81 protein-coding genes, 1 tRNA gene and 2 pseudogenes (1 of these 84 running past the window's edge) are annotated in these 115343 nt (G+C 74.1%); 30 read left to right on the forward strand and 54 right to left on the reverse strand.

Translation table 11 applies throughout. The features are described from left to right. Nucleotides 1-389: 389 nt before the first annotated feature. Together ACFVXG_RS25265 and ACFVXG_RS25270 are read right to left on the reverse strand one after the other, a co-directional pair. Nucleotides 390-2849, reverse strand: a complete 2460-nt coding sequence (locus ACFVXG_RS25265) for a SulP family inorganic anion transporter (protein WP_387930690.1) — start codon at nucleotides 2847-2849, stop codon at nucleotides 390-392. Nucleotides 2850-3331: 482 nt separating this feature from the next. After that, nucleotides 3332-4363: an ATP-binding protein gene (locus tag ACFVXG_RS25270; RefSeq protein WP_387930691.1), complete on the reverse strand. Its 1032-nt coding sequence runs from the start codon at nucleotides 4361-4363 to the stop codon at nucleotides 3332-3334. Between the two features lie 219 nt (nucleotides 4364-4582). Here ACFVXG_RS25270 and ACFVXG_RS25275 point away from each other — a divergent pair, with 219 nt between their 5' ends. Beyond that, a complete protein-coding gene (locus ACFVXG_RS25275) occupies nucleotides 4583-5473 on the forward strand; it encodes an oxidoreductase (protein WP_387930692.1) in 891 nt (296 codons plus the stop codon). Nucleotides 5474-5901: 428 nt separating this feature from the next. Here the strand turns inward: ACFVXG_RS25275 and ACFVXG_RS25280 are convergent, their stop codons facing one another. Then, a complete protein-coding gene (locus tag ACFVXG_RS25280) occupies nucleotides 5902-6699 on the reverse strand; it encodes an HAD family hydrolase (RefSeq protein ID WP_387930835.1) in 798 nt (265 codons plus the stop codon). Between the two features lie 829 nt (nucleotides 6700-7528). Here ACFVXG_RS25280 and ssd point away from each other — a divergent pair. The 8 genes from ssd (at nucleotide 7529) to ACFVXG_RS25320 (ending at nucleotide 13502) form a co-directional block, all read left to right on the forward strand. Then, complete coding sequence (gene ssd / locus ACFVXG_RS25285; protein ID WP_387930693.1) at nucleotides 7529-8653, forward strand: septum site-determining protein Ssd; 1125 nt, start codon at nucleotides 7529-7531, stop codon at nucleotides 8651-8653. Further along, entirely contained in the window at nucleotides 8653-9996 is a 1344-nt protein-coding gene (locus tag ACFVXG_RS25290) for a TadA family conjugal transfer-associated ATPase (RefSeq protein ID WP_387930694.1), read from the forward strand. The genes ssd and ACFVXG_RS25290 overlap by 1 nt, the downstream gene beginning before the upstream one ends. A gap of 8 nt (nucleotides 9997-10004) precedes the next feature. Further along, nucleotides 10005-10232: a hypothetical protein gene (locus tag ACFVXG_RS25295; protein ID WP_387930695.1), complete on the forward strand. Its 228-nt coding sequence runs from the start codon at nucleotides 10005-10007 to the stop codon at nucleotides 10230-10232. A gap of 1 nt (nucleotide 10233) precedes the next feature. Next, complete coding sequence (locus tag ACFVXG_RS25300; protein ID WP_387930696.1) at nucleotides 10234-11247, forward strand: type II secretion system F family protein; 1014 nt, start codon at nucleotides 10234-10236, stop codon at nucleotides 11245-11247. 206 nt (nucleotides 11248-11453) lie between these two features. Further along, complete coding sequence (locus ACFVXG_RS25305) at nucleotides 11454-12047, forward strand: type II secretion system F family protein (RefSeq protein WP_387930697.1); 594 nt, start codon at nucleotides 11454-11456, stop codon at nucleotides 12045-12047. Between the two features lie 81 nt (nucleotides 12048-12128). Continuing rightward, complete coding sequence (locus ACFVXG_RS25310; protein WP_387930698.1) at nucleotides 12129-12401, forward strand: DUF4244 domain-containing protein; 273 nt, start codon at nucleotides 12129-12131, stop codon at nucleotides 12399-12401. A gap of 118 nt (nucleotides 12402-12519) precedes the next feature. Next, nucleotides 12520-12954, forward strand: a complete 435-nt coding sequence (locus ACFVXG_RS25315) for a TadE family type IV pilus minor pilin (RefSeq protein ID WP_387930699.1) — start codon at nucleotides 12520-12522, stop codon at nucleotides 12952-12954. Continuing rightward, nucleotides 12942-13502: an Rv3654c family TadE-like protein gene (locus ACFVXG_RS25320; RefSeq protein ID WP_387930700.1), complete on the forward strand. Its 561-nt coding sequence runs from the start codon at nucleotides 12942-12944 to the stop codon at nucleotides 13500-13502. Before ACFVXG_RS25315 ends, ACFVXG_RS25320 begins: the two co-directional genes overlap by 13 nt. Here the strand turns inward: ACFVXG_RS25320 and ACFVXG_RS25325 are convergent. Next, nucleotides 13497-15860: a DEAD/DEAH box helicase gene (locus ACFVXG_RS25325; protein WP_387930701.1), complete on the reverse strand. Its 2364-nt coding sequence runs from the start codon at nucleotides 15858-15860 to the stop codon at nucleotides 13497-13499. The genes ACFVXG_RS25320 and ACFVXG_RS25325 overlap by 6 nt on opposite strands. A gap of 222 nt (nucleotides 15861-16082) precedes the next feature. On the opposite strand from ACFVXG_RS25325, the gene bldG reads away from it, so the two are divergent. From bldG to ACFVXG_RS25380, 11 genes are all read left to right on the forward strand, one after another. Further along, complete coding sequence (gene bldG, locus ACFVXG_RS25330; RefSeq protein ID WP_188305076.1) at nucleotides 16083-16424, forward strand: anti-sigma factor antagonist BldG; 342 nt, start codon at nucleotides 16083-16085, stop codon at nucleotides 16422-16424. Between the two features lie 158 nt (nucleotides 16425-16582). Next, on the forward strand, nucleotides 16583-17002 hold the full coding sequence (locus tag ACFVXG_RS25335) for an ATP-binding protein (RefSeq protein WP_387930702.1): 420 nt from the start codon (nucleotides 16583-16585) through the stop codon (nucleotides 17000-17002). A gap of 160 nt (nucleotides 17003-17162) precedes the next feature. Then, on the forward strand, nucleotides 17163-17531 hold the full coding sequence (locus tag ACFVXG_RS25340) for a cyclophilin-like fold protein (RefSeq protein WP_387930703.1): 369 nt from the start codon (nucleotides 17163-17165) through the stop codon (nucleotides 17529-17531). A gap of 123 nt (nucleotides 17532-17654) precedes the next feature. Then, nucleotides 17655-18443 (forward strand): hypothetical protein, encoded by a 789-nt coding sequence (locus tag ACFVXG_RS25345; RefSeq protein WP_387930704.1) that lies wholly within the window; start codon nucleotides 17655-17657, stop codon nucleotides 18441-18443. 230 nt (nucleotides 18444-18673) lie between these two features. Then, entirely contained in the window at nucleotides 18674-20206 is a 1533-nt protein-coding gene (locus ACFVXG_RS25350; protein ID WP_387930705.1) for a methyltransferase, read from the forward strand. A 222-nt stretch (nucleotides 20207-20428) separates the two neighbouring features. Then, a complete protein-coding gene (locus ACFVXG_RS25355) occupies nucleotides 20429-20911 on the forward strand; it encodes a DUF3592 domain-containing protein (RefSeq protein WP_387930706.1) in 483 nt (160 codons plus the stop codon). A 396-nt stretch (nucleotides 20912-21307) separates the two neighbouring features. Continuing rightward, entirely contained in the window at nucleotides 21308-24172 is a 2865-nt protein-coding gene (gene topA, locus ACFVXG_RS25360; protein WP_387930707.1) for a type I DNA topoisomerase, read from the forward strand. Between the two features lie 193 nt (nucleotides 24173-24365). Continuing rightward, the gene (gene tmk, locus ACFVXG_RS25365) at nucleotides 24366-27713 is read left to right on the forward strand and encodes a dTMP kinase (protein ID WP_387930708.1); all 3348 of its coding nucleotides are present in this window, start codon (nucleotides 24366-24368) and stop codon (nucleotides 27711-27713) included. A 270-nt stretch (nucleotides 27714-27983) separates the two neighbouring features. Further along, nucleotides 27984-29195 (forward strand): DNA polymerase III subunit delta', encoded by a 1212-nt coding sequence (locus ACFVXG_RS25370; RefSeq protein ID WP_387930836.1) that lies wholly within the window; start codon nucleotides 27984-27986, stop codon nucleotides 29193-29195. Between the two features lie 284 nt (nucleotides 29196-29479). After that, the gene (locus tag ACFVXG_RS25375) at nucleotides 29480-30664 is read left to right on the forward strand and encodes a hypothetical protein (protein ID WP_387930709.1); all 1185 of its coding nucleotides are present in this window, start codon (nucleotides 29480-29482) and stop codon (nucleotides 30662-30664) included. 182 nt (nucleotides 30665-30846) lie between these two features. Then, complete coding sequence (locus tag ACFVXG_RS25380; protein ID WP_387930710.1) at nucleotides 30847-32517, forward strand: alpha/beta hydrolase; 1671 nt, start codon at nucleotides 30847-30849, stop codon at nucleotides 32515-32517. Between the two features lie 22 nt (nucleotides 32518-32539). Here the strand turns inward: ACFVXG_RS25380 and leuE are convergent, their stop codons facing one another. Further along, nucleotides 32540-33205, reverse strand: coding sequence for a leucine efflux protein LeuE (gene leuE, locus ACFVXG_RS25385; protein WP_387930711.1), 666 nt, complete (start codon nucleotides 33203-33205; stop codon nucleotides 32540-32542). Between the two features lie 184 nt (nucleotides 33206-33389). On the opposite strand from leuE, the gene ACFVXG_RS25390 reads away from it, so the two are divergent. Continuing rightward, nucleotides 33390-33466: transfer RNA gene (locus ACFVXG_RS25390), tRNA-Thr, on the forward strand. A 310-nt stretch (nucleotides 33467-33776) separates the two neighbouring features. Here the strand turns inward: ACFVXG_RS25390 and ACFVXG_RS25395 are convergent. From ACFVXG_RS25395 to ACFVXG_RS25435, 9 genes and pseudogenes are all read right to left on the reverse strand, one after another. After that, nucleotides 33777-33956, reverse strand: a pseudogene (locus tag ACFVXG_RS25395) (Zn-dependent alcohol dehydrogenase); the annotation flags it as partial. 110 nt (nucleotides 33957-34066) lie between these two features. Further along, nucleotides 34067-34981 carry an amidohydrolase family protein gene (locus ACFVXG_RS25400; protein WP_387930712.1) on the reverse strand — a complete coding sequence of 305 codons (915 nt, stop codon included), beginning with the start codon at nucleotides 34979-34981 and terminating at the stop codon, nucleotides 34067-34069. A gap of 37 nt (nucleotides 34982-35018) precedes the next feature. Continuing rightward, a complete protein-coding gene (locus tag ACFVXG_RS25405; RefSeq protein WP_387930713.1) occupies nucleotides 35019-35363 on the reverse strand; it encodes an L-rhamnose mutarotase in 345 nt (114 codons plus the stop codon). Then, nucleotides 35360-37021 (reverse strand): hypothetical protein, encoded by a 1662-nt coding sequence (locus ACFVXG_RS25410; RefSeq protein ID WP_387930837.1) that lies wholly within the window; start codon nucleotides 37019-37021, stop codon nucleotides 35360-35362. The genes ACFVXG_RS25405 and ACFVXG_RS25410 overlap by 4 nt, the downstream gene beginning before the upstream one ends. Nucleotides 37022-37549: 528 nt before the next feature. Further along, the gene (locus ACFVXG_RS25415; RefSeq protein WP_387930714.1) at nucleotides 37550-37903 is read right to left on the reverse strand and encodes a DoxX family protein; all 354 of its coding nucleotides are present in this window, start codon (nucleotides 37901-37903) and stop codon (nucleotides 37550-37552) included. Beyond that, nucleotides 37900-39867, reverse strand: coding sequence for an acetoacetate--CoA ligase (locus ACFVXG_RS25420; RefSeq protein WP_387930715.1), 1968 nt, complete (start codon nucleotides 39865-39867; stop codon nucleotides 37900-37902). The genes ACFVXG_RS25415 and ACFVXG_RS25420 overlap by 4 nt, the downstream gene beginning before the upstream one ends. Beyond that, on the reverse strand, nucleotides 39864-41450 hold the full coding sequence (locus ACFVXG_RS25425) for a bifunctional 3-(3-hydroxy-phenyl)propionate/3-hydroxycinnamic acid hydroxylase (RefSeq protein ID WP_387930716.1): 1587 nt from the start codon (nucleotides 41448-41450) through the stop codon (nucleotides 39864-39866). Before ACFVXG_RS25425 ends, ACFVXG_RS25420 begins: the two co-directional genes overlap by 4 nt. Before the next feature lie 20 nt (nucleotides 41451-41470). Continuing rightward, entirely contained in the window at nucleotides 41471-42409 is a 939-nt protein-coding gene (locus ACFVXG_RS25430; protein ID WP_387930717.1) for a fumarylacetoacetate hydrolase family protein, read from the reverse strand. A 28-nt stretch (nucleotides 42410-42437) separates the two neighbouring features. Then, nucleotides 42438-43583 (reverse strand): VOC family protein, encoded by a 1146-nt coding sequence (locus ACFVXG_RS25435; RefSeq protein ID WP_387930718.1) that lies wholly within the window; start codon nucleotides 43581-43583, stop codon nucleotides 42438-42440. Nucleotides 43584-43718: 135 nt separating this feature from the next. On the opposite strand from ACFVXG_RS25435, the gene ACFVXG_RS25440 reads away from it, so the two are divergent. Continuing rightward, nucleotides 43719-44354, forward strand: a complete 636-nt coding sequence (locus tag ACFVXG_RS25440) for a TetR/AcrR family transcriptional regulator (protein WP_387930719.1) — start codon at nucleotides 43719-43721, stop codon at nucleotides 44352-44354. Nucleotides 44355-44443: 89 nt separating this feature from the next. On the opposite strand, the pseudogene ACFVXG_RS25445 reads toward ACFVXG_RS25440, so the two are convergent. Further along, nucleotides 44444-45199, reverse strand: a pseudogene (locus ACFVXG_RS25445) (DUF2993 domain-containing protein); the annotation flags it as partial. 186 nt (nucleotides 45200-45385) lie between these two features. On the opposite strand from ACFVXG_RS25445, the gene ACFVXG_RS25450 reads away from it, so the two are divergent. Then, nucleotides 45386-47005 carry an MFS transporter gene (locus ACFVXG_RS25450; protein WP_387930720.1) on the forward strand — a complete coding sequence of 540 codons (1620 nt, stop codon included), beginning with the start codon at nucleotides 45386-45388 and terminating at the stop codon, nucleotides 47003-47005. Between the two features lie 293 nt (nucleotides 47006-47298). Here ACFVXG_RS25450 and ACFVXG_RS25455 read toward each other — a convergent pair whose 3' ends face one another. The 18 genes from ACFVXG_RS25455 to sbnA form a co-directional block, all read right to left on the reverse strand. Further along, nucleotides 47299-49938 (reverse strand): RICIN domain-containing protein, encoded by a 2640-nt coding sequence (locus ACFVXG_RS25455; protein ID WP_387930721.1) that lies wholly within the window; start codon nucleotides 49936-49938, stop codon nucleotides 47299-47301. 521 nt (nucleotides 49939-50459) lie between these two features. After that, complete coding sequence (locus ACFVXG_RS25460) at nucleotides 50460-51107, reverse strand: TetR/AcrR family transcriptional regulator (protein ID WP_387930722.1); 648 nt, start codon at nucleotides 51105-51107, stop codon at nucleotides 50460-50462. A 104-nt stretch (nucleotides 51108-51211) separates the two neighbouring features. After that, nucleotides 51212-52309: a catalase family protein gene (locus tag ACFVXG_RS25465; RefSeq protein ID WP_387930723.1), complete on the reverse strand. Its 1098-nt coding sequence runs from the start codon at nucleotides 52307-52309 to the stop codon at nucleotides 51212-51214. 26 nt (nucleotides 52310-52335) lie between these two features. After that, on the reverse strand, nucleotides 52336-53676 hold the full coding sequence (locus ACFVXG_RS25470) for a Dyp-type peroxidase (RefSeq protein ID WP_387930724.1): 1341 nt from the start codon (nucleotides 53674-53676) through the stop codon (nucleotides 52336-52338). A gap of 13 nt (nucleotides 53677-53689) precedes the next feature. Beyond that, nucleotides 53690-54298, reverse strand: a complete 609-nt coding sequence (locus ACFVXG_RS25475) for a hypothetical protein (protein WP_387930725.1) — start codon at nucleotides 54296-54298, stop codon at nucleotides 53690-53692. Between the two features lie 1069 nt (nucleotides 54299-55367). Then, on the reverse strand, nucleotides 55368-56012 hold the full coding sequence (locus ACFVXG_RS25480) for a LuxR C-terminal-related transcriptional regulator (RefSeq protein WP_387930726.1): 645 nt from the start codon (nucleotides 56010-56012) through the stop codon (nucleotides 55368-55370). Beyond that, entirely contained in the window at nucleotides 55976-57295 is a 1320-nt protein-coding gene (locus ACFVXG_RS25485; protein WP_387930727.1) for a sensor domain-containing protein, read from the reverse strand. The genes ACFVXG_RS25480 and ACFVXG_RS25485 overlap by 37 nt, the downstream gene beginning before the upstream one ends. Nucleotides 57296-57387: 92 nt before the next feature. Continuing rightward, a complete protein-coding gene (locus ACFVXG_RS25490; RefSeq protein ID WP_387930728.1) occupies nucleotides 57388-57870 on the reverse strand; it encodes a MaoC family dehydratase in 483 nt (160 codons plus the stop codon). 154 nt (nucleotides 57871-58024) lie between these two features. Beyond that, nucleotides 58025-59128 carry a 2,3-diaminopropionate biosynthesis protein SbnB gene (gene sbnB, locus ACFVXG_RS25495; protein WP_387930729.1) on the reverse strand — a complete coding sequence of 368 codons (1104 nt, stop codon included), beginning with the start codon at nucleotides 59126-59128 and terminating at the stop codon, nucleotides 58025-58027. A 40-nt stretch (nucleotides 59129-59168) separates the two neighbouring features. Then, complete coding sequence (locus ACFVXG_RS25500) at nucleotides 59169-60902, reverse strand: phytoene desaturase family protein (RefSeq protein ID WP_387930730.1); 1734 nt, start codon at nucleotides 60900-60902, stop codon at nucleotides 59169-59171. Between the two features lie 23 nt (nucleotides 60903-60925). Then, on the reverse strand, nucleotides 60926-61654 hold the full coding sequence (fabG, locus tag ACFVXG_RS25505; RefSeq protein WP_387930731.1) for a 3-oxoacyl-ACP reductase FabG: 729 nt from the start codon (nucleotides 61652-61654) through the stop codon (nucleotides 60926-60928). After that, complete coding sequence (locus ACFVXG_RS25510; RefSeq protein WP_387930732.1) at nucleotides 61651-62808, reverse strand: beta-ketoacyl synthase N-terminal-like domain-containing protein; 1158 nt, start codon at nucleotides 62806-62808, stop codon at nucleotides 61651-61653. The genes fabG and ACFVXG_RS25510 overlap by 4 nt, the downstream gene beginning before the upstream one ends. Continuing rightward, nucleotides 62808-64082, reverse strand: a complete 1275-nt coding sequence (locus ACFVXG_RS25515) for a beta-ketoacyl-[acyl-carrier-protein] synthase family protein (RefSeq protein WP_387930733.1) — start codon at nucleotides 64080-64082, stop codon at nucleotides 62808-62810. Before ACFVXG_RS25515 ends, ACFVXG_RS25510 begins: the two co-directional genes overlap by 1 nt. A 55-nt stretch (nucleotides 64083-64137) precedes the next feature. Continuing rightward, on the reverse strand, nucleotides 64138-64386 hold the full coding sequence (locus ACFVXG_RS25520) for an acyl carrier protein (RefSeq protein WP_387930734.1): 249 nt from the start codon (nucleotides 64384-64386) through the stop codon (nucleotides 64138-64140). Between the two features lie 288 nt (nucleotides 64387-64674). After that, nucleotides 64675-64878, reverse strand: a complete 204-nt coding sequence (locus ACFVXG_RS25525) for an MbtH family protein (protein ID WP_350509457.1) — start codon at nucleotides 64876-64878, stop codon at nucleotides 64675-64677. A gap of 107 nt (nucleotides 64879-64985) precedes the next feature. Further along, a complete protein-coding gene (locus tag ACFVXG_RS25530; protein WP_387930735.1) occupies nucleotides 64986-72272 on the reverse strand; it encodes an amino acid adenylation domain-containing protein in 7287 nt (2428 codons plus the stop codon). Next, entirely contained in the window at nucleotides 72269-80230 is a 7962-nt protein-coding gene (locus ACFVXG_RS25535) for an amino acid adenylation domain-containing protein (protein WP_387930736.1), read from the reverse strand. The genes ACFVXG_RS25530 and ACFVXG_RS25535 overlap by 4 nt, the downstream gene beginning before the upstream one ends. 128 nt (nucleotides 80231-80358) lie before the next feature. Further along, nucleotides 80359-81390, reverse strand: coding sequence for a 2,3-diaminopropionate biosynthesis protein SbnA (gene sbnA, locus ACFVXG_RS25540; RefSeq protein ID WP_387930737.1), 1032 nt, complete (start codon nucleotides 81388-81390; stop codon nucleotides 80359-80361). Nucleotides 81391-81635: 245 nt separating this feature from the next. On the opposite strand from sbnA, the gene ACFVXG_RS25545 reads away from it, so the two are divergent. Beyond that, on the forward strand, nucleotides 81636-88868 hold the full coding sequence (locus tag ACFVXG_RS25545; RefSeq protein WP_387930738.1) for an amino acid adenylation domain-containing protein: 7233 nt from the start codon (nucleotides 81636-81638) through the stop codon (nucleotides 88866-88868). 48 nt (nucleotides 88869-88916) lie between these two features. On the opposite strand, the gene ACFVXG_RS25550 is transcribed toward ACFVXG_RS25545, so the two are convergent. From ACFVXG_RS25550 to ACFVXG_RS25630, 17 genes are all read right to left on the reverse strand, one after another. Next, the gene (locus ACFVXG_RS25550) at nucleotides 88917-89675 is read right to left on the reverse strand and encodes a BTAD domain-containing putative transcriptional regulator (RefSeq protein WP_387930739.1); all 759 of its coding nucleotides are present in this window, start codon (nucleotides 89673-89675) and stop codon (nucleotides 88917-88919) included. Between the two features lie 135 nt (nucleotides 89676-89810). Further along, on the reverse strand, nucleotides 89811-90107 hold the full coding sequence (locus tag ACFVXG_RS25555) for a helix-turn-helix transcriptional regulator (RefSeq protein ID WP_350508489.1): 297 nt from the start codon (nucleotides 90105-90107) through the stop codon (nucleotides 89811-89813). Between the two features lie 386 nt (nucleotides 90108-90493). Then, on the reverse strand, nucleotides 90494-92719 hold the full coding sequence (locus ACFVXG_RS25560) for an MMPL family transporter (RefSeq protein ID WP_387930740.1): 2226 nt from the start codon (nucleotides 92717-92719) through the stop codon (nucleotides 90494-90496). 161 nt (nucleotides 92720-92880) lie between these two features. Continuing rightward, nucleotides 92881-93513 (reverse strand): 4'-phosphopantetheinyl transferase family protein, encoded by a 633-nt coding sequence (locus ACFVXG_RS25565; protein WP_387930741.1) that lies wholly within the window; start codon nucleotides 93511-93513, stop codon nucleotides 92881-92883. A 200-nt stretch (nucleotides 93514-93713) separates the two neighbouring features. Continuing rightward, nucleotides 93714-94874, reverse strand: a complete 1161-nt coding sequence (locus ACFVXG_RS25570; protein ID WP_387930742.1) for an acyl-CoA dehydrogenase family protein — start codon at nucleotides 94872-94874, stop codon at nucleotides 93714-93716. Continuing rightward, the gene (locus tag ACFVXG_RS25575) at nucleotides 94871-95749 is read right to left on the reverse strand and encodes a hypothetical protein (RefSeq protein WP_387930743.1); all 879 of its coding nucleotides are present in this window, start codon (nucleotides 95747-95749) and stop codon (nucleotides 94871-94873) included. The genes ACFVXG_RS25570 and ACFVXG_RS25575 overlap by 4 nt, the downstream gene beginning before the upstream one ends. Beyond that, complete coding sequence (locus ACFVXG_RS25580; RefSeq protein ID WP_387930744.1) at nucleotides 95746-96651, reverse strand: hypothetical protein; 906 nt, start codon at nucleotides 96649-96651, stop codon at nucleotides 95746-95748. Before ACFVXG_RS25580 ends, ACFVXG_RS25575 begins: the two co-directional genes overlap by 4 nt. 2 nt (nucleotides 96652-96653) lie before the next feature. Then, a complete protein-coding gene (locus ACFVXG_RS25585) occupies nucleotides 96654-96914 on the reverse strand; it encodes an acyl carrier protein (protein ID WP_387930745.1) in 261 nt (86 codons plus the stop codon). Nucleotides 96915-96999: 85 nt separating this feature from the next. Continuing rightward, nucleotides 97000-98283 carry a type III PLP-dependent enzyme gene (locus ACFVXG_RS25590; protein ID WP_387930746.1) on the reverse strand — a complete coding sequence of 428 codons (1284 nt, stop codon included), beginning with the start codon at nucleotides 98281-98283 and terminating at the stop codon, nucleotides 97000-97002. A 2-nt stretch (nucleotides 98284-98285) separates the two neighbouring features. Beyond that, nucleotides 98286-99746, reverse strand: a complete 1461-nt coding sequence (locus tag ACFVXG_RS25595) for a hypothetical protein (protein ID WP_387930747.1) — start codon at nucleotides 99744-99746, stop codon at nucleotides 98286-98288. Nucleotides 99747-99815: 69 nt separating this feature from the next. Further along, nucleotides 99816-100748, reverse strand: a complete 933-nt coding sequence (locus tag ACFVXG_RS25600) for a 3-oxoacyl-[acyl-carrier-protein] synthase III C-terminal domain-containing protein (protein WP_387930748.1) — start codon at nucleotides 100746-100748, stop codon at nucleotides 99816-99818. Between the two features lie 105 nt (nucleotides 100749-100853). Continuing rightward, nucleotides 100854-101450 carry a hypothetical protein gene (locus tag ACFVXG_RS25605; RefSeq protein WP_387930749.1) on the reverse strand — a complete coding sequence of 199 codons (597 nt, stop codon included), beginning with the start codon at nucleotides 101448-101450 and terminating at the stop codon, nucleotides 100854-100856. Between the two features lie 189 nt (nucleotides 101451-101639). Beyond that, nucleotides 101640-103256, reverse strand: a complete 1617-nt coding sequence (locus ACFVXG_RS25610) for an ABC transporter permease (RefSeq protein WP_387930750.1) — start codon at nucleotides 103254-103256, stop codon at nucleotides 101640-101642. Beyond that, complete coding sequence (locus tag ACFVXG_RS25615; RefSeq protein WP_387930751.1) at nucleotides 103250-104155, reverse strand: ABC transporter ATP-binding protein; 906 nt, start codon at nucleotides 104153-104155, stop codon at nucleotides 103250-103252. The genes ACFVXG_RS25610 and ACFVXG_RS25615 overlap by 7 nt, the downstream gene beginning before the upstream one ends. 154 nt (nucleotides 104156-104309) lie before the next feature. Next, entirely contained in the window at nucleotides 104310-104903 is a 594-nt protein-coding gene (locus ACFVXG_RS25620; RefSeq protein WP_387930752.1) for a TrmH family RNA methyltransferase, read from the reverse strand. Further along, the gene (locus tag ACFVXG_RS25625) at nucleotides 104900-105544 is read right to left on the reverse strand and encodes a class I SAM-dependent methyltransferase (protein ID WP_387930753.1); all 645 of its coding nucleotides are present in this window, start codon (nucleotides 105542-105544) and stop codon (nucleotides 104900-104902) included. Before ACFVXG_RS25625 ends, ACFVXG_RS25620 begins: the two co-directional genes overlap by 4 nt. A 189-nt stretch (nucleotides 105545-105733) precedes the next feature. Further along, on the reverse strand, nucleotides 105734-106201 hold the full coding sequence (locus ACFVXG_RS25630) for a carboxymuconolactone decarboxylase family protein (RefSeq protein WP_387930754.1): 468 nt from the start codon (nucleotides 106199-106201) through the stop codon (nucleotides 105734-105736). Between the two features lie 182 nt (nucleotides 106202-106383). Here ACFVXG_RS25630 and ACFVXG_RS25635 point away from each other — a divergent pair, with 182 nt between their 5' ends. Further along, nucleotides 106384-106581 carry a hypothetical protein gene (locus tag ACFVXG_RS25635; protein WP_387930755.1) on the forward strand — a complete coding sequence of 66 codons (198 nt, stop codon included), beginning with the start codon at nucleotides 106384-106386 and terminating at the stop codon, nucleotides 106579-106581. Nucleotides 106582-106600: 19 nt separating this feature from the next. Here ACFVXG_RS25635 and ACFVXG_RS25640 read toward each other — a convergent pair whose 3' ends face one another. Both ACFVXG_RS25640 and ACFVXG_RS25645 read right to left on the reverse strand, forming a co-directional pair. Next, nucleotides 106601-109933, reverse strand: coding sequence for a lysylphosphatidylglycerol synthase domain-containing protein (locus tag ACFVXG_RS25640; RefSeq protein ID WP_387930756.1), 3333 nt, complete (start codon nucleotides 109931-109933; stop codon nucleotides 106601-106603). Between the two features lie 72 nt (nucleotides 109934-110005). Next, a complete protein-coding gene (locus tag ACFVXG_RS25645) occupies nucleotides 110006-110767 on the reverse strand; it encodes an SDR family oxidoreductase (RefSeq protein WP_387930757.1) in 762 nt (253 codons plus the stop codon). Between the two features lie 167 nt (nucleotides 110768-110934). Here ACFVXG_RS25645 and ACFVXG_RS25650 point away from each other — a divergent pair, with 167 nt between their 5' ends. The 4 genes from ACFVXG_RS25650 to ACFVXG_RS25665 all read left to right on the forward strand — a co-directional run bounded on the left by ACFVXG_RS25650 (nucleotide 110935) and on the right by ACFVXG_RS25665 (nucleotide 113675). Then, nucleotides 110935-111819 (forward strand): helix-turn-helix transcriptional regulator, encoded by an 885-nt coding sequence (locus tag ACFVXG_RS25650; RefSeq protein ID WP_387930758.1) that lies wholly within the window; start codon nucleotides 110935-110937, stop codon nucleotides 111817-111819. A gap of 101 nt (nucleotides 111820-111920) precedes the next feature. Continuing rightward, nucleotides 111921-112187, forward strand: a complete 267-nt coding sequence (locus ACFVXG_RS25655; protein WP_387930759.1) for a UBP-type zinc finger domain-containing protein — start codon at nucleotides 111921-111923, stop codon at nucleotides 112185-112187. A gap of 120 nt (nucleotides 112188-112307) precedes the next feature. After that, nucleotides 112308-112577, forward strand: a complete 270-nt coding sequence (locus ACFVXG_RS25660; protein WP_387930760.1) for a hypothetical protein — start codon at nucleotides 112308-112310, stop codon at nucleotides 112575-112577. 120 nt (nucleotides 112578-112697) lie between these two features. Beyond that, entirely contained in the window at nucleotides 112698-113675 is a 978-nt protein-coding gene (locus ACFVXG_RS25665) for a sigma-70 family RNA polymerase sigma factor (RefSeq protein ID WP_387930761.1), read from the forward strand. Here ACFVXG_RS25665 and ACFVXG_RS25670 read toward each other — a convergent pair. Next, the gene (locus tag ACFVXG_RS25670; RefSeq protein WP_387930762.1) at nucleotides 113583-113975 is read right to left on the reverse strand and encodes a hypothetical protein; all 393 of its coding nucleotides are present in this window, start codon (nucleotides 113973-113975) and stop codon (nucleotides 113583-113585) included. The genes ACFVXG_RS25665 and ACFVXG_RS25670 overlap by 93 nt on opposite strands. A 108-nt stretch (nucleotides 113976-114083) precedes the next feature. Between ACFVXG_RS25670 and ACFVXG_RS25675 the strand changes: the two genes are divergently transcribed. Further along, the gene (locus tag ACFVXG_RS25675; protein ID WP_387930763.1) at nucleotides 114084-114575 is read left to right on the forward strand and encodes an NUDIX domain-containing protein; all 492 of its coding nucleotides are present in this window, start codon (nucleotides 114084-114086) and stop codon (nucleotides 114573-114575) included. Between the two features lie 88 nt (nucleotides 114576-114663). Here the strand turns inward: ACFVXG_RS25675 and ACFVXG_RS25680 are convergent, their stop codons facing one another. Next, a protein-coding gene (locus ACFVXG_RS25680; protein ID WP_387930764.1) for a Clp protease N-terminal domain-containing protein crosses the window boundary here: on the reverse strand, nucleotides 114664-115343 show its 3' portion. It continues 79 nt past the right edge of the window; only the last 680 of its 759 coding nucleotides appear in the window; the start codon falls outside the window, past its right edge; it ends in the stop codon at nucleotides 114664-114666.

Genomic DNA, 115343 nt, shown 5'->3' on the forward strand with positions numbered 1-115343 from the left:
GTCCGCGGTGACGTTGGCCGCTGCGGCCAGCTCTGCCGGCGGGGCGAAACGCCGCTCCTCCTTGAGCAGGTTGGCCAGGCTCTCGTTGCTCAACGCGCACTCCTCATCGAGTCATGATCTGGGGCGATCCCGTGCGTGGGGATTGTCCCGTGTGTCCCAGCGCACAGCTCACCAGGCGAACGGGCCAGTTGACAAGAGGCTCCTTGGAATTGGTGTAGACCTTTGACCGAACATCGAACGATCGACCGCCGATCGGTCGTCGCGTGGGCCGGCGCGGTCGGTCGGTCGGCGAACGACCGACCGCGCGGCCCGCCACCCGGAGGCGGCTGGCCGCGCGGCGGCCGATGGGCCCGTGTCCCGGCCCGCCCGGCGGAGACACGGACCCGGCTCTAGGCGGCCAGCTGAGGGCCCTCCTCGCTGCCGTCGGCCGGAACCCGGCCGTCCTTTCTCACCCGTTCGGCCGAGTCCCCGTCAAGTGGCGCGCCGAGCGGGGCGTCGAACGGTGCGCCGAGCGGGGGGTCGAGCGGAGTGTCGAGCGCGGAGCCGGTACGGGCTTCGGGGTGGGCTTCGCCGCGGGCCTCGACCGGGCTGAACGTCCCGGCAGCGCGGTCCAGGACGTAGGCCTGGGCGGTGGCGAAGTCGAAGTACATCCCGACCAGGCGCAGGCTGCCCTCCTCGACCCGGCGCTCCACCGCCGGATTCGCCATCAGCTGGTCCAGCTGCTGCACCACGTTGGTGATGCAGAGCTGCTCCGCGAGGTCCACCACCGGCCGGTCGGCGAACTCGGCCGGGGCCCGTCGGAGCCGGTCCAGCGAGCCGCGGCCGTTGCGCAGCCAGCGGGCCAGCGGGGTGGGCGACCCGGGGCGCTCGTGCACGCCGTCCAGCAGGGCCTTCATCGCGCCGCAGCCGGAGTGTCCGCAGACCGTGATCGAGCGCACCTCCAGCGCCTCGACCGCGTACTGCACGGCGGCGGCCACCGAGTCGTCGGCCGCACCGGGCTCGAACGGGGCCGGCACCAGGTTGCCCACGTTCCGGACGGTGAAGAGGTCACCCGGCCCGCTGTTGGTGATCATGCTGGTCACCATCCGGGAGTCCGCGCAGGTCAGGAAGAGCTGGGAGGGCGTCTGTCCTTCCCGGGCCAGCCGGGCGAGTTCGGGCCTGATCAGCGGAGCGGTGTGCTGTTGGAACACCCGGACGCCGTCCAGCAGCCGGCCGTGCGGGTCCTCCTGCTGCTCGATGCAGTGGTGGCCGACCCAGGGCGTCCAGGCCCGGCAGCGGTGCGGGCCGGGTGAACTGCCCGCGCGGACGGTGCCGTCGGGGTCGAGCACCTCGTCGTCCTGGCGCCGCGTCACCAGCGCGACCCGCCCGCCCATGGCCTGGTGCCCCGTCCGCCAGTCGTGCAGCGTCTCGTAGGCGGCGTGGTCCAGGAAGGAGCCGTCGTGCACCACGGTGACCTCGGCGCCCGCGGGGATCCCGGCCAGCGCCCGGCTGAGCCGGGGGACGGCGGCGAAGGTGAGCGGACCGTGGGTCTGGACGGTCACCGAGCCGTCGGGGCCGGTCGCGACGTCCACGTGGGCGCGGGTCAGCCGGTACAGCGCGAGCAGGACGGCGGTGGCCGCGCCGAGGCCGACGCCCCACAGCACGCCGAAGGCCACCACGGCGAGCAGGGTGGTCAGGTAGACCGGGAACTCGCGGTGCCGGTGCACGTTGCGGATGTGCGCGAAGCTCACCATCTGCAGCCCGACCACCAGCACCAGCGCGGCCAGGGCGGCCAGCGGGATCCGACGCAGCCCGCCGGTCAGCGCCAGTGCGGCGGCGAGCACCCAGACGCCGTGCAGCACCGAGGCCCACCGGGTCTGCCCGCCGGCCCGGACGTTGGCCGTGCTGCGGACGGCGCCGCCGGCGATCGGCAGTCCGCCGACCAACCCGCTGACCAGGTTGGCGAGGCCCTGCCCGCGCAGCTCGCGATCGAGGTCACCGGTGCGTTGGGACATCCGGTCCACCGCGACGGCGGACAGCAGCGACTCCACGCTCGCGACGGCGGTGACGGTGAGGACGGCGGCGAGCACCCCGGCGAGCGAACCGTGCGGCAGCGCGGGCACGAGCGCGAGCGGCTGCCAGGCGGGCAGTTCGATGTGGGCGAGCTGCAGGTCCAGGGTGAGGGCGAGCACGGTGGCGACGGCCACGGCCGCCAGTGGGCCGGGCACCTTGGCCAGGCGGGCGCCGAACTCGCCCGCGCGGCCCGGGAGTCGGCCGAGCCTGGGCCAGCCCAGCAGGACGGCCACGGTCACCGAGCCGGCCAGCAGCGCGGGTGGGTGCGGACCGGCCAACTGCCCCGGCAGCGCGAGGAGGTTGGCGACCGCGGAGCTCTGCGGTGAGCCGCCGAGGACGACGTGCAGCTGCGCGATGGCGATGGTCAGCCCCACCCCGGCCAGCATGCCGTGCACGATCGCGGGCGAGACCGCGAGTGCTGTCCGGGCCACCCGGCGTGCGCCGAGCAGGAGTTGGAGCAGTCCGGCGGCGAGGGTGATGGCACAGGTGGCCCGCCAGCCGTACTGGGCGATCAGCCCGGCGGTGATCACGGTCAGTGCGGCCGAGGGGCCGCTGACCATGAGCGGGGTGCCGCCGCACAGCCCGACCACGATGCCGCCCACGGCCGCGGCGGCCAGCCCGGCGGTGAGCGGGGCGCCGGTGGCGAGCGCGATGCCGAGCGAGAACGGCACGGCGATCAGGAAGACCACCAGGGAGGCGGAGAGGTCCTGGGCCCAGCGGGCCCTGGGGCCGGGGGTCGGTGGGGCGTGGTCGGTGGTGTCGGAGGCGATGGGGGCACTGGAGATGTCGAGGGTCATGGTCTTCCCGTCTGTCCGGGGGAACGAACGCAGTCAGGTCCGGTGGTGAGTCCGGGGTGGGGCTCCGGGGCGGATCGGCTGTCGTGGGTCGCGACGGTGTGGCGGGATGGCGTGGGCACGGCGGGGAATGCGGGTGTCACCGGCCGGCGTCGACCATCTGAGCCCGCCAGGGGCCAGGGCGAGGTGCGGGATGTCTCGCCGAGGGCCGTCGGGACGGGCCATCAAGACTCGGTAAACCGAGAGTAATGAAAGCTTTGCACAGCGTCGTTCTCGGAGGGAAGCGGAAAATCCCCGGTTCACCCCATTGGGTGGTGTTCGAACCGGCGGGAATCTGCTGGTGGGCGGCTCGGGCGCGTTCGGGAGGGCCTGCCGGCGGGCGGCCGACGGGCGGGGCCGGAACGGGCGAACGGGCCGCGGCGTCCCCCGGGGTGAGGGGGAGGCCGCGGCCCGTCCGGTCGGTGGCGGTGCCGTTCGCGGTGGTGTCAGACGGTGGCTCCGGCCGGGGCGGCCGGTGCGGCGTCGGCCGCGAAGCCGTCCGGGAGCCCGTCCGGGAAGCCGCCCAGGACGAAGCCCTCGTCCACCTGGGTCGCGAGGTCGGTGCCGGCCTTGGCATTGGCCCAACTCTCCGCGTTGCGCCGGTGGAAGAGCACGGCCTGCTCGGTGTAGCGGCGCGCGTCGCGCAGCCCGTACGCCGTCTCGGCCTCGGCCTGCAGCTCCTCCAGGACGGCCCGGTTGGCCGGCTCCAGCGACTTGAGCGGCGGCTCGGCGCCCTGCTCCAGCCGGCGCACCCAGTCCGACTGGCCGAAGGTGGTGAGCAGGTCGTCGCCGACCTCGCGGCGCAGGAACGCCAGGTCGTCCGGGCCCTGCACCTTGTTGCCGACCACCCGCAGCTGCACGCCGAAGTCCCGGGCGTAGTCCTTGTACTGGCGGTAGACCGAGACGCCCTTGCGGGTCGGCTCGGCCACCAGGAAGGTCAGGTCGAAGCGGGTGAACAGCCCGGAGGCGAAGGAGTCCGAACCGGCCGTCATGTCGGTGACCAGGTACTCGTCCGGGCCGTCCAGCAGGTGGTTGAGCAGCAGTTCCACCGCGCCGACCTTGGAGTGGTAGCAGGCCACCCCGAGGTCCTCCTCGGTGAACGCGCCGGTCGCCAGCAGTCGGACCGAGCCCTCGTCGAGCGCGATCGGGCGGGCGCAGGCGGCGTAGACCGGGTTCTCCTCGACGATCCGCAGCAGGCGCGAACCGCGCCCGGGCGGCGTGGTCTTGATCATCTCGTCGGCGGAGCGGATCAGCGGGTTGCTGCCCCGCAGGTACTCCTTGATCTCCGGCAGGTGCGCGCCGAGCGAGGGCAGGTCGGCCGCCTGGGCGTCCGTCAGGCCGAGGGCGGGGCCGAGGTGCTGGTTGATGTCGGCGTCGACGGCGATCACCGGTCGGCCGATGGCGGCCAGGTGGCGGATGAACAGTGCGGACAGCGTGGTCTTCCCGCTGCCGCCCTTGCCGACGAAGGCGATCTTCATCTGGGGCTCCGGCTCTCGCTCTGGGCCCTGGGGGCGGGCCGCGTGCTCTGGGGCGCGCGTGAGGGAGCGCGCTCTAACTGGAAATCGTTATCGTCTCCGATAGTGGCCATGCTAGCCGGGGTTTGGGGTCCGCCGGGGGAGGGAAGTGAGGATTGCCTCTAACGGGTGATGCGGGGTTGCTGTTCCGGGAGGGGCCGCCCGTTCATTACTCTCGGGTAGGTGAGCACTGGAACAGATCCCCTCGCCCCGTTGGCCCAGCTCCCCGGGGTGCCCGACGCCGTGGCCGAGGTGCGCAAGGCCGTCGACCGGCTCTACGGCCACCGGGTGATGCGTCGCCGCGCGACCGAGGTCACCTCCGAGTCCGCGCTGCGCGGCGCCCGCGCGTCGGCGGCCGTGGCCGGGGCGGACTGGCCGCTGGAGGAGGTCCGGCGCCGCACCGACTTCGGCGCGGACGCCGAGGCCCGTACCGTCGGCGCGGCGCTGCGGATCGCCGCCGAGGCCGGCCAGCTGCTCAGCATCTGGCGGCACTCGCCGCTGCAGGTGCTGGCCCGGCTGCACCTGCTCGCGGTCGGCGACGCCGACCCGGCGGCCGGTCGGCCGCGCCGCGCGGGGGAGGGCGCCGAGGAGCTGTTCCCGCTGGAGCTGCAGCCGGTGGAGAGCGTCGAGGTCGAGGCCGCGGTCGGTCCGCTGCCGGTACTGCCGCCCGCGCCGGACGCGGAGGAGGTCGCGGCCCGGCTGGACCAGCTCTCCCGGCTGCTGGTGGCCCGTGCGGAGGGGCAGGGCGTGGGCACGCCGGCCCTGGTGGTCGCCTCGGTGGTGCACGGCGAGCTGCTCGCCCTGCGGCCGTTCGGCGCCCACAACGGGCTGATCGCGCGGGCCGCCCAGCGGATCGTGCTGATCGCCGAGGGCCTCGACCCGAAGTCGATCTGCCCTGCCGAGGTCGGCCTGGCCGAGCTGGGCACCGACACCTACCGGCGCGCCCTCGCGGGCTACCTGGCGGGCACGCCCGAGGGCATGGCGGCCTGGATCGCCCATTGCGGGCGGGCGCTGCGGCTGGGCGTGCGGGAGAGCACGGCGGTCTGCGAGGCGATGCAGCGCGGCATGGCCTGAGCGGCCCCGGGGTGGGGTGACTCCCGGCGCGCTGCGGACATGAAGATGCGGCGGCACCTGATCCTGCTGGGTGCCGCCGCTGGTGCAGATACCGGGTGACCAAGCATGCACCGGAAGTGCCGATCAGACGGGGATCCTGCCCGTTCGTCTGGTCCGGCGGCCCGACAGCGGGTCGGCTGCATGTGGGTGCTCGGATATCTGTACGTGCGGTCCGTGGGGCCTGAACTGCGTTGTCGGTTTGACCTCTTCGGGTCCTGACCGGGTCTCGCGGGCCGTGCTTCCTTTGTATCGCGTTTCGGTCGAAAGGGGAACCCGAAAAGGGAAGTCTGTGTCGATCTGCCCGTTTTGCTGGCGTTCGCGGGCCTCAGGGCCTCCCCGAGGACACCTGTGAGGGCTCCGGCGGGCGCCGGCGGGCCCCGGCGAGGGCTTCAGGCGGTGGGGCGGCGCCGACGGGCCAGGTACCAGACGATTCCGGCGGTCACCGCGGCCGTCCCGGCCGCCACGGCGGTCAGCACCGAACCGCTCGGCGCGGAGAACTCCGGCAGCCGCCGTCGCAGTTGCACCGGGCGGTCGAAGACCAGCACCGGCCACTCCCGGGCCTGCGCCTCCTTGCGCAGCGCGCGGTCGGGGTTGACGGCCGACGGGTGGCCGACCGCCTCCAGTAGCGGCAGATCGGTCGAGGAGTCGCTGTAGGCGTAGGACGCGGCCAGGTCGTAGCCCTCAGTCCCGGCCAACTCCCGGATCGCGGCGGCCTTGTTCTCCGCGTAGGCGTAGTACTCGATCTCGCCGGTGTAGCAGCCGCCCTCGACCTTGAGCCGGGTGGCGATCACGTGGTCCGCGCCCAGCAGTTCGCCGATCGGCTCGACCACCTCGGAGCCCGAGCTGCTGACGATCACCACGTCCCGGCCGGCCGCGTGGTGCTGTTCGATCAGCGAGGCGGCCTCGTCGTAGATGATCGGGTCGATCAGGTTGTGCAGGGTCTCGGCGACGATCTCGCGGACCTGCTGGACGTTCCAGCCCCGGGTGAGCGCGGAGAGGTACTCGCGCATCTTCTCCATCTGGTCGTGGTCCGCACCGCCGACCAGGAAGACGAACTGGGCGTACGCGCTGCGCAGCACGGCCCGACGGTTGATCAGGCCGCCCTGGTAGAAGGGCCGGCTGAAAGCGAGGGCGCTCGACTTGGCGATGATGGTCTTGTCGAGGTCGAAGAAGGCGGCCGTCCGCAGTCCGTTCGGCCGGGGGCGGGCGGGTGCGCTCGGCTCCTCGGGCCCGGTGGGGTCGCCCTGGGACTCGTCGGCGTGGTCGTCGGCGTTCGCGGTGGTGTCCACGGGAACCGAGGATAGAGGGAGCCACAAAACACCCCGCCATTCGGCGTACTCGTGGGCGTGCGGGTTTGTGTTTCTGGCCGCTCGGGTACACCATGGAAGTCACGGATCGTTCGCGACCGTGCTAACCCGGTCCGGCTCCTCCCCCCCGAGTCGGGCTGTGGATAGACGACCCCCGCTCTCCCCCCCGGCGGGGGTCGTCGCACGTCCGGGGCCATTTTCAGGGCTTGAAGGCCCTTCGCGCAGGCTTCGGCGCGGGCTTCCTCGGGGTGTACAGGTGGTGTCGACGGCTCGGTCCGTCCACCACCTTTCGTCACTCTGCGTCGCCGTTTGCTCATGACTCGCACGATGCGCACGGCTGGTTCCGATCGGCTCCGCACGGCCGCCCCGGAGGGGTGCGCGGGGGGCGGTGAGCCGGCCCCGGGAAGGCGGTCGACGGGGGGTCGGCGGACGCCCGGTTCATCTCGGTGACCCCCTTTCGTCAATTCTTCGCCGATTAGCCCCCCGCCCGAGTGAACGTTTTCATCCACAACCCCCGAGTTATCCACAGGCAATCGGAACGTGGATGACGGAATCCGGATCTCCCCCCACCGTGATGGTCGGCGGCGGTCGCCGGGCAGGGCCTCACCCCCTTCCTCTCCCAGAGGCCTGCTCGGCGGCCGTCCGCCGGAACCGTCCGACGCGCGCCGCGACCGCCCCTGGTGGCCGCCGGCGCAGAGGGGAGAACACCATGTCGACGCCGATCGCCGACCAGGTCACCGCCGAAGGCCCCGCGGCCACCGGGCCGCTCGTCGTCACCGGGGACGACGACCTGGCCGAGCACCTGCTGCGGGTCTGCGCGGCAGCGGGCACCGAGCCCCGGCTGATCAGGGGCGCGCCGCCGCCGCGCGAGCTGTGGGAGGCCGCCCCCCTGGTCCTGGTCGGCGACGACCAGGCGGAGCGCTGCGCCGGGCTGGGCAGGCGCGGCGGGGTGCTGCTGCTCGGGCTGGACCTCGACGACCCCGGGGTGTGGGTCAGAGCCGTCCAACTCGGCGCCGAACACGTGCTGTTCCTGCCCGACGCCGAAGCCTGGCTGCTGGACCGGATCGCGGACGCGGCCGAGGGCGTCGGCTCCCCGGCGGTCACCGTCGCCGTGCTCGGCGGCCGGGGCGGCGCCGGGGCCTCGACGCTGGCCTGCGCCCTCGCGGTCACGGCCGCGCGGACGGGGCGGCGGACCATGCTCCTCGACGGCGATCCGCTGGGCGGGGGTCTGGACATCCTGCTCGGCGGCGAGACGGCCCGCGGGCTGCGCTGGCCCGACCTGGCCGGATCGCGCGGGCGGGTCAGCGGGGCCGAGCTGGCCAGGTCGCTGCCGGCCCTCAAACGGCTCTCCGCGCTGTCCTGCCTGTCCTGGGACCGCGGCGACACCCTGACCGTCCCGCCCGCCGCCATGCGCAGCGTGCTGGCGGCCTCCCGGCGGCGCGGCGGGCTGGTGGTCGTCGACGTGCCGCGCCATCTCGACCCGGCCGCCGGGCAGGCGCTGGAGCAGTCCGACCTGGCGCTGCTGGTCGTCCCGGCCGAGCTGCGCGCGGTGGCGGCCGCCGACCGGGTCGCGGCGGCGGCCCGGATGCGGCTCGGGGACGTCCGGGCCGTGGTGCGGCCGGTGCGGGCCGGCGGGCTCCCGGCCCACCGGATCGCCCGCGGGCTGCGGCTGGAGCTGGCGGGGGAGCTGGAACCGGAGCCGGGTCTGGCCGAGGACGTCGAGAAGGGCGTCCCGCCCGGCACGCGGGACGGCGGCCCGCTCGCGCGCTTCTGCGCGAGCTTCCTGAACGAGGTGCTGCCGCCGGTGTCGGCGGTCGGAGGAGGTGCGTACTGATGGTCCGTCTGCGCAGGAGCAGGACAGGAATGCGGGGCGGCGCCCCGGCCCTGGGCGACGGTGCGCGGGAGCACCGGCCGCTGCGGAGCGTGCCGCCGCCCGGAGGGCCCTCCCAGGCCGAGCACGGGCCCTGCCCGTACGGCCGGACGGCCCGCGAGGAGCGGGCGGCGGAGCTGGTGGACGCGGTACGGCTGCGGCTGGCCGAGTCCGGGGCCGCCCCGACGGCGGGCACGGTCGCGGCCGTGCTGCGGGCCACCCGGCCGCCGCTCGGCGGGGACGAAGTGCTGGACACCGTGCGCTCGCTGCGCGCCGAACTGGTGGGTGCGGGCCCGCTGGAGCGGCTGCTGGCGGCGCCCGACGTCACGGACGTGCTGGTGAACGGTCCGGACGAGGTGTGGGTCGACCGTGGCGGCGGCCTGCACCGAGCCACCGGGGTCCGGTTCGCCGACGCAGAGGCGGTACGGCGGCTGGCCCACCGGCTGGCCACCGCGGCCGGGCGGCGCCTGGACGACGCCCGGCCCTGGGTGGACGCCCGGCTGCCGGACGGCACCAGGCTGCACGCGGTGCTGCCGCCGATCGCGGCCGGCTGCACCCACATCTCGCTGCGGGTGTGGCGGCCCCGGCCGTTCACGCTGGACGAGTTGGTGGCGGGCGGTGCGCTGCCGCCGGAGGGCGCCGAGCTGTTGGCCGGCATCGTGCGGGCCCGATTGTCGCTGCTGGTCTCCGGCGGGACGGGCTCGGGCAAGACGACCTTGCTCGCGGCCTTGCTCGGCCTGGTCGGGCCGGACGAAAGGATCGTGGTCGCCGAGGACTCCGCCGAGTTGCGACCGGCCCACCCGCACGTGGTCCGTCTGCAGAGCCGGCCGCCGAACCAGGAGGGGCTGGGCGAGTTCACCCTGCGGGACCTCGTCCGGCAGGCGCTGCGGATGCGGCCGGACCGGCTGGTGATCGGCGAGGTGCGCGGGGCCGAGGTGTCGGACCTGCTGGCCGCGCTCAACACCGGGCACGAGGGCGGTTCAGGCACCGTCCACGCCAACACGGCGGCGGACGTGCCGGTCCGCTTGGAGGCACTGGGCTCGCTCGCCGGGCTCGACCGGCCGGCCCTGCACAGCCAACTGCGGGCCGCGCTGGACGTGGTGGTGCACCTGGTCCGGGATCCGGGCTCGGGGCGGCGCCGGGTGGCGGAGATCCACACGCTGGCCGGGGACCGCGACGGGCTGGCCGTGACCACTCCGGCGGTCGAGTTCCCGGCAGCGGGTGGGCTGGTGCCCGGAGCGGGCTGGGAACGGCTGGTCGGGCTGCTGGCCGCACGCGGGGTGCGGCTCGGGGCGGGGGCGTCATGAGTGCGGCGGTGAGGTCCGTGGCGGCGCCGGTGGTGGCGACAGCGGCGGTGACAGCGGCGGTGACAGCGGCGGTGCGGGCGCAGGCGTCGGGGCCGATGGCAGCGGCGGGCCGGGCGGCACGGGAGCTGCGGCTGGTGGAGATCGGGTTCGTGCTGTTCCTGGCCGCGTGCGCCACGGGTGCCCTGGTGCTGCTCGGGGCGTCGGGCCGGTCGGGACGGCGGGGAGGAGGTGGCTGACATGACGCGTGATCAACTCACACTCTGCTGGGTGACGGTGCTGTGCCTGCTGGCCGTCGCGGCGTGGCGGACGGTTCAGGAACAGCTGCCCGGTGGGCGGCGCTCCAGGCTGGTGCTGGCGGGCAGCGGGCCCCCGGTGCGTGCGCCCGGCCCGGAGGCGGCGCACTGGGCGAAAGGCCGACTGCCCGGGCTGCTGGCGCCCGAACTGCTGGTGCTGCCGGCCGGTTTGGTCCTCGGGCAGGTGACTGCCTCGCCGGTGCCGGTGCTCGCGGGCGTACTGGCCTTCCTTCCGCTGCGGAGGTGGCGGCTACGACGGCGCCTGGCGGTGGAGGCCGGGCAGCGGGCCGCCGCCGTGGTGGAGCTCTGCGCCGCGCTGGCCGGGGAGTTGCGCAGCGGCGCGACGCCGGAGCAGGCGCTGCACCTGGTCACCGCGCGGCTGGCCGCGGACCCGGACGGGCTGCGCAGGCTCGGTGCGGAGCCGGTGGCCCGGTTGGCGGCGGGCCGCTACGGCGGGGACGTTCCCGCCGCGCTCCAGCTGCTCGCCGAACTGCCCGGCGGCAGCGGGGCGGCGGCGATCGGGGCCTGCTGGCGGGTCGCCTCCGACGGAGGGTCGGGGTTGGCCGCCGCGTTGGACCGGGTCGCGGAGGCGCTGCGCGGCGAGCGGGCGTTGGCGGAGGAGATCGCCGGGGAGCTGGCCGGACCGCGGGCGACGATCGCGGTCCTGGCCGCCCTGCCGGGCGCGGGGCTCCTCCTGGGCGGTGCGCTCGGGGCCCGCCCGGTGGAGGTCCTGCTGCACACCCCGGCCGGGCTCGGCTGCCTCGGGGCGGGAGCGGTGCTGGAGGGGCTGGGGGTGCTCTGGACGGCCCGCATCGTCCGGGCGGCGGCCCGGGGCGCGCTGGAGGCCCCCCGGGGCGTAGCGAGCCGCCCTCGGGCGGCGGGCCCGGGGGGAGGTCGGGGCGGGCGGCGCGCGTTCCTCCGGGCCGGGGCGCTCGGTGCCGGAGCGGGGGCGGGGTGATGAGGCTCGTCGGGTGGGTGCCGGTCGGGCTTCCGGTGGTGGTGGTCGTGGTCGTGGTGGTGGTGGTGGCTGCGGCCCGGGCGGTCCGGCGCAGGACCGGGTGGAGGGCCGGGCGGAGGGCGTTCGGCTGGGAACGGGAACGGGAGGAGGCACGGAGACGAACGGGGCCGGGGGCAGCGGGTGTTGGGCCCTGTCGGCGAGTGGCAATGGCGGTCGCCGCGGGGTTGTCGGTGGCGGTGCTGCTCGGAAGCGGCCTCGGGGTGGTGGCCGGGGTGCTGGCGACGGTGGGTGTCCACCGGTGGTCGGCCCGGGCCCGGTCGCCGACGGATCGCCGGGCGGCACTGGAGGAGGCGCTGCTGCTCAGGCAACTCCCGCTGGGGGCAGAGCTGTTGGCGGCCTGCCTCGGGTCGGCGGCGCTGCCCTCGGCAGCGGTGGCGGCGGTGGGCCGGAGCGTGGGCGCGCCGTTGGGGCCGAGCTTGGTGGCGATCGGGACCGAACTGGCCCTGGGCGCACCTCCGGAGCTGTGTTGGACCAGGTTGGGCGAACAGCACCCCTCGTTGGCGTCGTTGGCGCGTTGCCTGATCCGGACGAGCCTCGGCGGAGCCCCCGCGGCCGATCCGCTGATCGCGCTGGCCCAGGAGCAGCGGACCGCCGCCGCCCGCGCGGCCCACGCCCGGGTTCGCCGGGCCGCGGTGCTCGCCACCGCGCCGCTCGGGCTCTGCTTCCTCCCGGCCTTCGTCCTGATCGGAGTGGTGCCGGTGGTGATCGGCCTCACCAGCCGTTTTGCCCAAGCGATGTGAGTGGGTGTCGGGCCTGGTCCGGGTCGATCGGGCCGGGGCCGACGGGAGAGACCGGAAACGAATCCAGACAGGAGAGATCTGATGACTGCAGTCTTCGCGATCAGGCCCGGCATCGGGCGTCCGTTCCAGCATCTGCCGGGAGCGTGGCGGCGGAGGAGCCGTGGGGCCGCCGGCCGAGTGCGCAGGGTGGTTCGGCACCGCGGCCGTTCGGACGCCGGGATGACCACGGCCGAATACGCCGTCGGAACGCTGGGCGCGTGCGCCCTCGCCGCCGGGCTGTACAAGGTGGTGACCAGCGCGGCCATCAACGGGGCGCTGACCGAGATGCTCGAACGGGCACTCCGTGCGGCGTAGCGCCCGTCTGCCAGGCACCGTCCCGTGGGCTTCGGACGAGCCCGCTCCTCGCGAGGCGGGCGGGAGCCCCGGGGCGGGGCCCGGCAGGTCGCCACGGGCCCGGCGGCGGCCGTGGCGGGTGCGGCGCGGGGACGCGGGCTTCGTCACGGCGGAGACGGCGGTGGTGCTGCCCGCACTCGTCCTGCTCGCGGCCATGCTGATCTGGGGCGTGCTCGCGGCGGCCGCGCAGATCACCTGCGTGGACGCGGCGCGGATCGGCGCCAGGGCCGCCGCCCGAGGGGAGGCGGACGCCGCCGGACTCGCCCGCGCGGCGGCCCCGCCGGGAGCGCGGGTCCGGGTGGCGGTCGCGGCGGACACGGTGCGGGTCGACGTGGACGCCCCGTGCGCGGCTCCGGGCAGGCTCGCCGGGCTGCTCGCGGTCCGGGTCGGCGCGGTGGCGGTGGCCGCACGGGAGGACGTGCTGGGCGGCACTGCGGAAGGAGTCGCAGGAAGGTCTTCGGAAAGGTCTGCGGAAAGGTCTTCGGAGGGAGGTGGAGGTCCGTGGCCCGTCTGACCGGCCGCCGGTGGGCGGCGGAGCGGCTGGCGCGCGTCCGGACCGCTCGGGCGGCCGCGCCCGGCAGGCACGGGTACGGGGCGGACGCGGGCTCGGCGACGGTCTGGTTGCTCGCCCTGGCGATGCTGGGCACGGCGGTCTTCGCGGCGACGATCGCGGTCGGTGCGGTGGTGGCCGCCCGGCACCGGGCCGAGTCGGCCGCGGACCTGGCGGCCCTCGCGGCCGCCGACCGGCTGCTGCTCGACCCGGACGGCGGCTGCGCCCGGGCCGTCGGGATCGCGGCGGCGCAGGGTGCCGTGGTGGTGTCCTGCGCGGTGGACCGCTCGGAAGATGCCGTCGAGGTGGTGGCCCTGGTGCCGGTCGGCGGACTCCCGGGCCGGCTGCCGGTCGGTCCGGCGCGGGCGCGGTCCAGGGCCGGACCGGTCCGGGCTCCGGTCACCGCCGCCGAGGAAGGTCTCGGCGAGGCGCACAGCGGCGCGGGAGGGACGAGCAGCCCGGGCGTGGCGGGCGGTGCGCCGACGGCCTCCGGTGAGGGGGTGGGCTCATGAGTCGGCCGGGGTGCCGCCGTCCGGGTCCGCGCCCGCCGCCGCTCCGGGCGCCCCGGCCAGCAGGACGTCCAGCAGCCGTACGGCGGCGGCCTTGTCCAGCGGGTCGTTCCCGTTGCCGCACTTGGGCGACTGGACGCACGACGGGCAGCCGCGCTCGCACTCGCAGGAGGCGATCGCCGCGCGGGTGGCGGTCAGCCACTCGACGGCCCGCTGGAAGCCGCGTTCGGCGAAGCCGGCCCCGCCCGGGTGGCCGTCGTAGACGAACACCGTGGGCAGCCCGGTGTCGGGGTGCAGCGGGACGGAGACGCCGCCGATGTCCCACCGGTCGCAGGTGGCGAACAGCGGCAGCAGGCCGATCGAGGCGTGCTCGGCCGCGTGGGCGGCGCCGGGCAGCCGGTCGAGCGGGAGGTCGGCGTCCAGCAGCTGGTCCTCGGTGACGGACCACCAGACGGCACGGGTGCGCAGGGTGCGGGGCGGGAGGTCGAGCTTGCTCTCGCCCATGATCTCCCCGGTGGAGATCCGCTTCCGGAGGTAGCCGACCACCTGGTTGACCACCTCCACCGAGCCGAAGCTGAGCCGGCCCTCGCCCCAGTGGACGGTGGTGTCGGTGTCGAGGACGGAGATGGAGGTGATGTCACGGGCGGCCGTGGTGTACGGCGGGTCGGCCGGTTCGACCAGGGCGACCGAGTCCTCCAGGTCGAGCTCCCGGACCAGGTAGGTGCGGCCCTGGTGCAGGTGGACGGCCCCGGTGTGGACGGTGGTGTGGGCGGCCGCCGCGTCGACCGTGCCGAGCAGCCGGCCGGTGTCGGCCTCGACGATCTGCACCGGGCTGCCGCCGCTGCCGCGCAGGTCGACGGCGTCGGCGGCGCGCTCCCGGCGGGTCCAGTACCAGGAGCCGTCGGAGCGCCGGCGCAGCAGGCCGCGTCGCTCCAGCACCGGCAGCAGCGGTGCGGTGGACGGGCCGAACAGCTCCAGGTCGGCGTCGGTGAGCGGGAGTTCGGCGGCGGCCGCGCACAGGTGCGGGGCGAGCACGTGCGGGTTGTCGGGGTCGAGCACGGTGGCCTCGACGGGCGTCGCGAACAGCGCCTCCGGGTGGTGCACCAGGTAGGTGTCCAGCGGGTCGTCCCGGGCGATCAGGATGGCCAGCGCGCCCTGGGCCTCCCGGCCGGCCCGGCCGGCCTGCTGCCAGAGCGAGGCCCGGGTGCCGGGGTAACCGGCCATCAGGACGGCGTCGAGGCCGGAGACGTCGACGCCGAGTTCGAGGGCGGAGGTGGAGGCGAGTCCGAGCAGCCGGCCGGAGTGCAGGTCGCGCTCCAGGGCCCGGCGTTCGTCGGCGAGGTAGCCGCCGCGGTAGGCGGCCACCCGGTCGGCGAGCGGTCGGCCGAGCTGGTCCTGGGTCTGCAGGGCGACGAGTTCGGCGGCCCGCCGGGAGCGGACGAACACGACGGTCCGGGTCTGCCGTTCGACCAGGTCGGTCAGCAGGTACGCGGCCTCGGCGGTGGCGGTGCGGCGTACCGGGGCGCCGTGCTCGCCGACGTTCTCGGTCAGCGGCGGCTCCCAGAGGCCGAAGACCATCGGCCCGCGCGGCGAGGTGTCCTCGGTGACGGCCATGGCGGGCAGGCCGGTCAGCCGCCGGGCGGTGACGGCCGGTTCGGCGGTGGTGGCGGAGGCGAGCAGGAAGGTGGGTGACGAACCGTAGCGGGCGCAGATGCGGCGCAGCCGCCGCAGCACCTGGGCGACGTGCGAGCCGAAGACGCCCCGGTAGCTGTGGCACTCGTCGACGACCACGTAGCGCAGCACCTTGAGGAAGGAGGACCAGCGGGCGTGCGCGGGCAGGATGCCCCGGTGCAGCATGTCCGGGTTGGTGAGCACGTAGGAGGCGTACTGGCGGACCCACTCGCGCTCCTCGAACGGGGTGTCGCCGTCGTAGAGCGCGGCCCGGACCCGTGGCGGGGCGAGTTCGGCGGCGCGGCGGCGCTGGTCGGCGGCGAGGGCCTTGGTCGGGGCCAGGTAGAGCGCGGTGGCGCCGCGGCCGTTGCGGGCCTCGGTGCCGTCCAGCAGGTCGCTGAGGACCGGCGCCAGGTACCCCAGCGACTTGCCCGAGGCGGTGCCTGTGGCGATCACCACAGTCTGGCCGCTTTTGGCCAGGTTCATCGCTTCTGCCTGGTGCGCCCAGGGCTGTTCCACTCCGACGTCCAGGGCCGCGGCGACGATCTCCGGTCGGATCGAGTCGGGCCACGGCGAATAACGCGCGGGTCGGGCGGGAAGGTGCTCCGTATGGGTGAGCCGATCGGCCCGCCCCCGACTGGTGGACAGGGTCGCGAGCAGTGCCTCGGGCAGGCTGTGTCGGGGCGGCATGAGGACCCAGTGTGTCACCGGCGTGACGGAGAATCGTCGTAAGCCATCGTGCGGGCATGGTCGCAGGTGGTTGAATGTGGCCGTGACGGCCGTATGGCCGTGGGTCGCAGCGCTGAGGCTTGCCACGCGTTGGCTTGGCGCGTCCGGGCTCGCGACCATGCGGTGGCGGCCGTCCGGCCGAGGATCGCACATGACGTAGCAAGGCAAGGTGCTGGAGGTTCCGTGGACCTGTCCCTGTCGACCCGTGCAGTCGGCGATCGTACGGTCGTCGAGGTTGGCGGCGAGATCGATGTGTACACCGCCCCGAAGCTGCGGGAGCAGCTGGTCGAGCTCGTCAACGACGGCAAGTACCACCTCGTCGTCGACATGGAGGGCGTCGACTTCCTCGACTCGACCGGCCTCGGCGTGCTCGTCGGCGGCCTGAAGCGGGTGCGTGCTCACGAGGGCTCGCTGCGCCTGGTGTGCAACCAGGAGCGCATTCTCAAGATCTTCCGGATCACCGGTCTGACCAAGGTCTTCCCGATCCACACCTCGGTGGACGACGCGGTCGCGGCGACCGACTGACGCGTCCGGGCCGGTCCACGTGGCCGGCCCGCCCGTTCCACGCGTCCGGGGTGCGGAGGGCCCGTGCGGCCCCCTGCTCCCCGGGCGTCTCAGGGCCGGCTCAGCCGGTCCGCGGGGCCGCACCGCCGGCCCCGGTCGGAGTACCCCGAGGGGGAGAGATGGCAACCGTCGAACTTCGATTCAGCGCGCTTCCCGAGCACGTGCGGACGGCCCGGTTGGTCGCCGCGGCCGTCGCCAGACGGGCCGGGGTCGACGAGTCGGTGCTCGACGAGGTACGGCTCGCGGTCGGTGAGGCGTGCTCCCGTGCGGTCGGTCTGCACCAGCGCGGTGGGATCGGCGGCACGGTGCGGGTCGCGTTGACCGACCAGGAGAAGCGTTTCCTCATCGAGGTCGAGGACGAGGCGGGCCCCGCCACCGTCCCGGCCTCCGGCGACGCCGAGGGCGGCGACCCGGACGAGGACACCCTGGGCCTCGCCGTGATCACCGGTCTGGTCGAGGACCTGGAGGTCACCAACGGCGCCGACGGCGGCGTGATCCGGATGAGCTGGCCGGTTTCGGTCGCCTCCGTCGCGGTCTGACGTCACCGAACGGGCTCCGCGGGTTCCGTTCCGCGGGTTCCGTCCTTCGGGCGCCCATTTCCCGGGCGCGCATTGACAAATTGTTGAGCCTGGCGGTTCGCTGCTTCCGGCACGACCGGGTCCGATCATCGATCGGACCTCGTCGCGGAAGAGGAAGCACATGCGGATCCGCATCCTGTGGCCGGCCGGGCAGGCCACCGCCACGCTGGCGGCCACCCCCACCACCGAAGCGCTCTGGGCCGAGCTGCCGATCAGTTCGACGGCGAGCACCTGGGGCGAGGAGGTCTACTTCGGCACGCCCGTCAGCGTGCCGCGCGAGGACGGTGCCCGGCAGGTGGTCGAGCCGGGCACCGTCGCGTTCTGGACCGACGGCGACAGCCTCGCGCTGCCCTACGGACCGACCCCGATCTCGCACGACGGCGAGTGCCGACTGGCCGGCCCCTGCAACGTCCTCGGCCTGCTGGACGGGGACGCCCGGGTGCTGCGCACCGTCCGGCCGGGCGATCCGATCCGGGTCGAACGGGCCTGAGCACCGGGCCTGAGCACCGGGACGGGTCGGCGGGACGGGAGCGGGCAGCCGGGAACCGGGTGCCCGGTGACGGCCGTGTAGGTTCGACGACCGAAGACGACCGAAACCGAAAGGCTCCTCCCGGTGAACAAGCGACTGCTGGCCGTACCCGCCCTCGGCGTGCTGCTCGCGTTCGGCGCCGTCGGCTGCGGCGGCGACGACAACAGCAAGCAGCTGGACTCCTGGGCGTCGAACGTCTGCGGCGCGGCCAAGGACCCGATCGCCCAGGCGCAGACCGCGCTCGCCGACACCGCCCAGGTGAAGACCGGTGAGACCCCGGTCGACCTGCAGAAGCGGCTCTCGGCGGACATCGGGCGACTGGCCAAGACCAACCAGGACATCGCGGCCGCGATCGACGCGGCCGGCGCGCCCAAGGTGGACAACGGCGCCGCCCTGCAGAAGGACACCATCGACGAGCTGAAGAAGGCCGCCGACGGCTACCTGAACGTCCAGAAGAAGCTGGACGCGCTGGTCAACAACGACCAGGCGAAGTTCGCGGACGGGCTGAACAGCGTCGGCGACCAGCTGCGCCAGCTGTCCTCGCTGTCCACCCAGGCGCAGAGCAAGCTGGGAAGCGGCGAGCTCGGCAAGGCGATGGCCAAGCAGGAGGGGTGCAAGGCCACCCCGGCCACCCCGAGTGCCGGGGCGGGCGGCAGTGCCGGCGGCTCCACGGCCACCCCGGGTGCGGGCACCACCCCGAGCGCCGGTGCCACGGCCTCGGCCGGTGCGCCCGGCGGCACCCCCGCGCCGGGCGCGACGGACAGCGCGAGCCCGGCGGCCGGCCCGTCGGCCGGCGCCACCACTCCGGCGGCCCAGGCCCCGGCCCCGGTCTCCTCCTCGGCCCCGGCCAGTCCGGCACCCAGCGCGAGCTGACCGGGGGCAGAACAGCATCGGCAAGGGCCGGGGTCGCTCGAAGGAGCGGCCCCGGCCCGCTGCGTCGAGGAGCGTGGCCGGAGCCGGGGTTGAGGGGCGCGGGCCGACCTCCTGGTGCGGTCGGTGGGGCGCTCCGGGCATCGGCGGGGGCGGGTGGGTGAGGGGGCGCTCCCGGTGGGGTCGGCGGGCCGGTGGGGCCGGGGTGGGGCGGGGCGGGGGACAATGGCGGGGTGATCAGTAGCCCCGTTCTCGACCCGACCCGTCTGGCCAAGCTGCGCGAGGCGCTGCTGGCCGCCTCGTTCACCGCCGATGGGTGCCTGGACCTGCTGGGGCCCACCGGCTACGCGGCCCTGGCCCGTAGCGAGGCCGTTCCGGCGCTGCGCGCGACGCGCGGTGGCAGCCCGCTGGAGACGCTGGTGCGGCTGTTCCTGCTGCAGCAGCCGGTGCCGTACCGGGCGGCCGCCGCCGCGCTGCCGGTGGAGGACTGCCTGGCGGACGGCTGGCTGCGCCCGGACGGGGATCTGGTGCGCGCCACGGTGGACGTCCGCCCGTACGCCAACGAGGTTGCCGGAATGCCCAGTTCGGACGCCTGGGTGGTGTCCGACCTGGGCTGCGCGGTCGGTGGGGCGGGCGGGATCGGCTCCGGCGAGACCGCGCACGGGGTGGCCCGCAAGGACCTCGTGCTGGGGGTCGGCGGAGCGTCCACGACGCTGGCGAACATCACTGTGCGTCGCCCCGTCCGGGCAGCGCTGGACCTCGGTTCGGGCTCCGGCGTGCAGGCGCTGCACGCGGCCCGGCACGCCGGGAGCGTCACCGCCACCGACCTCAACCCGCGTGCGCTGCGGTTCACCGAACTGACCCTGGCGCTGTCCGGGTTCGAGAACACCGAGGTGCTCACCGGGAGCCTCTTCGAGCCGGTCGGGGAGCGGAAGTTCGACCTGATCGTCTCCAACCCGCCGTTCGTCATCTCGCCCGGCGGCCGGTTCACGTACCGTGACGGCGGCATGGCCGGGGACGACCTGTGCCGCAGCCTGGTGCGGTCGGCCGCCGAGCACCTGGAGTCGGGCGGGTACTGCCAGTTGCTCGCCAACTGGCAGCACGTCAAGGGCGAGGACTGGCAGGAGCGGCTGGCCGGCTGGGTCGCGGGCACCGGGCTGGACGCCTGGGTCGTCCAGCGCGAGGTCCAGGACGTGGCCCAGTACGCCGAGTTGTGGCTGCGTGACGGCGGCGACCACCGGGGCCCGGGCGGCGACTACCAGGCCCGGTACGGCGAGTGGCTGGACGCCTTCGAGGCGGGCCGGGTCGAGGGCATCGGGATGGGCTGGATCACCCTGCGGGCGGGCGGCGCCGAGCGTCCGACCGTCCGGGTGGAGGAGTGGCCGCACCCGGTGGAGCAGCCGCTCGGTCCGCACATCGACGAGTGGTTCGACCGGCAGGACTTCCTGCGTTCGCACGACGACGCGGGGCTGCTCGCGGCCCGCTACCTGCTGGCCGACGAGGTGGTCCAGGAGCAGGTCGGCGCGCCGGGGGCGGAGGACCCGGAGCACGTGGTGCTGCGTCACAACCGGGGCATGCGGCGGGCCACCAAGGTGGACACCGTGGGGGCCGGGTTCGTCGGGGTCTGCGACGGGACGCTGTCGGCGGGCGAGATCGTGGACGCGATCGCGCACCTGCTGGGCGAGGACCGGGTGGTGCTGCGGGACCGGGTGCCGGAGTCGCTCCGGCTGCTGACCGAGCAGGGGTTCATCGACCCGGTGCGGTGAGACCCGGCGGGCGGGGTTCGGTGGCTTGGCGTTCGGTGGTTCGGCGTTCGGTGCGGTGAGGTTCCGCCCCGTTCGGTAGAACGCTGCCCGGGTACCCCCCGGTTCACCCTCCCGTACTCCTTGGTTTGCCCGGCGGTCCCCGTCCGGCCGCCCCCCGTTGGTCGGGTGCTGTGAGGCTCTGTCCACAGGCTGTGGACAGAGCTGGGGAGCCGGGGGCCAGGGGTGGACACGACGACGGCGACCGTCGGCGGGCTGGTGCTCGCCCTCTTCGGTGGCGCGCTGCTGCTCTGGTGCGCCGCCGAAGTGCGCCTTCGCCACCGGGTGCGCCGGTCGGGGGTGCCGGTGGTGGCGACGGTCGTCGCCGAGCGCGACGTGCACGGCCAACTCGACAGTGCTCCGCTGCTCTCCTTCTCGGTGCTGCCGGCGGTCGGCGGGTCCGGGGCGGGTTCCGGGGCGGGTTCCGGGGCCGGCCGGATCGCTGAGCTCGTGCTCACCCGGCCGCGCGGGCACACCCCGCTGCGCCGTCCGGAGCGGTTCGCGCCCGGCGCCCCGGTGCGGATCTGCTACGACCCGGACCGCCCCCGTCGGGCGGTGCTGGCGGCCGGGGAGATCGGCCGGGCGGCGGTCGTCGACCTGCTGTGGTGCGCGCTGGGCGTGGTGTGTCTGGCGGCGGGTGCCGGGCTGCTGGCGGCGATCGGCCGCTGACGGGTCGGCAGCTTGCCCGTCATCCCCGTCCCGGCCCCCGTCGGCCGTCCCCGCTGAACCGCCCCCGGTGCGATCCGGAGAGCGCCATACCGCATGCGCGCCGATTTTCCGTTGACAGATCTTGAAATCCGTCATTCCATCCTCCGGAACCTGCCGAAGCCCCCCTCCACGGGGCGCGAACCTCCGTCATCGGGTTACCGTTCGAGTGGCGTCGGTGAGCGCGGCAAGCGAAACAGCGGGAACCGTCCGTTTGACAAGGGTGGCCGGGGTACGGTCACACTCCGCTGGTGGGGTGTCGTGCAGTGGCGACCCCGGGACGGTGGAGGGGTCGGGCGGAGCGCAGCCCGTGCTGCCAGCGCCGACCAGCCACATAAGGACCGGGAGAGAAGAGCGAAGGTGTCCCCGAGCAGCGAGACCGCGCACGGACAGCGACTCGTCATTGTCGAGTCGCCGGCCAAGGCGAAGACGATCAAGGGCTACCTTGGCCCCGGCTACATCGTCGAGGCGAGCGTCGGGCACATCCGCGACCTGCCCAGCACCGCGGCCGAGGTGCCGGACAAGTACACCGGCGAGGTGCGCCGCCTCGGCGTGGACGTCGATCACGACTTCGCGCCCATCTACGTGGTGAACGCGGACAAGAAGTCCCAGGTCAGCAAGTTGAAGTCGCTCCTCGCGGAGTCCGACGAGCTCTTCCTCGCCACCGATGAGGACCGCGAGGGCGAGGCCATCGCGTGGCACCTCCAGCAGGTGCTGAAGCCCAAGGTGCCGGTGCACCGCATGGTGTTCCACGAGATCACCAAGACGGCGATCCAGGAGGCCGTGGCCAACCCGCGCGAGCTGAACCAGCGGCTGGTCGACGCCCAGGAGACCCGCCGCATCCTCGACCGCCTCTACGGCTTCGAGGTCTCGCCGGTGCTGTGGAAGAAGGTCATGCCGAAGCTGTCGGCGGGCCGGGTGCAGTCCGTGGCGACCCGTCTGGTGGTCGAGCGCGAGCGCGAGCGGATGGCCTTCCGCACCGCCTCGTACTGGGACCTGGTCGGCACCTTCGGCACCGGCCGCACCCCGGCCGACGCGGCCAACCCGGAGACCTTCGGCGCCCGGCTGGCCTCGGTCGACGGCAAGCGGATCGCCACCGGCCGCGACTTCGGTTCGGACGGCCGCCTCAAGGCCGGCAGCACCAACACCCTGCACCTGGACGAGCAGGCCGCCCGCCAGCTGGCCGCCGCCCTCGAGCAGACCGCGTTCAGCGTCCGCAGCGTCGAGTCCAAGCCCTACCGCCGCTCGCCGTACGCGCCGTTCCGCACCACCACGCTCCAGCAGGAGGCCAGCCGCAAGCTGGGCTTCGGCGCGAAGCGGACCATGCAGGTGGCCCAGAAGCTGTACGAGAACGGCTTCATCACCTATATGCGTACGGACTCCACCACGCTGTCGGAGACCGCGATCGCCGCCGCCCGCGCGCAGGTCACCCAGCTGTACGGCGCCGACTACCTGCCGGACGCCCCGCGCACCTACGCCAGCAAGGTCAAGAACGCCCAGGAGGCGCACGAGGCCGTCCGCCCCTCCGGCGACCGCTTCCGCACCCCCGCCGAGACCGGTCTGAGCGGCGACGACTTCCGGCTGTACGAGCTGATCTGGATGCGCACCGTCGCCTCCCAGATGAAGGACGCGGTCGGCCAGTCCGTCACCGTCCGGGTCGGCGGCGCCTCCGCCGACGGCCGGGACGTCGAGTTCTCCGCCTCCGGCAAGATCATCACCTTCCACGGCTTCCTGAAGGCCTACGTCGAGGGCGCCGACGACCCGAACGCCGAGCTCGACGACCGCGAGCGCCGGCTGCCGCAGGTCGCCCAGGGCGACCCGCTGGCCGCCGAGCGGATCACCCCGGAGGGCCACGCCACCAAGCCGCCGGCCCGCTACACCGAGGCCTCGCTGGTCAAGGAGCTGGAGGACCGGGAGATCGGCCGTCCCTCCACCTACGCGTCGATCATCGACACGATCATCCAGCGCAAGTACGTGTTCAAGAAGGGCACGGCGCTCGTCCCGTCCTTCCTCTCCTTCGCCGTGGTCAACCTGCTGGAGAAGCACTTCGGCCGGCTGGTCGACTACGACTTCACCGCGAGGATGGAGGACGACCTCGACCGGATCGCCGCCGGTGAGGCGCAGTCCGTGCCGTGGCTCAAGCGCTTCTACTTCGGCGAGGGCGAGGTCGCGGCCGGCGCTGCCGCCGAGGCCGGCAACGGCGACGGCGACCACCTGGGCGGCCTGAAGGAACTGGTCACCGACCTCGGCGCGATCGACGCCCGGGAGATCAGCTCGTTCCGGATCAGCGAGGACATCACCCTGCGGGTCGGCCGCTACGGCCCGTACGTCGAGCGCGCCTCCGCCGTCGAGGGCGAGCCCGGCCAGCGCGCCGACATCCCCGACGAGCTGCCGCCGGACGAGCTGACCGTCGAGCTGGCCGAGGAGCTGCTGGCCAAGCCCAGCGGCGACTTCGAGCTCGGCCTGGACCCGGTCAGCGGCAACATGCTGGTCGCCAAGGACGGCCGCTACGGCCCGTACGTGACCGAGATCCTGCCCGAGGGCACGCCCAAGACCGGCAAGAACGCGGTCAAGCCGCGCACCGCCTCGCTGTTCAAGACGATGACGCTGGACACCGTCACCCTGGAGGACGCGCTGCGGCTGCTCTCGCTGCCGCGCGTGGTCGGCACCGACGCCGAGGGCGCCGAGATCACCGCGCAGAACGGCCGCTACGGCCCGTACCTCAAGCGCGGCACCGACTCGCGCTCGCTCACCAGCGAGGACCAGCTCTTCACCATCACCCTCGACGAGGCGCTGGCGATCTACGCCCAGCCCAAGCAGCGCGGCCGGGCCGCCGCCGCCCCGCCGCTCAAGGAGCTGGGCACCGACCCGGTCTCCGAGCGCCCGGTGGTGGTCAAGGACGGCCGCTTCGGCCCGTACGTGACCGACGGCGAGACCAACGCCACGCTGCGCAAGGACGACGAGGTCGAGACCATCACGCCGGAGCGCGGCTACGAGCTGCTCGCCGAGAAGCGGGCGCGCGGGCCGGTGAAGAAGGTGGCGAAGAAGGCCCCGGCCAAGAAGGCGGCGGCGAAGAAGACCACCACCACCAAGACGACGGCGACCAAGACCGCCGCCAAGAAGACGGCCGCGAAGAAGACCACCACCGCCAAGACGGCGACGGCGAAGAAGACGGCCGCGAAGAAGACCGCGGCCGCCAAGACCACCGCCACCGACGAGGGCTGATCCGCCGACGGCTGTCCGACGGCAGCCTGATGGCGGCCCCACGGCAGTCCGACAGCGGCACCGGGCCCGTGTCCCCCTCACCGGGGGGCGCGGGCCCGAGCTGTGTGCAGGGATCGTCACAGGCCGGTGATGACGGCGAACCGGAACCCCGTTCGTCTCAATCCGGCAAAGCCCAGACCGCTACGCTGACCGTATGACGAGCGAGGAGCAGCCCACCCCCAGCGCCGCCCCGGCTGCCAGAGCCACCGGGCCCGACCTGCCCGAGGTCGCGCCCGCCGGAACCCCGGTGGACCGGGCCCGGGCACTGTTGCGGACCAGGTCCTACCGGCGCCTGTGGACCACCCAGCTGATCGGCGGCGCCGCCGACCGGCTCGGGCTGCTGGTGCTGCTCGCGCTCACCGTGATCGCCGCCGCCCAGGGCGGCCAGCTCGGCGACCTGCCGCGCAGCCTCGCCTTCGCCACCGCGGCCGTCCTGGCCGTGCGGGTGGCGGCCACCGGGCTGCTCGGCGTGGTGCTGCTGGAACCGGTGCACCAGCTGATCGCCGGCAAGCTCGACCGGCGCTGGACGCTGGTCGGCGCCGACGCGCTGAGCGCCCTGCTGATCGGCCTCGCGCCCTGGTGGACGGTCTGGCTCGGCTCCGGCCCGAAGCCCTCCGGCGCGGCCACCTACGTGCTGCTCGCCACCGTGTTCCTCACCGGTGCGGCCGAGCGGGTCCGGGGCATCGCCAAGGCCGTCGCCGTCCCCGGCCTGCTGCCGCCCGTGAACCCCTACGCCCCCGCCGCCGAGCGGCGGCCGGCCGCCGCCAACCTGGACACCGTCCGGAGCATCGACCGGTTCACCGGCTGGGTCACCGTGCCGCTGGGCGCCGTCGGCCTGGTCGCCTTCACGCTGCTCAACAACATCGGCGCGGCAGTCGGTTCGGACTGGCTGCGCGCCCACCAGCTGACCTTCGCCGCCCTCGGCGCGGCCGGACTCCTCACCGCCGCCGCCGTCCGCAGCTACCTCCAGCAGCTGCCCGTCGGCCCCGTGAGCGTCGCCCCGCACTCGCCGCTGACCGGCCTGCGCGCCCCCACCGACGCGACCCCCGGCCCGGCCCTGCGCAAGGGCCGCACCGGCAGCGCCCCGTACTTCACCTTCGCGGTGGCGGCCGGCTTCGCCTCGATGGCGGGCGTCGCCGCCCTGGCGCTGCTCACCGCCGCCGAGCACCGGGCCGGGCCGATCGGCTACGGCCTGGTCGTGCTCGCCGCGGCCGGCGCCCCCGCGCTGGGCGCCCGGCTCACCCGGGCCACCCTGCCCTCGCTCTCCCGCCGCCGCCTGCTCGCGCTGGCGCTGCTCACCGAGGGCGTCGCGCTGATCCTGGCCGGGCTGGTGCTGGACTTCGTGCTGGTCCTGCTGCTCACCGTGCTGGCCGGACTGGCCGCCGGGATCGTCGTCTCGGCCGGACGCAACCTGCTCGCCCAGGAGGTCGAGGAGGCCCGGCTGCCCAAGGTCACCGAGCACCTGTACGCGGTGCTGCGGGCCGTGGTCGCCGCCGCCCTGGTCGTCGTCCCGCTGATCGCCGCCGGCTACGGCGACGTCGAGTACGGCACCGTCGAGCCCGGCTCGTTCACCTTCATCCACGGCGGTGGCGCCCTCGCCGTCGCCACCGCGGGCCTGCTCACCCTCGTCCTCGCCGCCGTCGTCCTGCTGCGCACCGACGACCGGCGCGGCACCGTGCCGTTCGGCCGGGACCTGGTCGACGCGGTCCGCGGCGGCAGCGGCCCGGTGCCCCACCGGGGGACCGGCACCGGCTTCTTCATCGCCCTGGAGGGCGGCGACGGCGCCGGCAAGTCCACCCAGGCCCAGGCGCTCGCCGAATGGATCCGCGGCAAGGGGCACGAGGTCGTGCTCACCCGCGAGCCCGGCGGCAGCCCGGTCGGCCAGCGGCTGCGCGGCCTCGTCCTGGACGTCGGCAACACCGGCCTGTCGCACCGCGCCGAGGCGCTGATCTACGCGGCCGACCGTGCCGAGCACGTCGAGAACGTCATCCGGCCGGCCCTCGCCCGCGGCGCCGTGGTGATCACCGACCGGTACATGGACTCCTCCATCGCCTACCAGGGCGCCGGGCGCGACCTGGCCGCCACCGAGGTCGCCCGGATCTCCCGCTGGGCGACCGGCGGGCTGCTGCCCGACCTCACCGTGGTGCTCGACGTCGACCCGACCCGGGCCCGGGAGCGCTTCACCGAGGCGCTCGACCGGCTGGAGTCCGAGCCCACCGAGTTCCACCAGCGGGTCCGGGCCGGCTTCCTCGCCCTCGCGGCCGCCGACCCGGCGCGCTACCTCGTCGTGGACGGCAGCCAGGCCCCCGGCTTCGTCACCACCGCCATCCGCCACCGGCTCGACCGCGAGCTGCCGCTCTCCGAGCAGGAGAAGGCCGCCCGCGCCGAGCAGGAGCGGCTGGCCAAGGAGGAGGCCGAGCGGCGCGCCGCCGAGGAGGCCCGCAAGAAGGCCGAGGAGGAGGCCGCCGAGCGCAAGCGCCAGGAGGTGCTGGCGGAGCTGCGGGCCAAGCAGGCCGAGGAGGAGCGGCTGGCGAAGGAGGAGGCCGAGCGGGTCGCCGCCGAGGCCCGGCGCAAGGCCGAGGAGGCCGCGAAGCGCCGCGCCGAGGAGGAGGCGAAGCAGCGCGCCGCCGAGGAGGCCCGGCTGGCCGCGGAGGCCGCCGAGCGCAAGCGGATCGCCGACGAGGCGGCCGCCCAGGCCGAGCTCCAGCGGCAGCGGGAGCTGGCGCGCGAGGAGCAGCGGCGCCGGGCGGAGGAGGCGCTGCAGCGGGCCGAGGAGGCCCGGCTGGCGCAGGCCGCCGCGCTGGCGGCGGCTGCCGCGGCGGCGGAGACGGCTTCGGAGCGGGCTGTTGCGGAGCGGGCAGGTACGGAGCGGGCGGGGTCCGCGGTTGCCGGTGACGCTGCCACGACGCAGCTGCGGGCCGTGTCGGACGCCCCGCGGGACGCGGCGGACGGGCTCGGCGACGAGGCGACGCGGGAGCTGACGCTGCGCGACCGGCAGGCGGCGGTCCGGGCGGCGGAGGCTGCCGGGGAGACCTCCCGGCTGCCGAAGGTGCCCGCCGTCGATGAGACGGCGGTGCTGCCGACGGTGCCTGCGGCGGATGAGACGGCGGTGCTGCCGAGGGTTCCGGCTGTGGACGAGACGGCTGTGCTGCCGCGGGTCGAGCCGGGGCGGTCGGGGGAGCCGGTGGACAGCACCCGTGAGCTGCCGGTGGTGGACGGGCGGCAGGCTGCGCCGCAGCCCGTCCAGCAGCCGGTTCAGCCGCCGGTGGCTCCGCAGCCCGGCGAGTCGCAGTCCACGGCCGAGCGGCCGCGGCCGGAGTGGGCCGAGGAGACGCCGATGGACGACCTGCCGAGCCTCACCGACACCCTGCTCGGCTCGCGTGACGAGTGGGCGCGCTGGGACCACGGCGGCGACCAGGACGGCTCGGCCCGGCGCGGTGGGGACGACCGCGGCGAGGACGGCGGCAAGGGCAAGGGCCGGCGCTGGGGCCGGCGCAGCTGACGTAGGGACGTAGGGACGTAGGGACGGGCGGTGCCGCCCCGGGGCAGTGGCTTCCGGGGCGACACCGCCCGTCGTCATACCGGGCCGTGGCGGCCGTGGCGGGCCGTACCGGGGCTGTGGTGGGGCCGTGGGGTGGCCGTCGTCCGTGGCCGGGCCCGCTGTCCGCGGCCCGGCGTGACGCGGACGGAGCAGTGGCTGTCGGAGCGGAGACGTATGCTCGACGGCGGGGAATCGGCGCGGAGCGCTGCCGTACGGAGCTTGGGAGCAGCAGTGGCCGTCTGGGACGACCTGGTGGGCCAGGAACGGGTGGTCGACCAGCTGACCGCCGCGGCCCGGGCGGCCGGGGCGGCGGTCGAGGCTGGCCGCGGCGCAGCCCCCGAGCAGGGCGGGAACGCCTCCCTGATGACGCACGCCTGGCTGTTCACCGGCCCGCCCGGGGCCGGCCAGGTCACCGCCGCGCGCGCCTTCGCCGCCGCCCTCCAGTGCACCAGCCCCGACCTCGCGCTCGGCGGCACGCCCGGCTGCGGGTTCTGCGACGGCTGCCACACCGTGCTGGCCGGCAGCCACGCCGACGTCAAGTACGTGCGGACCGACGGCTTGTCGATCGGCGTCGGCGACATGCGCGACCTGGTCCTGCGCGCCTCCAGCTACCCGACCGGCGGCCGCTGGTCGGTGATCCTGGTGGACGCCGCCCACCGGCTGACCGAGGCCGCCGCCAACGCGCTGCTCAAGGGCGTGGAGGAGCCCTCCCCGCGCACCGTCTGGATGCTCTGCGCCCCCTCCGTCCAGGACGTGCTGCCGACCATCCGCTCGCGCTGCCGCCTGCTGGTGCTGCGCACGCCCGCCGCCGAGGCGGTCGCCGACATGCTGGTCCGCCGCGACGGCGTCGACCCGGAGACCGCCCGGCTCGCCGCGCTCGCCGGGCAGGGCGACATCGAGCGCACCCGCCGCCTCGCCGTCGACGAGCAGGCCCGCACCCGCCGGGCCGAGGTGCTGCGGATCCCGCTGGAGGTCGCCGACATCGGCGGCTGCCTGACCGCCGCCCAGCGTCTGGTCGACACCGCCAAGGCCGATGCCGAGGCGCTCGCCGAGACCCAGGACGCCAAGGAGACCGACGACCTCAAGGCCGCCTACGGCGCCGCCGAGGGCAGCAAGGCGCCGCGCGGCATGGCCGGGGCCGTCAAGGAGCTGGAGAAGCGGCAGAAGAGCCGGGCCACCCGCACCCGCCGGGAGACCCTCGGGGTCGCGCTGCTCGACCTGCTCGGCTTCTACCGGGACGTGCTGGCGATCCAGCTCGGCTCCACCGGCTCGCTCGCCAACGAGGACCAGCGGCAGGCGTTGAACCGGGTCGCCCAGGACGGCACGCCCGAGGGCACGCTGCGCCGGATCGAGGCGGTGCTCGCCTGCCGGGTGGCGCTGGACCGCAACGTGGACCCGCTGCTGGCGGTCGAGGCGATGACGGTGGCGCTGCGGGCGGGCTGAGGTCCGTTCCGGGGGCCGGGCCCGCGCCTGGCTCTCGGAGCGGTGTCCGTACGCCGCCCGGAGCCGCCCGGAGTCGGCTCGGCGTCCCACCTTCGAGTGAACGGGCGATACTCGCCGGGCACACCCGCGTGTGACGGAGCGCCCGTTGTGCACGCTGGGGGCCGACTGCGTCCCGGCCGTGTCCCGGTCCTCCCGGTCGGGAGGGCCTGCCGCCGGAGCGGTCGTCTCCTGCACGGCACCGGGTCCGGTCCGGCGCCGGCCCTCGTCCCGAGGTGGTGCGTTCCGTGGTTCGTCCGCTCCTCGTCATTCCCCTGCTGGCTGCCGCCGTCGGCGGGATCTGGCTGGCGCGCGGTGCGCTCCAGCGCTGGCGCGACCTGCGGGCCGCCGCGACCTACGAGCTGGCGGGCGACCGGTGGCCGATGCTGGTCCGGGCGGGCGGGGCGATGGTCTGCGGGGTGTGCGTCACCGCGTTGACGCTGCTCACCGCGCTCGGGGCGTTCGGCGGTCTGGGCCACGGCGGGGGGACGACGGACCGGGCGGAGCCCGCCGTCGACGCGGCCGCCGCCGGGGCCTGGGCGGGCTCCGCGGCGGGTACGCCTGGAGCGGCGGGTGCGCCCGGTGCGGCCGGTCGGCAGCAGGCGGCGCCGCCCGCCACCACCGAGTCGGCCGCGGCGGGGGCCGGCACAGCGGCCGCCACCCCCGCCGTGGTCAGCCGCTTCGACAGCGTCGGACACCCGGGCGGCGGCGAGCTGCTGCAGTCCGCCGTGCTCGGCCCCGACGGGAAGCCGCGCAACGTCCGGGTCTGGCTGCCGCCGCAGTACGCCAAGGAGCCGAACGCGCGCTTCCCGGTCGTCGTGATGCACGCCGCCACCCCGAGCAAGACCGCCGACGCCGAGGTCCCGGACGTCTTCGAGGGCGTCGGTGCGGCCCTGCAGGCCGGCCGCGCCCGCCCGTTCATCCTGGTCGCCCCCGAGGCGCCGAACGGCACCGCGCACCCCTGCGAGCTGGTCGCCGCGGCCCCGGCCGCCGTCGCCGACGACGCGACCCTGCGCACCACCATCGCCGCCTCCTTCCGCACCCTCCAGCCCGGCCCGGCCTCCTGGGGCGCCCTCGGGGTCGACGGCGGCGCGCCGTGCGCCGCCGCGGCCGGGCTGGCCCGCCCCGACCTGTACGGCGCGGCCGCCGCCGTCTCCGGCCGCTACGATGCCGCCGCGCTCACCCAGACCGGCGCCGAGGCCCCGGCGGGCAGCTCGGCCAAGCTGCTGCTGGCCGCCGCCAAGGGCGACTCCGCCGGGCTGGACGCGGCCCGCAAGCTGCAGACCGCGCTCAAGGCCGGGCCGGGCCCGGCGGCCAAGGCCGAGGTGCGGATCTCGGACAACGTGCAGGACTACTCCGCGGACCGGGAGCGGCTGCGGCTGGTCCGGCAGGCGGCGCAGTTCCTGGCCGAGGCGCTGGCCAAGGCGTCCTGAGCGACGCCGGTCGGGGCGTCGTGGGCGTAGGTCGAGCCGGCGTTACGCTGCCCGGTACCCGGGGTGGGTACCGGGCAGCGGCGTTCCTCCGTGCTCGTTCCCGTACACGTTCTTGTACTCGTTCGTGGACTCGTGCTCGTGCTCGTACTTTGCTCGGAGCGGTGGAGAGGGAGAGGAAGCGGATGAGGAAGAGGGTGCGGGTGCGGGTGCGGGTGCGGGGCTCCGGGCGGGTCCGGGCGGTTGCCGCGGTGGTCGCGGTGGGGCTGCTGGCGGTCGGGGCGGGCGGGTGCAGCCGGGCTTCCTCGGGGCAGGCCGGGACGGGCGGCGGCGGGGTGTCCGGGCAGGCCCCCTCCGACGCGCCCGGCGTCGGCGCCGCCACGGCGAACGCCGCCGCCACCCCGCTGGAGCCGCTGCCCGCCGCCGTACCCGCCGCGCTCGCGCCGTACTACGCGCAGCACCCGGAGTGGCAGTCGTGCGACGGCGGCTTCGAGTGCGCCACCTTCCGGGTCCCGCTGGACTACGACCGCCCCGGCGACGGGGAGCTCACCCTCTCGGCCGCCCGCGCCGCCGCCGTACCCGGCGAGTCCGGCGGTTCCGGCGGCGATCCCCGGGCGGGTTCGCTGCTGCTCAACCCGGGCGGTCCCGGCGGCTCGGCGATCGAGTACCTGGAGGCCGTCGCCGGGACGTACGACCGCACGGTCCGCGCCCGGTACGACCTGGTCGGCCTCGACCCGCGCGGGGTCGGCCGCAGCAACCCCGTCAGCTGCCTCAACGGCGAACGGATGGACGCCTTCACCGCCGCCGACCTGGCCCCCGGCGACCAGCGGGCGATCGACGCCCTGGTCGCCGCCGACAAGGAGTTCGCCGAAGGCTGCCGCCGGCAGGCCGGGGCCGCGCTCGGCCACCTCAGCACCGTCGAGGCGGCCCGCGACATGGACGTGCTGCGCGCCCTGCTCGGCGACGAGCGGCTGAACTTCGTCGGAAAGTCGTACGGCACCTTCCTCGGCGCCACCTACGCCGGGCTGTTCCCCGGCCGGGTCGGGCGGGTGGTGCTGGACGGCGCGATGGACCCGGCACTCGACTCGGTCACCGGCAACCGCACCCAGGCGGGCGGCTTCGAGACCGCCTGGGCCGCCTTCGCCGAGGACTGCGCCAAGCGTGAGGACTGCCCGCTCGGCCGCACCGAACAGCAGGTCGGGGACCAGCTCACCGCCCTGCTCACGGCCGTCCACGCCCAGTCGCTGCCCAGCACCGACAACGGGCGGCGGCTCACCGGCTCCCAGGCCACCACCGGCGTCATCCAGGCCATGTACGCCGAGTTCCTCTGGCCCAAGCTGCGCACCGCGCTCACCGACGCCAGGGCCGGCGACGGCAGCGGGCTGCTGAAGCTCTCCGACGCCTACTACGGGCGCTCGGCGGACGGCTCCTACCCCAACCTGATGTTCGCCAACACGGCCGTCAACTGCCTCGACCTGCCCGCCCCGTTCCGCTCACCCGAGGACGTCCAGCGGGCCGTACCGGACTTCGAACGCGCCTCGCCCCACTTCGGGCGCGACATGGCCTGGATGGCCCTGACCTGCGCCTACTGGCCGGTCCGGGCCACCGGAGCGGCCCACACCATCCGCGCCGCGGGCGCCGCCCCGATCGTCGTCATCGGCACCACCCGCGACCCGGCCACCCCCTACGACTGGGCCCGCTCACTGGCCGGACAGCTGGAGTCCGGCCGCCTGCTCACCTACGACGGCGACGGCCACACCGCGTACGGCCGCCGCAGCACCTGCGTCGACGGCGCGGTCAACCGCTTCCTGCTCACCGGGGAGGCCCCGGAGCAGGGCAAGCGCTGCGACCGGTAGCGGCTCGCCGGCAGGTTCGCGCTCAGGCGGAGGAGACCGCCAGCTTCGCGGCGAAGCCCGCGAACAGGACGGCGACACCGCTGGTCAGGGTCGCGGACAGGCGCCGACGGCGGCGGAAGGCGGTCGCCAGCGTGGTGCCGGCGAAGATCAGCAGCGAGAGGTACAGCATGCTGAAGGTCTGCAGGATCCCGCCCAGCAGGGCGAAGGAGAGCACGGGCTGCCCGTAGTGCGGGTCCACGAACTGGGTGAAGAACGACAGCAGGAACAGGATCGCCTTCGGGTTCAGCAGGCTGATCACCAGCGCCCGCCGGAACGGCCGCTCGCCCGCCTCCGCCGCCGCCGTCTCGGCCTTACCCGCGGGGCCGGCCTCGGCGGCCGCCCGGTGCTCGCGCCACAGCTGGCGGGCCGCCCGCAGCATTCCGAACCCGATCCACAGCAGGTACGCGGCGCCGCCGAACTTCACCACCGCGAACACCGCCGGGTTGGCCTTCAACAGCGAGGCGGCCCCCAGCGAGGTCAGGCTGATCAACGTGAGGTCGCCCACGAACACGCCCGCCGCGGCCCGGTACCCGGTCCGGATGCCCTTGCGGGCGGCGACCGACAGCACGTACAGCGAGTTGGGGCCGGGCAGCAGGATGATGACGAGGGCGCCGAGGACGTACGTCGCCAGGTCGTTGACACCGAACACGGTGGCTCCGGGGGGGTGGGGAAGGGCCGGCAGGGGGGCGCTCATCCTAACGTCGTACCGCTGATCGGTTGAAGCAGAAACCATCCGCCCCGCCCACCCCCACCCGCCACCCCACCACCTCGGCTACGGATCACCTGCGAACCTGTGTAGACTGACCCGCGTTGCCACCACACGTGACAGCGGTGCCGCCTTAGCTCAGTTGGCCAGAGCAACGCACTCGTAATGCGTAGGTCATGGGTTCGAATCCCATAGGCGGCTCCATGGTGAACCCCAAGTCAGGCCGCTGACCTGGGGTTTTTCCGTTTCTGTGACCATGGGAATCGGGAAAATCGGACACCCGAACTCTATGCATCACAATGCGTAGGTCGCCGGTTCGCTGAGGTTATCGAATCCTCGGGAAACCTTTCTTGACCTGGGGCTTTGCCAAGAAGGCCAAGGCGGGCCACCCGCTGGCGGAGAGCCTCGGTGGACAGCCGGTGGACGAGCGTGCATCGGGGGTGCGGATAGATGGTCGTGAGCGGGGGCGTCGGTCTTAGACGGGCTGTCCGATGTCGACAAGTAAGTGGAGGAGTCCCGGAACGGCGGGCGCGGAGACCCGGGCGTCCGTGTCGGCGTGGAAGATGTGCAACGTCGGTACCGCAGATGCCGGCGTAGGCCGGGGCCAGTTCCGCCTTGCCGGGGCCGGGCGGCCTGGTGAGCGCGGGAGCCGTGTCGAGGTGCGGGCGGACGAGGAGCGGACGGCGAGTGTCACCGTGTGGTCAGGGTCCCTTCAGTGCGGACACCGATGATCAGCAGACGTGAATGTCCAGCGGGGTTTGTCGGCGTACGCGATGGGCGCGCACACCCGGATGGGCGCGACGGTCAGATGGTGTGCGTGCCGCCGTCCGCGGAGACGTCGCCTTCCTCCGGCGTAGGGAGGCAGTAGAACGCGCTCGCCGTGCCGGCGAGGAGCGCGTGGACGTCGCTTTCGCTCCAGCCGGTGAGCAGTTCGTCCACGGTGCCGGCCCACCGGTTCCAGCCGCTGGCGAGGTTGGCGACCGGCCAATCGGAGCCGAACATGAGCCGCTCGGGCCCGAAGGCGCAGACCAGTACGTCCCAGGCGGGGCGGATGTCGGCGGTGGTCCAGTGGATGTGGTCGGCCTCGGTGATCAGCCCGGAGACCTTGCACACCACGTGCGGGTGTGCGGCCAGTTGTCGGATTCCACGTTCCCAACCCTCGATGTCCTGTCGGACGAGGTCCGGCTTGCCCGCGTGGTTGAGGACCTGGGGCAGGTCGGGGAAGCGTTCCGCGAGGCGGACCGCCTGATCGAGCTGATGGTCGCGCACCAGCACGTCGTAACGCAGTCCGCGATCCCGCGCCGCCCGCAACCCGCTTTCCACGTTGGGGCGTTGCAGCCAGTTCGGGTCCGTCTCGCCCTGGACGAGATGCCGCAGGGAGCGCAGGTACCCGCCGCCCGGTCCGGCTTGCAGCTGGTCGAGTACGTCACCGATGGTCGGTGACGTCAGGTCGGCCCAGCCGACCACGGCCTGGATCAGCGGCTCCCGTTCGGCGAGCGCGAGCAGGTCCTCGGTCTCGGCGACCTCCGCGATGCACTGGACGACCACCGTGCTGTGCAGCCGCCGGCCCGCGACGGGGTGGGTGGCAGCGGAGTGCAGGTCATCGGGGGTGAAGGTACGGCGGATCGATGCCACGCCGGGGTTGTCCAGCCAGGGCTGCGGACGGTGGGCGAGGTCCCACAGGTGGTGGTGGGCGTTGACGAGCACGGGTGCGTTCACGGGTGATCCAAGTCGGGTCGGGCTGGTGCGGACCGGGTCAGGCGGTGGCGTCGTCGGGCGGGCTGAGGTGCCAGATCTCGGGGAGCTCCGTCCACTGGCGGGAGTCGCCCCGGTCGGGGAAGGGCTCCTGGCACGGGTCGGTGAGCTTCCACCAGCGCTGGGTCTCGGGGTGGGCCTCGATGGACGCCATGTCCGCCTCGAAGTCGTCGCCGGTGTATTCCATGTAGGCGAACAGCACGTCACCGTGGAGGTAGATGCTGTAGTTGCGGATGTTCGCCCGGAGCAGGGCGGCTTCTACGCCGGGCCACACGGCGGAGTGGAGCCGGAGGTACTCCTCGCGGTGCTCGGGGCGGAGCCGGACGGTCTGGGCGACGCGCTTCACGCCGAGTCCCCTGTCGTCCCAGTGGAGTTGGCCTGCTCGGCCGCGGTGTCGAACGGGGTGCGGTAGCTGGGAGTGCGGCTGCGCAGCCCGAGCCGCAGGGTGAGCCGGACACGGGTGGAGGCGGGCAGACTAACCGTCAGGTACGGGCTGTTGCACGGGAGCTCGGCCTCGGTGACCACTCGCTCGCTGTGGCCGTAGTCGTACATGTCGCCGATCCGGGCGTCGTCCGCGCAGGTCGTGTACCGCACCGAGGTGATGGTGTGCTCGGCCATGGCGCCGGCCTGGACGATCACCGTGCGCTCCGCCTCGGGCGAGAGGTTGACCAGCTCGACGGTGGTGGCCTCGGGGTCGATGGAGGTGACCAGGGCGGCCACGTCCTGCGGCAGGCCGGCCCGGCGGGCGTCGGCGTCGTGGTAGCGCACCCGGGCCTGCTGCAGGCCGCCGTTGTACAGCACCTGCGGGCCGCCCCAGGTGAGCTGGACCAGGGCCTCGGTGGCGACCGGGTTGCACTGCTGCCAGACGTGGATGTCGGCCTCGGGCACGTCCAGGTCCTTGTACCGCTCGACGCGCCGCAGGCGGTGGCGGATCTGGGCCTGCGCGGTGGCCAGGATCCGTTCGGGGTAGCCGGGGTCGTCGCCGGCCAGGAAGGCGAACCAGGCCTTCTCGTGCGCCGACTCCTCCTTCGAGCGGAACGAGCGCAGGGTGCGCCAGTCGATGCCGTCGGCCTCGCGCAGCCGCTCCAGGCGGGCGCGGTCGGCGTCGGCCGCCGTGTGGTGCCACAGCGCCACCGGCACGGGCGGGGTCGGCGGGTTGTAGTCGAACCAGCCCGAGTCCTGGTACCGGAAGGGGATGTGCAGCGTCGGGGTGTGCTTGTCCTCGACCAGCTCGACCGCCCACTTGGCGGGCAGGCTGGAGTCGGCCTCGGTGTGCGGCATCACCTTGCCCTGCTCGATCATGGCGTCCAGCGTGCTGGAGACCATCGACAGGTAGTCGTCGTCGCCGGTGACGGTGGCCGCCGCGAGCGCCGCGACGGCCGCCGCGTGGCCCACGCTGTGCCAGCCGTGCGGCCAGGACCAGCCGTAGTGGCCGCCGTACCAGCGGCCCTCGTGCAGACCGCCGACCACGCCGTCCGGGCTGACGTTGTCGGGGAGCACGCCGCCGTTCGCCTCGGCGCGCTCGCGCCAGGCGCCGACGTACTGCACGATCCAGTCGCGGTAGCGCTCCTCGTGGGTGAGGATCCAGGCGTTCAGGACCAGCCCGGCCGCGGCGAGGTTGACGGCGGTGTCGCCGACGCCCATCCGCTTGCGCATCTGCTCGCCCAGCCGCGGGTCCGAGTCGAGCGGGAACGGGCCGCCCTCCTGGGCCTGCGGTATCCACTCCAGCGGGTAGCCGTAGGTGTCCGCCTCGTTCTGCAGCCAGGGGTAGACGTCGCCGTCGGAGACGCCCGTGCGGTCCGGGTCGCTGCCGTTGTGCGGCCGGGTGATGATCCGGTGCTGCGGGTCGTAGTTGCCGTGGGCCGGGTCGACGTACAGCTCGGCGAAGCGCACGGCCCGCTCGGACCAGCGGTCGGGGGCGGCCATGCACAGGAAGTAGAGCAGCAGCAGGCTCTCGCCCTGGTGGAACCAGTCGTAGCCGCGCTCGTACTCGTCCTTGGGCATGTCCAGCTCGGTGAGCTGGCGGGTCACGCCCTCCCAGTGCTTCTCGCTGGCGGCCAGCACCTCCTCGGAGCCGGAGGGTGTTCAGGTCATGCGGCGACGCAAGATCTGAACACCCTCCTGACCGTGCTGTACGTGAGGATTGACGACGAGCTGGGGGCCGCGATGGGGCAGACCATCCGCGGTGACCGACTCCGAACCGGGCTGTGCCGCGGTCGCCCAGTCTGGCGCCGACCGGGTGGCCCTCGCCGATCGCTCAGGGTATGAACTGCCGGCGCAGTGGAGCCGTACGGGCGAGGCGAACCAGTAGTGGAAGTTCGTCTACGTGCACAGCCAGCCAGCGCGGTAGTTCCCGTCCCCCGAGTTCTCCCGGCCGGGACAAGCCCGCCGGACCTGCGCCTGGTGAAGATCACTTGTACGCTGACCCGGGCTATGGCTCGCCAAGTACCGCCGCCTGCTTTGGGAACCCGGCATCAGACGATGATCGCCTGACGCGGCGCAGTCCACGGCTCCGGGCTGGGCTGCCAGCCGTCAGCCGGAACCGAGTGCCACCCCGGCGTACGCCACCGCCGTCAGGGCCAGGATGGCGGCGGGCAGGGCCCGCGCGGGCGGGTCGCCGTGGCGCAGGTGGGCTAAGGCGGCCGCAGTCATCAGCAGCGCGAGCCCGGTCGCGGCGGCCACCCCGACCGGGGCGACCGCCAGTCCGAGTACCAGCCCGAGGGCCCCGGCTACCTCCAGGGTGCCGACGACGCGGTAGAGGCCCGGCGACATGCCGAGGTGTGCTGCCGCCCGGCGCATGAACGGCATCGCGGCGATCTTCGCCGCTCCCAGTGGCAGGAAGACCAGGGCCAGGAGGGCGGGGAGGATGATCTGCGCGGCTGTCACAGTGCCCGGCCCCGGCGTTCGGCGCCCAGGCGGGCGTAGTAGTCGATGAGGTCGGGGGCGTCTACGGCCGCGGGGTTGACGACCTGTTCGGCGGGGGCGCCTTGCAGGAGGCGTTTGACGGGGACTTCGAGTTTCTTGCCGGTGCGGGTGTGCGGGATGCCGGGCACTTCGAGGATCTCGTCGGGGACGTGGCGCGGTGAGGCTCCGGTGCGGATCGCCTCCTTGATCTTCTCGCGCAGCGGGTCGTCCAGGGTCGCGTCGGCGGCGAGGACGACGAACAGGGGCATCCAGTAGCCGCCGTCGGGTTCTTCCGCGCCGATGACCAGGGCCTCGCTGATCTCCGGGAGGCGTTCGACGACGTCGTGGATGTCCGCGCTGCCCAGGCGTACGCCGTTGCGGTTCAGGGTGCTGTCGGAGCGTCCGTGGACGACGACCGAGCCGTGGGAGGTGTGGGTGATCCAGTCGCCGTGGCGCCACACGCCGGGGTAGGTGGCGAAGTAGGCGTCGTGGTAGCGGCTGCCGTCGGGGTCGTTCCAGAAGGCGAGCGGCATGGACGGCATGGGCCGGGTGACGACCAGTTCGCCGACCTGGTCGAGGACCGGGCGCCCGGTGGCGTCGTAGGCGGCCAGCGCGACACCCAGCTGGGGTGCGGACAGTTCCCCGGCCCAGACGGGCGTGGTGGGTGCGCTGCCGGCGAAGCCGGAGACGACGTCGGTGCCGCCGCTGATGGAGGCGAGCAGGACGTGGCCGCCGACGTGGTCGCGCACCCACGGGTACGCGGAGGCCGGCAGGGCCGAGCCGGTGCAGCCGACGACGCGGACCGACGACAGGTCGTGTGCCGAGGGGCCGATGCCGTACTTGGCCATGCCCAGCAGGTACTGGGGGCTGGTGCCGAAGACGGTGACCCGGTGGCGGGCGGCCAGCTCCCACAGGACGTCGAGCTTGGCGAAGGGGGCCGGGCTGCCGTCGTAGGTGCAGGTCGTCGCGCCGGTCAGCAGGGTCGAGGCGACCAGGTTCCACATCATCCAGTGGGTGGTGGTGTACCACAGCAGGCGATCGCCAGGGCCGAGGTCGCAGTGCAGGCCGAGGGTCTTGAGGTGTTCCAGCAGGACGCCGCCGTGGCCGTGGACGATGCCCTTGGGCAGGCCGGTGGTGCCGGAGGAGAACACGACCCAGAGCGGGTGGTCGAAGGGCACCGGCGTGCAGGTGAGTTCCTCGGTGCGGGTGGCGGCGTCCTCCCACGGCACCACCAGCGACGGGTACGCCTGCGGCGGCCACGGCAGGCCCACCTGGTCCACCAGCACGGTGGCCTTCAACCCGGGCAGCGCGCGGGCGAGTTCGAGGGCGGCGTCGCGGCGGTCGTGGGTGGTGCCGTTGAACAGGTAGCCGTCGGCGGCGACCAGGACGGTGGGTTCGAGCTGGCCGAACCGGTCGGCGGCGGCCTTGGGGGCGTAGTCCTGCCCGCACACCGACCACACCGCGCCCAGGCTCGCGGCGGCGAGGAACGCGACGATGGCGTGCGGGGTGTTGGGCAGGTAGCCGACCACCCGGTCCCCCTGGCCGACGCCCAGCTCGCGCAGGGTGGCGGCGACCGAGGCGACCTGGGCGCGCAGCCGACCCGCCGTCACCTCCTGCGCGGCCCCGGTCTCGTCGAGGGCGAGGATCGCCACGTCGTCGTCCGCCTGGTGGCGCAGGGCGTGGTGGGCGTAGTTGAGCGTGGCTGCGGGGAACCAGCGGGCCCCGGGCATCCGCTCCTCGGCCAGCACCCGCTGGTAGCCGGTGTCCGCGTCGACGCGGAAGTACTCCCACACCGCGCCCCAGAAGCCTTCCAGGTCGGTCACCGACCAGTGGTGCAGGGAGGCGTAGTCGGCGCCGTCGCGTCCGACGCGGCGGGCGAAGTCCATGATGCGGCTGCTCGCGACAGCCTCGGGGTCAGGTGTCGAGAACGGTTGCGGCCCGGTCATCGTGCGGCGCTCCTCAGCAGGCTCTCGGTGGCGGACTGGTGCGGTGGCAGGGGTCGGGGGCTGCGCGTGCTGTGCAGGAGGTGGGCCCAGCCGGCGGTGTCGGTGAAGTCGTGGCCGCCGACCGGGACCACGTCCAGGACGACGCGGTCGGGGCGCAGCAGGACGGCGTCCGCCCGGCCGCCGCGCAGCCAGGCGGCGAGGGTGCCGTCGTCGAGGCCGGCCACGGGGACCACCTGGACGCCGAGCGCGTGGGCGAGGGCCCGCACCGACGGCGCGGGGTCGGCGGCGGTCAGGATGGTGAAGGAGTCGCCGAGGTACTCGTCGAGGCGGACGCGGCGTCCGTCGACGCTGATCGACGGCTGGGGGCAGTGGCGGCCGGCCAGGCCCCCGCGCAGGCGGCGTCGTACCAGCGGCCCGGCGGTCAGCCGCGGGCTGAGGTCGCGTCCGAGCGCCGCCGCCAGGCCCGGTAGGCGGCAGGCCGTGGCCAGGACGTTGCGGCGCAGCGCGGCGGCGCCGTCCTGACCGCCCGTCATGGCCCAGCCCATCAGGACGGCGAGCCGTACCAGGTGGCGGGCGTGCGGCTTGCGTTCGCTCTCGTAGGTGTCCAGCAGCCGCTCGTCGCCGCCCTGGCCGAGGACGTGGGCGAGCTTCCAGGTGAGGTTGTGGGCGTCCCGCAGCCCCGCGCACAGGCCCTGGCCGATGAACGGCGGGGTGAGGTGGGCGGCGTCGCCGAGGAGGAAGACCCGTCCGCGGCGCCACCGGTCGGCGATGCGTGCGCGGAAGGTGTACTGCGCCTTGCGCAGGACCTCGAAGTCCCCGTCCCAGGACGGCGGCAGCCAGGGCGCGACCAGCTCGCGGACCGGCTCGTCGCCGTCCCTCAGCCGGAACTCCCAGCGGTAGCGGTCCTCGCCGACCCGCATGAACGTCGCCGGGCGGCGCGGGTCGCAGACCTGGTCGACGCCCTCCCAGCAGCGCACGTCGGCGCTCGTGCGGACGTCGACGACGGTCCAGCTCTCCTCGAAGTGCAGGTCCTCCCAGGACGCGCCGATGGCGTCGCGGGTGAGGCTGTTGGCCCCGTCGCAGCCGAGGACCGCCTCGGCCCACAGCCGGCGCTCCCCGTCTCCGTCGCGGTAGGTCACGCGGACCGGACCGCTCGGGTCCGCCTCGACGGCGGTGACCTCGACGCCGACCCGCAGCTCGCACTGCGGGTGGCGGGCGAGGGCGTCGCGCAGCAGTCGTTCCAGCTCGGGCTGGTCGAACATGCTGCTCTGCGGGTAGCCGTGGTGGCCGTGCGGGCTGCGCGGGAACTCGGCCATCACCTGGTGCCGGGCGTCCAGCAGCCGCAGTCCCTTGGCGGGGCGGGCGAGGGCGGAGAACTCCTCGCTGACGCCCGCGGCCTGGAGGATCCGGCGGATCTCGTCGTCGGTGGCGACGGCACGCGGGAGGGGGTAGGGGTCCCGGTGTCGTTCCAGCACGACGCTGGGTACTCCGCGCCGGGCGAGCAGCAGGGCCGCGGTGACGCCCACCGGTCCGGCCCCTATGATCACCACCGGCACGGTCGTCCCGTTGGCTTCGACAGTCATCTGCGGCTCACTTCGGTGGGTTACTTCGCGTCCGTGACGGGGGTTCGCTGCTCGCCGAGGTCGATCCGGCCGTCCGGGGTCGCGATCGTCGCCGTGATCACGTCTCCCGCGTGCAGGTAGTGCGGGTTCTTCGCCTGGGACGCGAAGAACGCCTTCCACTTCACCGCGGGCGGCAGCAGCGCCCCGATCTTCTCCACCGGCTTCGGCGGGGCCTTCAGGGCCGTGCCGCCGGGCGTGCCGGTCAGCAGCAGGTCCCCGGGGTCGAGGGTCTGGAACCGGGCCAGCAGGGTCAGTGCCCGGGCGGGGCGGACGATCATGTCGGCCAGGGTGCGGTCCTGGCGCGGCTCGCCGTTGACGGACAGCCGCAGGCGCAGGTCGAGGAGGTGGGCGAAGTCCTCCGGCTCCAGCAGGGCGAGGTGGGGGCCGGTCGGGGTGAAGGTGGGGTACGACTTGCTCTCGTAGAACTGGGTCCTGGTCAGCTGGACGTCGCGGGCGCTGACGTCGTTGGTGATGACCAGGCCGGCGACGTAGGACGGCAGGTCGCGCTCCTCGACGACGGTGCCGATGGGCAGCGGGGCGCCCATGACCAGCCCGAGTTCGATCTCGTAGTCGAGGAACCTCACGTGGGCGGGCCGCACGACGGCGTCGCCGGGTCCGCCGACCGACCCGGAGGCCTTGCGGAAGAAGGCGGGCGGGATGTCGCCGGTGAAGCCCGAATCGCGGGCGTGGCTGCGGTAGTTGACCATCTGGGCGACCACCCGGCAGGGGGTGGTGACCGGCGAGAGGACGGCGAGGTCCGCGACGGGCGTGCCCGGGTCGGCCGAGCGGGTCGCCGCTCGCACGGCGTCACGGTCGGCGATCAGCTCGGCCGTGGTGGCGGCCTTGGTCTCGACGGGGACGGCCCGCTCGCCGCGGACGACCCACCACCCGTCGGCGGTGCGCAGCACATTGGTGCTCATGTCAGTACCTTCGTCAGGGAGTTGGGGTTCAGGACCGGGCGGTCCTGAGCAGGCCGAAAAGGCGTGCCGGGTCCATCTCGTTGTCGCCCCGCAGCGCCTGGATCACGTCGCGGACGCGTTGCGGGGAGGGACTGGCACCGAGGAAGTCGCGGGTGGCCACGGGCCCCCACTGGGCCAGGCCGCTGGTGGACATCGGGGCCCAGCCGGGCTCGACGTCGCAGGAGAACAGGTCGCCGTCGGCGAAGTGCTCCACCATGAGGCGGTCCGGGTCGCGCCAGTAGTCGAACAGCTGGCTGCCCTGGATGTGCCGGCCGATACCCCAACTGCGCTGGTAGCCGCGCTCCTTGAGGTACTCGCCGCCGGCCGCGAGCGAGTCCAGGTCGGTGACCTGGTAGGCGGAGTGGACGTAGCCGGTGCCCGGCCCCAGGTGCATCGCCAGGGTGTGGTGGTCGGCCGGCACGCTGCCGAGGTCGCACCGGACGAACGCCATCGTGGGTCCGCGGTCGCGCTGCCCGTCCAGGAACAGGAAGTCGGAGACGATCATCCCGAGCGTGTCCAGGTACCACTCCAGGGCCCGGCCGAACACGCGGGTCTCCAGGACCACATGGCCCAGCCGCTGGATGCGGGAGGGTTCCCGCGGCGGCCGCTGGGCGACGTTCGTGCGACGGTGCTCGGTGCCGAAGTTGAGCAGCAGCGGCTGCTGCTCGGGCAGCGCCGGCAGTTCCTCCCCGCAGTGCACGACCCGGACCGGGAAGCCGGAGGGGTCGAGCAGGTCGACCACCTTGCCGCCGCCGGGCACGTCCGCGTCCCGCACGGAGGTGCCCGTGGCGCGGGCCAGCCGGTCCAGGTCGGCCCGCTCGGCGGCGCGGAACGCCGGGCCGATGAAGCGGGAGGTGCGGCCGCGCCGGATCACCATGCACGGTGAGCCGGCGAAGGTGCCGCGCAGCCACAGCGCGCGCTCGCTGCGCGCGGCGATGCCGAAGCCGAAGTCGCGGGCGAAGACCTCGGCCCGCGCGAGGTCCGGCTTCTCGAACTCCAGCCAGGCCAGATCGGCGACCTTGATCACGGGATTGCGGGAGCGGCCCGGGTGTTCGCCGCGCAGGGCTCCGTGCTCGCTGTGCAGGTCCTGGTGCGCCGTCCTGGCATCGGGCTCGCCGACGCGGGTTTCAGACATGGTGCCCTCCGAGCAACATTGCCGTAATGAGGAAATCATCAAGTGTGACACTTCTATCGTCAAGGCGTCCGCGGCAAGAAGTGATGAAATCATCAGAGCTGCGAGCGTCATCGTCTCCGCGGCTAGACTCGGCGTATGCCTACGTCAGCCCCGCCCAGCAACCGGTTCGAGCGGCGTCGCGCCGAGACGCGCGGAGCTCTCGTCCGCGCGGCGCGCCAGATACTCGCCGAGGCCGGGGACACCAGCATCAGCATCCAGGTGATCGCCGAGCGCGCCGACGTCGGCTTCGGCTCGTTCTACAACCACTTCGACTCGAAGACGGAGCTGTTCGAGGCCGCGGTGCAGGATGCTCTGGAGGAGTTCGGCCAGGCCTTCGACGAGCACCTGGCCGGGATCGACGACCCCGCGGAGCTCGTCGCGACGGGCTTCCGGCTCAGTGCCCGCATGGCCGAGTCGCACCCGGAGCTGATGCAGGTGCTGCGCCGCCGGGGTCTGGGCCACATCCACTCGGACAACGGCCTGGCCCGGCGGGCCCTGCGGGACGTCGAGGTCGGCATGGCCTCCGGTCGCTTCACCGCCGTCGACCCGGTGGTCGCCCTGTCTGCACTGGGCGGAACCCTGCTGTCCCTGGTGGAGCTGCGATTCGCCCGGCCCGAGGTGGACGGCGACGAGGCCGCGGTGAACCTCGCCGAGATGGTCCTGCGCATGCTGGGCGTCCCGCCGGACGAGGCCCACGAGGTCGCCCGGCGCCCCCTCCCCGACCTCGCCTGACCAACCCCGGCGTCCGCTCCCCCCTGCGCGGTGGACGGCGAGCGCGGACGGAAGGTGACCGAGCGGCCGGTGAAGCGGGCCTCGATCCCGTTCTCCGTGGTGGTGACCGAGCGTAGGTGCAGCCCCTTGGGGACGTTCTCCAGTGGGACGGGCTCTTCCAGGGCTTTGTCGAGCAGCGCCTTCAGGGGCGGGATGAGCTTGCGCTGGACCGTACGGAGGTCCGTGAAGGCGAGGTGGTCGTCCTTTGTCGCCGAGACGGCCGCGCTCACGGTCACGTCGCCGGCGAGTGGCAGAGCGCCCGTCGCGTTGATCCGCCCCGGCTTGTCACCTCGCGACAGGCTCACGCCGAGCGCGGCCGACACGTCCTCGTACGACAGGAATGCGGTCGCGTCGACCCTGCGGGCGTGGGCCTCGTCGGCGTTCCCCGAGGTGCTCAGACCGTCGAGGCCGACCGACAGCTTCGTCACCGGCAGGGGTCGTCGTGCCGAGCCGTCGGCAGGTATGTCGTGGGCGGTGAGGTCGACGTGACCCAGACTGCCCTCGGCCAGCTGGGTCAGCACCGGGAAGCCCCTGACGTGTACCGAAGGCCGCTCCGCGGTCCCCGTGCCGTCCTGGAATGCCTTTGCCATACGGCTCTCCGCACCGGCTGCGGCGACCCGGTCGACAACGACGGCACCGATCAGCAACGACACGAGGGACGCGGCGATGATCCGGCGCCGCCTCCGCGGGGCCGGGGGGCTCGCGCATACGGCGCTGCCGCTGTAGCGGCGCTCACCGACGAGTTCGTCTCGGGCTGGGACTGGTACACGGAGTGTCCTTTCGTCGGCGATGTGCGCGCGGGTCATGTCGGAGCCTCCGGTCGACTGGGCAGGGACCCCGATAGTTGCACATCAATGGGCAATAAAATAGCCTGCACATGAGTGGGCAATTAACTGCCCGCGGTGCCTCGCCGGCCCATGGCCGTGCCCGCCCTTCACGCCCCATCCGCGAACCCCGAAGCCTCCGCTTCGCCTCGCGCCAAGGAGTTTTCGATGCCGCTCATTGCGAACACACCCGCCGAGAAGATGACCGGGCCCTATCCGCGGCGCTGGTGGGCCCTGCTGGTGCTCTGCCTGAGCCTGCTGATCGTGGTCATGGCGAACACGTCGCTCGTCGTGGCCGCGCCGGACCTCTCGAAGGATCTGGGGCTGTCCAGCAGCGATCTCCAGTGGGTCATCGACGGCTACACCGTCCCGTACGCCGCGCTGATGCTCGTCCTGGGCGCGATCGGCGACAAGTACAGCCGCCGCGGCGCACTCGTCCTGGGCCTGCTGATCTTCGCGGGCGGCTCGGTGCTGGGCGGCCTGGTCCACGAGACCGGCCTGGTCATCCTGTCCCGCGCGATCATGGGCGTCGGTGCCGCCGTCGTCATGCCGGCCACCCTTTCGCTGCTGGTCGCGATCTTCCCCAGGGCGGAGCGCGCCAAGGCCATCACGGCCTGGAGCGCCACGTCCGGTCTCGCCATCGCCGCCGGGCCGGTGGCCGCCGGCTGGCTGCTGGAGAACCACGCCTGGGGCTCCACCTTCCTCATGAACGTCCCGCTCGCGGTCCTCGGCGTCGTCGGAGCGCTGCTCCTGGTGCCGCCATCCAAGGCGACGGGCATGGGCCGGATCGACTACGTCGGCGGCCTGCTCTCGATCGTCTTCATCGGCAGCCTGGTCTACGCGACCATCGAGGGCCCGCACTTCGGTTGGGGCGCCGGCCCGATCACTGCGGCCGTCGTCGCCGCTGTCGCCCTGCCGGCCTTCGTGGCCTGGGAGTCGAGGCATCCGAACCCGATGCTGAACGTGCGCAAGTTCAAGGAGCGCCCGTTCGGCGGCTCGATGCTCGCGGTGCTGTTCTTCTTCTTCGGCACCTTCGGTTCGATCTACTACTCCACGCAGTTCCTGCAGTTCGTCCTCGGGTACAACGCCCTGGAGACCGGCGTACGCCTGCTGCCGCTGGCCGGAGCCGTTTTCGTGGGCGCCGCAGTCACCGGCAAGCTGGCCCCGAAGCTGGGCGTGAGGCTGGTCGTCGGCGCCGGCATGGTGATCGGCACGGCGGGCGTCTTCCTGCTCACGCGGATCGAGTCGGGCTCGACCTACTCGGACTTCCTGGCGCCGCTGCTGATGCTCGGCTTCGCGATCGGCCTGAGCCTGTCCCCGGCCACCGACACCATCATGGGCTCCTTCCCCGAGTCCGAGCTGGGCGTCGGCGGCGGCGCCAACGACACGGCGCTGGAACTCGGCGGCGCGCTGGGGATCGCCGTGCTCGGTTCGCTCCTCGCCACGTCCTACAAGGACAAGCTGACCGACCTGGTCGGCGGTCGCTTGCCGGCCGAGGCGATGGACACCGCCAAGGACTCGGTGGGCGGCGGCCTCGCGGTCGCCGAGCACATCGCCAGGACCCCGGGCGGCAGCCCCCAGCAGGCCCAGACCCTGATCGGGGCAGTGCACGAGTCCTTCGCCCACGCCATCGCCCACACCAGCCTCCTCGGCGCGATCATCATGGGCGCCGGAACCCTGATCGTCATCGCCGTACTGCCCGGCCGCAAAGCCACCGGGAAGCACCGTCAGGAGGAATCGGTGGCGGCGGAAGCAGCGGCGGAGAGCGAAACCGTGGGCGCCGTCTGAACCCCACGCGTTCGGCGCGACCCACGACCGCCGACCGGAGGCCGGAAGCCCGATCCGGCCTCCTCCACCCCAGAACGGGCCGTGCCTGAGCGGCGCACGGCCCCGGACGGTGCCGGTAGGGGATACCCGGCACCGTCCCTTTGTGTTGATGCGAGCGGGGAGCTCGACTTTCGACGACCTTGTGCCTTCGGGTTGTGGCGGACCCGTCGAGCGGGACCATGGGCGAAGGGCATTCCGTCAACCGGCGCGGGACCGCGGGCCGTTGTGCCTGCGGCCCCGCTGTGGTGTCGGGGTCAGGAGGGGTCGCCGTACTGGAGACCGCGGCCGTTGGTGCCGATGTACACCCGGCCGTAGGTGTTGGGGTCGCCGGTGATGATGCGCTGGCCGGCGAAGTTGCCCCACTGGTGCGCGTCGTCGTTGATCCGCAGCCAGCTCGCGCCCTGGTCGGTGGAGCGGAAGACGCCGGCGACGCCCTTGACGGTGCCGATCAGGTACAGCGCCTGGTACGAGGTGCCCGGTGCGGCCTTGCCGAAGCCGACGGCGGAGGCGTTCTCCACTGAGGACAGCTTGGTGAAGCTGCGGCCGCCGTCGGTGGAGTGCAGCAGACCCGTGCCGTCGCCGGCGAACCACAGGTCGCCCGCGATGCCGGGGACGGCGCTGAGCTTGCCGCCCGGCAGGTTGCCGGTGCGGGCGGTGAAGTTCGCGCCGCCGTCGGTGCTGGCGTAGAGCGTGCCGTTGCTCAGCGAGTAGAAGGTGTTGGCCACGGACCGGTCGGCGACGACCACGGCGTCGGTGCCCAGCCCGTTGACCCTCGACCAGGTCACGCCCCGGTCGGTGGAGCGGTACGGGGTCTGGCCGGCCTCGGTCCAGACGAAGCTGGAGCCGTCGGCCGCGATCGCGATGTGGCCGCTGTCCGCACTGGGCACCGGCTCGCCCTTGAAGCCGTTCCAGGTGTGGCCGCCGTCGGTGGACAGGGCGCCGTCCTGCTTGCCGCCCCGGCCGACCCGGACCACCAGCGAGGGGTTGGACTGGGCGAAGTCGACGGAGGTGCTGTTGTAGATCTCCGGGTTGGTCAGCCGCCCGGCAGGCTCCTTCGTCAGGTCGTCGTACACGAAGCCGCCCTGGTCGCCCAGCGCGGTGATGAGGGCGGCGGCGGGTGTGGAGACCGCGTCGTAGTACGCCGTCTCCTCCAGCCCGCGGGCTCCGATGAACCAGTGGCTGGTGCCGCCGTTGTCGGTCGCGTTGGCGTCCTTGCTGGCCCAGATGCCGTTGCCGGTGCCGTACAGCACGTGCCCGGAGTCGAAGGGGTCGATGCTCAGCGCGGTCATCCAGTGCCCGATGCCGGTGCCGAGGTACGGGGCGATGGAGGCGTCCCGCACGGACCTGTCGGACTGGGTCTTCCAGGTCGCACCGCCGTCGGTGCTGCGGTAGACCTCGTCCTGCGGCCACCAGCGGTCCAGCGTGTTGACCATCACCGTGGAAGGCTTCTGCGGGTCGACGGCCAGACCGCCGAAGCCGTAGTTGCCCTGCGACGGCGAGATGTTCTTCCACGCCCCGCCGGTGTACTTCCACACCGAGCCGCCCGACACGTTGTTCGGGCCGGTGTTGTTGGAGTACGACACGTACAGCGAGCCGTCACCGGAGAGCACGCCGTGCTGCGGCACCTGGCCGGTGGGCTGCCCGGAGACCGACTGCCAGGAGTTGCCGCCGTCGGTGGACCGGTACAGGTTGGTGGACCTGTCGGCGACGCCGACGTAGACCGTGTTGCTGCCGGTCGGGCCGTACGTCACGAAGGAGATGCCGGTGCCGAAGCTCGCGCCGTCCTTGACCGGGAACGAGGAGACCTGACTCCAGGTCACACCGGCGTCGGTGCTGCGCCACAGGCCGTTCTTGCGGGTGCCCAGCAGCAGGTGGTCGTGGTTTGCCGGGTCGATCACCAGGCGCTCGCCTGCCCCGCGGGCGTCCTCGTTGCCGCCCAGCTTGAACGGCAGGTCGGTGCGCTGGAAGGTGCGGCCGCGGTCGGTGGAGCGCAGGATCGCGCCGTTGCCGGCCCAGTCGTTGGTGTAAGTGCCGGCCGCGAGGTAGAGCCGGTCCGGGTCGACCGGGTCGGTGGCCAGCGACTCGATGCCCAGCAGGTTCCAGTCCTTCTGACCGATCCAGTCGGTCAGCGGGATCCACTGCTCGGCGCCGGTGTCCCAGCGGTACGCGCCGCCCATGTCGGTGCGCGCGTACAGCAGGCCCTTCTCCTTCTGGTTGAAGACCAGGCCGGTGACGTAACCACCGCCCGCCACCGGGGCGTTGTGCCACACGTACGGGCCGGAGCCCTGTGCGCCGCCGGATCCGGCCCCGGGCACCGGCGTGCCGGGCACCCTCACCAGCTTCCACTGCTGGTTGGCACCACCCCACCCGGGCCACTGGATGATCTGCGTGCCCTGGGCCGTGGAGTTGCCCGTGACGTCCAGGACCTGACCGCTCCTGCGGGAGGTGAAGGTGACGGCGTCGGACCCGCTCACCTCGCCGATCCGCCACTGCTGGGAGGCGGAGGAGCGGTCCGTCTGCTGCTCGGCGACGGCCCCCTGGCTGGTCGAGTCGCCCGCTATGCCCAGCACCTTGCCGCTGTTGCGGTTCACCAGCTCGTAGTAGCCGTCCCCGGTGGACTTCAGTTTCCACTGCTGGTTGGCGGTGTTCTGGTCGGTCCACTGCTGGATCCGGGTGCCGTCGGCGGTGGAGAAGGCGTCGACGTCCACCACCTGGCCGCTGCGTACCGAGACCAGCCTGTAGTAGGCATCGCCGTCGACCGTCGCGGCCTGGGAGTCCTCGTGTACGAACACGTAGTACGACCCGACGGTGAGGGACACACCGAGCACCAGAGCCGTGGCGCTCAGGCGACGGCGGTGGCGCCCGCGGCGCCTGCCGTTCGTGGGGTTGCTCATGAGTGGAGGTTCTCCTTGCGAACTGTGCACGGGGGAGGGCGGATCCGGGCTCCGGGACCGGTCGGATCCACTCCCCTGTGGTCGCCGGGGCCGCAAAAGGTTGCCGCGAGCCGGGAGATCTTTTCCTCCCTGATCACGGCAACCTTTGGGCGCGCGGCGGTAATTGGTGGGTGACGGGGCGGCAGACATGGCGCGCCCGACGGGGATGTCCCATCGGCGGCAGATCCGGGCTCGTCAGGGGAAACTGCGCAGTGCTCACGGAACGGTTGTCGGTGACCAGCCGCGCGGCGACCCCGTAGTCGAGGGCGGACCACCGTCGTACAGGCCGACTTACTTCCCCAACAGCCCGTCGTACCGGAACTGCTGAAGGCCACCGCCGGTGCCGCCGCCGTGACCTCGCTTCCCACCACCGGAGCGCTCGACGTCACCACAACATCGGAGGCGGGGCACACGTGACAAGACCCCGGTGCCTTAGCACACCGGGGTCTGTTCGGACCCAGCGTCAACAACCGTGCCGGAACTCAGCTGTCGGCGGCGGCCTCCGCCGCGACTGCGGCGGCCACGTCGTCGACCACGATGTGCGCCTGCTTCTCCGGCACACCGGCCGCGATGAGCGTGGCGACGGCCGTGCGCGTCCCGTCGTCCTCCAGCGCGCCGGTGTTGACCTGTTCCAGCAGGGCGACCGTCATCGCCTCCAGGCCGGCACCCATGACGGCGGGCGGCAGGTGGGAGTGGAAGACGCCGTCCCGCTGCCCCCGTTCCAGAATGGCGGTGACCTGGACGCGGGCGGGCTCGAGGATCTCGGTGACCCGTTCCGTGCCAAGGTCCCGCTGGGCCAGCGCCAGGAGCATCCGGTATCGGTCGCCCACCGGCCACATCGACAACGACAAGCGCGCGAGTGCCCGCTCGGCCGGGTCCGTCGCCTTCACCCCGGCTGCCGCAGCGGCCTGGAGAGCCTCGGTGGCCTCCTCGGCCAGGGCCTCCAGGAGTGCTGCCCGTCCGGGGAAGTGCCCGAAAAGGGTGCGCCTGACGACACCGGAGGCGCGCGCCAGCTCCTCCAACGTGGTGTCGGGGTTCTGCCCGAGCTCCTGGCGTGCGGTGGCCAGGATGCGCGCCCGGTTGGACCGTGCATTGCGTCGCTGCGGCACACGGCCAACGGGCTTGGACACGGAAGATCCTCGATGACGAAAACCGGACGGAGAACGGGCAGGTCCATTCTGGCATGTGAGTCCCGCTCCGATCCGTGGCCGCGTCCCCGGACCGGCCTGCCTGATCAGGCGGGGAGTTCCTTGATGCTCGCCGGCTCCTGCGGGTCGATCCCGTTGAGGCGGTGGCGGAAGTCGCTGGAGCTGGGGTAGGCGGCGCGGCGGGAGCGCATGATGGAGCCCAGTGGACGGTGGGCCTCCAGGGCGTGCCAGGGGCTGAAGGAGAGGACGTCGTCGGCGTAGCGGCGGCGGGCGTCGCTGTAGGCGTCCTGGGTGGGCAGGTGGAGCACGGCCACGACTTCGTGGGGTGACAGCTCCTCGGGCCACCGGATCGACGCGTCCTCCACGGGCATGCGGTCGATGTCCGTGCACAGTTGGGCGCGGATGTCGTATTCGGCGCTGTTGTGTGCGAAGAAGTCGACGACGAGGTCGCGCAGCGCCGACTCGCCGGCCTTCTTCTCGACGGGCCGGCCGGTCAGGGCCCGCACGTTGGCGGAGCGCGGCGCGGCCGAGATCTTGGCGACGTGGTCGCCGTAGCGCAGGGCGGCCATGGAGTGGAAGGTCTCGCCGAGGATGTGGTGGTTGGCGGCGGCCAGGGTCTCGACGGCCGGTGGGAGCGGGCGTCCCACGCGGGTGAGGGCCTTGGCGGCGGCGCGGGCGGCCAGCCCGGTGAGCTGGAGCTGCTGGTCGCTCTGGCGGGGCTGCTTTTCCAGCAGGTCCTGGAGTTTGGCGTACTCGGCGATGTTCCCGAAGGGGAGGGTGGGGTGGTTGACGAGGAGGAAGTCCTGGGTGGTGTGGCCGTCGTCGAGGGCGCGGGGGCCGGGCGCGCCGATGACCTTGATGGCGATGCCGCGTTGGAAGGGCACTTGGTCGGAGCGCAGGTCGCCGGGGGCGGAGGAGAAGCGGACGATCACCGGGTAGGTGGCCGGTTGGGCGAAGAGGCCCTGGGCCAGGTGGGCGGGGAGATCGGAGTGGATGCGCAGTTCGCCGGCGAGGACGCCGTGGCTCTTGGCGTGGGCGTCGCGCAGGCCGTGCCGGTGTTTGTCGGCGACCTGCTGGTTGGCCTTGCCCATGGCCGCGACGACCTGGCGGATCAGTTCCTCCTCGTCGGGGAAGGGCTGTTCGAGGTCGGGGCGGTACTGGACGTACGTGCGGGGTGCTGTCATGGATGGCCTCCGCGCGAGGGTAGGGGTCAGATGCTGCCGAGCCAGCGGATTGCGGAGAGGCTGGGCATGAAGAAGTACTCGCCGCCGAGCAGGGTGTTGAAGGACTGGATGTTCTGCACCCTGCGGGGCGGGGTGCCCGGCACGGTGTAGTAGGCGCCTTTGTCCTGGAGGGAGATCATGGGGTCCTTCTCCTTGCCCAGGCCCATGAAGTTGCCGGAGCCGACCCATTCGCTCTGCAGGAACTCGACGTTGTCGATCGCGCGGGCGCCGAGGGCGATGAAGTCCAGGCCGCGCGGCTTGCCGTCGTCCTTGAGCCGGTCCGGGGGCAGCGGGGTGCCGTAGGAGGTTCCGCGGCGGACGATCCGGCGGATGTTGACGTCGCTGAGGACCGTGAGCTTGGTGTCGCGCGGGTTCATCCGGCGGATGTGGGAACCCAGCGGTGTGCGCAGTCCGCGCGGGTCGGCGGCGTAGTCGAAGTCGTTGATCCGGTTCGGGTCCTCGCCGATCGCGGGATCGTCGCGCTCGGGGGCCAGGGCCAGGGGCGCGCCACTGCGCCAGCGGCCGACGAGCTTGGCGGCCAGCAGTTCACGTTCGGCCTCGGTGGCGGCGTTGTCGTGCAGCCACTTGTTGAAGGCTGCGACGTGGGAGTGGTACTTGCGGAAGACCACGTACGTGCCGTTGCGCCCCAGGACGTCCGGAGCCGGCACGGCCAGCGGCAGACCGGTCTCGCTCGGGTAGCCGAGCACGAACTCGCCCGCCTTGATCGGGCGCCCGTCGCCCGGCAGCGGTTCGGCGCCGCTGCCCTCGACCACCGGCTGGCTGAAGCCGTCCCGGTAGCCGAAGACATTGAACCCGTCGGCCGCGAAGTCCTGGTGCGACAGCAGCCGCACACCCGGAACCTCGCCCAACTCCTTCTCGTAGGCGGCGACTTCGGCCCGCCAGTCGTCCTCGCTCGCGGCGTAGACCGTGACGGCCACGTGCACGCGCGGGGTGCCGAAAGGGAACTCCCAGTTCTCGGGCGCGTTCACGCCCGTGTCCCGCAGCCGCTCGGCGCGGGCCGCCATCCCGGCACGGAAGTTGGCCGGGAAGGAGGCCAGTGAGGTCTCCGGCACGCCCAGCGCGACCAGTCCCTGGTAGCTGAGGGCGAGGGCCAGCCAGGACGGCTGCGGTTCGTCCCAGCGGGCCGCCGAGGTCACCCGCGGAGCCAGTCGGCGCAGCAGTTCCCTGCCCGCGGCCGGTTCGGTGATCTCCAGGATCGCGTGGGTGCCGAAGTAGGGCTCGGGCCGGGCCCGCAGCAGGGTCGCCTGGATGTCGTCGAGATCCAGGGTCGGAGGCCGGCGCAGCCGCCGGAACAGCGGGGAAGGCACGGTGCGCCCGCCTTCAGTTCAGGTCCGACAGGAACCGCTGCACCGCCGCCTCCTGCCGCTTGAGCCGGTGGCCTTCCGCGACGGTGAGGTTGGGATGGGCGACGAACCACGCCTCCGCCGGAACCTGGTACTTGACGATGAACTCCTTCACGTCCGGCGAGGTGATGCCGGGCCAGCCCTCGACGTTGCTGAACAGGTAGTCCATGAACTCGGGGATCTTGGTGGCGAAGTCGTCGATGTAGGGGTCCCACTCGCCGTCGAAAGCGGTCGCGAACAGCAGCTTGGTGTCGTTGTCGAGGAACACGAAGCGCATGTTGTGCAGCGTGCCGACCTGACCGGCGCCCGCCAGGTTCCCGCCGACCAGCTTGAAGAACTTCCGCAGCCGCTCGGCGCCGTTCGGCTTCAGCGGCAGGATCGTCGTCAGCTCGGACACCTCACCGCTCTTGGCGCCGATCCGGCCGGCGGTGGTGACGGCGTGTTCGGCCATCTCCTCCTTGTCGGCCAGCACCTCGGCAATGCGGAGCTTGAGCGCGATCTTCGCGTCCGACAGCGCAGCGTCCACCTTCTCCCGGACGGCCTCCGGCAGCTTCTGGAACTTCGACTGCAGATCGGTCTCGGTCATGGCACCTCTCCTTGTGGTCCGGCGTCGACCGTCGACCGACGCTGCACGGCGACTCGGCGGAGCCGCATCAGTACGGATCGTGAGGGTTTTCATATAAGTCGCAAATCAGCCACTTTGCCACGTGGTGCGCAGAGAGGCGTAGCGAGGATGAGTATCTCCGCATAACTGATCACATCATCAGTTTGCGCGAGTGCTTTGTCAACGTGCCGCTCGCCCGAACCACACGGGGCACCTTCTCGAGGTTCAACGGCGGCCAGAATCTCGGCGTTGCCGCCGACACGCCGGCATCGAAGACGTCCAGCGGGTGACGTCGATGCCGGGGTGAGTGGCGAGATGGGAGCTCTCCCCGGCCCCGCCGCGCTCGAGGCTGTCGCCCCTGACGCGGAGCCAGTAGCGCCGTGGGGTAGGTAGAGGGCGCCCATCTGGGCGCAGGCCATCCGTGGAGAACGCCCGTGGTCCTGTTCGTCGCGCACTCCCGCATGCGTCGGAGCAGCTCGACGGGCGAGTCGTCAGCGCCATAAGCGAATCCACGTTCGGATTCAGGTTCTGGCTGCCGTGGAGCCGGAACTGCGGGGCGACGAGCGGGAGGAAAGGTGTGACACCTAGCGGGGCAGGGGCCGGCGCAGCAGGCTGAACGGCTGGGGCGCCGCCGTCATGGCGAACCGACTGGTCCATGCCCGGCCGCCCGATCTCCGGCAGCACGCCACATCCCGCCATTGCATTGGTTGCCGTTTCTGACGGCTAATCAGCTTGTGCTCAGTGACAGGCAATGCTTTTGTATGGAAGTGACAAGGCGCCAGGAGCCGGGATCTGGTCGGTGTCAGACCCGGCTCGGTGGACAGCCGGTGGACGGACGCCTTCGGACGGTGCAGCATGGGGTGGCACGGGTCAACCTGCCGCACATGCTCTGATCAGGCAAAACGTCACGAGACGGCACGGTGCGACACCATGCAACACGATCCCGGTTGGTCTCGTAATGCGTAGGTCGCGGGTTCGAATCCCGCAGGCGGCTCAGAAGATGGAAGGCCCGGTCAGATGTTCTGACCGGGCCTTCTGCGTTGTCCGGGGGTTATTGGTCGAGGTAGGCGAGGACGGCGAGGACGCGGCGGTTGTCGGCGTCGGTGGGGAGGAGGTTGAGTTTGGTGAAGATGTTGCTGATGTGTTTGGCGACGGCCTTCTCGGTGATGAAGAGGCCCTGGGCGATGCCGGCGTTGGAGCGGCCCTGGGCGACCCATTCGAGGACTTCGCGTTCGCGGGTGGAGAGGGCGGCGACGGATTCGTCGCGTTCCTTGCGGATCAGGAGTTGGGAGATGACCTCGGGGTCCATGGCGGTGCCGCCGTCGGCGACGCGGTGGATGGAGTCGAGGAACTGGGAGCCGTTGGTGACGCGGTCCTTGAGCATGTAGCCGACGCCGCGGCCGCCGCTGGCGAGGAGTTCGCGGGCGTAGAGGGGTTCGACGTACTGGGAGAGGAGGAGGACCGGGAGGGTGGGCATGGTGCGGCGGGCGGTGAGGACGGCGCGCAGGCCCTCGTCGGTGAAGTTGGGGGGGAGCCGGACGTCGACGACGGCGACGTCCGGCTGGTGGTCGGTGAGGGCGCGGAGGAGGTCGGCGCCGTTGTCGACGGCGGCGGCGACCTCGTGGCCGTAGGCCTGGAGGAGGCGGATCAGGCCGTCCCTCAGGAGGAAGTGGTCTTCGGCGAGGACAATGCGCACGGGAGCTCCATGGTGACCATGGTGGGGCCGTTGACGGGGCTGCTGACCGCGAGGACGCCGTCGAAGGTGGCGAGCCGTCGCTCGATGCCGCGCAGGCCGGTGCCGCGGGTGGCGTCCGCGCCGCCGCGGCCGGTGTCCGTGACCGTGACGCGCAGCATGCCGTGATCGTAGCGGATGTCGATCCAGGCGCGGTCGGCGTGGGAGTGCTTGGAGACGTTGGTGAGGATCTCCGAGATGGCGAAGTAGGCGGCGGACTCGACGGGCATCTCGGGGCGGCCGGGGAGGTCCACCGCGACCTCGGTGGGGACCGGGCAGACCATCGCCAACGCCCGTACCGCGTCGGCGAGTCCGCGGTCGGCGAGGACGGGCGGGTGGATGCCGCGGACCAGGTTGCGGATCTCCTCCAGGGCCTTGGAGGAGGACTCCCGGGCCTCGATCAGCAGGGCGCGGACGGCGTCCGGGTTGGTCTCCAGGAGGTGCTCGGCGGCGTCCAGGGTCATGCCCATCGCGACCAGGCGGGCCTGGGCGCCGTCGTGGAGGTCGCGTTCGATCCGGCGGATCTCGGCCATCTGGGTGTCCACCGCGGTGCTGCGGGTGGTGGTGAGGTGCTCGATCCGGCTGGCCATCAGCTCCTGCTCGCTCGGGGCGAGCATCGAGCGGGTGTAGCGGGCGTGCTTGCGCACGGCGCGGGGCGCGACCCAGAGGGCGAGCGGGAGTTGGAGCAGGCCGAGGACGCCGGCCAGGACGGCGGTGGCCTGGCCGTCGATCGGGATGAACTGGTACCAGAGGCCGTCCCACTCGGTGGACAGCGGGACGCCGAAGAAGGCCAGGAAGACGCCCCAGAAGCCGCTGAGCACCAGGGCGATCGGGCCGAAGGCGAGGAAGCCTCCGGCGATCGGGTCGGTGAGGACCCAGGCGAACTCCCGACGGGTCTGCGGGTCGCTCATGATCCAGCGGTAGCGGGCGATCGCCCCGGAGGCGCCCTCGGGGGTGGGCGGCAGCGGTCCGGGCGGGCCGGGGATCCGGACGCCCGACCAGTCCTCGGCCAGGCCGCGCTGACGGGCCGCCAGGGCGCGGACGCGCTCCATCGACCGGGGGACCAGGCCGAGCCCCGGGCCGATCAGGGAGATCGCGGTGGTGAGCCCGAGGGAGCGGCCGAAGGCGGCGACGGAGAGCCAGCAGAGGGTCAACGCGCGCCGAAGTCCGGTGAGTCCGGCGGAGGCGGAGAAGCCCCTGATCTCGGCCGGTGCCGGGTCGGACCCGAGCTGCATCGTGCGGTCCATGGACACGCTCCTCTCTGGTGCCTGCGTGCGACCCCGGCCGCGGTGGCCGGGGAGACCATTCTGGCGGCGGTGGGGCGCGGAAATCGGTAGTACTAACTCCCCTCTTGGGCAACGGGGATGGGGTCGGCGACGAAGAGGGAGAGGGTGTCGGCCACGCAGGCCGCGCGGGTCTCGCCCTCGATCTCCACGGTCATCCGCACCGCGGCCAGGTGGCCGGCCGGGGTCTCGCGGACGCTGGTGACCCGGGCGCCGCCGCGGACCCGGGCGCCGACCTTCACCGGGTGCGGGAAACGCACCTTGTCCAGGCCGAAGTTGACGCCCATCGTGACGTCCTCGATCTCGAAGATCGCGCGCATCATCGCGGGCAGCAGGCCGAGCGTCATGTAGCCGTGGACGATGGTGGTGCCGAACGGGCCGGTGGCCGCGCGCTCGGGGTCCACGTGGATCCACTGGAGGTCGCCGGTCGCGCCGGCGAACCGGTCGACGTTGTGCTGGGTGACGACCAGCCAGTCGCTGTAGCCGAGGTGCTCGCCGGTCGCCTCGGTGAACTCGGCCAGGGTGGCAAAGGATCTCATGGGGTGATTGTCCGCTCCCGGGGCTGACGCTCAACTGACGCTCCGCTGACGGGAGGAGGAGAGGAGAAGGGGAGGGGGAGGAGGGTAGGCGGAGGGGAAAGGGCAAGGGCGCCCGCCCCCGGGTGGGGGCAGGCGCCCGGTGGTGGCGCGGGGGTCAGCCGTAGCGCTTGAGCTCGTGGAAGAAGCCGGGGACGGTGTGCAGTTGGTCCTCGGACCGGACGTGGTCGTAGACGTGCTTGGCGACGGCCAGGTCGAGCACGCCGAGGCCGAAGGGGGAGAAGACCACCGGGCGGTCGGCGGGCGGGGTGATCGCGCCGGTGAGCACGTCGTACAGCGTTCCGGCCACGAACTCCCGGTGGCCGACCTGCTGTTCGGCCAGGTGCGGGGAGGTGCCGGCCTTCAGGCAGTGGTCGATGTCGTCGACCGCGTTCCAGGAGTCGAGGACGATCCCGGGGGAGAGGTCGCGCAGCGAGATGTGCAGCACGAGCGGGTGGTGGTCGAACCAGGAGGGGTCCGTCACGTGCGGTTCGCCGGCCACGGTGGCGAAGACGACCAGGTCGGCGGAGCGGACCAGGTCCTCGGGCTTCTCGTGGACGGTGACCGTCAACTCCTCGCCCTCGGACCGGCGCAGGTAGTCGGCGAAGCCCCGGGCGTGGTCGGCGGAGAGGTCGTGGACGCCGGCCTCGGTGAAGTCGAAGCCGTTGGCGGCGAGGTAGGTGTGGATGTAGCGGGCGATCAGGCCGACCCCGAAGAAGCCGACCCGGCGCGGGCGTTCGCCGCGGGCGTCGGCCAGCCGGGCGGCGGCGAGGGCGGCGGAGGCGGCGGTGCGCACCGCGCTGATGATCGAGCTCTCCAGGCAGGCGAACGGGTAGCCGGTCTCCGCGTCGTTGAGGATCAGGACGGCGGAGGCGCGCGGCAGGCCGGCCGCCACGTTCCCCGGGAAGCTGGAGATCCACTTGATGCCGTGCACGCCGGGGTCGCCGGAGTCGCCGGGGCCGCCCTCGCCGGAGGGCCGGAGCGAGGCCGGGAGGGCGATGATCCGGTCGGACGGGCGGTCCGGGAAGCGCAGGAAGTACGAGTCCGGGTTGACCGTCCGCCCCTCGCCGTGCAGCCGGTAGGCGGCCTCGACGGTGGCGATGACGTCCTGCTCGTGGCCGTGGAGGGCCTCGTGCACCTGGGCGCCGGAGACGACGGCGAAGGTCGGTGCACCGGGCGTGGCAGCACTGGTGGTGGCGCCGGGCGTGGCGGCACTGGTCATGGGAACACTGCTCCTGGTCGGGTGGGACGGGAGTGGAGGTTCAGCCGATCCGGGCGAGGCCCTTGGCGCTCTGCCGGGCGCGGCCGCGGGAGACCAGTAGCGGGTCCCAGCCGGGGCCGCGGTCGGGCAGCCTGGCCGGGTCGCCGAGCACCGTGCCGGCGACCAGTTCGGGCATCAGCGGGCGGTCGAGGATCTGCCCGGCGGCGACCACGCCGCCGGTGGCGACCGCGCTCAGGCCGCTGCCGAAGCGGGTGCTCTGGCCGACCACGTACAGGCCCTCGACGTCGGTGCGCAGGTCGGGCCGCTGGCTGACGCTGCCCCAGCGGGCCATGCCGTACGGGGTGCCGCCGCTGCTGCGGATGTAGCGCTCGTGGCTGAGCGGGGTCGCCGTCTCGAGGTGGGTGATGCGGTCCCGGAAGGGGCCGATCACCTTCTCGGCGGTGGTCAGCATCAGTTCGGTGAACTGCCGCTTGCGGTCCTGGTAGGCGGCGTCGCGGCGGTAGGGCTCGCCGTCCGCCGGGCCGCCCCGCACGCCCCAGAAGTCGTAGCCGGGCGGGCAGAGGGTGAGCAGCTGGAAGTTGGTGTGGCCGGGCGGGCAGACCGCGGCCGCGTCCGGGTCCTTGTGGGAGGCGAAGGAGAACATCAGCTGGGGTATCGAGTCCATCCTGCGCTCGCGCTCCCAGCGTTCGATCATGGCGGCGTGCGCGGCCTCCATGTCGTCGCTGCCGTGCCACCAGAGGTTGGCGTTGGGCAGGCCGGGCAGCTCGGTGTCGAGCGCGATGTAGACCGCGACCAGGGCGCCGCGCATGGTGGCGGTGCGGGTCCGGTCGACCAGGTCGGCGGGGAAGGCCCGCTCGCCGCCGCACAGGTCGAGCACGGTGCGGCGGTAGTCGGCGTTGGAGATCACCAGGGGAGCGGATAGCCGGGTGCCGTCGGCGAGTTCGACGCCGGTGGCGCGCCCCTCCTCGATCAGGATGCGGCGCACCTCGCAGCGGGTGCGCAGCTCGCCGCCGTACGACTCCAGGGCCTCGACGAAGGCGGCCACCAGGACCTGTCCGCCGCCCTCCGGGTAGTAGGCGCCGCGCAGGTAGTGGTCGAGCATGGCGGAGTGCTCGGCGAAGGTGATGCCGTCCGGCATGGTGCCGTAGTTGCCGGCCTGGGCGGCGAGCAGGGTGCGGGCCTTGGGGGAGACGCCGCAGTGGTCCAGGGCGTCGGCGAGGGTCCGGGCCCGGCGGGCCCAGCGCATGGTGTCCGGGTACTGGCGGAACAGGTCGACCATGGAGCGGCCGAGCAGGGCCTCCCGGGTGGCGCCGGCCACCGCTTCGGCGAGGTGGACGAAGCGGTCGATGCCCTCGGTCTCCTCGGGCAGCGCGTCGCACAGCCGGTCGCGGTAGGCCGTCCAGCCGGCCGGCACGTCCAGCGTGGCGGTGGGGGTGATGATCCGGTCGAAGCCCTGCTCGTTGTCCATCGGGCGGAAGGAGACCCGGTCGCGGACGCCGAGGCCGGACAGGATCGCGGGGAGGATGCCGTCGGGCCCGCAGTCGCCGACGTAGTGGGTGCCCACGTCGAACTCGTACTTGCGCCGGCGCCGGAAGACGTGGGCGTTGCCGCCCGCCACGTCGTGCTGTTCGAGGACCAGCACGCGGCGTCCGTCGGCGGCCAGGTACGCCGCGCTGACCAGCCCGCCGAGGCCGCTGCCGACCACGATCGCGTCGTAGTGGTCGTCGTGGTGGTCCCTGCCGCCGCCGGCCGTCGGACTCTGTGCTTCCCGCATTTCCGCCCCCGTTCGTCGGACCATCAGAACGTGCCGCCGCCGTGGATCTCGAAGACCGACCCGCTGATGTACGCCGCCCGGTCGGACAGCAGGAAGGAGACCAGATCAGCCACCTCCTCCGGCTTGCCGGCCCGGCCGAGCGCGACGTTCCCCAGCATCCGCTCCATCGCGGCCGCGGACATGTCGCCGACCATGTCGGTCGCGATCAGGCCCGGGGCGACCACGTTGGCCCGCACGCCGCGCGGGCCGCACTCCTTGGCCAGGGACTTGGTGAAGCCGATGATCCCCGCCTTCGAGGCGGCGTAGTTCGCCTGGCCGACGTTACCGTAAATCCCTGATACGGAGGACAGGTTGACGATCACTCCGCTGCGGCGCTTGCTCATCGCGAAGGCGGCGGCGCGGCACACGTGGTAGACGCCGTCGAGGTTGGTGCGCAGCACCTGGTCCCAGTCGGTTTCGGGCATCAGGATGACCGGACGGTCCCGGGTGATGCCGGCCGAGGTGACCGCGGCGTTCACCGGGCCGAGCTCGCGCTCGGTGCGGGCGAACCAGTCGTGGACCTCGGCGGAGTCGGACACGTCGCAGCGGGTGGCGGTGATCCGGGTGCCGGCCTCCCCGACCTCCTTGACCAGTCGGTCGGCGGCGTCGGCGTCGGAGCGGTAGCAGAAGGCGACGTCGTAGCCGTCCCGGGCGAGCCGCTGCACGATCGCCCGGCCGATGCCCCGGGAGCCGCCGCTGACCAGGGCGATCATGCGGTGGCTCCGTTCTGGGCGGGGGCGGGGGCGGCCGAGGACGGGGCCAGCAGCCGCAGCACCGCGCAGCCCACCGCGCCGTCCCGGTCGACGGCGGTGACCAGGGCGATCCGGCCCGCCGCGGCCGGCTCGGCCTCGGCGACGCTGAGCAGCGCCTGGATCTGGAAGGTGGCGGCGGCCGCGCTGGTGTCGCCGAGCAGGGCCATGGACGGGACGGCGGTGAGCGCCGGGGCGGGCAGCAGCGCGGCCAGTGCCGCCTGTTCGGCCCGGCCGGCCGCGGTGGGCGCGGCGCTGGGCACGGCGGCCCACACCTCCTCGGCGGTGGCGCCGGCCCGGGCGAGGGCGCGGCGGACGCAGGCGGTGACGGCGGCGCCGGGGTCGTCGTCGATGTCGACCCGGGTCTCGATCGCCAGGACGGCGGCCAGCGGCGGGCGTTGGGCGGTACCGGCCGGCTCGACCACGAACAGGCCGCAACCCTCGCCGAGCAGCGGCGCCGGGTCACCGGGGGCGACGGCGGCGTGCTCGATCCAGGCGTGCGCGGTGGAGAACTCCTCGGCCGAGCCCACCAGGTACTTGGTCGCCCGGCCCTGGCCCAGCAGCCGGCGCGCGTAGTTGAGCGCCAGCAGGCCGCTGACCCGGCCGCCCGCGACGGTGGTGTTGGGGCCGGTGAGCTCGTGCCGGATCGCGGTGGCGCCGGCGGCGTGGTTGAGGCTGCCGAAGGGGATGCGGCCGGCGTCGACGTGGAAGGGCAGCGCGTTGGTGTACGACTGCTTCAGGAAGTTGGTGACGTTCTCCAGGCTGCCCATCGAGATGCCGAGGACCACGCCGGTGAACTCGTCGGTGGCCACCACCCGGTTGCCCTCGGCGTCCTTCAGCAGGCCGTCGGAGGCGACCAGGGTGAGCGCGGTGAGCCGGTCCATCTTGGCGGTGCCGGTGGGGCCGAGCAGGCCCTTGATGTCGAAGCCGGGCACCAGGCAGACCTCCGGCGAGGGCAGCGGCCCGTACGCCTCGGCCGGCTCGGCGGCGGTGCGGGCGCCGGCCCGCAGGCCGTCCGCGAAGGCGCGGCTGGTCAGGCCGTACGGCGAGACGGCCGACCAGCCGGTGATGACGAGGGTCTCCGGCGGCAGGGCCGTCGGGGCGGTGGCGGTGGTCATCAGCGGTCTCGCTCTCCGTACGTGCCCAGGATCAGGATGGCGTTGTTGCCGGCGAAGGCGGAGGAGTTGTTCTCCACGATCCGGACCTCGGCGTCGATCGCCCGGTTGGGGACGACGTCCAGCGGGCAGTCCGGGTCGGTCTCCCGGTGGTTGATGGTCGGCGGGATGAACTGCTCCTCGATGGCGATGCTGCAGGCGATCGCGGCGAGCGCGCTGGCGGCGCCCATCGAGTGGCCGAGCATGGACTTCACGGCGACGGTGCGCGGCGGGGTGTCGCCGTAGACGTCGAGGATCGCGGCCGACTCCGTCCGGTCGTTGGCCTTGGTGCCGGTGCCGTGCGCGGAGATGAAGTCGATCTCGTCGCGTTCGACCCCGGCGTCGGCCAGGGCGAGCCGGATGCCGCGGGCGATGCCGTCCCGGTTGGGGGCGGTGGCGTGGGCGGCGTCGCAGCTGAGGCCGTAGCCGAGCACCTCGGCGTGGATCCGGGCGCCGCGGGAGAGCGCGGACTCCAGGCTCTCCAGGACGAGGATGCCCGCGCCCTCGCCGGTCAGGATGCCCTGGCGGTCGCGGTCGAAGGGCCGGACCACGTCCGGGGTGAGCGCGCCGAAGCGCTTGAACAGGGCGAAGGCCTTGCGGCAGACCGCGTCGGTGCCGCCGCACAGCGCGATGTCGACGTCGCCGGAGCGGATCGCGTCCAGCCCGTAGCCGATCGAGTAGTTGCCGGCCGCGCAGGCGGTGGTGATGGTGGTCGGTTCGACGTTCGGCATCCGCAGCTCGCGGGCGATCACGGTGCTCAGCCGGCCGGCGTTGATCCGGCGGGACAGCACCGGGTCGATCGCCTTCGGGTCCCCGGCGGCGAGCTCCTGCTCGACCAGCAGCCCGATGTCGTGCGACTCGCCGTCGGTGGTGCCGATGCTGATCACGGCCTGGCGCTCGCCGAGGTCGGCCTCGGTCAGTCCGGCGTCGTCCACCGCCATCCGGGCCGCCGCGACGGCGAACTGCCCGGCCCGGCCCATGTCCTGGAGCGGGACCCGGTGGATCCAGCGCTCCGGCTCGAAGTCCGGGACCTCGCAGGCGACGTTCTGGCCGAAGCCCTCGGTGTCGAAGCGGGTGATCGGCCGCGCGCCGGAGCGGCCGGCGCGCAGCCCCGCGGTGTACTCCTCGATGCCCGTGCCGATGCTGGAGATCGCCCCGAGGCCGGTGAGGACGACCCGGCGGCGCCCGGCCGGCGTACCGGACCGGGGGGCCGCTGGTGACTGTGCGGTGGAGTCCATGGGACCTCTCCTAGAGCGGTGTGAGCGGGAGGGGTGGGCCTGGGTGGATCGGCGGCTACCAGCCGGCCGCGGCCGCCGTCACCTCGTAGGTGGTGGTCACGTTCACCATCTTCGGCAGCTCGTTCATGTCGATGACGATGGAGTACTCCATCTCCAGCGCGCTCAGCACGTCGATCAGCTTGAGCGAGTCCGCGCCCAACTCGTCGACGAACAAAGCGGTGTCGGCGAACTCCGTGTGCACGTCGATGTTCTCGGCGATGATTTCGCGGATACGGGTAAGGCGCTCCGGCGCAACCGTCGTCATCCTGTTTCCTCCGTTTTCCAGACGCCCGGAAATCTGCTGCTGGCCAGAAAACTAATCAGCGCCGATGACGGGTCGATGACGTTCAACTGACTGTTCACTGACGGCAGTCGGGGGAGGTCAACGGGCCTGGTGGCGGCCGGTCCGGGGGCATGAGAACAGCCGCCCGCCGCACCGCGTGGACGGGGGATCCACGGGTGCGGCGGGCGGCGTCGGCGGGGCCGGTTCTGCGGGGGTCCTGAATTCCCCGGCGGGAGCGGCGTGTTCAGTCGGCGCGTTCGGTCGGGGCGGTCAGTCCTGCCGTTGCAGGCTGAGCGGGCGCAGGTCGGTCCAGTTGGCCTCGATGTGGGCGACGGCGCTCGCCCGGTCGGTGGCCTCCAGCGCCACCGACCAGCCGGACGGGACGGCGGCGAAGGACGGCCAGAGGGAGTGCTGGCCCTCCTCGTTGACGAGGACGAGGAAGGTGCCGTCTTCGCGGTCGAAGGGGTTCGCCATGCTGGTTCGCTCCTGTGGCTGGTTCGGCTGGTTCGGCTGGTTCGGCTGGTTCGGCTGGTTCGGCTGGTTCGGCTGGTTCGGCGGTTGGTTCGGTCGGCTCGGCTGGGTCACGGGTGGTCGGGCGTCTCGAGGGTGGCGAGCACCGCGTCGAGGACGGCGCCGATGGCGGCGGCCGGGCCGGGGTGCAGCAGCTGCTGGTGCCCGGCGTCCACGTCGTGCGGGTGGACGGCCGAACCGACGTACGGCTCCCAGCTCTTGAGCTTGAGGGCGCGCTCCTCCGGGGTGGGGCGGCGGTCGCCGCCGGTGGCCACGAAGAGGGTCATCGGGCAGTCGTCCAGGCGGTGCGGGGTGAAGCGCTGGAACAGCTCCAGATTGTTGCGCATGACGGCCAACAGGCGTTCCAGCAGGGCCGGTTCGAGGCCGGCCAGCGGGCCGGGGGTGCCGGCGAGGTGGGCGGCGACGGTCCGGGGGGTGAGCGGGGCGGTGCCGTCGGGGGCGGGCGGCTCGGCGCCGGCTTCGGCCAGGAAGTCGGCGAGGAACTCGGCGTCGCTCGGCCGGGCGCCGCGGGCGTCGTCGGGGTAGGCGTCCAGGTTGGCCAGCAGGGCCACCGGCTCGTCGGCGGCGCGCAGCCGGACGGCCATCTCGTGGGCGACCACCCCGCCGTAGGACCAGCCGAGCAGGTGGTACGGGCCGTGCGGTTGGATCGCCCGGACCCGGGCCAGGTACTCCTCGGCGACCTGGCCGAGCTCGGTGGGCAGCGGGCCGTCGTCGGACAGGCCGCGGGCCTGGAGGCCGTACACCGGGCGGGACGGGTCGAGGTGCTCGGCGAGGGTGGCGAAGGGCAGGGCGAAGCCGAGGCCGCCGTGCACGCAGAACAGCGGGGCGCGGCTGCCGGTGGGGCGGATCGGCAGCACGGGGGCGAGCGGGTCGAGGGTGTGGGGGCTGGTCCCAGGAGGGGCGGTGGCGGCCAGGGTTTCCAGGGTGCGGTGCTCGAAGACCGCGCCGAGGGTGAGCGGGAGGCCGGACCGGGCGGCCGTGTTGACCAGCCGGATGGCCTTGAGGCTGTCCCCGCCGAGGGCGAAGAAGGAGTCGTCCGGGCCGACCCGGGGCAGGCCCAGCACCTCCTGGACGGCCGCGCACAGCAGGCGTTCGGCGGGCGTCCGGGGGGCCCGGGTCGAGGCGGGGGCGGCGGCGGGTTCGGGCAGCGCGCGGACGTCCAGCTTGCCGTTGGCGTTCAGCGGCAGCTCGGGCAGCACGGTGTAGGCCTCCGGGACGAGGTGCCCGGGCAGCGAGCGGGCCAGGTGGCGCCGCAGTTCGGCCGCGCCGGGTGCCGGGCGGCCCTCGGGGGCCACCAGGTAGGCGACCAGTCGGCGCTGGCCGGCGGCGTCGGCGGGGGCCAGTACGGCGGCCCGGGCGACGTCCGGGTGTGCGGCCAACAGGCCCTCGATCTCGCCGAGTTCGACCCGGAAGCCGCGGATCTTGACCTGCTGGTCGGCGCGCGCGACGTACTCGATCCGGCCGTGCCGGTCCCAGCGGACCAGGTCCCCGGTGCGGTACATCCGGGCGCCGCCCGGCTCGAAGGGGCAGGCGACGAAGCGTTCGGCGGTCAGCGCGGGCCGGCCCAGGTAGCCGCGGGCCAGGCCCGGGCCGGACAGGTACAGCTCGCCGACCACCCCGCGCGGCACCGGGTGCAGTGCCTCGTCCAGGACGTACGCGCCGGTGTCGCCGATCGGCAGGCCGATCGGGACGGTGCCGTCGGCGCGGCCGAGGTCCTGGCCGGTGGCGAAGGTGGTGGTCTCGGTGGGGCCGTAGACGTGCAGGACGGTGGTGCCGGGCAGGGCGGCCCGCAGCCGGTCCAGGTGGTCCCGGGAGTGCGCCTCGCCGCCGGTGAGCAGGGCGCGCAGCGGGGCCAGGGCGCGCGGACGGGTGTCGGCGAGGGTGTTGACCAGCTGGGTGGTGAGGAAGGCGACCGTCACCCCGGCCCGGGCCAGGAAGTCCTCCAGGGCCTGCGGATCGGCGGGGCCGGGCGGCTGGACGGCCAGCCGGGCGCCGTGCGCGAGCGGGCCCCAGATCTCGAAGGTGGAGGCGTCGAAGGCGACCGGCGCGAAGTACAGGAAGGTGTCCTCGGCGGTCGGGGCGAGCTCCGGCAGGCCCAGCACCAGGCGGGCGGCGGCGCGGTGGGTGACCGCGACGCCCTTGGGGCGGCCGGTGGAGCCTGAGGTGTGGATGACGTACAGCAGGTCGTCGGGGCGGACGGTGACCGCGGGGGCGGTGGCGGGCCGGTCGGCGAGGTCGGCCGCCGTCCCGGGGTCGTCCAGGACCAGCGGACGGACGTCCGGGGGCAGGTCGAAGTCCGCCAGCGAGCGCTGGGTGACCAGCAGCCGCACGCCGCTGTCGGCGAGCATGCCGTGGACCCGCTCGGCGGGGTGGGACGGGTCGATCGGCAGGTAGGCGGCGCCGGTGCGGGCGATCGCCAGCAGGGTGCGCACCACCGCCGGGCCGCGCTCCAGGCGCAGCGCGACCGGTGTGCCGCGGCCGGCGCCGCGGGCGGTCAGCAGCTGGGCGAGGCGGTTGGCCTCGGCGTCCAGTTCGGCGTAGCTGGTGTGGCGGAGCCCGTCCGGCCCGGCGTGGACCACGGCGACGGCCTGCGGGGTGGCGGCGATCCGGCGGTCGACCAGGGCGGTGAGGGTGGTGGGCGGTCCGGTCTCGCCGAGCCGGCGGGTGCCGAGGGCGAGCAGCTCGGCCGCCTCCTCGGGGGAGGCCAGTGACGGCCGGGAGAGCGGGGCGGCGGGGTCGGCGAGGGCGGCGGCGAGCAGGCGCAGGTAGGCCTCGGTGATCCGGCGGGCGGTGGCGGGGGTGAAGAGGTCGAGGCGGTGTTCGAGGGTGAGGGTGAGTGCTTCTTCGGGGCGCTCGGAGTCTTCGGAGGTTTCGGTGAACTGGAAGAAGAGGTCCCACTTGGCGGTGTGGACCGGGACGGGCTGCTCGGAGACGGTGAGTTCCGGGTCGGCGATGGGGGCGGAGCTGAGTCGGTGGTGGCCGATCATCACCTGGAACAGCGGGTGCCGGGCCAGTGAGCGTTCGGGGTTGAGCACCTCGACCAGCCGTTCGAAGGGCAGCTCCTGGTGCTGGTGCGCGGCCAGGTCGGACTCCCGTACCCGCTCGGCGAGTTCGCGGAAGGTCGGGTCGCCGGAGGTGTCGGTGCGCAGCACCAGGGTGTTGACGAACATGCCGACCAGTTCGTCGAGCCGGTCGTCGGTGCGCCCGGCGATCGGGCTGCCGAGCGGGATGTCGGTGCCCGCGCCGAGCCGGGTGAGCAGGGCGGCGAGCGCGGTGCGCAGCAGCATGAAGGGGCTGACCGACCAGGCTGCGGCGGTGCGGCGCAGCTGCTCGACGAGCTCCGGCGGGACGGTGACGCGGTGGGCCGCCCCGCGGTGGTCGGTCCGGGCGCCGCGGGGGTGGTCGAAGGGCAGCGCGAGCTCGGCCGGGAGGTCGCGCAACCGGTCTGTCCAGTAGCGGAGTTGGCGGGAGAGCTCGCTGTCCGGGTCGTTCTCGGTGCCGAGCCGTCCGTGCTGCCAGAGGGTGTGGTCGGCGTACTGGACGGGCAGCGGCGGGAGTTCGGCGGGCCGGCCGTCGCGGCGGGCCCGGTAGCAGGCGGTGAGGTCGCGGGTGAGCGGGGCGAGCGACCAGCCGTCGGCGGCGATGTGGTGCAGCACCAGGGAGAGCACGTGCTGTTCCGACCCGAGGGTGAAGAGTCGGGCCCGGAGCGGGAGTTCGCGCTCCAGGTCGAAGCCGGTGGCGGCCTCGGCGGCGAGTGCGGCGGGCAGGTCGGCTTCGGTGCTGCGGCTCACCGGGAGCGGGAGGACGGCCTCGGCGGGGGTGAGCACCCGCTGTTCGGCCACCGGCGCGCCCGCGGAGGTGTGGCGGGGGAACACGGTCCGCAGTGCCTCGTGCCGGGCCAGGACGTCCTGGAGGGCGCCGGCCAGGGCGGGGGTGTCCAGCGGGCCGGAGAGCCGGACGGCCAGCGGGATGTGGTAGAGCCCGCCGGGGGCGCCCAGTTGTTCGACGAACCAGAGCCGCTGCTGGGCGGGGGAGAGCGGCAGCACGGCCGGACGGGGCCCGGCGGTGAGCGGGGGGCGGTGCGGGGCGGTGGCGTCGGGGAGCGCACTGCTCAGCCGGGCGGCGAGCCGGGCCGGGGTGGGGGCCTCGAAGAGGTCCCGGACCTGGAGTTCGGCGCCGAGCTCGGTCCGGGCCCGGTTGACGATCCGGGTGGCGAGCAGCGAGTGGCCGCCGAGGGCGAAGAACTCGTCGTCGGCGCCGACCTCCGGCAGGCCGAGCACCTCGGCGAAGACCGCGCAGAGCAGTTGCTCCTCGCGGCCGCGCGGGGCGCGGGCGGTGGTGGCGTACGCGGGGGCGGGCAGGGCGCGGCGGTCGAGTTTGCCGTTGCCGGTCAGCGGCAGCGCGGGGAGGGTCACTACGGCGGCCGGGACCATGTGCTCGGGCAGTCGTGCGGCGGCGAACGCCCGTACCTCCTGGGCGAGTTTAGGGCTCTCGGGTGCGGTCGGGACGATGTAGGCGACCAGGCGCTGGTCGCCGGGCCGGTCCTCGCGGGCCAGTACGGTGGCCTCGGCGACCAGCGGGTGCCGGCCGAGGACGGTCGCGATCTCGCCCAACTCGATCCGGAAGCCGCGCAGTTGGACCTGCTCGTCGATCCGGCCCAGGTACTCCAGGGTGCCGTCCGGCCGCCACCGGGCGAGGTCGCCGGTGCGGTACATCCGGGCGCCGCCCGCCTCGAAGGGGCAGGCGACGAAGCGTTCGGCGGTCAGCGCGGGCCGGTTGAGGTAGCCGCGGGCCAGGCCGGGGCCGGACACGTACAGCTCGCCGGGCACCCCGGGCGGGACCGGCCGCAGGGCGCCGTCCAGCAGGTAGGTGCGCAGGTCGGGGAGGGCACGGCCGATCGCGCTGCCGGCCTCGGCGACAGCCGTTGCCGAGGCCGGTACGGCAGCCGGTGCGGCGGTCAGGTCGTGCCGGGTGACGTGCACGGTGGTCTCGGTGATGCCGTACATGTTGACCAGCCGCGGCGCGTCCTCGGGGTGCCGGGCGTACCAGTCGGCGAGCCCGCCCTGGTCCAGCGCCTCGCCGCCGAACACCACGGTGCGCAGGGCGAGTTCGCGTGGGCGCTCGGCGTCGGCGCGGCTCAGCTGCTGGAAGGCGGACGGGGTCTGGTTGAGGACGGTCACCCGCTCGGCGGCGAGCAGGTCGAGGAAGGCGTCGGGGGAGCGCGAGACGTCGTACGGGACGACGACCAGCCGGCCGCCGTACAGCAGGGCGCCCCACAGCTCCCAGACCGTGAAGTCGAAGGCGATCGAGTGGAACAGCGTCCAGACGTCCTGCGGACCGAAGGCGAAGTGCCGCTCGGTGGTGTCCAGCAGCCGGACCACGTTGCGGTGCGGGACCACCACGCCCTTGGGGCGGCCGGTGGAGCCGGAGGTGAAGATGACGTAGGCCGGGTGCTCGGGCCGCAGGGCGGGCGCGGGCGTCGGCGCGGTGGCGGGGGCGGCGGCGAGGGCGGCGGCGGTCTCCGGGGTGTCGAGCTCGATCCTCGGGAGTTCGGTGCCGGGCAGCAGGCCGGTGGTGGTGACCAGCAGCAGGGGCCGGGCGTCGGCCAGCGCGTGGCCGGTCCGCTCGGCCGGGTGGGCGGGCTCCAGCGGCAGGTAGGCGGCGCCCGCCTTGAGTACCGCGAGGACGGCGACGACCAGCTCGGCGCCGCGCGGCAGGGCGACGGCGACGAAGGACTCCGGGCCGGCGCCGCGCGCGACCAGCAGGTGGGCCAGCCGGTCGGAGCGCTCGTCCAGTTCGCGGTAGCTGAGCTCGGCGTCCGGGGCGGTGACCGCGACGGCCTCCGGGGTGCGGGCGGCCTGCTCGGCGAACAGCTCCGGGATGGTGGTGTGCCGGGGCTGCGGGGCGACTTCGCGGGGCCCGACGGGCTGGACGGCCGCTTCGGGCGCGCCCAGGTGGGCGAGCAGGGTGTGCGGGTCCTCGGCGACCCGCTCCAGGACGCGCACCAGCCGGTCGAGCAGCCCGTCCGCCCGGGCCGCGTCGAAGGCCGGGGCGCGGTGGCCGAGTTGGAGGTCCAGGCGCGCGCCGGGGAAGACGCTGAGGCTCAGCGGGTAGTGGGTGGCGGAGAGGATCCGGGCCGAGCTGACCGTGCCGCCGGACTCCCGGTACAGCGCCGCCTCGTCCATCGGGAAGCTCTGGAAGGCGAGCACCGTGTCGAACAGCTCGCCGCGCACCCCGGAGGCGGCCTGCACCTCGGCCAGCGGCAGGTGCTCGTGCGGCATCATCGCCAGCTGCTGCGCGGCCAGCGCCGCGAACAGCTCGCTCGCCCGGCGGTCCGGGCGCAGGTCGGCGCGCACCGGGAGGGTGTTGGCGAACAGCCCGATCATCGACTCGACCCCCGGCACCTCGGCCGGGCGGCCGGAGGTGACCGAGCCGAAGACCACGTCCTGGCGGCCGGTGAGCCCGCCGAGCAGCAGCGCCCAGCAGCCCTGCAGCACGGTGTTCAGGGTGAGGCCCCGGCCGCGGGCCCAGTCGGACAGCGCCGCGGTGGGCCGCTCGTCCAGCAACCGCCGGGTGGTGGAGGGGAGTTCGGGCGAGGCGCCGGTCGACGGCAGCACCCGGACCGGTCCGTCCAGGTCGGCCAGCAGCTCCGCCCAGGCGGTGCGGGCGGCGGCCCGGTCGCGGCCGTTCAGCCAGCCGAGGAAGGACCGGTACGGCGCGGGCGCGGGCAGCGCGGCGGCCGTGGCCGGGTCGCCCAGCAGGCCCAACTCCCGTACCGCGAGCGGGAAGGACCAGCCGTCCAGGACGATGTGGTGCACCGACCAGAGGAAGCGGTGGCGGCCCTCGCCGAGCCGGATCAGGGTGAACCGCATCAGCGGCGGCCGGGCCGGGTCGAAGCGGCGCAGCCGGTCCTCGCGGGTGAGGCGGCCGGCCTCGGCCTCGCGTTCGGCCTCCGGGAGGTGGGTGAGGTCCAGCAGCTGCCACGGGGGCTCGGTGTCCTTGAGCACGACCTGGACGGGTTCGCCGGTCTTGCGGTGGCGGAAGCAGGCGCGCAGGTTGGGATGGCGCTGCAGCAGGGCGGCGGTGGCGGTGCGCAGGCGTTCGGCGAGCCGGTCGCCGTCGGCCACGCCCGGGCCGTCCAGTTCGGCGACCAGCTGGAGGGTGTACAGGTCGGGCGCGGCCTGGTCGTAGGAGGAGAGGAACAGCAGGCCCTGCTGGAGCGGGGAGAGGGGCAGGACTTCGCTGATCTTCCCCCCGGGGACGGCCGTCGCCGGGGCGGTGGTGGTCGCTGTGGGGCCGCTCGGTCCGGGGCCGGTGGTTCTGGGGCCGGTCGTCACGACAGCTCCTCGTTCAACTCGAATTCCAGATCGGCCAGTTCTTCGTCGGACAGCTCGACCAGGCCGCCCTCTCCGGGTTCCGCCGGGGCGGCTTCGGCGGCCGCGGCCTCGGCTCCGGTCTCCTCGGCCAGTCGGGCGAGGGCGGCGGCGGTCTTGTGGGTGAAGACGTCCCGGGTGGTGAGGGTGAGCCCGGCCTTGCGGGCGCGGCTGACCACCTGGATGGAGCGGATGCTGTCGCCGCCGAGGGTGAAGAAGTCCTCGTCGATGCCGACGGCGGAGGCCCCGAGGACCTCGGCGAGGATCTCGCAGAGGATCCGCTCGTGCTCGGTGCGCGGGCCCCGGTGGCCGGCCTGCTCGGTGGCGACGGGCTGCGGCAGGGCCTTGCGGTCGAGCTTGCCGTTCGGGGTGAGCGGCATGGCGTCCAGGACCAGCCAGGAGGCCGGGACCATGTAGTCGGGCAGCAGCTCGGCCAGCTGGTCGCGGATCTTCTCGGGGTCCACCCCCGGGCCGGTGAGGTAGCCGACCAGGCGGGGGTTGCCGGAGGCGTCGGGCAGGACGGCGACGGCGGCGTCGGTGACCGGGGCGAGGGTGCGGAGCACGGCCTCGATCTCGCCGGTCTCGACCCGGCGGCCGCGGATCTTGACCTGGTGGTCCCGGCGTTCGATGAACTCCAGTTGTCCGTCGGGGCGTTGGACGACGCGGTCGCCGGTGCGGTACATCCGGGCGCCGCCGCCGGTGAAGGGGTCGGCGGGGAAGGTGGCGGCGGTGCGGGCCGGGTCGTTCAGGTAGCCGCGGCCGACGCCGGCGCCGCCGACGTACAGCTCGCCGGGGACGCCGACGGGGACGGGCTGGAGTTCGTCGCTCAGCACGTAGAGCCGGGTGTTGCGGACGGGGGAGCCGATCGGGACGCGGGCGCCGAGTTCGTCGTCGACGGCGATGACGGCGTGGGTGACGTCGTCGGAGCACTCGGTCGGGCCGTAGGCGTTCATCATCGGGACGTCGGGGTAGCGGGTGTGCCAGCGGCGGCAGAGGTCGGCGGGCAGCGCCTCGCCGGTGACCATCAACCAGCGTAGGGAGGGCAGTTCGGGCGCGCTGCCGTCCAGGTCCCAGGCGTCCAGGGCGGCCCGCAGCAGCGAGGGGACGACCTCCAGGACGGCCACGCCCTCCGCCCGGACCAGGGCGAACAGCGCGCTCGGGTCAGCGGCCGCCTCCGTCCCGGCGACCCGGACGGTGCCGCCGACGACCAGCGGGGCGAGCAGCTGCCAGACCGAGACGTCGAAGGTCAGCGGCGCGTTCTGGACCACCGTCTCGCCGGCCGCGAGATCGAGGTCGCCGACCTTCGCCCAGAGGTGGTTCATCATCCCCGAGCGCTGCACCATCGCGCCCTTGGGCCTGCCGGTGGAGCCGGAGGTGAACATCACGTACGCCAGGTCGAGCCCGGTGCCGACCGGCGTCGGCAGGGCGGGCGAGGCGGGCGCGGAGAGCGACCGCTCCAACCCGAGGACGGTGACCCCGGCGGCCTCCGGTGCCTCGCAGCCCGCCCCGAGCAGCAGGTGCGAGGCGCCGCTGTCGGCCAGCAGGGCGGTGTTGCGGGCGGCGGGCGCGGCGGGGTCCAGCGGCAGGTAGGCGGCGCCCGCGCCGAGGACGCCGAGCACCCCGGTCAGGAAGGGCGTGCCGGGCTCGGCGAGCATCGCGACCACCGAGCCGAGGCCCGCCCCGGCCCCGGTCAGGGCCGTGGAGAGCGCCCCGGCGGCGGCGACCAGCTCCCGGTAGGTCAGCGAACCGCCGTCGTCCGTTACGGCGACGGCCTCCGGGGTGCGCTCGGCCACCGCGCGGACCCGCTCGACCACGCCGAGGCTCTCCTCGGGCAGCGAGGCGTCCCAGCTGCCGAGCAGCCCGCCGAGTTCGCCGGGGGTGGCGGTGCCGGTGAGGTCGGTCGGCGCGGTGACGTCGATCCGGGCGAGCGGCAGTTCGGGCTGTTCGGCGACGGTGCGCAGCAGGTGCAGCAGGACGGCGGCGATCCGCTCGACCTCGGCCCGCCCGAACAGCTCCGGGTGGTGGTCGAGGCGCAGGCTGAGCGCCTCGCCGGGGTGGACGACCAGGCTGAGCGGGTGGTGCCGGGCGTCCAGGGCCTCGGCCCGGACCACCCGGGGGCCTTCGCCGCCGGCCAGGTGCTGCTCGTCGAACGGGAAGTTCTCGAACAGCACCACGGTGTCGAAGGCCTCGCCGGTGAGCCCGGCGGCCTGGTGGATCGCGGCGAGCCCGAGGTGCTCGTGCGGGAGCAGCGCGCTCTGCTGCTCCTGGAGGGTGTCCAGCAGTTCGGCGAGCGGGGTGCCGGGGTGCAGCCGGGCCCGGACCGGCACGGTGGTGAGGAACATGCCGATCATCGACTCGACCTCCGGCACCTCGGCCGGGCGGCCGGAGGTGACGGCGCCGAAGAGCACGTCCTGGCGGCCGGTGAGCCGACCGAGCAGCAGCGCCCAGCAGCCCTGGACCACGGTGTTCAGGGTGAGACCCCGGCCGCGGGCCCAGTCGGTCAGGGCGGCGGTCAGCGCGGGCGGCACCTGGGCGTGGACGGCCTGCGGCAGCGCGGGGACGCGGTCCCGGTCGGCCGGGACCAGCAGGGTCGGCCCGTCCAGCTCGGCGAGGGCCGCGCGCCAGGCCGTGCGGGCGGCCTCGCGGTCCTGGGCGGCCAACCAGGCGAGGTAGCCGCGGTAGGGGGCCGGGTCGGGCAGCGGGGTGCCGTCCGCACGGCCCGGCGCGCCCGGCCGGGAGGAGAGCAGCGCGAACAGTTCGCGGACCAGCAGCGGCATCGACCAGCCGTCGACCAGGATGTGGTGACTGGTCCAGACGAACCGGTGGCGGTCCTCGCCGTGGGTGACCAGGGCGAAGCGCAGCAGCGGCGGGTCGGCGAGGTCGAAGCGGCGGGTGCGTTCGGCCTCGGTGAGCCGGGCCAGTTCGGCGGCCCGGGCGGGCTCCGGGAGCCCGGTCAGGTCGGCTTCGAGCCAGGGCAGCCGGGCGTGCTGCGGGATCACCTGGACGGGTTCGCCGTCGGCCCGGGCGCGGAAGGCGGCCCGCAGGTTGGGGTGGCGGTCGAGCAGGGCCTGGCCGGCGGCGCGCAGGGCGGCCGGGTCCACGGCGCCCTCGAGGTCGGCGACGATCTGCAGGGTGTAGACGTCGACGCCGTGGTCGGACGCGGCGTCGTGGTCGGCGTGGAAGAGCATGCCCTGCTGCAGCGGGGTGAGCGGCAGCACGTCGGCCAGCGCGGTGCCGGCCCGGGCGAGTTCGGCCTCGTACTCCTCGATCTCCGCCTGGTCGAGCCGGACCAGCGGCTGGTCGGAGGGGGTGCGGCCGCCGGGGCCGGGGTGGCGGGCGAGCAGTTCGAGGGCGCGGAACCAGGTCTCGGCGACGTCCCGGGCGTCCTCCTCGGCGACGGTGCGCCCGGCCCAGGCCCAGTTGGCGATCAGGTGGGGGCCGTCCGCCCGGTCCTCGGTGGCCGGGGTGACGTCCAGCAGGTGCGGCAGCGGCAGGCCGGGGTGGGCGCCGGTGCCGACCACGCCGTCGCCGCCGACCGGCTCCCAGTGGCCGCTGTGCCGGGCGTCGAAGCGGCCCATGTAGTTGAAGCCGATCTGCGGCCGGTCCCGGCCGGCCAGCACCCGGGCGGCGTGCGGGTTGAGGTAGCGGAGCAGGCCGTAGCCGACGCCGCGGTCGGGCAGGGCGCGCAGCTGCTCCTTGATCCGCTTGAGCGCGGTGGCCAACGCGGGCCCGCCGGACCACAGTTCGTCCCAGTCCGGCTCGCCGGGGTCGAGGCGGACGGGGAAGGCGGCGGTGAACCAGCCGACGGTGCGGGAGAGGTCGAGGCGGTCGCTGAGCTGTTCGCGGCCGTGGCCCTCCAGCTCGATCAGGGTGCGGGCGTGGTCGGCGTGGCCGTGGCGGCGGCGCCAGTCGGCGACGGCGAGGGCGAGGCCGGTCAGCAGCACGTCGTTGACCTCGGCGTGGAAGGCCGCCGGGACGTCGGTGAGCAGCGGGCCGGTGGTCTCCGGGCCGAGTTCCAGGCGCAGGGTGCGCCGGGTGCCGTACACGTCGGTCTCCGGGTCGAGCCGATGGTGGCCGACCAGCGGGTCCGGGCCGTCCAGGATGCCCTGCCAGTGGGCGAGTTCGGCGCCGCGGACCTGGGTGCGGGCCTGTTCGGCGAGCAGCCGGGACCAGGCGCGGTAGGAGGTGCCGACCGGGTCGGGGGCCGGGGTGCGGCCCTCGGCGAGCGCGGCGCAGGCGGCGGCCAGGTCGGGCAGCAGGATCCGCCAGGAGACGCCGTCGATGACCAGGTGGTGGGCGCAGAGGACGAGGTGGGCGCTGTCGGCGCCGGGCGCGGCGGGGATCAGCACGGCCTGGAGCATCACGGCGGAGCCCGGGTCCAGTCGGGCGCGGGCGGCGGTGGCCTGCCGTTCGGCGAAGCCCAGCACGTCGCCCTGGGGGTGCTCGGCGGTGGTGGCCAGCCGGACGCCGGCCAGGGCGCCGGGGGCCAGCGCCTCCAGGTGCCACAGGCCGGGGGAGGGCTCGGTGGCCCGGGTGCGCAGCGCGTCGTGGTGGTCGACCAGGGCGTGCAGGGCGGTGTCGAGCAGCCCGGCGTCCAGCCCGGCGGGGACCCGGACCACCACGTACTGGCCGTAGGTCGCCACCGGGCCGTCGAGGCTGCCGGTATCCTCGTGCAACTGGGCGGCGATCGGGGTGAGTTCGTACGGTCCGGTGCCGCCCTCGTCCTCCCGGGGGGACGCTTCGTCGGCGGCGGCGCCGCCCGCGATCCGGGCGAGGGCGGCGACGGTCTTGTGGGTGAACATGTCCCGGGTGGTGAAGAGCAGCCCGGCCTTGCGGGCGCGGCTGACCACCTGGATGGAGCGGATGCTGTCGCCGCCGAGGGCGAAGAAGTCCTCGTCGATGCCGACGGCGGTGCTGCCGAGCACCTCGGCCAGGATGTCGCAGAGGATCCGCTCGCGTTCGGTGCGCGGGCCCCGGCTGCCGCCCTGTTCGGTGGGGGCGGGCTGGGGGAGGGCCTTGCGGTCGAGCTTGCCGTTGGGGGTGAGCGGCATGGCGTCCAGGACCAGCCAGGTGGCGGGGATCATGTACGCGGGCAGCAGCTGGGCGAGTTCGGCGCGCACCTGGCTCGGCCGGACGCCCGGGCCGGTGAGGTAGCCGACCAGGCGGGGGTTGCCGGAGGCGTCGGGCAGGACGGCGACGGCGGCGTCGGTGACGGTGGCGAGGGTGCGGATGACGGCTTCGATCTCGCCGGTCTCGACCCGGCGGCCGCGGATCTTGACCTGGTGGTCCCGGCGTTCGATGAACTCCAGTTGTCCGTCGGGGCGTTGGACGACGCGGTCGCCGGTGCGGTACATCCTGGTGCCGTCGGCGGTGAAGGGGTCGGCGGGGAAGGTGGCGGCGGTGCGGGCCGGGTCGTTCAGGTAGCCGCGGCCGACGCCGGCGCCGCCGACGTACAGCTCGCCCGGGACTCCGACGGGGACGGGCTGGAGTTCGTCGCTCAGCACGTAGAGCCGGGTGTTGCGGACGGGGGAGCCGATCGGGACGCGGGCGCCGAGTTCGTCGTCGACGGCGATGACGGCGTGGGTGACATCGTCGGAGCACTCGGTCGGGCCGTAGGCGTTCATCATCGGGACGTCGGGGTAGCGGGTGTGCCAGCGGCGGCAGAGGTCGGCGGGCAGCGCCTCGCCGGTGACCATCAGCCATTCCAGGGAGGGGAGTTCGGGTGCGCTGCCGTCGAGGTCCCAGGCGTCCAGGGCGGCGCGCAGCAGCGAGGGGACGACCTCCAGGACGGCCACGCCCTCCGCCCGGACCAGCGCGAACAGCGCGCTCGGGTCGGCGGCGGTGTCGGTGCCGCTGACCCGGACGGTGCCGCCGACGACCAGCGGGGCGAGCAGCTGCCAGACCGAGACGTCGAAGGTCAGCGGCGCGTTCTGGATCACCGTCTTGCCGGCGGCCAGGTCGAGGTCCTGGACCTTGGCCCAGAGGTGGTTCATCATCCCGGAGCGCTGCACCATCGCGCCCTTGGGCCGGCCGGTGGAGCCGGAGGTGAACATCACGTACGCGAGGCCCGATCCGCCGCCCACGGACGGGAGTTCGGCGGTCCCGTCGGCGTCGGAGGGGTCGGCCAGCGGCAGGACGGTGACCCCGGCGGCCGCCGGGGCCGGGCAGTCGGCGCCGAGCAGCAGGTGGGCGGCGCCGCTGTCGGTCAGCAGGGCGGTGTTGCGGGCGGCGGGCGCGGCCGGGTCCAGCGGCAGGTAGGCGGCGCCGACCGCCTGGACGGCCAGCAGCCCGGCGACGAAGGGCACGCCGGGCTCGGCGAGCATCGCGACCACCGCGCCGCGGCCCGCCCCGGCGGCGGACAGCCGGGCGGCGGCTCCGGCGGCCCGGGCCAGCAGCCCCCGGTAGTCGACCTGTTCGCGGCCGTCCCGGACCGCCACCGCCCCGGGCCGTTCGGCCGCGACGGCGCGCACCCGGTCGACCAGGCCCTGGTCGGGTGCGGTCTCGGCGTCCCGGCTGCCGAGCAGCCCGAGCGGCTCGCCGCTCGCGCCCAGGCCGACCCGGCCGAGCGGGCGGTCGGCGGGCATGGTGGCGAGGGTGTCCAGGAAGGTCGCGAACCGGGCCAGGTGGGTGGCGAGTTCGGCGCCGGTGTAGAGCTCGGGGTTGCCGTCGAGGTGGAGCTCCACGGTGCCGTCGGCGGCGTTGAGGACGGTCAGGATGAGGTCCTTGACGATGCCGGTGGAGAGGTTGACCACCACGCCCCGGCAGCCCGGGCCGAAGGCCAGCTCCGGGTCCTGGTCGAGCACGTTGATGAACGGGCCGAAGGCGCGCTGGTCGTCGATCCGCAGGCCGATGTCCCGGCGGATCCGGTCGCCGCGGTAGCGCTGGTGCTGCAGCGCGCGGGCGACCTCGCGCCAGGCCGCGCGCAGCAGCTCGGTGCGGGTCAGCTCCGGGCGGACCGGGACGGCCAGCGGCAGGTAGTTGGCGAGCATGCCGGGGATCGCGCGGCTGACCGCGCCGACCCGGCCGGTGACCGGCAGGGTGAGCAGCGGCGCGGCGACGCCGGTGGCCCGCTGGGTGTAGGCGGCCATCGCGGCGACCATCAGCACCGGCAGGGTGACCTTGCCGTCCTGGGCGAGGGCGTGCAGCGCGCCGGTGGTCTCCGGGGAGAGCCGGACGGTCTCGCGCAGGGCGACCCGGGCGGGGGCCGGCTCCTGCTCGGAGAGCGAGACCAGTTCGGGCAGCGGGCCGTGCCGGTCGGAGGTGAGGCGGTCGGTCCAGTAGTCGCGGTCCTTGCCGACCATCTTGGAGTCCAGGTACCGGCGTTCGGCGTCCAGCAGGTGGTGGAACGGCGGCATCGCCTCGGCGTCCGGTGCCGTCGGGTCGGCCTCGGCACCGGCCGCGGCGCCGGTTGCGTCGCCGAGCCGGCCGTAGAGGCCGGAGAGCTTGGGGTAGAGCAGCCCGCGGCTGAAGCCGTCCGACAGGATGTGGTGCATGCACAGGTAGAGCAGGTGCCGGTCGGGGCCGAGCCGGATCAGCGCGCCGCGGAACAGCGGGAAGTCGGTGATCTTGATCGGGTCGGCGTGGTCCGCCCGCATCCACTGCTCGGCGGCCGCGAGCGGATCGGTCTGTCCGGCGAAGTCCAGCCGCTTCAGCGGGAGTTGCGCGAGCGGGCGGATGATCTGGCCGGGCCCGCCGTCCTCCTCGACGAACTGCACCCGCAGCCCCTCGGCCTCGTGGCCCAGGCGCCCCAGGGCGAGCGCGAGCCGGTCCGGGTCGAGCGGTCCGTGCAGGTCGATGTAGTCCGCCATGTTGTAGGCCAGCGGCCCGGCGGCGAACTGCTCGTCGAACCAGATCTCGGCCTGCGCCGCGGTGAGCGGCAGCACGGCACCCGGGTTCGTCGTCGTTGCTTCGTTCTCCGTCATCCTCGCCTCAGCCGCTTCGAAATTCTGGCAACTCTCGGAACCTTCGGAATTCCCGGAATCCCGGGAAGCCTCGGAACGCGCCGTAACTCTCCGGACTCCCCGGGGTCCTTCGGAACCCCGGACCCGGCTCAGCCGGTCACCGCGTGCAGCCCGGCGCCGACGCCGAGCCCCGTGCGGTCGACGCCCGGCAGCAGGCCCTCCGGCCCGATCGAGCGGGCCACCCACTCGTCGTGGTAGACGGTGTCCAGGTAGCGCTCGCCGAGGTCCGGCGCGATGGTCACGGCCGTCACCCGCTCGCGCACGCCGCCCGCGCCGTCCCCGTGGTGCTCGTCCAGCCAGCGCAGCGCCCCGCTCACCGCGGTACCGGTGGAGCCGCCGAACAGGAAGCCGCCGCGCATCAGTTCCCGGCAGGTGCGCACGGTGTCGCGCTCCTCGACGTGGACCGGGTGCTCCACCAGCGAGTCGTCCAGCAGCGGCGGGCGCACGCTGGTGCCCAGGCCGGGGATGTGCCGGGTGGCCGGCGGGGCGCCGAAGGTGACCGAGCCGACGCTGTCCACCGGGACCACCCGCACGGAGGGCCGCCGCTCCCGGAAGTACCGGGCGCAGCCCATCAGGGTGCCGGTGGTGCCCGCGCCGACGAACAGCACGGTCAGGTCCGGGAACTGGCGGGCGATGGCGGGCGCGGTGGTGCGGTAGTGGGCCATCCAGTTGCCCGGGCTGAGGTACTGGTTGAGCCAGACCCGCCGTTCGTCCTCGGCCAGCAGCGCCCGGACGTGCCGGATCCGCGCGCCGAGGAAGCCCTCGGTCGGGTGCGGCTCGGTGATCACGTGCACCTCGGTGCCGTAGGACTCCATGATCTGCCGGGTGGCCTCGTTGCAGCGGGAGTCGGTGACGCAGACGAACCCGTAGCCGCGCGCCGCGGCGAGCACGCTCAGCGCCACGCCCATGTTCCCGGACGAGGACTCCACCAGCGTCGAGCCGGGCCCCAGCAGGCCGGCCGCCTCGGCCCGGGCGACCATTTCCCTGGCCGCCTTCAGCTTGATGGAACCGGCGAAGTTGAATCCCTCCACTTTCACGAAGAGGCGGTGCCCGAAGATCGGCTGAAGATTCACGAAGAGGTCGCTGACCTCGAATTCGTGCGACGCGGAAATGACCGGCACGGAGACTCCTGGCCTTCGGTGACGAATTAGCCTCGGCGGCCAGCCTCCCGCCGCGCGCTGACGCAGTGCTGACGGATTGCTGACGGCCCCCGCCGGTCAGGGCATCGGCGCAGCTCGGCGGGGTCCGTCAGCCGTCCGTCAGTTGCCGGTCAGTTGCCCGTCAGCGCGATCGGAAAACGTTTGTTATTCCGTACGTGCACCGCACTCGCACCGCACTTGTGCGGGCCTTCCGTGAGGAGCCCGGTTTGAATCGGCCGTCCGCCATCAGTGAAGTCCTTCCGCTCTCGCCGCTGCAACAGGGACTGCTCTTTCTCTCGGAGTACGACCGCGCGGGGACGGACGTCTACACCATTCAGCTGGTGCTCGACTTCGAGGAGCTGACCGACGCCGGGGCGGGGGCGCTGCGCACCGCGGCGGGCGCGCTGCTGGAGCGGCACCCGAACCTCAAGGCCTGCTTCCGGACGCGCAAGAACGGCGAGGCGATCCAGGTGGTCCCGACCGCGGTCGCGCTGCCCTGGCGGGAGGTCGCGGTGCCGGGCGCCGGGGCGGAGGCGGACGCCGGGTTCGAGCGGCTGGCCGAGGAGGACCGGCTGCGCCGCTTCGACCTGGCCCGGCCGCCGCTGCACCGGCTCACCCTGGCCCGGGCCGGGGACGGGCGGTGCCGGCTGCTGTGGACCGTCCACCACATCCTGCTGGACGGCTGGTCGATGGTCACCCTGCTCGGCGAACTGGCCGAACTGGCCGGCCCGGCCCGGGCGGGCGGTGAGTCGGGCGCTGCCCTGGACCCTGCTGCCCTGGAGCCCGCCGCCCGCTACCCCGCCCACCTGGCCTGGCTCGGCGCCCAGGACCGGGCCGCCGCCCGTACCGCCTGGAGCGCGGCGCTGGCCGGGGTCACCGAGCCGACCCGGCTGGTGCCGGCCGGCCGGACCCGGGGCGAGGGGGCGGACGCGCTGCCGCGGTCCGTCCCGCTGGACCTCGACCCCGCCGTGGCGGAGGCGCTGACCGGCTTCGCCCGCTCGCGCGGCCTGACCGTCAACGCGGTGGTGCAGGGCTGCTGGGCGCTGCTGCTGTCCCGGCTGACCGGCCAGGACACCGTGGTGTTCGGCGCGGTCAGCTCCGGCCGCCCGGCCGGTCTCCCGGACGTCGAGCGGATGGTGGGGCTGTTCGCCAACACCCTGCCGGTCCGGGTGGACGTCGACCCGGCGCGCACCCCGGCCGAGCTGTTCGCCGCCGTCCAGCACGGCCAGACCGAGCTGCTGCCGCACGAGCACCTGACGCTGGCCGAGGTGCAGCAGCTCACCGCCGTCCGCGGTGAACTCTTCGACACCGCACTGATGTTCCAGAACTACCCGATGGGCAGCCTGCGGCTGGACCAGGGCGACGGCCCCCGGGTGACCGGCGTCGACATCCGCTCGGCCACCGACTTCCCGGTCACCCTCACCGTCTTCCCCGGCACGCCCTTCGGCCTCGCCGTGAACCACCTGCCCACCCTGGTCGACGCCGCCGAGGCCGAGCTGATCGGGCGGCGCTTCGCCCGGCTGCTGGCCGCCGCGGTGGCCGCGCCCGACCGGCCCTGCGGCCGCCTGGACGTGCTGGACGGGGTCGAGCGGGACCGGATCGTCGAGCGGCGCAACGCCACCGCGACCGAGCCGCCCGGCCGCTGGCTCGCCCCGCTGCTGGCCGAGCAGGCCGCCCGCACCCCGGACGCGCCCGCCCTGCGGTGCGCCGGGCAGCGCCTGAGCTACCGCGAACTGCACCAGCGGGCCGAGGAGTTGGCCGTTCGGCTGAGCGCCGCCGGGGCGGGTCCGGAGCGGGTGGTGGCGATCGCCCTGGACCGCTCGGTGGACCTCGTGGTGGCCGCCCTGGCGGTCCTCCGGACCGGCGCCGCCTACCTGCCGCTGGACCCGGACTACCCGGTGGAGCGGCTGCACTACATGCTCGCCGACGCCGCCCCGGTGGTCACCCTCACCCACCGCCGGGTGCGCGAACTGCTGCCCGGGGGCGGCGCGTTGTGGGTCCTGGACGACCCGGACGGCGTTCCCGCCGTAGCGGCCGGGTGCGCCACGCCGCGGGAGCCGGACGGCGACCACCCCGCGTACGTCATCTACACCTCGGGCTCCACCGGCCGCCCCAAGGGCGTCGTGGTGCCGCACGCCGCGCTGGTCAACCTGGTCCGGGACATGGCCGCGCGCTGCGCCGTCACCCCGGCCGACCGGCTGCTCGCCGTCACCACCTTCGGCTTCGACATCGCCAACCTGGAGCTGTTCGTCCCGCTCGCCACCGGCGCCGAACTCCTGCTCGCCGACCGGGAGACCGTCCGCGACCCGGCCGCCCTGGCCGAGGCGGTCACCGGCCTCGGCGCCACCGTCCTCCAGGCCACCCCGAGCCTGTGGCAGTCGCTCGCCGCCGAGCACGCCCCGCGCCTGGCCGGGCTGCGCGCCCTGGTCGGCGGCGAGGCGCTGCCCGAGCCGCTGGCCCGCGTCCTCACCGCGCACTGCGCCTCGGTGACCAACGTCTACGGGCCGACCGAGACCACCGTCTGGTCCACGGCCGCCGCCCTGACCGCGGACCCGTCCGGACCGCCGCCGATCGGCACCCCGATCGCCAACACCCGGGCCTACGTGCTGGACGGCGCGCTGCGGCCCGTCCCGGACGGCACCTTCGGGGAGCTCTACCTGGCCGGCGCCGGCCTCGCCCGCGGCTACCTGGGCCGCCCCGGCCTGACCGCCGAACGCTTCACCGCCGACCCGTACGGCGCGCCCGGCACCCGGATGTACCGCACCGGCGACATCGTCCGCTGGGACGCCGCCGGCCGGGCGCTGGAGTACGCCGGGCGCAGCGACTTCCAGGTGAAGGTCCGCGGCCACCGGATCGAGCTGGGCGAGATCGAGTCGGTGCTGGCCGCCCAGCCCGGGGTGCGGCGGGCCGTCGTCACGGCCCGCACCGACCGGGCGGGGGACGCCCGGCTGGTCGCCTACGTGGTGCCGGCCGGGGTCGACTGCGACGGGCTGCGCGAGCGGGCGGCGGCGGTGCTGCCCGCGCACATGCTGCCGGCCGGGTACGTCGCCCTGGACGAGCTGCCGCTGACCCCCAACGGCAAGGTCGACCGCAAGGCCCTGCCCGCCCCGCCGGAGGAGCGCGCGGGCGGCGGGCGCCCGCCGGCGGGGGAGCGCGAGGAGTTGCTCTGCGCGGTGTTCGCCGAGGCCCTCGGGCTGGAGCGGGTCGGCGCGGACGACGACTTCTTCGCGCTCGGCGGCCACTCGCTCTCCGCGACCCGGGTGGTCAACCGGCTGCGCGCCGCGCTCGGGGCGGACGTCCCGCTGCGGGCGCTGTTCGACGCCCGGACGGCCGAGGGCCTGGCCCGCGCCCTGGCCGCCGCCGAGGAGCCCGCGGCGGCGGGTGCGGCGGGTGCGGCCTCCGCCCGGCCGGTGCTGGGCGCCGCCGGGCGGCCCGCCACCGTGCCGCTGTCCTTCGCCCAGGAGCGGCTCTGGTTCCTGGACCGGATGGACGGCCCGACCGGCGCCTACAACATCCCGCTGGCCGTCCGGCTGACCGGCCCGCTGGACCGGGCCGCGCTGGCCGCCGCCGTCCGGGACGTGCTGGAGCGGCACGAGAGCCTGCGCACCGTCTTCGCGGAGGCGGACGGGCGGCCCTCACAGCTGGTGCTGACCACCGCCGAGGCCGAACCGGCGGGCGGCGGGCTGGAGTCGGTGGAGACGGACCCGGACGGGCTGCCCGCCGCGCTGGCCGCCGAGGCGGCCCGGCCCTTCCTGCTGTCCGCCCATGTGCCGCTGCGGGCGCGGCTGTTCGTCCTCGGCCCGGCGGACCACGCGCTGCTGCTGACCGTGCACCACATCGCCGCCGACGGCTGGTCGCTCGGCCCGCTGGTGCGCGACCTCGCCGACGCCTACCGGGCCCGGTCCGAGGGCCGGGCGCCGGACCGTCCGCCGCTGCCGGTGCAGTACGCCGACCACGCGCTGTGGCAGCGCGCCCTGCTCGGCGCCAAGGACGACCCGGACAGCCTGGCGCACGCCGAACTCGCCCACTGGCGGAAGGAGTTGGCGGGCATCCCGGAGGAGCTGGAGCTGCCCGCGGACTTCCCGCGACCGGCCCGGGCCGGCCACCGCGGCGGCGAGGTCCGCTGCGCGCTGCCCGCCGCCGCGCACGCCCGGCTCACCGAGCTCGCCCGGTCCGGCGGCGCCAGCACCTTCATGGCCGTCCAGGCGGGGCTGGCCGCCCTGCTCACCCGGCTCGGCGCCGGCACCGACATCCCGCTCGGCAGCCCGGTGGCCGGGCGCAGCGAGGAGGCCGTCCGGGAGCTGGTCGGCTTCTTCGTCAACACCCTGGTGCTGCGCACCGACACCTCCGGTGACCCGGCCTTCCGGGCGCTGCTCGGGCGGGTCCGGGAGACCGACCTGACCGCCTTCGCCCACGCCGAACTGCCCTTCGAGCACCTGGTCGAGGAGCTCAACCCGGTCCGTTCGATGGGCCGCCAGCCGCTCTTCCAGGTGGTGCTGGCCTTCGAGAGCGCCGGCACCGTCGAGGGCTCCGCCCCCGGCGGCCCCGGGGCGCCGCTGCCGCCGATGCCCGGGCTGACCGCCGAGGTGCTGCCGATCGACACCACCACCGCCAAGTTCGACCTGTCCTTCCAGGTCCGCGAGCACACCGCCCCGGACGGTGCCCCGGCCGGGCTGGACCTCCTGCTGGAGTACCGCGAGGACCTCTTCACCGCCGACACCGCCGACCGCCTGGTCCGCTCGCTGGCCACCCTGCTCGACTCCGCCGCCCGCACCCCGGACGCCCCGCTCAGCGCCCTGGAGCTGCTCACCGCCGAGGAGCGGCACGCCCTGCTCGCGCAGGGGGACACCCCGCCGGCCCCGCCGGTGGTGCCGGGTGCCGGCACCCTGCCCGCGCTGCTGGAGCACGCCGCCGCCCGGCACCCGGACCGCCCGGCGCTGATCGCCCCCGACGCCGTCCCGGCCGGGCCGGACACCCTGCGCCTGGACCACCGCGGGCTGAACGCCCGGGCCAACCGGCTGGCCCACCTGCTGCTGGCCCGCCGGATCGGCCCCGGCGACGTGGTGGCGCTCGCCCTGCCGCGCTCCCCGCAGCTGGTCGTGGCCCTGCTGGCGGTGCTCAAGACCGGCGCCGCCTACCTCCCGGTGGACCCGCAGTACCCGGCCGAGCGGATCGCCCACATGCTCGGCGACGCGGCGCCCGTCCAGGTGCTGGCCGCCGAGGGCGTCACTCTGCCCGAGGGCGTCACCCCGCTCCTGCTGGACGCCCCCGGGACGCTGGCCGAACTGGCCGGGAGCCCGGACACCGACCCCGGCGACGCCGACCGCACCCGGCCGCTCACCCCGCAGGACACCGCGTACCTGATCTACACCTCGGGCTCCACCGGCCGCCCCAAGGGCGTCGCGGTGCCGCACGCCGGGGCGGTCAACCTGGTCGCCGAGCTGCATGGGCTGCTCGGGCCCGGCCGCCGGGTGCTGCAGTTCGCCTCGTTCAGCTTCGACGCCACGGTGTGGGAGCTGGGCGCCTCGCTGTGCACCGGCGGCACCCTGGTGTTCGCCACCGACGAGAGCCGGCTCTCCGGGGAGCAGCTGGCCGCGCTGTTGGCCGAGCACCGGGTCGACCACGCGATCCTGCCGCCGACCGTCGCGGCCGGCCTGCCGGACGACGCACCGCTGCCCGCCGGACTGCTGCTCGCGGTCGGCGGCGAGGCCTGCCCGCCCGCCCTGGTCGACCGGCTCGCCGGGCGGCTCGACCTGCGCAACGCCTACGGCCCGACCGAGGCCTCGGTCTGCGCCACCTGGAGCGGACGGCTGCGCCCCGGCGACGGCCGCCCACCGATCGGCCGCCCGCTGGGCGGTCACCGGGCGTACGTGCTGGACGCGGCGCTGAGCCCCTCGCCGGTCGGCGTCACCGGCGAGCTGTACCTCGCCGGGGCCGGCCTGGCCCGGGGCTACCCGGGCCGCCCGGTGACCACCGCCGAGCGCTTCGTCGCGGACCCGTACGGCCCGCCCGGCACCCGGATGTACCGCACCGGGGACCTGGTCCGCCGACGGGCCGACGGCACCCTGGAGCACGTCGGCCGGGCGGACCACCAGGTCAAGCTGCGCGGCTTCCGGATCGAGCTCGGCGAGATCGAGGCCGCGCTGGCCCGGCACCCGGTGGTGGTGCAGGCGGCGGTGCGGGTCCGCCCGACCCGGACCGGGGTCCCGCAGCTGGTCGGCTACGTGGTGCCGCTGCCCGGGGTGGCCGCCGTGGACGGGCCGGTGCTGCGTGCCTTCCTCGGCGAGTCGCTGCCCGCGCACATGGTGCCGGCCGCCCTGGTGACGCTGCCCGCGCTGCCGCTGACCGCCAACGGCAAGCTGGACGTCGGCGCGCTGCCGGAGCCGGGGGCGGTGCCGGACGCGGCGCCTTCGGGGCGCCCACCGAGCACGCCCGCCGAGCAGGCCGTGGCGGCCGTCTTCGGGGAGGTGCTCGGGCTCGAACGGGTCGACGCGGACGGGGACTTCTTCGCGCTCGGCGGTGACAGCCTGCGCTCGGTGCAGATCGTCGGCCGGGCCGCCAAGGCCGGGCTGACCCTATCGTTGGCCGATGTGTTCACCCACAAGACGGTGGCCGCGCTGGCCGCCGTCGCCCGGCCCGCCGGGCCCGGGCCGGTCGGAGGCGGGGCCGGGATCGGGCGGCTCCCGGCGGCGCTGCTGGAGCCGGTGCTGGCGATCCGGCCCGGCGGCGGCGCCGAGCCGCTGTTCTGCGTGCACGGCGGGGTCGGCTTCGGCCTGCCGTACGCCGAGCTGGCGGCGCACCTGGACCCGGACCGGCCGGTCCACGCGCTGCAGTCCGAGGGCATCGCGGCGCCCGCCGGACAGTGGCGCAAGCCCGTCGGCGTACGGGAGTTGGCCACCGAGTACCTGGCCAGGATCCGGGCGGTGCAGCCGCACGGCCCGTACCACCTGCTGGGCTGGTCCTTCGGCGGGCTGGTCGCGCACGAGCTCGCCGTGCAACTGCGCGCGGCGGGCGAGCCGGTGGCCTTCCTGGCGGCGCTGGACGTGCAGCCGGTGCACCCAGGCGACCCGAACCCGACCGACGAGGAGATCCGCGCCGCCTTCCTGGCCCACCACGCCGCCGGCACGGGCATCGAGGAGGCGGAGCTGGACCGGCTGATGGTCGTGATGCGCCACCACACCGACATCGCCCGGGAGTTCACCCCGGGGCGGTTCGACGGACCGCTGCTGCTGTTCGTCGCCACGGGCGCTGCGGGCGCCACGGACGCCGAGGGCGGCGAGGACGGCGCCGGTGCGGAGGCCGTGGCCGACGCCGCCGTGGCCGTCGACCGCTGGAAGCCGTACCTCGGCGGCCCGCTCACGGTGCACCGGGTGCCGTGCGACCACGAGGAGATGCTGGGCAAGGAGGCGGCCGGGCGGATCGGTGTGCTCACCGATGCCGCCCTGCGCCGCCTCCGTTGACCTCCGTCAGCCTCCGTGACCTCGGGGTGAGCTGCCCTCACCCCGGGGTCACAGCGACGGGTCCTGCATCAGGATCGCCTGGTACAGGTGGTGGAGCCGGCGGCTCGGCTTGAGCCCCAGCTCCTCGTCCAGCCACCTGCGGGTGCGGTGGAAGATGTCCACCGCCTCCGACTGGCGGCCGCAGCGGTACAGCGCGATCATCAACTGCTCGCTGAACCGCTCCCGTTCGGGGTACTGGGCGAGCAGCTGCTTGAGTTCGGCGACCACCGTGCCCGCCTCGCCCGCCTGCAGCTGCGCCGCGATCAGGTCCTCGCGGGCGGTCTTGCGCTGTTCGTCCAGCCGCAGTGCCACGGCCCGGCACCAGGGCCCGTCACTGGTGTCCAGCAGGGCCGGTCCGCGCCACATCGCGAGTGCCGACCGGAGGGTGTCCATCGCTTCGTACGGCCGGTGCTCGACCAGCCCCGCGCCCTTCTCCGCCGTTCTCAGGAAGCGGTACGCGTCGACCGCCTCCTCCGGGGCCGTCAGCATGTAGCCGTTGTCGACGGTCCGGATGAGTTCCTGGTCCGGCCTTTCCAGGCCGAGTTCGGCCAGTGACTTCCGCATGCGCTTGACGTTGGCCTGTAGGGCGTTGCGCGCGTTCTTCAACGGCGCCTCCCCCCACAGTTCGTCGATCAGTTCGTCGAAGGCGACCACCTGACCGGCGTTCAGAGCGAGCATGGTGAGCATGACGCGGTTCTTCTTCGCCCGTAACCCCACCGTGCGTTGACCGTCGCCGATCAGTAGTGGACCCAGTATGGAGATGTGCACCAAATTCCCCGTCCCTAGCGGTGAACTCCAGCCACAAGCTTGTCCGTTGAGTCCTCTAGGCGCCACCGTTCGAAGTGGTCGGCTTGTTTGAAGGGGACTGAAAAGGGGGAGAAGCCCGGGTATCATTCGCGCCGGTCAAGTATCGGACACCGGTGGCCGGTCCGGCCATGTACCTTCGTACATGAGTTGGTGGACTTGGGCCACCAGGCCGGCCTGCAGCCGGGACTCGACCCCCAACTTCGCCAGGATGCTGGCCACATGGGCCTTCACCGTGCGTTCGGTGACGTGCAGCCGGTCGGCGATCCCGCGGTTGGAGTGCCCCGCCCCGATCAGGTCGAAGACCTGCCGCTCCCGTCCCGACAGGTTCCGCACCCGGGCGAGTTCGTCGTGCCAGCGCGCCGAGGTGAGGCCGCCGTCACTGTGCTGACCCACCACCGACACCCGCCCCCGCTTCCGTGGCGCGCCCCGCCGCCGGTGGCCGGCCCTCCCGTCGGGGAGGGCGCCGGCACGCCGCCGAACGCGTTAGCGATTCTACAACTCCCGTAACAAACCACCGCTGGCAGGCTGGCGTCAAACCCCTTACAGAGCTTGGTCGGTGGCGCTGTACACGCACCAAACGGCCGGGGCGGGCGCGGGCCCGGCCCCGGCCGTGGGGCCGGTGGTGGCGGTCGTCGCCGGAGCGGCGAACGGGTCGTCGGAGGCGTTGCGGAGGGCCGTACGGGCCGTCGGGGGCCGTGGGGGGCGGCGGTGGGGCACCTCGGGCGGGCCGCCGTCGGGAGACGCGGTGCGGGCGCCGGACGGGCCGCCGTCGGGCGGGGTTACGGAAGCGTCGTGCGGGCCGCTGCCGAGGCGGCCGCGGCGGCCACGATCGCGGGCATCCGCGGGGTCCTGGCGACCGACTGCCGGGCCAGCCGGGAGGGCCACCAGGTCTTCCAGCCGAGCAGGGTGATCATCGCCGGCAGGACCACGATCCGGATCACCGTCGCGTCCAGCAGCACCGCGCAGGCCATCCCCACGCCCAGTTGCTTCATCTCGATGTAGTTCAGCGAGGCCAGCAGCGCGAACACGCAGACCATCACCGCCGCCGCGCTGGTGACCACCCCGGCCGTGCGGGTGATGCCCTGCTCCACCGCCTCCCGCAGCGACAGCCCGCCGCGGGCCGCCTCCCGGATCCGGCTGACCACGAAGACGTGGTAGTCCATCGAGAGCCCGAGCAGGATCACGAACAGCATCAGCGGCATCCAGGCCACCACCCGGCCGGTGGACTCGAAGTGCAGCAGGTCCTCGGCCCAGGTGTGCTGGAAGATCAGCGCGAGCACGCCGAAGGAGGCCGCCGTGGAGAGCAGGTTCAGCGCCACGGTGATCAGCGCGAGGATGATCGAGCGGAACGCGAACGCCATCACCAGGAAGGTCAGCGCCAGCGCCACCCCGAGCACCCAGGGCATCTTGTCCATCACGTTCGCCCGGTAGTCCACGTCGTACGCCACGTCGCTGCCGCCGACCGCGAACTGGGCGCCCTCGACCGTGCCGAGGGTCTGCGGGGCGAGGTCCTCGCGCAGTCGGGCCAGCGAGGCGCGGGCCTGCGCCGAGCCGCTGTCGAACTGGGTGCCGATCGCCACGGTGGCGACCGTGCCGTCCGCCGAGGTCCGCACCACCGGCGCCGGCTCGTGGACGAAGAGCTCGTCCTTGAGCGTGCGCCGGACCAGTTCGTGCACGGCGGCGCTGAGTTCGGCGCTGTGGCCGGGCGGGACCTTGGCCGCCACGGTGTGGGTGTCGGACTGGCTCGGGAAGGAGTGGGTCAGCCGCTCGTAGGACTGCATCGCCGGGATGGACCGGGGCAGGTCGTCGATCCCGGTGGCCTTGAGCTTGAGCCCGAGCGCGGGCAGCGCGAGGACCAGCAGCGCCGCGACCGAGGCCACCAGGGCGATCACCGGGTGGCGCAGCGAGGGCCTGAGCATGGTCGACCAGAGCCGCGGCTTGACCCCGCCCTTCTGGGTGAGCCGCCACACCAGCGGCACCCGGGGCGCGTCCAGGTAGCGGCCGAACCGGGACAGCATGGCCGGCAGTACGGTCAGCGAGGAGATGATGGCGATCGAGACCACGATCACCGCGCCGGTGGCCATCGACTCGAAGGCGATGTGCCCGGCGAGGTAGAGCGCGCCCGTCGAGACCAGCACCACCACGCCGGAGACCAGCACCGAGTGCCCGGAGGTGGCCGCCGCGATCTCGATCGCGTCGATGTTGTTGGCCCCCAACGCCCGTTCCTCGCGCTGGCGTTTGAGGTAGAACAGCGAGTAGTCGACGCCGATCGCCATGCCCATCAGGACGATGAACTGGGTCACCGGCCCCGGGTCGGGCACGACCTGGGAGGCGACGCCCCACAGCCCGAGCCCGGCGAGCACCGCGGACAGCCCCAGCACCACCGGGACGCTCGCGGCGACGATCGCGCCGAAGACGAAGACCATCACCAGCAGGGTGACCGGCAGGCTGAGCACGGTCGCCTTGCCGAGGTCCTTGCTCAGCATGTCGTCCAGCCCGGCCTTGATCGAGCCGGCGCCGACCAGCTCCATCCGCACGTCGCTGTGCCCCTGCCGGGACCGGGCGACGCTGTCGAGCAGCGGCTGCACCCGGGCGGCCGCGGTCTCCGGGTCCCCGGCGAGGGTGACCGGGACGAGCAGGGCGGCGCCGTCCGGGGCCGGCTGCGGCCGGCCGATCGAGGCGATCCCGGTGAGGCCGCGCAGGCCCTGGGTGGCGTCGTCCACGGCGGACTGGGCCCGGACCGGATCGAGTGCCCCGCCGCTCCAGGAGCTGACCAGGAGGTTCTCCACGGCGCGCTCCTGGAGGCCGCCGGCGCGGGCGATCGAGGCGGCCCGGCCGGACTGGCCGATGGAGAGGTCGGAGTTGGTCGCCTGCCGGGTGCCGGTGAGGCCGCCGACCACCAGCGCGCCGACCACGAACGCCACCCAGAGCGCGATCGCCCACCAGGGGTGGACCGCGCTCCACCGAGCCGCCCTGGTGATCACGTTCCTGCCTTCCACGATCACGTTCCCCTCCTCCTCGGTGGGATCGACCGGCCCGACCCCCGGTACGGGCCGGGGCCCGGTCCGTACGGTGCGGCGCGGTTGTGCGTCCTACCGAGGAAATCTAGTGACGATCCGACCCGCGACCACGGGTACAACTACGCCGATTCGAGGGGGAGTTTCTTCTACTTGACACCCTGTCGGGGCGGTTTCGGGCCGGATCCCGCGGGTGCTCCTGGATACCACACGCCCCACCGGACGTCGAAGGGCCCGTCGCCGAGCAGCGCGACGGACCCGGCGTACTCCTCCTCCCACTCCTGCTGCCGTTCCTGCTGCCGCTCCCGGGGCAGTGGCTGTGGCAGCAGGAACGGCAGGTCGGCGACCCGCCACGGCCCGGCGAGCCCGCCCGGCGCGGGGGCGTACACGGTGGCCTGCCCCACGGGGTGGGCCACCGGGAGCGCCAGGCCCTCGGTGAGCCGCCCGCCGGAGGCCTTCACACAGGCCTCCTTCCTGGTCCACAGCCGGGCGAACGCCGGACGGCCGCCCCGGGCCACCAACTCCCGCTCCCGGCCGGGGAAGAAGCGCCGGGACAGCCGTTCGACGTCCCGCCCGGAACCGAGCAGTTCGAGGTCCACCCCGACCGGTCGCGGGGCCACCGCGAGCAGCGCCAGCTCCCCCGAGTGGGACAGGCTGAAGTGCAGGCCGGGCGCGTCCGCGACGGCCGGCTTGCCCCAGCGGCCGCGGGTGAAGCGCAGCCGCTCCGGTGGGCGGCCCAGCCGCTCGCCGAGCAGGATCCGGGTGGCGGCGTGCGCGATCACGAAGCGGCGCCGCAGCCCGGGCAGTTGGGCGCTGCGGGCGCGGGCCCGCTCCTCCGGGTCGAGCAGGCGCTCCAGTCCGGCGAGGTCGGGACGGCGCCCGGCGGGCGGCCCGCCGGACAGCGGGATGCACCAGATCCCGACGGCTTCCCCCGTCGGGATCGGTGCCGGTCCCGGCCCATGCGGAGCAGGTCCGGTTCTGTTCAGAGCCGGTCCACCTTTCCGGTGTGCAGCCCCTGGAAGAGGTTGAGCTTCTGGATGTTCCTGGTCCCCTCCATGAACTCCACGCCCCGGGCGTCCCGGGCGAGTTTGTCCAGCAGGGGGTGGTCCAGCCGGGCGCCGGGGCCGAAGAAGCCGGGTGCCCGCAGGGTGACCTCCTCGGCCACCTGGCAGGCGCGCGCCTTCGCCGCCGATGCGAGGTAGCCGTCGGAGGGGCGGCGGTCCACCGCGAGCGCCGCCCGGTAGGTCAACTGCCGGGCGGCGTCGATCCGTCGGCCCAGCTCCTGGTAGGCGTCCCGCTCCGCGCCGCACAGCTCCTTGCGGTTCTCGCCGACGTAGTCGTGCGCGGCCCGGGCGATGCCGAGGGCGACCGCCGCGACGGTCGGCCGCAGCCGGTTGAAGACCGAGACGATGCCCCACATGCCGCGCCGGGTCGGCGGCAGGTGGGTGCCCAGCACCCGCTCGGCCGGAACGTGCACCCGGTCGAAGGTGATCCGGCTGAGCTGCACCCCGCGCAGGCCCAGGGTGGGCAGCGGCTCGGCCCGGTAGCCGGGGTCGGCGGCGTCCACCAGGACGGCCAGCACGCCGAGCCGCTCGGTGCCCGCGACCCGGGCGAAGACCGCGCCCAGGTCGGCCCGGGCCCCGTTGCCGACGTAGCGCTTCTCGCCGTCCAGCCGGTACGAGCCGTCGCCCAGCGGGGTCAGCGTGGTGGTCATCTCGCCGATGGCGGAGCCGCGGTCCGGTTCGGACAGGGCGAAGCAGGTCCAGCGCGGGCGTTCGGCGAGCCGGCCGTGGACCCACTCGCGCTGGGCCGGGCTGCCGAGCACGTCCAGCAGCACCCCGGTCATCGAGGCACCGGGGGAGCCGAGCATCATCCCGGCGTCGCCGCGGGCCAGCTCCTCGCACAGCACCGCCCGCTCCAGGGTGGCCAGGCCGTGCGCGGGGCCGCTGCCGGGCTCGGTGCCCGCGCGCTCCCAGCCCGGGGGCGTGAGGTGGCCGGCCAGGAAGCGGACGGCGGGCAGGTCCAGGTAGCGGTGGACGGCCTCCGGGTCGCGGTCCAGCTCCAGGGCGCCGGCCCGCAGGTCGTCGGCCCAGTGGCGGATGTGGCGGTGCGCGGTCCGGAGCGCGGCGGGCAGGGCGGTCACCGGGCCTCCCCGGCGGCTTCGCGGGCCGTGCCGTGGGGGCTGCGGGCCGTGCCGTGGAGGTGCTCGTCCTCAGGGGCGACGGGCTCCGCCGGGCCGGGCCAGCCGCAGTAGACGTCGGCGAGCAGCTCGGAGGCGTGGGCGTCCCGGCCGGGCCCCTCGGCGGTGAAGCCGTGCGCGCCGAGCAGCCGCAGCAGGGCCCGGTCGACCTCGGTGATCTGCGCCTGGAGTCGGGCGAGGGAGCGGGCGTCCAGCGGGCGGACGGGGGCGAGCGGGTCCGCGCCGTCCGGGCTTCCGTCCGCTGCGTCGTCTCCGTCGGCGGCGTCTGCACCGTCGGCTTCGTGGTGGTCGGCGGCCAGGTCGTCCAGCACGCCGCCGATCTCCAACTGCTCGATCAGGGCGTCGGCGAGGGCGCCCTTGACCAGTTGCTGGAGCAGCAGCGAGGTGCCCTCGACGGTGCGGGCGGCGAGGTAGGCGGTGCAGGCCTCGCGCAGCCGTTCGGAGGCGCCGAGCCGCAGCCAGGCCAGGCCGGTGCCCCAGGCGTGCGGGTCCGCTCCCGGGTGGGTGCGGGCGGCCGCCGGGGCGGTGGCGGGCTGGAGGACGGCCAGGCCGGGGGTCGGGTCGGGCGGTCCGGCCTCGGGGGTCGGGTCGGGCGGTCCGGCCTCGGTGGTCGGCCCGCGCTGTTCGCCGCCGGTCGCCGACTCCCAGTACCCGTCCAGGAGTTCGCGCGGCACCACGGCGTGGCCGCGCGGGCCGCGGGGTGGTGCGCCGGGGGAGAGCGCGCGGGACAGCAGGGTGAGCGCGGGGACGAGGCCGTCGCCGCGCGCGCTCGCTCTCGCCTCCCGCCAGTGCTCCCGTACCTCGGCCGGAACGGTCATCTCTGTCTCAGCTCCCCCGTGTGGAACGTGCAGTAGGCCAGGGCGTCGCGCTCCCGGTCGTAGTCGGCGACCACGACCGGCCGGCCGCTCACGTCGACGTCGGTGGCGACGTGGGTGCCGGCGCCGGTGCGGGCGGTGGCGTCGAGCAGGGCGGTCCAGCTGCCGGTGGCCGGGCGGCCGGCCGCCCCTTCGGCCAACAGTCCTGTGGGTGGCACCGGTTCGGTGAGGTCGGCGAGACCGGCGCCGGCCACCAGGGCGGCCTCCGCCGGCCAGTGGTCGAACAGCTCGGGCCCGGGCCGCCCCTGGGCCTGGCCGCCCAGCGGCCGGTCGCCGCCCTCCCAGTGCAGCAGCAGCGCCACGGCCGCGTCGCCGCGGAGCTCGGCCGGGGACTGCCCGGCGGGCGGCGGGAACGGCTGGGTGCCCTGGTCCACGACCAGCAGCAGCAGGCGCGACCAGCCGCACCGCCGGGCGTACTCCACGGCCACCCGGAGCGCGCTGAACGGTGTCAGCCGGCCCTGGTCGGACAGCGCGAAGGCGAGCGGCCCGCCCGGCAGCCGCCGCCGGACGCAGGAGGCGACCAGCTCGGTGTGCTCGAAGTCCGGTGCGGCGTAGGCGATCACCGCCAGCTCGGGGGCCTCCCCGGCGGCCGGCGGGCCGAGCGCGTCCAGCGCGCCGTACGCCAGCTCCACCGAGGTGCGCCGCCCGCCGGCGGCGAACCGGGCGCGGTCGAAGTCCACCCCGTACGGCGCCCCGAGCTCCTGGTAGAACTCCTCCCGCGCGTCCCCCGGCAGGTACGGCGTGCTCGGACCCGTCGGGGCGTACCCGGCCGCCCGGACCAGCCGGGGCAGGGCCGCCGGACCGGCCGGGTGCGGGCGCCGGACGGCTGCGGTCGCGCGGAACATGCTCAGGCGCCCGCTTCCCCGGCGACGAAGCCGGCCAGCGAGCCGACCGTCTCGAAGTGGGTCATGTCCAGCTCGTCGGCGTCGAACTGCACGTCGAGGATCTCCTCGATGGTGATGAGCAGTTCGAGCGCGCTGCTGGAGTCCAGGCCCAGCTCGTCGAAGAGGCGGACGTTCTCGTCGGCGCCGGACACGTCCTTGTTGAGGACCTCCGAGAGGCCCTTGCGGACGGCGTCGACGAACTTGGGGTCGGTCGCGGTGCTCATGGGGTGCTCCTCGCTGTGGGTCCCGGCCGTCGGTCGACGGCCGGGGGTGGGGTGAGGTGGGGCGTGGTGGCCGGTGGGCGGCGGATCAGTCGTCCTGCCCGACCGGCCGGTACAGCCGTTGGCCGGCCAGCAGCGCGCCCACGTCGTCGCGCTCGCGGACCAGGTGGGCCCGGCCGTCCAGGACGAGCACCTCGGCCGGGTAGCCGTGGCTCAGGAAGTGCACCGGCGAGGCCGTCGGCCCGTACGCGCCGGAGCGCTGCACGCCGATCAGCTCGCCGGGCCGCAGCGGCGGCATCGGGACCTTCTTGCCGATCACGTCGTTGGGCGTGCACAGCGGACCGGTGATGTGCCACGGCTCGGTGGCCGGCTCGTCCATCCGCTCCAGTGCGGCCATCGGGAAGTTGCGCTTGACGTACGAGCCGATGCCGACCGCCGCCATGTGGTGGTTGGTGCCGCCGTCGGTGACCGCGAAGTTCTCGCCCATCGAGGTCTTGGTGTAGCGCACCCTGGTCACGTAGGTGCCGGAAGCGGCGACCAGGAAGCGGCCCAGCTCCATGATCAGCCGGGTGTCGGGGTGCCGCTCGGTGAAGGCCTCGATCAGCGGGTTGAGCCCGGCCGCCAGCACGGCGACATCGAGGTCCTTCTCGTTGTCGAAGTAGGCGATGCCGAGGCCGCCGCCGACGTCCACCGTCTCCAGCGGGAAGTCCAGCTCGGTGGACAGCCGTTCGGCCAGGTCGAGGATCCGCCGGGTGTTCTCCACCACCGACTCCTCGGACAGGATCCGGGTGCCCAGGTAGACCTGGACGCCCATCAGCCGCAGGTGCGGGTAGCGTGCGGCCAGGCCCTTGCCCTCGGCCAGCAGCAGCTCCTCGTCGGTGCCGAACTGGCGCGGCTTGCCGCCCATGGTCAGGCCCGAACCCTTCACCTGGAAGCTCGGGTTGACCCGCAGCGCGACCGGCGCGGTGACGCCGCGCTCGGCCGCCAGCTCGTCGATCAGGCCCAGCTCCTCGACCGACTCGCAGACGATCGCGTGGACGGACTGGTCCAGGCAGGCGGCCACCTCGGCGCGGCTCTTGCCGGGGCCGAGGAAGATGATGTCCTGCGGGGGCACCCCGGCCCGCTGGGCGGTGACCAGTTCGGTCAGCGAGGACACCTCGGCGCGGGCGCCGCAGCTGTGCAGCAGGGCGCAGACCGAGATGTTGGGGTTGGCCTTCAGCGAGTAGAAGACCTCCAGCGCGGGGTGCAGCGCCGCGCGCAGGCCCCGGAAGCGGGTGGTGATCTCCTCGCCGTCGTACAGGTACAGCGGGGTGCCGAACTCCTCGGCCAGCTCGGTGATCCCGAGGCCCTGCACCTCGAATGCGACGGTCACGCTCAGCTCCGTTCCGGGAAGGCCGCGAGGCGGCGGGTGATGTCGGTGTCGATCGCCGCGATCTCCTCGTCGGAGGCGCCGACCAGCACGCCGTACAGCCGGCCCTCGAAGCCCTCCGGGCCGTCCGCGGCCGTTCCGTGCGCTGCCGTGGCCGTTCCGTGCGCGGCCGTTCCGTGCGCGGTCGCTCCGTGTGCGGCGTTCACGGTGGCGTAGTTGTTGACGAACAGGCCGCGCGGCCGCGGGCCCCGGTCGGCCAGCAGCAGCCCGTCCAGCACCTCGGCCAGCTCGGCGAAGGGCACCGGACGGGTCAGCCGCAGCGGGTAGTGGCGGGCGACGGCGACGTCCTCCGGCCCGGCCAGGCCGCCCTCGTGCACCACGTTCTGGTAGGTGGACATGTTGTTGCGGGCGTTGATCTCGATCACCGGGTACAGGCCCTCGTCCGGGTCGACCATCGCGTCCACCCCGACCACGCCGTAGTAGCCGTCCGCGGCGAGCCGCTCGCCGAGCCGCAGCGCGGTCGCGGCGATCTCCTCGACCTGCCGGTCGGAGAGCCGGGCCGGGATCCGGTGCCCCTTGTGCACGCCGCCCTCGGTGAGCAGCTCCTTGACGAAGTCGAAGTGCACCGAGCCGTCCCGGCCCACGGTGAACTGGTAGTTGAGGTCACAGCGCTTGGCGACCCACTCCTCGAGCACCAGCGCGGTGCGCGGCGCCCCGCCCCCGGCCCGGGCGGCCTTCTCCGCCTGCTGGACGGCCATCCGGTGCAGCCGGCCCAGCCGGGCCGCGCTGTCCAGCACCACGATGCCCTTGCCGGACACCCCGAAGGCGTCCTTGAGCACCACCTTGCGCCCGGCGTCGAGGAGTTCACCGGCCGCGGCCACCGCCTCGGCCAGCTCCTCCAGGGTCTCGCAGGCCCAGCCGCGGGCCTGCCGGATGCCCAGCTCGTCGGAGAGGCGGCGGCTGTACACCTTGCTGTTGACCCGCTTGCACACCGCGGCGGCGGGGGCGGCCAGGGCCAGGCCGGTCCGGGCGGCCAGCTGCTCCTCGACCGCGGAGATGCCGTGGGCGGTCAGCCGGGCGCCCTCGGCGGTGAGGCCGGCCAGGGCGCCGAGCAGGGCCGGGTCGGCGAGGGCGTCCTCGCTGACGGTGCGCTGCGGGTCCTGGCCGGCCACCACGTGCACGGTGGGCAGGGCGAGGCCGAGGCCCTCCAGGTAGTCGCGGTAGCCCACGTCCAGTGCGGTCTTGAGCACGACGTGGTCGCCCTTGCCGCCGAGCAGCAGGGTGAACTCGTCCATCCGGTTGACCACCGCGCTGCCCGCGTGCGAGGCCACCCGGGGCAGGGCGGGTTCGCCCAGCGCCCAGTGGTTCTCCACCTCGAAGTTGCCCAGGAACACCAGCGGGGTGTCCGCGGAGCCGGTGACCGCGCGCTTGAGCCGCGCGCCGAAGCCGGCGGAGGGAAGGTGCATGTCGACCTCGTCCATTTCTCGTGTGCGCTCGGTCGGTTGAGGGTCCGGGTACGGCCCGAACGGGAGCCGTCAGTGCTCGAAGACCATGGCGGCGAAGGTCGCCCCGAGCCCCACGCTGGTCATCAGGTAGCGGTCGCCGGGGCGCAGCCGCCCCAGCTCGGTGGCCTTCTGCAGGTTGATGAAGGGGTCGGCGCAGAAGCAGTGGCCGGTCTCGCCGACGAGGTCGAGGAAGACCTTCTCCAGCGGCAGCCCGAGCTCCTTGCAGACGCCGATCCAGGACAGCCGGTTGACGTTGTGCGGCAGCACCAGTGCCAACTCGTCCAGCCCGCACCCGGCTTCGGCCAGGGCCGCGCCGATCACCTCGCACAGGCCCGGCCCGTACAGGTCCTGGAACTCCTTGGCGGCGGTCTCGCCCATGATGAACTCGTCGCCGAACTGCGGGTAGGTGCGCGCCGCGTACCCGGTCATCCGGTCCGGGCCGGAGCGGTCCGCGCTCACCAGGAACGCGACCGTCCCCTCGCCCATCACGGTGACGTCCGGGATGGACTGGGTCTGGGTGGTGCAGGCCTTCTCCCCGGCGACGACCAGGGCGAGCGCGGTCGGGTCCGGGTCGGCGGCGAGCAGGGTGCCGGCCAGGTCCAGGGCGAGCAGGCCGGAGGCGCAGGCGTGGTGCGCGACGACGAACGCCGCGGCGTGCTCCAGGCCGAGTTCGGCCTGGAGCGGTCCGAGCGAGGTCATCGGGTACGGCAGCGGCGAGGGCATGGTGCGCGCCTGGAGGACGTATTTGACGCGCTGTTCCTGGCCGCGCAGTTCGACCAGCTTGGTCGCGGCGCGCAGCAGCAGCTCGGTCTCGGTGGCTGCCGGGTCGCGGCACACCTCGGCGAGCCCGTAGAAGCGCTGGTAGCGGCGCAACTGGACGTCCGTCAGCTGGAGTTGCTGTTGGAAGCGGGCGATCGGGATGGTGTCGGGAAGGCAGCTGGAGACCGCCGTGATCGACGTCATGCCCACTACGGTCGCGCGCGTCGCTGACGCTCAGCTGACGCCGGGCTGACCGTCGCCGCCCCGCCGCTGCCGGTGCGGGCGCGCCGCTGCCTGTGCAGGCCCTGGCTACCGGTGCAGGACGGTGCCGCCCCCGATGACCCAGAGGCCGGCCGGGACGGTGCCGCACCGGGTGACCTCGGTGTGCCTCGTGGGGTCGGTCCGTTGCCAGCCGACCCGGCGCTCACCCTGTCCGTCGGCCGGGTAGAAGGTCAGACCGGCCTCGGGGTGCTGCCCGGGCTGGAAGGGCTGCGGCTCGCCGCCGAGCGGGGTGAGCACCATCCGCGAGATCGGCCCGGTCACCGTGACGGCGCCGTCCGCGTCGACGGTCAGGCAGTCGACGTCGAACTCGGCCCGGATGGTGCCGTCCTTCTCGAAGACGTGCTGCACCACGGCGTGCCCCCGGGCCCGGCCGTCGACGGTACGGGCGCTGACCTGCGCGGTGAGCCGCTCGCCGGGGTTGGCGCCCGGGCCGTGCTCGTTGAGCAGCGTCCAGCCGTGCAGGGCGAGGTGCCGGGCCGGTACGGCGGTCGGCGCGGCCGCGGCGGCAGGTACGGCCGCGCCCGAGGGTACGGCGACGGGCGCGGCGGCGGCGGTGCCGGCCGTTCCGGCGGCGAGGGCCGTGACGGCGGTGGCGAGCGCGATGGCGGCGGTGAGCTTGCGCATGGTCGATCCTTCGATGCGTCAAGGGAGTTCGGGCTGCTGCCCGACCCCTCCAAGCTCCCAGCCCACCACCGCCTGCGGCCTCCGCCCCGGGGAGGGACCGGCTCCCCCCGGTGGGGGAACCGCGCCTCCTCCGCCCGGCCCGCCGCAGGATGCCGTACGGTCCCGCCCCGCGACGTCACCGCGCTGGCGTCACCGTACGGCCCGGCGTATCGCGTCCAGGGCGAGCGCGGCCGCGGCCAGGGCGGCGGCCAGCCCCGCGACCGCCGCCGGTGCGGGCGCGCGCTCCCCGGAGACGCCCAGGAAGTCCAGCCCGGAGACGTGGTTGACCATCCCGTACCAGAGCATCGGGTAGACGGTCTGGAACAGCCGGGGCCCCCGGGTGAGGCTGCCGCAGAGCAGGGCCAGGGCGGGGACCAGCAGGGCGCCCGCCAGCGCGCCCGCCGCAGCCCGGGACTGCCCGGCACCGGCCAGCCGCAGCGCGGGTACGACCGCCACCGCCAGCGCCGGGACGATCCCGGCGAGCAGCCCGGCCAGCCCCCGGCGCAGCGGGGACGGGCAGGTGGCGAGCAGTTGCTCGGTGCTGCCGCCCTCGGCCCGGTGGCCCATCCGGGACCAGAGCAGCATCGGCCAGAGCATCGCGAACGGCAGCACCGCGTGGCTCGGCCCGTCCGGTGCGACGGCCGCCGCGGCGACGGCGAGCACGGCCGCCCCGGCCCACCAGAGCCGCTGCCCCCGCACCAGGATCCGCAGCTCCCCGAGCAGCGCGTCGAAGCCGATGCGGCCCTGCCGGGGAGCGGCCGGTCGGGCCGGCCCCAGGGCGAAGCCCGCCGGCCCGGCGGCGACGCCGGGGCCTGGGCCGACGGTCCCGCCGTCCTCCCTCCCAGGCCTGCCCACCCTGCCCACCCTGCCCGCCCTGCCCGGCCGCGCCCGCCCGGTGCCCCGCCGGGCCGGATCCCCGTCGAAGCGCCGGAACCAGAGCGCCCCGAGCAGCGCGATCCCCACCGCCGCGCAGACCAGCAGCACCCCCGTGGCCGCTGGTCCGCCCGCCTCGCCCGGCCCGAGCCCGGGCCAGTCGAAGGTGCCGAGCACCCGGTTGTCCGCCGTCAGGCCGACGCCGAACTCCACCCCGGCGACCGGCCGCCCGCCCGCCGCGAGCACCTCCCTGATCGAGGCGGTGATCCGCCGCATGCCCAGCACGTCCGGCCCGCCGCCGGCCTGCGCGCCCAGCACCAGCACCAGCCAGACCGCGAACCAGACCGCCGCCCCGAGCCCGCCGCGCAGCCCGGGCACGGTGTCGAAGAGCACCGCGCACCCGGCCACCGCCGCCAGCAGCGGCAGCGTGATCAGCACGTACGGCAGCAGCAGCCGCACCGCGTCCACCCGGCCCGAGTCGCCCTTGAGCAGTTGCACCGCGAGCGCCGTCCCGGCCAGCGCGAGCAGCATCGAGCCGAACAGCAGCAGGTTGCTGACGAACTTGCCCGCCAGGTACCCCGCCCGGCTCAGCGGGGTGGCGGCGAGGAGCCGGCCGACGCCGCTCTGCTCGTCCCGCCCGATGGCGCCCCGGGCGATCCCGAAGCCCGCCAGCGAGAGCCAGACCGCGCCGCCGAGCGCCGTCACCGTCCCCACGTAGCCGCTGGTGTAGCGGCCGTGCAGGTCGGTCACCTGGAACACCTCCCAGCGGGAGTCGCCCACCGGCGCGGCCAGCAGCCCGAGCGCGAGCGTGCCGAGCAGCACCACCAGGTAGCCGGGCCGTCGCCGGCGCTCCCGGAAGTCGGCCAGGGCCAGCGCCCCGATGCGCGTCACCACGCCCTCACCGCCTCGGGCCGCCCGGGCACCGCCCGGCCGGCGGTGAGCAGCAGGTAGGCGTCCTCCAGCCGGGGCGGTACGGGCTGCGCCCCGGGCCCGGGCGCGTGCCGGGCGAGCACCCGGGCCCGGACACCCTGCGGGGTGCGGGTGGTGCCTCCGAGCGGGAACCGCGCGCGCAGCTCCGGGAGTCGGTCGGCGGCGACCGTCAGCTCCCAGACCGAGCCCTCGGCCTCGCGCAGCAGCTCCTCGGGGCTGCCGTCGCGCAGCAGCCGCCCGCCGCCCATCACGGCGATCCGGTTGGCGGTGGCGGCGACGTCCGGGACGATGTGGGTGGACAGCACGACGATCCGCTCGGCGCCGAGCCCGCTCAGCAGGCTGCCGAAGCGCAGCCGCTCCTCCGGGTCGAGCCCGACCGTGGGCTCGTCGACGATCAGCAGCGCCGGGTCGTTGAGCAGCGCCTGGGCGATGCCGACCCGTTGGCGCATCCCGCCGGACATCGCCCCGAGCCGCTGCCCGGCCGCGTCGGTGAGGTTGACCAGGTCGAGCAGCTGCTCGATCCGGGCCGCGGCGGAGCGCCGCCGCAGCCCCTTGGCGGCCGCCAGGTAGGCGAGGAACTCGCGGGCGGTGAGCTGCGGGTAGACGCCGAAGTCCTGCGGCAGGTAGCCGACGGCGCGGCGCAACGGCCCGGGGCGGCGGGTGATGTCCACCCCCTCCCACAGCACCCGCCCCGAGGTGGGCCGGGTGACCGTGGCCAGGATGCGCATCAGGCTCGACTTGCCGGCGCCGTTGGCGCCGAGCAGGCCGAGCACGCCGGGCCTGAGCGTCAGCGAGAAGGAGTCGACCGCGCGTCTGCCGCCGCGGTACTCCTTGGTGAGGTCGAGGATCTGGAGTTCGGTCACGCCCTGAATGCTTCCGCCCGGGCCGCGCCCGCACATCTGCCGTTCGGCAGATATCCGAGGGGGTTCCGGGGCGGAAAACGCCGGAGGGGTGGGCCTTTCGGCACACCCCTCCGATCATCTGATCAGGCGTCAATCCCCTGTGGCGGGGCTGATGTCAGTCGTCGTCCCCGAGGTCCCCGAGGTCGCCGAAGTCGCCCCCGGCGTCGCTCCCGTCCGGGGTGCCGCTGATCGCGTACCCCTGGCGGCGCGCCTCGTAGCAGGCCACCGTCGCGGCCGCCGAGACGTTCAGCGAGCCGACCCGGCCCAGCTGCGGCACGAACACCACCTGGTCGCAGAGCGCCAGCGCCTCGGGCGTGATCCCGCGGTCCTCGTGCCCCAGCACGAAGGCCACCGCCGGGGTCAGCTCGGCGGCGAACATCGGCACCGCGTCGTCCGCCAGCTCCAGCCCGACCACCTTGAAGCCGTCGGCCTTCGCCGCCGCGACCGCCTCGGCGACGGTCGGGAAGTGCTCCACCTTCAGGTACTTGTCGGTGCCCATCGCGGCCTTCTGCGCGCCGGAGGAGCGCACCGACGGGGTGTCCCCGGTCAGGTACAGCTTCTCGGCGCCCATCGCCGCGCCGGTGCGGACCACCGAGCCGACGTTGAACGGCGACTGCAGGTTCTCCAGGATCATCGCGAGCCGGAACTCGTTGCTGCGCCGCCACGTGCGGTGCAGTCGCTTCAGTTCGGTCCCGCGCAGCTGCTTCACGACGTCGTTCCCCGTCCACTCTCGGTGTCCTCGCCCGCATCCGGGCGGGGTCGCGCTTCCAGAATCCGGAACCCGTTGACCGACGTGACCCGGGAGGTCGGGTAGCCCTGGTCGTTGAGCCACTTCTGCAGCGAGTCCGAGCCCAGGTGCTTCTGCACCACGAGGAACGCCGAGCCGTCCGGGGTCAGCCGGCCGAGCCAGTGCGTCAACAGCCCGCGCAGCTCGGCCTTGCCGATCCGGATCGGCGGGTTCGAGTAGATGGTGGCGAACCGGAGGTCCTCGGGGACGTCGTCCGGCAGCGCGGCCTGGACGTTGCCCAGCCGCAGTGCCTCGGCGTTCAGCCGGACCAGGTCCAGCGCCCGCTCGTTGACGTCCACCGCCCACACCGGCAGCCGCTTGCGCCGGCTCGCCCAGGTCAGGGCGATCGGGCCGTAGCCGCAGCCGACGTCCAGGATCGGGCCGCGCACCCGCGGCTGCGGGGCGTGCTCCAGCAGGACCCGGGTGCCCTGGTCGAGCCGGCCGTGCGAGAACACCCCTGCGTCGGTGGTGAGTTCGAGGGTCAGGTCCGGGAGCGAGACCGTGATCGGCCGGCGCTCGCTGGCGACCTCGGGTGCACTGGAGAAGTAGTGCGAGCCGGACATGGGTTCCCCGTCGTTCGTAAGGGCCGTCGTTCGTCAGGCCGTCGTGCGGATGGGCCTCGGGGCCACCGGGTGGGTGCGGGTCGGCCCTGGGTACGGCACCGATCGTACCCCCGGTGGCCTGCGGCGCGTTCCGCCCGGCCCGGCGCCCCGGGCCCGCCGGGGGCCCGCCCCGGCCCCGCCGGAGCGCGGTTAGAGCGTGCCCGGGGTCTTGCGGGTGGCGATGTTGATCCGGTTCCAGGTGTTGATGGTGAAGCAGACCGAGATCAGCTGCGCCAGCTCCGCCTCCGCGAAGTGCTCGGCCGCCCGGGCGTACACCGCGTCCGAGACCCCGGCGCCGATCCGGGTGATCTCCTCGGCCAGCGCCAGGGCGGCCCGCTCGCGCTCGCTGTACACCCCGGCCGGGGCCTCGTGCCAGACCGGCAGCAGGTAGATCCGCTCGTCGGTCTCCCCGGCCTTGCGGGCGTCCTTGGCGTGCATGTCCAGGCAGTACGCGCAGTTGTTCAGCTGCGAGGTGCGCATCTGCACCAGCTCGACCAGCGCCGGGTCCAGGCCCTCGCGGGCCGCCGCGTCCAGGGCGATCATCGCGCGGAACACCTTGGGGACGGTGCGGGCGTAGTCGAGGCGAGCGGGGGCGGCGGTGGTGTCGTTCGTCGTCATGGCTACGACCCTAGGAGCAGAATGCACCCGTCCCATGGGTCATTCAGGTACCTGCTTCGTGGGTCAATCGTGGGTCGGTCAACACGCCGGAGCGGCCCCGGCACATCGCGTCCGCGCGCCCGGCGGCGGATACTGCCAGTACCGCCACCCGTGAGAGCCTCCGAACAGCGAGGACGGACGCCATGCCGCAGAATCACGAGGACTACCTGATCGACGAGGCCGTCGAGACCGTAGAGCCCGACGACGAAGCACCCGCCGGCGACGAGTACGACGACGTCGCCGAGCGCCGGGCCCTCGGCGGGGACCCGGCCACCGACCTCGCGGACGCCGCCGAGCAGAACCGGACCGTCCAGCTCGACGAGGACGAGTACCGCGAGTAGCGGCAGCGCCGACGAGCCCCTAGAGCGCCTTGCGACGCTGCAGCCAGGTCATCGCCGCCCAGCCCGGCAGCACCGGCAGGATCAGCGTCAGCAGCCGGAACAGCGCCACCGCCGCCAGCGCCCCGCCCTCCTCCATCGACGCGGTCTGCTGCAGCCCAACGACCAGCGCCATGTCCACCGCGCCGGCCCCGCCCGGGGTCGGCGCGGCGTTGCCCGCCGCGTTGCCCACCAGGAACACCACTGCCACCGCGGCGAAGGACGGCTCCCGGCCGATCGCCAGCGCACAGCAGTACAGGCAGGTGATCAGGCAGAGCGACACCAGCAGCTGCCCGGACACCCCCACCGCCAGCCGCGCCGGGTTCCGCAGCAGGTCCAGCAGTCGAGGCAGCACCTGGGCCGTCAGCGGCCGCAGCCGCGCCGCCAGCCACCGGCGGGCCGACGGCACCGACCACACCACCGCCAGCAGCACCGCGGCCACCGCCAGCCCGCCCACCACGGCCGGCAGCGCGTCCAGCTCCGAACCGCCGGGCTGCGCGTCCACCAGGTAGACGAAGGCCCCCAGCTGCAACAGGTGCAGCACCAGCCCGATCAGCTGCCCCACCCCGACACTGGACAGCGCCTGCGCGGTCGGGATGTCGGCCCGCTGCAACAACCGGGTGTTCAGCGCGATCCCGCCGACGCCGCCGGGCGACACCAGCTTCACGAACGCCCCGGCCACCTGCGCCAGCACCACGTTGCGGAAGTTCAGCCGCTCCGGCACGAACCCGACGAACCCCATCGCGGCCGCCACGTGGCTCAGCCCCGCCGCCACCACGGCCAGCGCCAGCCACCACGGATCGGCGTCCGACATGGCCGCGATCGGGTTCTCCTCCGCCGCGAAGAACTGCGGGATCAGCAGCCACCCGGCCACCACCCCGCCGACCACGGCCAGCAGCGTCCGCGGCCGCAACCGCTCCAACCGCACCGGCCGCCCCACCACCTCCGGCCGCCCGCGCGACACCTCCGCCCGGATCTCCTCCAGCAACCCGCCACCCGCCCCGCCGCCCGCCCCGGCGGCCGTACCCGGCTCGGCCGAACCGGGGCCCGCGTCGGCTTCGCCGCCCGCGCTGCTGCGCGGGGCCGCTGCCGGCCGACCGCTCCCGAGCTGCCCCGCAGGCGTTCCGCCCGGCGCCCCGGTGGGCTCGGCTCCGGCCTCCTCGGCCGGAGCCGTAGCCGCCGACCGCCCCGCTCCGGCCGGGTCGGCCGAGCCGACCCGGCTGACCAGCGGAGCGGCGTACGACCGGGTGGGGACGGCAGCGCTGCCCGAGCCGCCGTCCCCACCCGCCGTCGCCCCGGCAGCCGCGCCGCCCACGCGCAGGACGGGCTCGCCGACACCGGCGGTGGTCACCGGCTCGGCGGGGCGAGCAGACAACGCGGGGGAGTGCCCCCGGTCGCCCTGGAGCACCGGCTGCCCGGCCGGGCGCCCGCTGCCGCCCGCGTCGCCCGGCGCTGGCACCGCTGTGCCGTCCCCGCCCGGTACTCCCGGAGCCGGTGCCTGCGCAGTTGTAGCCCCGTCCCGCAGGCCGTCCGTTGTCTGAGTGCCCGGTGCGGGTGCCGCTGCTTCGCTGTCGGCTGCTGCTTGCGGGGACACTGCCGCGCCGCGCCGCGCACTGTCCGCGGCCGACGGGCCGGGGACCCGTGCCGCTGCTCCGCTGCCGCCCGGTGCTCCGGAAACCGGCGCGGCTGCCTCGCCGCCTCGCACACCGCCCGCTGCCGTTGGCTCCGGCCCCGGTACCTGCACCCCGGCACTCCCGCCGCCCCCGGCCCCTTCCGGGGCCTGTGCCTCCGCCGCCGCCGCCCTCCCGCCCGGCCACCGCTTGAGCGACTGCCGGGTCGAGCGCGCGAGGGCGATGGGCTGGAGGAGGGGGAGTGCGGCGCCCAGGGTGTCGCGGCCGAGGACGGTGGTGGCGGTGCGGACGGCGCGGGCGGCGCCGGCGCGGAGGGCGAGGGTGGTGAGGAGTTGGGCGATGTCGCAGCGCAGGACGAGTTCGCTGGCCGCGATGTCGCCGTCGGCGAAGTCGACCAGGTGGACGGCGCCGGTGTCGTCGACGAGGAGGGAGGACGGGACGAGGGCGCGGTGGGCGATCTCGCGGCGCTGGAGCAGGGCGAGCTGGCGCCAGGCGTCGGCGAGGAGTTCGTCGGTGATCTCGGTGTCGTCGAGCCGGTCGAGGGTGCGTCCGGCCAGGTGCTCGTAGGCGATCAGGGCGGTGTCGTGGCCGAGGCCCGCGGTGGCGGCGATCCGGCGGGTGCGGACGCCTGCGGCGAGGGCCGCGTAGGTGACCAGGGCCTCGTGTTCCAGCCCGGTGCGCGGTGAGCGCAGGGCGCGGGGGTGCGGGGCGGTGCGCAGGCGCAGGCGGCGCCAGGCGCGCTGGACGGCGGCGGCGGTGACGGCCTGCCGGTCGAGGAGCTGGACGTCGAGTTCGGGCCGGTCGTCGGCCTGCCGGACCCGGTAGCGGTCCGGTCCGGCGGGGAGGGCCTCGACCGGTCGCAGTCCGCTGTCGCGCAGGGCGCGCAGGACTTCGCCGGGCCTGGGCCGCGGGTCGGGGGTGCCGACGGCGTACAGGGTGCCGTGGGCGCCGGTCCAGCCGAGGAGCAGGCCGAGCAGCAGGGCGGTGGGGGTGGCGTAGCCGCCGGCGAGTCCGGCGAGGCCGGAGAGCGCGAGGACGGCCCAGGGCAGGCGCCGTTCGCGGTTGCCGGAGGCGGTCATGAAGGCGAGGACGGGTGCCAGGTAGCCGTAGACCGGTTCGGTGTGCCCGAGGGCCTCGGCGGGCAGCCGCTGGGTGAGGGCGGTGACCAGCGAGGCGGGGGCGAGGTCGTCGGCCCACAGGTCGAGGGCGAGGGTGGCGCCGTACGCGATGACGGCGGCGAGCAGCCCGTCGGAGACCTGTTGGAGGGCGCGTCGCCGGTCGGGTCCGAGCAGGCGGCGGACGGCGAGGCCGACGGGCAGCAGCAGGACGGCGGCGGTGGTGAGCCCGCCGGCCAGGCCGGCCAGCGGCCGGGGCACCAGGGCGGCGGCCTCGGCGACGTCGGCGGCGATGCCGCCGGTGGTGGCGCGGGCGTAGTCGGCGAGCAGCAGGGTGAGCGCGGTGGTGACCAGGCCGGTGAGCAGCCGGATCAGGGCGACGGGCTGCCGGACCCGGCCGGTCTCGGCCAGCGGCCGGGCCCGTCGGCGCGGGCTTCCCGGCCGTCCGGGTATGCCCCCGTCGGTACGCCTCTGCCCGGGTATGTCCCCGTCGCAGTCCGGCCGCCCGGCCCGGGTGGTACCGCCGCCCCCGCCGGTGTCGCCGTTCGTTCTCCCCGTCACGATCGCCACGGATGGCATGCTCCCATGCCGTCAACGAGCCGCGGGCGGGGGCGGCCAGGGGCGGGCGGTCGGCCGGGCCCGTCAGGCCTGCCGGGTCGGCAGCACCACCTGGTGGCGCAGGTTGACGTGCCGGGGCCGGCTGACGGTGTAGGCGATGAGGTCCGCGATGTCGTCCGCGCCGAGCGCCGGGATGGCGGCGAACATGTCGCCGAGCCCTTCGCGCAGCGCCGGGTTGTCGATGTGCCCGCCGAGTTCGGTGTCGGTGAGGCCGGGCTCGACGGCGCTGACCCGGACGTCGAGCGGGCCGAGCTCGGTGCGCAGGGCGGTGGAGAGCTGGGTGAGCGCGGCCTTGGTGGCGCCGTACACGGCGAAGGCGGGGAAGGAGACGTGCGAGGCGATCGAGGAGACGTTGACCAGGTCGGCGGTGCGGCCTTCGGCGGCGGCCGCGGTGAGGTCGGCGGTGAAGGCGCGGACGATCCGCAGGGCGCCGGTGAGGTTGGTGTCGATCATCCGGGTCCACTCGTCGATCCGCCCGTCGGCGAGCGGGTTGGCCAGCATCACGCCGGCGTTGTTGACCACCAGGTCGACCGGGCCGTACGCGTCGTGGACGGCCTTGGCGGCGGCGTCGACGGAGGCCTGGTCGGTGATGTCGGCGGTGACGGCGAGGGCCTGCCCGCCGGCCGCGGCGATCTCGGCGGCGAGCGCGTCGATCCGCCCGGTGCGGCGGGCGAGCAGGGCGACCCGGGCGCCGTTCGCGGCGAGCAGCCGGGCGGTGGCGGCGCCCATGCCGCTGGCGGCTCCGGTGACGACGGCGGTGCGGGTGGCGAGGGCGGGGTAGCTCATCGGAGGCTCCTGGAGGGGTTCGGCCGGGCTGACGTCGACCACTCTGCGGCGCCGCCGCGCGCCCACCCAGGGCCGCGTTCTTCCCGGGTACGTCCTTCCTGGGAACTCCCAACCTGGGAAAGGCAGTACCACCCTCCGGCCGTCGGCCCGGGGCTACCCTGCCTGGCATGGAGAACACCCTGGGGGACTTCCTCCGCTCGCGCCGGGCCCGGATCCAGCCGGAGGAGGTGGGCCTGCCCGCGCACGGCCGCCGCCGGGTGCAGGGCCTGCGCCGGGAGGAGGTGGCGCAGCTCGCCGGGGTCAGCGTGGACTACTACATCCGGCTGGAGCAGGGCCGCGGCGGCAGCGCCTCGGACGCGGTGCTGGACGCGGTGGCCCGGGTGCTGCGGCTGGACGAGGCGGAGACGGCGCACCTGCGGTCGCTGAACCGCCCGCCGAAGGAGGCGCCCGCCCGGGTCCGGGGGGACCGGCGGGTCCGCCCGGGGACGCGGCTGCTGCTGGACCTGATGACCGGGGTGCCGGCCTTCGTGCTGGGCCGCCGGATGGACGTGCTGGCCTGGAACGCCCTGGGCGACGCGGTGAACGGTTTCTCCGAGCGGGCCGGAGGCAAGCCCGGCACACTCCCCAACCAGGTCCGGGACGGCTTCCTCGACCCCGCCGCCCGCACCTTCTACCGCCAGTGGGACGCCGTCGCCGCGGAGACCGTCGCCCAGCTGCGCCGGGACGCCGGGCTGCACCCCGACGACCCTGCCCTGGCCGCCCTGGTGGGCGAACTGTCGCTGCGCAGCGAGGAGTTCCGCCGGCTGTGGGCCGACCACCTGGTCCGGGAGAAGACCAGCGGCGTGAAGCTGCTCCGGCACCCGCTGGTCGGCGACCTCGACTTCGGCTACGAGACCCTGGCCGTCAACGGCTCGCCGGACCAGGTGCTGGTCGTCTACACCGCCCCGCCGGGCTCGCCCACAGCCCAGAAGCTGGCCCTGCTGGCCAGTTGGACGGCCACCGGCCCGGTTCCGGAGCGCACGGAGCCCGCAGAGTCCGCGGACGGGCCCTGAGCGGGACGGTTCCTGAGCGGGACGGGCCCTGAGCGGGACGGTTCCTGAGCGGGACGGTTCCTGAGCGGGCGGACCGGCCGGAGCCGTCATAGCCTTCCACCATGACCGCCTGCGAAGACCTCGCCATGGCCCCGCGGGACATCGAGCCCCTTCCGCCCGTCGACGGCTGCGCCGACTGCCTGGCCGCCGGCAGCCGGGACTGGGTCCACCTGCGGATCTGCCTGGACTGCGGCCACATCGGCTGCTGCGACAACTCGCCGCAGCGGCACGCCACCGCGCACTTCCACAACTCCTCCCACCCGGTGATCCGCTCGTACGAGCAGGGGGAGGACTGGCGCTGGTGCTACGTCCACGAGGAGATGGGCTGAGCCCGCCCCCGGCTCCACCGGTGGCATCGGCCCGCCGACCGGATAAAATCCGGACATAACACCCGAGCGGCCCCGAGGACCGGCATCCGTCCGGCCACGGCCGCCGAAGGGAGGCCGACGATGACCAAGCGAACCGCGGGCGGTACCGCCCAGCTCCGCCGGGGCACCCAGGAACTGCTGGAACGCCGGGGCATGGCGACCACGCCCAGCCGGCTCGGCCCCAAGCCCGGAGCCGGTGCGCTGTCCGCCGCCGCCGGGAACCCGTCCGGGGACGCCTTCCGCCACGGCGGGCGGGACGCGGCGTCCGCGCTGCCGCACGCCGCCCCGGCGATGCACGCGGAACTCAAGGGACACCGCCACCGCGGCGCCGAGAAGCACTCGGCCCACTGAACGCCCCACCCGGCGGAGCGGGCCCACCAGCCGACGCACCCCACTGACCGGCCGACTGTCAGTGGGGTGCGCTACGTTCGTCCCGTTCACCAGCACGCGGCGGGACGACGGGGGCGCACCATGGCGGATGTGATCACGGAGGAGCCGGTCGAGCTCCAACTGGAGCGCTACCGCACCGAACTCACCGGCTACTGCTACCGGATGCTCGGCTCGGTCTTCGAGGCCGAGGACGCGGTGCAGGAGACCATGATCCGCGCCTGGCGCGGGCACCGGGGCTTCGAGGGCCGGGCGGCGCTGCGCTCCTGGCTGTACCGAATAGCCACCAACGTCTGCCTGGACGCACTGAACGGCCGCAAGGGCCGGGCCCGTCCGATGGACCTCGCCGGTCCGGTGACGGTGGCCACCGCGAGTGACACCCAGCTGCCCGAGGTGACGTGGATCGGCCCGGCGCCGGACGGCCGGGTGCTCCCCGAGACGGGGGACCCGGCGGAGGTGGCTGCCCAGCGCGAGTCGGTGAAGCTGGCCTTCGTCGCCGCGCTGCAGCGCCTCGCGCCCCGGCAGCGGGCGGTGCTGATCCTGCGCGAGGTGCTCGGCTGGAAGGCCGCCGAGGTCGCCGAACTGCTCGGCGTCACGGTCGCCTCGGTCAACAGCGCGCTGCAGCGGGCCCGCGCGGTGCTCGCCGCGGACGCCTCGGCCGCCCGCCCGGCCGCCGCGTTGGACGAGGCGCACCGCGCGCTGCTGGACCGCTACGTCCGCGCCTTCGAGGCGTACGACATGGACGGCCTGGCCGCGCTGCTGCACGAGGACGTCACGCTCAACATGCCGCCGTTCTCGATGTGGCTGCGCGGGCTGGAGGAGATCCGCGCCTGGATGCTGGGCCCGGGGCACGGCTGCCGGGGCTCCCGGCTGCTCCCGGTGACGGCCAACGGCGGCCCGGCCCTCGCCCAGTACCGGCCGAGCCCGGACGGCGGGCACGAGCCGTGGTCGCTGATCGTGCCGGAGGTGTCAGAGGGCCGGATCACCGGGCTCACCAACTTCCTCGACACCGACGTGCTCTTCCCGCTGTTCGGCCTCCCGGCCCGGCTCCCCGCCGAATAGGCCCGTCGGCGCCCCGCCGCCCGCCGGTGCCCTGCCGCCCGCCGGTGCCGCACCGCCCAGCGGATCGACGCCGCTCAGCGGATCGACGGCGCCCGGCAGCAGTGCCGCGAGCCCGCTGAACGCCAGCAGTTCGCGCAGCGGGCCGCCGGCGTTCAGCAGCACCACGCCCACCCGGTGCCGGGCGGCGGCCAGCCGCAGGCGGGCGAGGGCGTCGACGACGGCCAGGTCGGGGGCGGTCAGGGCGCCCAGGTCGCAGGTCAGTACGGCTTCGTTCGCTGTTTTGTTCTGTGTGCTCTCCATGCGGGTTGGACCGGTCCCGGGCGCCGGACTCATCGGTCCTGACCGCGTCCGGTGGCAGAGTGGGGCCGATCGAACCGCCCTGCCCCACCCTGCCCCAGGAGGAACACCGTGACGGCTGAGCCCTTGAGATCCCGCGAGGAGTGGCTGGCGTCCCTGCCCCGGATCTACGCGGCGGCGGGCTGCCTGCTGCGCGACGAGTCCGGCCGGATCCTGATCGTGAAGGCCGGGTACCGCGAGCACTGGCAGTTCCCCGGCGGGACGATCGACCTCGGGGAGGGCCCGGTCGAGTGCGCCAAGCGGGAGTTGGAGGAGGAGACCGGCATCGTCAAGGAGGCCGGTGACCTGCTGGCCATCTCCTGGACCCACCCCTCGAACGAACTCGACCACCCGGCCGAGCACTTGATGTTCAACTTCGGCACCGTCCCGGACGGCACCCCCGTGACCGTCCCGGCCGGCGAGCTGGACACCTACCGCTGGGCCCCGCTGGACGAGGCCCTGGAGCTGCTCGGCCCGGCCCGTTCGGCCCGGCTGCGGGCGGCGCTGGAGGCGGCGGGCGACGGCCGGGTCCGGATCGTCACCACCCACATCTCCGGGTTCTGAGCGACTCCCCGAACTGAGCAACGCGCCCCGAAGTGCCGTGCCCCGGAGGTGAATCACCCCCTCCGGGGCACGGCCGGTGCGCAGGGGCTCACTGCTGCTCGGGCGCGGCGTCCCGGGCGGCGATGATGGCGGCGATGGCCTCCGAGACGAAGGTCTCCGCCTCGGACTTGTCCACCTTCAGCTCGGCGAGCACGCCCGCGCCGTTCTCCCACTCCAGCAGCGCGAGCAGGATGTGCTCGGTGCCGACGTAGTTGTGCCCGAGCTTGAGGGCCTCGCGGAACGTCAGTTCCAGGACCTTCTTGCCCTGCGCGTCGTACGGGATCAGCGCGGGGACCGTCTGCTCGACGGCGCCCGGAAGCACGGCGGTGGTCGCCGTCCGGACGGCCTCCGGGGTGACGCCCTGGGCGAGGAGCGCCTTGACGCCGATGCCCTCGGGCTCGGCGAGCAGGCCGAGCAGGATGTGCTGGGCGGTGATCTCGGCGTTGTTCGCCCGGCGGGCCTCCTCCTGGGAGGCCACCACGACCTTGCGGGCCCTGGGCGTGAACCGGGCGAACCCCTGGCTGGGGTCGAGGTCGTTCACGGCACCCGGGTCCTTGGGGACGAAGCGCTTCTGGGCGGCCTGCTTGCTGACGCCCATGCTGCGGCCGATGTCGGTCCAGGAGGCGCCGGAGCGGCGGGCCTGGTCGACGAAGTGGCCGATGAGGTGGTCGGCGAGGTCGCCGAGGTGGTCGGCGGCGATGACCGCGTCGGAGAGCTGGTCGAGCGCGT

The organism is Kitasatospora sp. NPDC058162, assembly GCF_042884005.1.
GTDB lineage: Bacteria > Actinomycetota > Actinomycetes > Streptomycetales > Streptomycetaceae > Kitasatospora.

Excerpts from the sequence above, each read along its gene's own strand:
- ACFVXG_RS25305 (WP_387930697.1), top strand. The coding sequence starts at position 11,454 with ATGGCGGTCGCCGCGGGGTTGTCGGTGGCGGTGCTGCTCGGAAGCGGC.
- sbnB (WP_387930729.1), bottom strand. The coding sequence starts at position 59,128 with ATGACCAGTGCCGCCACGCCCGGCGCCACCACCAGTGCTGCCACGCCC.
- ACFVXG_RS25660 (WP_387930760.1), top strand. The coding sequence starts at position 112,308 with ATGACCAAGCGAACCGCGGGCGGTACCGCCCAGCTCCGCCGGGGCACC.
- ACFVXG_RS25510 (WP_387930732.1), bottom strand. The coding sequence starts at position 62,808 with ATGACCACCGCCACCGCCCCGACGGCCCTGCCGCCGGAGACCCTCGTC.
- ACFVXG_RS25335 (WP_387930702.1), top strand. The coding sequence starts at position 16,583 with ATGGCAACCGTCGAACTTCGATTCAGCGCGCTTCCCGAGCACGTGCGG.
- ACFVXG_RS25585 (WP_387930745.1), bottom strand. The coding sequence starts at position 96,914 with ATGAGCACCGCGACCGACCCCAAGTTCGTCGACGCCGTCCGCAAGGGC.
- ACFVXG_RS25535 (WP_387930736.1), bottom strand. The coding sequence starts at position 80,230 with ATGACGGAGAACGAAGCAACGACGACGAACCCGGGTGCCGTGCTGCCG.
- ACFVXG_RS25290 (WP_387930694.1), top strand. The coding sequence starts at position 8,653 with ATGGTCCGTCTGCGCAGGAGCAGGACAGGAATGCGGGGCGGCGCCCCG.
- ACFVXG_RS25465 (WP_387930723.1), bottom strand. The coding sequence starts at position 52,309 with ATGACAGCACCCCGCACGTACGTCCAGTACCGCCCCGACCTCGAACAG.
- ACFVXG_RS25340 (WP_387930703.1), top strand. The coding sequence starts at position 17,163 with ATGCGGATCCGCATCCTGTGGCCGGCCGGGCAGGCCACCGCCACGCTG.
- ACFVXG_RS25270 (WP_387930691.1), bottom strand. The coding sequence starts at position 4,363 with ATGAAGATCGCCTTCGTCGGCAAGGGCGGCAGCGGGAAGACCACGCTG.
- ACFVXG_RS25645 (WP_387930757.1), bottom strand. The coding sequence starts at position 110,767 with ATGAGCTACCCCGCCCTCGCCACCCGCACCGCCGTCGTCACCGGAGCC.
- ACFVXG_RS25435 (WP_387930718.1), bottom strand. The coding sequence starts at position 43,583 with ATGTCTGAAACCCGCGTCGGCGAGCCCGATGCCAGGACGGCGCACCAG.
- fabG (WP_387930731.1), bottom strand. The coding sequence starts at position 61,654 with ATGATCGCCCTGGTCAGCGGCGGCTCCCGGGGCATCGGCCGGGCGATC.
- ACFVXG_RS25515 (WP_387930733.1), bottom strand. The coding sequence starts at position 64,082 with ATGGACTCCACCGCACAGTCACCAGCGGCCCCCCGGTCCGGTACGCCG.
- ACFVXG_RS25425 (WP_387930716.1), bottom strand. The coding sequence starts at position 41,450 with ATGACTGTCGAAGCCAACGGGACGACCGTGCCGGTGGTGATCATAGGG.
- ACFVXG_RS25475 (WP_387930725.1), bottom strand. The coding sequence starts at position 54,298 with ATGACCGAGACCGATCTGCAGTCGAAGTTCCAGAAGCTGCCGGAGGCC.
- ACFVXG_RS25265 (WP_387930690.1), bottom strand. The coding sequence starts at position 2,849 with ATGACCCTCGACATCTCCAGTGCCCCCATCGCCTCCGACACCACCGAC.
- ACFVXG_RS25430 (WP_387930717.1), bottom strand. The coding sequence starts at position 42,409 with ATGAGCACCAATGTGCTGCGCACCGCCGACGGGTGGTGGGTCGTCCGC.
- tmk (WP_387930708.1), top strand. The coding sequence starts at position 24,366 with ATGACGAGCGAGGAGCAGCCCACCCCCAGCGCCGCCCCGGCTGCCAGA.
- ACFVXG_RS25665 (WP_387930761.1), top strand. The coding sequence starts at position 112,698 with ATGGCGGATGTGATCACGGAGGAGCCGGTCGAGCTCCAACTGGAGCGC.
- ACFVXG_RS25380 (WP_387930710.1), top strand. The coding sequence starts at position 30,847 with ATGAGGAAGAGGGTGCGGGTGCGGGTGCGGGTGCGGGGCTCCGGGCGG.
- ACFVXG_RS25670 (WP_387930762.1), bottom strand. The coding sequence starts at position 113,975 with ATGGAGAGCACACAGAACAAAACAGCGAACGAAGCCGTACTGACCTGC.
- ACFVXG_RS25300 (WP_387930696.1), top strand. The coding sequence starts at position 10,234 with ATGACGCGTGATCAACTCACACTCTGCTGGGTGACGGTGCTGTGCCTG.
- ACFVXG_RS25630 (WP_387930754.1), bottom strand. The coding sequence starts at position 106,201 with ATGACGACGAACGACACCACCGCCGCCCCCGCTCGCCTCGACTACGCC.
- ACFVXG_RS25595 (WP_387930747.1), bottom strand. The coding sequence starts at position 99,746 with ATGCACCTTCCCTCCGCCGGCTTCGGCGCGCGGCTCAAGCGCGCGGTC.
- ACFVXG_RS25635 (WP_387930755.1), top strand. The coding sequence starts at position 106,384 with ATGCCGCAGAATCACGAGGACTACCTGATCGACGAGGCCGTCGAGACC.
- ACFVXG_RS25520 (WP_387930734.1), bottom strand. The coding sequence starts at position 64,386 with ATGACGACGGTTGCGCCGGAGCGCCTTACCCGTATCCGCGAAATCATC.
- ACFVXG_RS25440 (WP_387930719.1), top strand. The coding sequence starts at position 43,719 with ATGCCTACGTCAGCCCCGCCCAGCAACCGGTTCGAGCGGCGTCGCGCC.
- ACFVXG_RS25600 (WP_387930748.1), bottom strand. The coding sequence starts at position 100,748 with ATGACGTCGATCACGGCGGTCTCCAGCTGCCTTCCCGACACCATCCCG.
- ACFVXG_RS25410 (WP_387930837.1), bottom strand. The coding sequence starts at position 37,021 with ATGCCCAAGGACGAGTACGAGCGCGGCTACGACTGGTTCCACCAGGGC.
- ACFVXG_RS25420 (WP_387930715.1), bottom strand. The coding sequence starts at position 39,867 with ATGACCGGGCCGCAACCGTTCTCGACACCTGACCCCGAGGCTGTCGCG.
- ACFVXG_RS25580 (WP_387930744.1), bottom strand. The coding sequence starts at position 96,651 with ATGTTCCGCGCGACCGCAGCCGTCCGGCGCCCGCACCCGGCCGGTCCG.
- ACFVXG_RS25650 (WP_387930758.1), top strand. The coding sequence starts at position 110,935 with ATGGAGAACACCCTGGGGGACTTCCTCCGCTCGCGCCGGGCCCGGATC.
- ACFVXG_RS25525 (WP_350509457.1), bottom strand. The coding sequence starts at position 64,878 with ATGGCGAACCCCTTCGACCGCGAAGACGGCACCTTCCTCGTCCTCGTC.
- ACFVXG_RS25455 (WP_387930721.1), bottom strand. The coding sequence starts at position 49,938 with ATGAGCAACCCCACGAACGGCAGGCGCCGCGGGCGCCACCGCCGTCGC.
- ACFVXG_RS25625 (WP_387930753.1), bottom strand. The coding sequence starts at position 105,544 with ATGTCCGGCTCGCACTACTTCTCCAGTGCACCCGAGGTCGCCAGCGAG.
- ssd (WP_387930693.1), top strand. The coding sequence starts at position 7,529 with ATGTCGACGCCGATCGCCGACCAGGTCACCGCCGAAGGCCCCGCGGCC.
- ACFVXG_RS25655 (WP_387930759.1), top strand. The coding sequence starts at position 111,921 with ATGACCGCCTGCGAAGACCTCGCCATGGCCCCGCGGGACATCGAGCCC.
- ACFVXG_RS25485 (WP_387930727.1), bottom strand. The coding sequence starts at position 57,295 with ATGGACCGCACGATGCAGCTCGGGTCCGACCCGGCACCGGCCGAGATC.
- ACFVXG_RS25325 (WP_387930701.1), bottom strand. The coding sequence starts at position 15,860 with ATGCCGCCCCGACACAGCCTGCCCGAGGCACTGCTCGCGACCCTGTCC.
- ACFVXG_RS25605 (WP_387930749.1), bottom strand. The coding sequence starts at position 101,450 with ATGCGCAAGCTCACCGCCGCCATCGCGCTCGCCACCGCCGTCACGGCC.
- ACFVXG_RS25310 (WP_387930698.1), top strand. The coding sequence starts at position 12,129 with ATGACTGCAGTCTTCGCGATCAGGCCCGGCATCGGGCGTCCGTTCCAG.
- ACFVXG_RS25490 (WP_387930728.1), bottom strand. The coding sequence starts at position 57,870 with ATGAGATCCTTTGCCACCCTGGCCGAGTTCACCGAGGCGACCGGCGAG.
- ACFVXG_RS25450 (WP_387930720.1), top strand. The coding sequence starts at position 45,386 with ATGCCGCTCATTGCGAACACACCCGCCGAGAAGATGACCGGGCCCTAT.
- ACFVXG_RS25575 (WP_387930743.1), bottom strand. The coding sequence starts at position 95,749 with ATGACCGTTCCGGCCGAGGTACGGGAGCACTGGCGGGAGGCGAGAGCG.
- ACFVXG_RS25500 (WP_387930730.1), bottom strand. The coding sequence starts at position 60,902 with ATGCGGGAAGCACAGAGTCCGACGGCCGGCGGCGGCAGGGACCACCAC.